This is a genomic window from Nonomuraea marmarensis, from assembly GCF_043197025.1.
Classification (GTDB): Bacteria; Actinomycetota; Actinomycetes; order Streptosporangiales; family Streptosporangiaceae; genus Nonomuraea; species Nonomuraea marmarensis.
This window is the reverse complement of sequence record NZ_JBICRM010000017.1, coordinates 1-112251: the sequence shown is the minus strand read 5'-3', so window position 1 is coordinate 112251 and position 112251 is coordinate 1. Positions and strand designations below refer to the sequence as shown.

The window sequence follows — 112251 nt, the reverse complement described above, 5'->3', positions numbered from 1 at the left end:
GCCTGGGAAAGATGGTCGCAAATTGCCATAACAGGAATCCTAGGTCCAGAGTGACGTTCGGATTCCGGCCGGGCCTCTTGCCGCCTGCCGGGCAAGCACGGACATGTCTTACGGGGTGCCGGGTGATGCCTCGAACGGCACCGTACCGGCGATCAGGTAGATGTGGGCGCGCCCGATCTCGCTGATCGCCGGTTAACGGCCTTCGCGCCATCGGGGTCCAGCGCGTCGAACCCCGCTCGGATCACGAACGAGGTGAGGTCCGGCACACTTCGCCAGTGGCCGGACTCAGCACCATGGTCGTCCCGCCGCGGCTGCACCGGGTCCTTTGCTACCCGGTGCGGTTCTCCTCCGCCGGCAACGGGCTGATGAAAGTCTCCGGTCGACGAGCCGCGACCGCCTCCCACACACACGGAAGCAGCCGGTCCGACGGAATTCTCGACCCGAGATCGACTACCCGACGGGCCACAAGCTCTTAGCCCTTGCTCCAGATCGCCGCGAAGAGGCCGCCATCGGAGTCCAGGATCGTGGGCCGGTATCCCAGCGCCTTCAACTCGGTGGCCTTGAGGGTGTAGGTCACGCGGTTGAGGTTCAGGTACTCCTTCAGGCCGGTCGAGTCGCCCTTGGCCCACACGGTGGTGAGGAGCTTGCCGGGCTCGACTGCCATGAGAACGGGACGCAGGCCCTGCTTGGTCCGCGCCAGGAGCTCCTTGCCGCGCTGCTCGACGGTCTGCCCCATGGTCACCTGTACGGTTCCCGTGGCGGCCCCGGCGGCCCAGACAGCCGCGTAGAGCGGCTTCTCGGCCGTGCCGTACACGTCCAGCGAGGTGATGCCGAAGCCGGCGGCACTGAGCTGGGCGTTGACGGACGCGAAGGCCTGCTTGGTCAGGCCGAGCTTGGACTGGACCTTGCTGGTGGCCTTCTCGAAGACCGCCGCGAAGACCGCGCCCGGGCCCGAGCCGGTACCGGTGATCATGGTGGGCACGAAGCCCAGCTTCTGCTGTTCGGTGATGCGCTTCGGCAGGTCCGTGACCGACAGGTCCTGCAGGACGTTCACCTTGCGGGTGGCGTCCTTGATCCAGACGGACGCGTACTGCGGGTTGGCCGCGTTGGTCACGCTCAGCGCCTGGGGAACGTAGCCCGTGTTCAGTAGCTGCTTGACGCGCTGCAGCTGCGCGACCTCGCCGAGCCCCTGGAAGGAGAGCCAGTCCAGCAGCGGGTTCTGGACGGTCTTGGCGGGGGTGGTGGACTGTTCGGCCATCGCTGGAGATGCGAGGGCCAGCAGGGGAGCAGTGGCGACCGCCAGAGCCGTGGTGACCGCGGCGATCCTCGGAGTGCTCCTCATGATCCTCCTTAGGTAAAGGTTGTCCCAATTCCGAATGAGAGGCGACCATAACAGAGGATGAGGGAGAGTTGACCAGGTGTCACCGAGATCGCGACAAATCCGTGTCAGAAACCTCGCATTCCGGACACAGTAGGGGCTCCAGGCTGGAGGTTCTCCATGCTTGGCCCGGTCTCTACGCGAGGTCCCCCTCCACAGCTTCTTGACTGCGGGTTGACTCGCGACCGCCGTCGCTCGTGGCCTCGGCTGCGCCGCAGGCCTTGTACGGCCACACGTCCGTGGTCTGCGGCTGATCGGCGGTGTGCTGATAAAAGGCAAAAATCCGATTGATGGTTATCAGGGGTCGGAGATCATCCCGCTGATGTCATGAGAAGGGCGGACCCGTTACTTATTTGGGTCCGCCCTTCGAAATGGGAGAAAAGCTAGTTGACGTCGAGCTTGCGCTGGATGTCGATGAGGATGTGCATCATCGTCGACTGGTTCTCCTGCAGTTCGTTGAACTTGTTGGTGAACTTGTTGTCCATCTGCTCGAATCTGGCGTCCATCTCCGCGAACCGCGTGGTCACCTTCGCGTCGAGGGCCTTGACGTCGTTGGCCACGCCGTTGATCCGCTCGGTGAGTTGCTGCCCCAGCTCCGTCTGGTCTGCCCGGATCCGGATGCACTCGTTATCCAACTCGGTGCCGAGCGTGCAGGCGATGTCCTTGAAGCTCAAGTTGATCTCCCTTACCTTGTGAGTAAGGGACCGGGGATGTCTGTGATCTCCGGTCCCGCTTCTTTGCCAAGAGGATACCCCTCTGATCGCCGATCACGAACAGAATCGAAAGGATATTCCACCTGGTCAGACGGCAGGTGGGAGCTTAAATCCGGAATCTTCCGCCAATATCGCGGCGACTAATTTTGACGGCCGGACCGGCACCCTACCGACCGTCGCGCCCGCCGCCCCCGTGGCGGCGGGCCGTGCGATCTTCGTCAGAGCTTGCCGAGGGCGCGGGCGAGGATGGTGGCGGTGCGCGCGACGGCCTTGTCGTCGTTGGCGGCGCCCGCGGCCCGGTTGGTGTAGATCGACATGATGATGGGGGCGGCGGCCTTCGCGGGCCAGACGACGGCGATGTCGTTCCCGCCGCCGAACGCCGAATTGGTGCCGGTCTTGTCGCCGATGGTCCAGGTCTTGGGCAGGCCGGCGCGGATGCGGGCGTCGCCGGTCTTGGTCGCGATCAGCCAGGCGTTGAGCTGCTCCCGGTCCTTGGCGTGCAGCGCCTTGCCGGCCGTGACCGCGCGCAGGTCGCGGGCGATGACCGCGGGGGTGGTGGTGTCGCGCTTGTCCTTGGGGGTCCAGTCGTTCAGCTCCGTCTCCCAGCGGTCCAGGCGGGAGATCGGGTCCTTCAGCGTGCGGAAGTACCGGGTGAGCCCGGCGGGCCCGCCGATCTGCTTGAGGATCATGTTGCCGGCGGTGTTGTCGCTCAGGGTGATGGCCGCCTCGCACAGCTGGGCGACGGTCAGGCCGTCCTGCACGTGCTTCTCGGTGGTCGGGGAGTTCGGCTTCACCTCGTCGGCGGTCCAGTGCACGACCTTGGTCATCAGGCCAGGCTCGGCGGTGCGGGCCTTGTGCAGCACGGCCGCGCAGGCCATCGCTTTGAACGTGGAGAGCAGCGGGAAGCGCTCGCCCGACCGGTACCCGATCGTCTTCCCGGTGGCGGTGTCGATCGCGTACGCGCCGATGCGGCCCTTGAAGGACGCCTCCAGCGCGCGCAACTCCTTCCTGGCAGTGGCCTCCCCGGACGGGACCGCCTGCACCGCGGTCGCCGGTGCGGCCGAGGCCGTGCCCGTCGTGAGGGCGCCGCCCGCGAGGAAGGAGATCGTCAGAGCGGTCGCTGCCGTGAAACGGCGGTGTCGCATGCCATGTCCCTTTTGTCGTCCGTCAAGAGCGCAAGGAGCAAAGCAGATGCGATCACCTGATGTCTAATAGCGATATCGCGAAGAAATCGATATCGGTTCACGAATGACGCCAGGTCAGAACGAGGAGGCCGGCGGCGACGAGCCCGCCGGCGTGCAGGCACAACGTCGGGACGATGCCGGCGATCCCGCCGAGCACGCCGGCCAGCGCCATGCCGAGCAGTGCGGTGGCGGCCTGGGCGCTGGCCAGGAGGCCGATGACGCTTCCCCGGCGGTCGTCGCCGGTGACGGTCTGCGCCAGCGTGGTGAACCCGGCCATCGCGCCGGCCGCGGGCACTCCGGCCAGCACGATCAGGACCAGAGCGGGCCACAATGCGGGCACGGCGAGCGGATAGGCGAACAACGCCAGATCCAGCACCCCGAACACGACCGTCCCCCACCCCAGCAGCACCCAACCCTCGGTCACGTCGCGTGGCCCGAACGCTTGGGTAGGGTCAAAGCATGCGTCACCTCAAAAGCCGGTTCGTGCCCCTGGCCGTCTTCGCCTTGGCTGTCTTCGCCGCCGGATGCGGCGAGGTCAACAACACCATCGACAAGGCCCAGGCGTGCATCGAGGCGCCGAAGATCGTCACCGACCTGGGCACGCAGATCACCAAGCTCACCGACGACCCCCAGGCCATGGACAAGGCCCTGGACGATGCCGCCAGCAAGCTCAACAACGTGGCCGACAAGGCCGCCAACACCACGCTCAAAGAGGCTTCCGACGACCTGGCCGCGACCCTGACCGGCATCACCGTCAACGATGTCGGCGACGCCGTCGACGCGGCGCAGAAGGTCACCACCGAGAGTGCCGCCTACGTGGAGCAGGTGGCCAAGGCTTGTAGCTAAGGAATCCCGCCTTCTCTAGGGGAAATGGGGACGAATTAGCGTAAATCCCATGGAACCCGACCCGCGTTTCACCTTGGCCAACGAACGCACCTTCCTCACCTGGCTGAGCACGGCGCTGGCGCTCAGCGCGGGTGGGGTGGCCATGGCGGCGGTGCCGTCCGACGTGTTCGTGCCGTGGATCCGTACCGGACTGGCCGTCATCCTCGTCACGCTGTCCGCGCTGGCGGCGGGCATGGCCTACCCGCGCTGGCGCAACATCCAGCGGGCCCTGCGCGAGCAGGCCCCGCTGCCGCCGCCCGCGCTCGCGGCCGTCTTCGGGTACGGTGTGGCGGCCGTGGCGATCATCGCCCTCGTCCTCGTCATCCTGTCGGCCTGAGATGGCGCCGGAACAGGAGATCTGGGACCGGGGGCTGCAGAGCGAGCGCACCCGGCTCGCCTGGGTGCGTACCGCCGTGGCGCTGTCCACCGGCGGGCTCGGCGCGGCCGGGTTGTCCCTCAGGCACGGCCTGCCGGTGTTCGCGGCCGTGGTGTTCGCGCTGGCCGCGCTCTGCGGCGGCGTGTTGCTGATCAGGACCGGAGTGCGGTTCCGCCGCGTCCAGGAGGCGCTGCACGGCGGCAAGCCCTTGGACGAGGGGCTGGACGCGGTTTTCGGCTGGCTCGGCACGCTCAGCGTGGTCGCGGGTGCTTTCACCTTTGTGTTCACGATTCGGTGAGTCAGGTTGCGAGATCCCGAGAAGGGGGCGGAGACTCGAATGTGAGGGGGGTGACCTCATTGGAGGAAGAGCTCAGGAACGTGCCCTTCGAATGCCGCCGTTGCTGGCATGTCTGGGAAGAGGAATACCTGGTCAGGCACGTCCATGACCGTCATGGCAACGAGAGCCTGATCTGGCTGCGAGCCGGCCAGCCGGTGCCGCCGCCCGCTCCTGGCGCCATCTGCCCGCGGTGCGGAGGCCAGCAGGCCACCACGTTCCCGGAGGGCTACCTGTCACGCCATCCGGAGCTGATCCCACCGCCTGGGCCCGTCGCGCCCGACGCGACGCCGCTGCTCAGCCCGGTGCAGAGGCCGATTTACTGACCAACTAACCTGACACTTGGTGAGCATTTCATAGCGGCCAGTGTCACAAAGCCCGTCTTGCGGGTGGTTTGAGCCGGGCGGACACTCGGGGCGAACCGCGATCCGCAGCCGGGGGTGGTCCTGGTGCCCGATGGGTTCGACACCCGTGAGACGTGGCCCTTCGAATGTCTGCGTTGCCTGTACGTCTGGGAGGAGGAATTCGTCGTCAGACACCTCACCGACAACTACGGCAACGAGGTCGAGATCTGGCTCAGCTCGGGAGTGCCAGTGCCGCCGCCCAGGTCGGGCACCAGCTGCCCCGGCTGCGGCGCGTACCACGTGACGTCGTTTCCCACTGGCTACTTAGCGCGCCACCCCGAGCTCGTGCCCGAGCCCGAGGCGGCGCCGCAGCCGTTGTTCGTGCCGGTGCCAGAGCCGAGCAGGGCGCCGAGCAGGGCACCCGCGGAGCGGACGGCCCTGCCCGGCCGGCTACTGATCGCGCTCGGGGTGCCGCTGGCCGTCTTCGTCGGGTACGAGCTGTACGCGAACGTCGTGGCCGTGGCGCACCCCCATCGCTAGCTCAGGCTGTCCAGCCACGCCTGGTGCAGCCCGGCGAACCGGCCCGAGGCGGCGATGAGCCGATCCGGCGGTCCGTCCTCGACGATCTCGCCGCGGTCCATCACCAGCACCCGGTCGGCGATCTCCACTGTCGACAGCCGGTGCGCGATGATCAGCGCGGTCCGGTCGGCGAGGATCGTCCGCAGCGCCCGCTGCACCAGCCGCTCGCTCGGCACGTCGAGGCTGGAGGTGGCCTCGTCGAGGATCAGCACCGCGGGATCGGCGAGGAACGCCCTGGCGAACGCCACGAGTTGCCGCTGACCCGCTGACATGCGGCCGCCGCGCTTGCCGACCTCGGTGTCGTAGCCGTCCGGCAGGCCCGCGATGAACTCGTGCGCGCCGATCGCCTTGGCCGCCTCGCGCACCTGCCGGTCGGTGGCGTCCGGGCGGCCGAACCTGATGTTGTCCGCGACCGTGCCGGTGAACAGGAAGTTCTCCTGCGTCACCATGACCACGGCCTGGCGCAGCGTCGGCTCGTCCAGCGTGCGCAGGTCGACGCCGTCGAGCAGCACCCGGCCGTCGGTGGGGTCGTAGAAGCGGGAGATCAGCTTGGCCAGCGTCGTCTTGCCCGCGCCCGTCGCGCCCACCAGCGCCACGCTCTGCCCGCCCGGGATGGTCAGGTCGAGGCGGGGCAGGATCGGCATCTCCTCGACGTAGGCGAACCTGACGCCCTCGAAGCGCACCTTGCCGCGCGCCCTGCCCTGCGGCAGTGCCGCCGGCTTGCGCGGCTCCGGCACGGCCGGCTCCTCCTCCAGCACGCCCGACAGCTTCTCCAGGGCCGCACCCGCCGACTGCAGCGTGTTGTAGAACTGGCTGATCTCCTGCATCGGCTCGTAGAACTGGCGCAGGTACAGCAGGAACGCGGCCAGCACGCCGATCGTGACCTCCTGGTTGAAGGCCAGCCAGCCGCCGTAGAGCAGCACGCCGCCGACCGTCATGTTGCCGATCAGCTTGATCCCGGGCATGAAGAGCGCGATGAGCTGCATGCTGCTGGCGTTCGCGCCGCGGTAGTCGTCGTTGAGCTGCTGGAAGATCTCCTGGTTGCGCGGCTCCCTGCGGAACGCCTGCACCGCGCGGATGCCGGTCATCGACTCCACGAAGTGCACGATCACCAGCGCCACGGTCTCCCGCGTGCGCCGGTAGACGATCGCCGACTGCCGCCGGAACCACCGGGTGAACAGCAGCAGCAACGGCAGCGGGATCAACGCCACCAGGCCGAGATGGACGTCCAGCACCAGCAGCAGCGCCGCCGTGCCGAACATCGTCAGCACCGCCGTCACCAGCCCGTCGAAACCCGACTGGAGCAGCTCGGCGATGGCCTCGATGTCGGAGGTGAGCCGGGAGATGACCCGGCCGGAGGTGTATTTCTCGTGGAAGCTCAGCGACAGCCGCTGGAAGTGGTCGAACACCCTCCTGCGCAGCTCCAGCAGGATGCTCTGGCCGATCTTGCCCGACAGCCGCAGGAACGCCTGCCGGGTCAGCGCCTGCGTGACCGCCGCGGCCAGGATCACGCCGACCACGGTCAGCAGCGTGGCCGGGCCGCTGCCGCGCAACATCGGCGGGATGCCCGCGTCGATGCCCACCTTGACCAGGTAGGGGATCGCGAGTCCCGCCGCGTTCGACACGACGATGATCGCGGTTAACAGCGCGATCGACTTCCGGTACGGCGTGAGTAGGTCGCCCAGCAGCCTGCGGGAGCGCTCCCGCAGCAGGACGGAGACCTTTTCCGGCAGCTCGTCCTGGTCCTCGGAGGCGACGCCGCGCCAGGTCGTGGTGGCGGCCGTCATCGCAGGGCCCCTTCCGTCGGGTCGAAGTCCGCGTCCTGGGCCAGCAGCTCCCGGTATTCGGGCACGTCGGCCAGCAACTGGGTGTGGCGGCCGACGTGCGTGATGGTGCCGTCGCGCAGCAGCGCCACCTTGTTGGCCAGCAGCACGGTGGAGGCCCGGTGCGCCACCACGATGCCGGTGGCGTCGCGCAGCACGTGCCGCAGCGCCTCCTCCACCAGCGCCTCGGTCTCGACGTCGAGCGCGGACAGCGTGTCGTCGAGCACCAGGATCCTGGGCTTGCTCAGCACGGCCCTGGCCAGGGCGAGCCGCTGTCGTTGCCCGCCGGACAACGACAGGCCCTGCTCGCCGATGCGGGTGTCGAGGCCCCACGGCAGGTCGTACACGAACATGGCCTGGGCGGTCTGGATCGCCGCGGCCAGCTCCTCCTCGGTGGCGTCGAGCCGGCCGAGGGTGAGGTTTTCGCGCACGCTCATCGAGAACAGCGTCGGCTCCTCGAACGCCGTGGCCACCACCGAGCGCAGGGCGGGCAGCGTCAGGTCGCGCACATCCTGGCCGTCGATCGTGACGCGGCCCTCGGTCGGGTCGATCAGCCGGGGCACCAGCGCGGTCAGCGTGGTCTTGCCCGACCCGGTCGCGCCCACGATGGCGACCGTCTCGCCGGGGCGCACCTCCAGCCAGACGTCGCGCAGCACCGGCTGGTCGGAGTCGGGGAAGTGGAACCCGACGCCCTCGAAGCGCAGGTGGCCGCGCGGCCGGTCGATGGTCTGGGTGCCGTTCTCGATGGCCGGGACGGTGTCCATGACCTCCATGACCCGGTCGGCGGAGGTCATGGCCTCCTGGGCCATGGCCAGGATGTAGCCGAGGCTGGCGATGGGCCAGACGAGCTGCAACATCAGCGTCGTGAACGCCACCAGCCCGCCCAGCGTCAGCGACCCCGAGCCGACGGCCAGCGCGCCGAGCAGCAGCACCAGGGCGAGCGTGATCTGGGGGATCACCTCGAGGAAGGCGAAGAACTTGGCCGACAGCCGCACCTTGTCCATCGACGTGCCGTACACCTTGAGCGCGGCGTCGTCGTAGGTGTCGTAGACGTGGTGGCGGCGGCCGAACGCCTTGATCGTGCGGATCCCGATGGCCGATTCCTCGACGAGCGTGGCGAGGTCGCCCTGCTCGTCCTGGACCTGGCGGGAGATCCTGATGTAGCGCTTCTCGAACCGGAGCGACACCAGCACGATCGGCACCGACGAGGCCGCGACGAGCAGCCCGAGCGGCCAGTACTTGTTCAGCAGCAGGACGGTCACCGTGATCAGCTGGAGCACGTTCATGACCAGGAAGAGCATGCCGAATCCGAGGAACCGGCGGATCGTCGACAGGTCGGTCGTGGCCCGCGACAGTAACTGGCCGGACTGCCAGTCACCGTGGAAGCCCATGGGCAGGCGTTGCAGGTGCTGGTAGAGGTCGTCGCGGATGGCGGTCTCGAGCCCGAGCACCGGCTTGATCTGCGCCCACCGCCTGAGGAAGATCAGGAAGGCTTCGACGGCGCCCACGCCGAGGGCGAGCAGCCCGAGCGGGAGCAGTGCGCCCTGGTCGCCATGGAGGACGGGGCCGTCGACGACCTGCTCACTGATGAGAGGCAGCGAGATGCCGGCGCCTATGCCGATCATCGCTGCCAGCCAGATGAAGGTCAGTCTGACGACATAGGGGCGGAGGTAGGACTTCATCCGCCACAGGGAGTTGGAGGAGAGCAGGGGACGGCGAGGTGTGTGCGTATCGGGAGGCATCCCTTCTAGGCTAATACGCCGGATCAAGCGATTTTCTGTGGCCCCCGGGTGTGGCTTCTGTACGTGACGTGCGGAAACGTGAAAGATCATGGATTTCGGCTGGGTGTCACGTTCGTCGTGATGTCGAGGATGGAGGACTCATGATCGACCCGTCAGAGCTGCCGCACCTGCGTCGTTGCGTCGAACTGGCCAGGCGGGCGCTGGAGGCCGGCGACGAGCCGTTCGGCTCGGTGCTGGTTTCGGGCGACGGCGCCGTCCTGGCCGAGGACCACAACCGGGTGGCGTCGGGAGACGGCACCCAGCACCCGGAGTTCGCGCTCGCCCGGTGGTCGGCGGCCCACCTGACGCCCGCGGAACGCGCCGCCGCCACGGTCTACACCTCGGGCGAGCACTGCCCGATGTGCGCCGCCGCCCACGCCTGGGTGGGACTGGGGCGGATCGTCTACGTGGCCTCGTCGGAGCAGCTCGCCTCCTGGCTGTCCGAGCTCGGCGTGCCCGCGCCGCCCGTACGCACGTTGCCGGTCAACGACGTCGCGCCCGGCGTGGCGGTGGAGGGGCCGGTGCCCGAGCTGGCCGAGGAGGTGCACGAGTTGCACCGCCGCTTCCACACCTGAGGTCGTATGCGGCTTGACCTGAGGTTTGTACTGTTCGTGGCACAGTCGGATCATGGTGTTCGGCCGCTCCATCAGGGCTCGGATGACGATCGTGACTGTGGTGGTGTTCGGGGTCATCGTTCTCGCCGGAGTGGTGGCGATCTCGCTGATGTACCCGGTATGGGTGCGGGCCGAGCTGACCGCCAAGGCGGACAAGGCCAGCCGGCACCTCGCCATGATGATCGACCGGCACCGGTTCACCAGACCGATCCCGACGCAGGGCGACGTCGCGCTCCAGCAGATCGTGGACGCCCAGGGCCGGGTGGTGGCCTCGAACGGGGGCCTCGCCGGGCGGCCGCCGCTCACCCGGGCCTGGCCCACCGGCGGCGACCCGCGCGTCCATGTCCGGGTGTGCCGGCGCGACGGGTGCATGATCGTGGTGGGGACCAGCAACCGCGCCACCGCGTACGGGGTGCCCTGCGTCGCCTACGCGGCCGTGCGGGAGCCGTTCCTGCTGAGCTCGCCGTTCCTGCCCCTGGTCCTGTTCGGTGGGTCGGCGCTGTTGCTGGCGCTGATGGGGTGGGGCGCCTGGTACGGCGTCGGCCGGGTGCTGGCCCCCGTGGAACGCATCCGGTCGGGCCTCGAACGGATCAGCGCCGTGGACCTGAGCCGGCGCATCGAGGTGCCTGACACGCACGACGAGGTCGCCGAGCTGGCCACCACCGTCAACGACACCCTGGCGCGGCTGGAGGACGCGGTGGATCGGCACCGGCGGTTCGTGTCGGACGCCTCCCACGAGCTGCGGACGCCGATCGCGGCCATGATGATACGGCTCGAGGCGGGACTCGAGAACCTGGACGAGGCCGACTGGCGAGCGGCGCTCAAGGACGTGCAGCGGCTGTCCGACATCGTGCAGGACCTGCTCCTGATGGCCCGGCTGGACGCGGGCACGCAGGCGGGGCTGGAACGCGTCGAGCTGGGGCGGCTCGTGCAGGACGAGCTTTCCCGGCGGCCCACCCGGCTGCCGGTGGTCGCCGATGTCCAGCCCGGTGTCTTCGTACAGGGGAATGGGCTGCGGCTCGCTCGGTGCCTGGGAAATCTGTTGTCGAACGCGGACCGGTACGGCGATTCCTGTGTCTGCGTTTCCGTGCGGAATTGCGGGGACGACGCCGTGCTCGAGGTGCTGGATGACGGGCCGGGGATTCCCGAGGAGATGCGGGAGCGGGTGTTCGAGCGGTTCACGCGACTCGACGGCGCCCGGCCCAGAGACACCGGGGGAAGCGGGCTAGGGCTCCCGATCGCCCGCGACATCGCCAAGGCCCACGGGGGGACGCTCGAGATCGGCGAGGGGCCCGGGGCCCGGCTGATCCTCCGACTTCCGCGGGCCTTCGTCTGAGACTTCGTCGTCGACGGTGGACAGGTAATGGAGGAAGAGCTGTCCCAGTGACGTGTCATCGCGGAAAGAGATCTCCCGCACCCACGTCGAGAGGTCGTCATCGGCGCGAATCCTCAGCTCGACGGGAGGGTGTTTCGCGAATCTGTCCGGCCAGCTGTGGAACACCAGATCCCTGATGTCGAAGTGCTCACCGCGGTCGAGCCAGATCACCATCATCCTGGTCCCCTCGCGCACGAAATGACGCACCCGGAGCGTGTGGGTGAGCGCTCCCCATTCACTCCTGGTGAGCTGGGAATGCCACAGACGTGAAATCCTGCGCCACCGCTCGTTCGCCGGCTCCGGCCGATCGGTGCGGAAGAGTTCCGTGCCCGGGATCGGCTCTCCCGCCGAGAGCACCGACAACAGCAGCAGGTTGGCGCTGTAGGCGGCGCAGCGGGCCGGCGCCTCCGCAGTCACCGGCCGGTAGGCGTCATACACCGACTCCCGCCTGGACAGCAGGGAAACGGCGAACAGTTCGCACAGGTGACGCCGCAGCAACGCGCGCCGGTTCGCCGGAATGCTGTGGCTGATGCCGTATTCGAGGAATTCCACGATCGGGGCGCGGACGGTGAGGGCGGCGAAGGACAGGAGCGCGTACAGGAATGCGTCGCCGGGTCTCGTCGGGCGGTTGCGCGAATCGGCGAGGGCCAGTTCCTCGGCCATGTCGGCGAGCTCGCGCAGCACCAGCCGGGCGACCAGGTATTCGCCGAACGTGGCGTGCAGGAACTCATAGGTCTTGAGCCGCTCCTCCTCCCGCAGCGCCTGGGTCGTGTGCACGAAGAAGAAGCTGCCGATGACGCCTTCCGCCGGGGTCAGGGCACGGCGGAAATTGTTCGGCTGCTGCGTTTCGTGCGCGTCCGGGAGGAGTGCTCGCAGGTCGGCCTCCAGGTCGTTTTCCCGGACCCATTGCAGGCCGCGGTTGAACATGGCGAACGCGGCGACCGAGAGCCGCAACAATTCGCCTTCCACGGCCCGTGACAGGTCGGCGTCCGGGCGGCCGTCGCCGGACTTGAGCACTTCGCGGGTGGCGAAGCCGCGCAGCAGGCGTTCGTACAGCTCGGCCTCGTGGAGTTCGTCCCGTACGAGCCGCAGCGCGTTCGCGTCCGCGTCGTACAGGGCCAGCATGAACAGCAGCAGGGGTTGCTCGGCGAGGTTCGGCACGGCCAGCACGTTGTCCACGAGGAGCGGCTCCAGGGAATGTCGCTGGAAATATCCGTGGTTGGCGTGGTTCCAGATGGTGACCCACTGGCGTACCTGGTCCTCGTCGAACGGCTCCAGCCGCAACACGATCGAGGCGCTGGGAACCCGGGCCCGGTCCGCCACCGCCGTGCGGGAGGTGACGATGACCGCCAGCGCCCGGCCCCGTTCGGCCTGGCGGCGCTGGAACTGGGCGACTCTTTCGAGGTAGTCGGCCTGGTTCACCCCGGTCGCCTGGAGCAGCTCGTCGAATCCGTCGAGCATGACCACGGGCAGCGCCCCGCCCGCCGCGCCCACCAGGTCGGGCCAGGACATCGGCTCGTCCAGCGCGTCCTTGATGCCGTGCTGGATCTGCGCCAGCACGTCGCTCTCCGCGGGGACGCCACGCAGCTCCACCCTGAGCGGGAGGAACTCGGCGGCGGGCAGCCGCGCCGCCAGCATCCGCGTCAGCACGGACTTGCCCGCGCCCGGCTGGCCGAGCACGACGAGGGGCGCGTCCACCGCCTGCGGCAGGGTGAGGTGGCCGGACAGGAACGCGTCGAGATCGTCGCGGCGGGGGAGCCGCGCCCACGACTCCTCCGAGGCGATGTGGCGACCGTGCCCGGGCGGGAGCAGGCGGAAGCTCGGGTTGACATAACCCTGGTCCAGGAGGGGGATGGTCGGTCCCGGCGGCGTGTCGGAGGAGGTCGCGATCGGCCGGCCGAGGGCGGCGCGGTTCGCCTGGACGAGTGCTCCCAGACGGTCGGACGGCTCGCGAGCGGAGGCGATGGCGGACAGCCGTTCCTGGATCCCCGCCAGGCCTCGTGACAGGCTCCTGACCTCGGTTCGGGTGGCCTGGTGTTCGACGAGGGCGGACCAGCTCGCGACCTCGGGGAAGTCGGCGACGAGCTGCCGGAACAACTCCTCGTAGCGGCGCAGCGCCCGTTCGGGTATCTCACGGGCCAGCCGCGCCCGGGTGGTCTCGTCCCAGGTGTCCCAGCAGGCCAGGCCGGACAGGAAGCTCATCAGGGCCTTGGTGATCACCGTGTAGTGCTCGATCAGGTCCCGGAGCACGTCCTCGTGCGGATGCTGGGGGGTGGGCATCGGCATGGGCATGGCGATCACCCCCTCCACGAGGTTGCCGCTGTCCAGCCCGGTCAGCCGTTCCTGGTCCTCGCGGGTCAGCTCGGACAACGCCCACCTCGTCAAGGGCTTCGAGGTAGGCGGTGAACACGATGACCGCGTGCGCCGCCACCAGCCGTCGCGTCCTGTCGTACCTGCTCAGGCCCTTGACCCTGTCGCGCAGGCGGCGGATCAGCCCGTCGCCGAGCTGCACCGCCTGGCCGCGGACGTCGAACAGGTCGAGCCCGCCCAGCCCGAACAACAGCAGGGATGATCCCTTGTCGAGCACTTCGGTGAGCGTGCTCGTGCCGTCCAATAGGGCGACTGCGTCGCGATAGCTCATCACCGGGCACACGGGAGGCTCCTGGGGGTGGCGGGAAACGGGCCTACCCGTAGTCTGCCGAAACGAGCGACGGTGTGTGCTCCCGTTCGGTCAGGAGCCGCCGAGGGCGATCGTGCCGGCCACCTCGGCGTGCCGCTCGGCCTCCTCCTCGGCGAAGCGCGCCTCGTCGATCTTGTCGGCGATCTCCTCGTCCTGCCTCATCAGCGCGTCCAGCGACTGGCCCGCCATCTCCAGCACGCCCATCTCCGCGTACGCCTGCTGCAGCCGCGGGCTCCACAACCCGATGTCCTTCACGCACGGCACGATCCGGCTGAACAGCAGCGACCTGAACAGCTTCAGGTAATCCGACTGGTCGGTGGCCTGCATGGCCTCCTCGACCTCGGACTTCGACAGGCCCAGGTTCTCCCAGGTCTCCCGGCCGCGCAGCCGGTCGCGCATGAGATAGCAGCCCTCGATGACGAAGTCCTCGCGCTCGCGCAGCTCCGTCTCCGACAGGTTCCGGTAGTAGTCGCGCAGCGCCATGCGCCCGAACGCGACGTGCCTGGCCTCGTCCTGCATCACGTACGCGAGGATCTGCTTGGGCAGCGGCTTGGTCGTGATGTCGCGCATCACCCCGAACGCCGCCAGCGCCAGCCCCTCGATGAGGACCTGCATGCCCAGGTACGGCATGTCCCAGCGGGAGTCGCTCAGCGTGCTGTCGAGCAGCGCCTTGAGGTGCTCGTTGATCGGGTACGCCAGGCCGACCTTCTCCTGCAGGAACCGGGCGTAGGTCTCGGCGTGCCGGGCCTCGTCCATCGTCTGCGTGGCCGCGTAGAACTTCGAGTCGAGATCGGGGACCGACTCCACGATCTTGGCCGAGCAGATCATCGCGCCCTGCTCGCCGTGCAGGAACTGGGAGAACTGCCAGGCCGCGCCGTGCAGCCGGACGTCCTTGCGGGTTTCCTCGCTCATCCGGTCCCAGAGCGGGGTGCCGTAGATGGCGATGGTCTGGTCGGGGACCCCGAGCACGTTGTACGGATCGACGTCGAGGTCCCAGTCGATCCGCTTGGTCGAGTCCCACTGCTTGTCCTTGCCCTTTTGGTACAACGCCAGCATGCGATCTCTGCCGTCGTCGTACTCCCAGGTGAACCGGCTGGCGCCGGACATCTCGACGTCCCAGGTGGAGAGCTCGGTGGGAATGGTGTAGAGATCGTGCGTCGACATGGGACCTCCGGGGGGAGACTACGTACACCGTACGTCCACCTTCGAGACTGCACGTACGGCGTACGTCAGTCAATAGAATGAGCTATGCCCACCGAGCCGCTCTCCCGAGGCCGCATCGTCGCCGCGGCCATCGACCTCATCGAGCGCGAGGGCGCCGACGCGGTCTCCATGCGGCGCATCGCGGCCGAGCTGGGCGTCGGCGTGATGTCCCTCTACAACCACGTGCCCAACAAGGACGCCCTGCTCAACGGGGTGGCCGAGGCGGTGCTGAGCGAGATCGAGTTCACCGACGACCCCGGCGCGCACTGGACCGACCGGGTGCGCGTGCAGGCGCGGGCGTTCCGGCAGATCGCGCACGACCACCCGCGCTCCACCATGCTCGTGGTCAGCCGCCAGCTCCACTCCACCGCCGGGCTGCTGCCGGTCGAGCGCGCGCTGGCCACGCTGCGCAGCGCCGGGTTCGACGGGGCGGACGCGGTCAGGATGTTGCGGATGTTCATCGCGTTCATCGTGGGCTCGCTGCTGCGGGAGGTCGGGGTGACGCCCGCGTTCGCGCCGGTGCAGACCAGGACGATCAGGGCCGAGGGGGTCGATCCGGCGTTGTTCCCCGAGGTCAGCTCGCTGGCGCCGCTGCTGAACCAGTGCGACCACGAGGCCGAGTTCGACTTCGGGGTCGAGCTGCTGATCCAGGCCATCGCGGTGCATTCGGGGCGTAAGGAGGGCACCCGGTGAGCCGCGGGTGCCCCGGTTCTAGTACCAATTGTGCGATCTCCAGTGCCCCCAGGCGCCGCACGGCCTACCGTACCTCCCCTTGATATAAGCCAGGCCCCACCGGATCTGCGTCTCCGGGTTGGACTTCCAGTCGCGGCCCGCGCCGCGCATCTTGCCCGCGGGCAGCGCCTGCGGGATGCCGTACGCGCCCGACGAACGGTTGAGCGCGCGATGGTTCCAGTTGCTCTCCCTGGTCCACAGGTTGTCCAGGCAGCGGAATTCCTGATAGTTCCAGGCCCGCTGGACGACCTGGCCCAGCGCGATCTTCTTGTTCCTGTTAGGCGTGGCCACCGTGATCTTGGGCTGGGCGGACGTCGTCCACGTCCTTGTCCTGACCACGGGAGGGCCTTCTGCCCAGGCCGTGGCGGTGCCGAGCGCGGTGAACGCGGTGACGGAGATGAGCGTGCCGCTTAGCGCGCGTTTGCTGTCCAAATCGATCCTCGCTGTCGGGTCGCGTGCGGACAGGCGCACTTCGTCCGGCGCCCTGCCGGTCCGCGTCCGTGGCTCGGACGTGGAGGGTCCGCGCGGCCCTCCGGGATCCTGCACCGCCCGATCGTGCTGGGCGGCCCGGAGGGCTCCGCGACGTGTCCTCTAGCACGATTCCTATTACGCTCCGTCACCGCGGGTCATACATCTCGACACGCGAAGGACAGGTGTTTGTGTGATCGTTGCGGATAAAAGGCCCTCTCGCTGGGCCGGGATTGCCCGGTCCGCCGGGTATATGGGGGCGGCTTGCCGGAAAAAGCAGGTGAGCCTGGGGTTTGGCTCAGTGCCAATGGTGGGATTGGACGAGCGCCAACGCGCGACACCGCTGCTTTGCCGAAGGCCCTGACTCGTTCTGTAGGGTCAGTCCCATGACCCTCAGCGACATCCCACTGCGCACCCTTGAGGACACCCCCACGACGCTCGCGGATCTGGCCGCCGACAAGGCCGTCCTGATCGTGAACGTGGCATCGAGATGCGGCCTGACCCCGCAGTACACCGCCCTGGTGGACCTCCAGCAGCAGTACGGCGCCCGCGGCTTCACGGTGATCGGCGTGCCCTGCAACCAGTTCGGCGGCCAGGAACCGGGGACGGCGGAGGAGATCCAGCAGTTCTGCGCGACGACGTACGGCGTGGACTTCCCCCTCCTGGAGAAGACCGACGTCAACGGCCCGACCCGGCACCCCCTCTACGAGCAGCTCACCCAAACCCCGGACGCCCAGGGGGAGGCCGGGGACATCCAGTGGAACTTCGAGAAGTTCCTGGTGGACCGGGAGGGCACGATCGTGGCCCGCTTCCGCCCCCGCACCACCCCGGAGGACCCCGCGATCACCTCAGCCATCGAAAAACTCCTTTAGCCGAAGCACCCTGCGCGGCTCTGCGGCGTGTAGTAATCGTCTGATTGCGGTATGTAATCCCCGGACCTTGGCCTGATTGTCCGCAGGGAGCTCGTAATGACGATCAATCCGTACGCAGCATCGCCGTTCAGCTACGTCACCGAGCCGTCCTCGGCGCCGTACTCGATCGTCGAGTTGATGCCCGGCGTCCGCAACCTGTGCGACTACGTGCGGCTGACCCCCGGCGAGCGGGTGTTGCTGCTCATGGAGCACACCGTCGACCCGGTCGTCGTGCAGGCCATCGCGGCGGCGGCGGCGTTCCAGGACGCGGAGGTCCGGATCCTCTCCGTGGCGCCGTTCAGTCCTGGTGGGTGGGACAAAGAGGCGTCGCTCGACATCGAGACGGCCGCGTTCCGTGAGGCCGACGTGGTGATCAGCGGCACCTGGTGGGGCGAGGTGCACACGGCGCCGCTGTTCTTCGACCAGATCAAGTCCCGTTCGTCCCGTTTCCTGTCCCTGCATATGACCGCCACGGCCGGCGCGCTGCTCACCGGAGGGCGCCTGCCCGCCAAGGTCTTCTACGCGCTGCTGCGCCGCGCGCTGCGGCAGTTGTCGGCGGCCCGGACGATCCGGGTGACGTCGGCGCGGGGGACCGACGTGACGTTCTCCGGGATGGCGTTCGACCCCGATCCCGGCGCGTTGCGCCCCGGCGACTGGCGGCCGTTCCCGTACGGGGGCGCCAACTTCTGGCCGACCGACACCGAGGGCGTCATCATGGTCGAGGACAGCACGGTCACCGGCGTGCCGGAGGAGTCCCTGCGCCTCACCTTCGAGGGCAACCTGGTCCGCAAGATCGAGGGCGGGAGGGCCGCCGAGCAGCTGAGGCGGTACGCGCCCGGCGGCTTCTACCTGCGGCACGGCCTGATCGGGCTGAACCCGAAGGTGCGGGTCGCGGGCGGGACCCAGTTCGAGCGGGAGAAGCACGCAGGGGCCTTCTACTGCGGCATCGACGGCCTGACCGACGGCATCCCCGACAAGACGGGGCCCGGCTTCGCGCACTGCGACTGCCAGGTCGACCGGCCGACGGTGCTGGTGGACGACGAGTTGTTCATCGAACGCGGCCGGCTGCTGATGCTCGACGAGCCGGAGATCAGGGAGGTGGCGGCGCAGTTCGGGCCGCCGGACGTGATCCTCGACGACAACCCGGTCATGATCCTGCCCCGCCGCTACACGGGGCCGGGGGTCCGCTGACGGCTACTCCCGAGCCCCGGCCTCCTAGCGGTGGGGGCCGCAGCTGCCTCTGATGATGAGTTCGGTGGGCAGGATCACGCTGCGGGGTTTCCTGGTGCCCGCGCGCAACACCAGCTCCGCCGCCCGGTAGCCCATGTCGCGGCCAGGCTGGGCGATCACCGTCAGGGGCGGCGCGCACAGCTCGGCCCAGGGGACGTCGTCGTACATCACCAGCGACACGTCCCTCGGCACCCGCAGGTCCAGCTCCCTGGCCGCCAGCACCGCCGCCTCGCCCAGGACGTTGCCCCCGGCCACCACCGCCGACAGGTCCGGGCGGCTCTGGAAGAGGCCCGAAGCGGCGGCGTACGCGGAGTCGCGGCTGCCGGTGCCGAACACGACCAGTTCCTCGTCCACCGGCGCGCCCACCGCCTCCCGGAAGGCGGCCACCCGCCGGTCCTGGCCCGGGCCGCCGAGGAAGGCGATGCGCCTGTGGCCCAGGCCGCGAAGGTAGCGGACCGCCGTACGGATGCCTGCCCTGTCATCCGCCACCACGGCCGGGACGTCCAGCGGGCGGGTCTGGGGAGCGGGGGAGAGGCCGTCCAGGAGCAGGAGGTCCTTGACGGCGGCCACCCCCGGGTCCTCCTGGAGCGACAGGGCGGGGAGGCGGTCGGCGAAGACGACCGTCATGCCCGCGCGGATCGCCGGGCTCCAGGTTTCCGCGTCTCCCGACGGGACGGCTATCAGGCGGTCTACGCTCTGTTCGAGGAGCATGCCGATGAGGTCGGCCTCCTGCTCCGGGTCGCCGCCGGTCGAGCCGAGCATGACCGGCTCGCCGGCCGAGCGGGCGCAGGCCAGGACGCCTTCCGACAGCTGGCCGTAGAAGGTGTCGGTCAGGTCGGGGACGAGCAGGCCGATGCCGCCCGTGCGGCGCTGGCGCAGGTTGCGGCCCAGGGCGCTGGGGCGGTAGTCGAGCTGGGCGGCGACGGCCAGGACGCGTTCCCTGGTGTGCGGGCTGGCCGAGCCGCCCGACAACACCCGGGACACGGTGGCGACGCCCACGCCGGCCGCCTCGGCCACATCCTTGATCGTCGCCCGCCTGTCCATGGAAACGATTCCATCATGGTTCCGGGAAAACGGGAAGACTCCCGCGCCCACAACGGCTGGTCACACGGCAACCCTTGACACCGATGTCCGTTTCGGGTGAGATGCTTGAAAACGTATCCACGTAAGTGGGGACACGGTAACAACGTCCGGGCTACCGCCCTGGAGCGCGAAGGAATGTCATGGCATCCATCGTTCTGACGAACGTCGACAAGGTCTACGCCGGTGGCGTGAAGGCCGTGAACGGGCTCAACCTTGAGATCAAGGATGGGGAGTTCATGGTGCTGGTCGGCCCGTCCGGTTGCGGTAAGTCGACCGCGCTCCGGATGATCGCGGGCCTCGAGGACATCAGCGGCGGCGAGATCTCCATCGGCGAGAAGGTGGTCAACCATCTGCCGCCCAAGGACCGCGACATCGCGATGGTCTTCCAGAACTACGCGCTCTATCCCCACATGACCGTCGAGGAGAACCTCGCGTTCGGCCTCAAGCTCCGCAAGATGCCCAAGCCGGAGATCCAGAAGCGCGTCGGCGAGGCCGCCAAGATGCTCGGCCTGGACACCTACCTGAAGCGCAAGCCCGCCGCCCTGTCCGGTGGTCAGCGCCAGCGCGTCGCCATGGGCCGCGCCATCGTGCGTGAGCCGCAGGCATTCCTCATGGACGAGCCGCTGTCCAACCTGGACGCCAAGCTCCGTGTCTCCATGCGCGCCTCGCTCAACACCCTGCACGAGCGCCTCGGCGTCACCACCGTGTACGTCACTCACGACCAGGTCGAGGCCATGACCCTCGGCGACCGGGTCTGCGTGTTGCGCGACGGCCTGCTGCAGCAGGTCGACACCCCGCAGAACCTGTTCGACAAGCCGGTCAACCTGTTCGTGGCCGGCTTCATGGGCTCGCCCTCGATGAACTTCGTCACCGCCGAGCTCGTCCGCGACAGCGGCGCCGCCGTCACCTTCGCCGACGTCAAGCTGCCGATCCCCGACTCGACCTTCTCCGACAAGCCGGGCCTCGACCAGTACATCGGCAAGAAGATCATCCTCGGCATCCGCCCGTCGGACTTCGAGGACGCCACCTCCGCCGGCACCCACGCCAACGGCTGGGCCACGCTGCCCGTCAAGGCGGAGGTCACCGAGGAGCTGGGCTCCGAGATCAACGTGCTGTTCCTCATCGACGCCCCGCCCGTCGAGCACAAGGACACCGTCGCCGCCGCCGACACGGGTGACGACGAGGAGGCCGCGCTGCCGCTGGTGGGCGACAAGTCCCTGTGGACCGCCCGGGTCAACGCCCGCAGCCACGTCCGCCCCGGCCAGAGCATCGACCTGGTCCTGGACACGCACAACCTGCACTTCTTCGACCCCGCGTCCGGCCTGGCCATCGGCCACGAGGCCAACCGCTAGAAGAAGTCTGCACTGGTCCCGGCCGTCGAGCTCGCTCACGGCCGCTCGGGCCCCCACCGCGACCCCCTCCCGCGGTGGGGGCCCGTTCCTTTTCCGGTACGGCCTCAGCGCCCGATCCTGGCCGACACGCGGGCCTGCACGCTCCGCGGGATGAGCCGGCTGAGCGCCACGATGGCCTTGTAGCGCAGGCCGGGGATCGACACGCGCTTACCCACGGCCAGATCACGCATCGCCGCCCGCACCACGGCGTCGGCCTTGAGCCAGAGGAACCCGGGAATGCCCGAGGTGTCCATCGCGGCCCGCTGGTGGAACTCGGTCCGCACGAAACCGGGGCACAGCGCCATGATCTTGATGCGCGGGTTGCCCACCTCGCTCGCGGCCGACTCGCTGAAGTTGAGCACCCACGCCTTGGACGCGCTGTAGGTGCCCCGGGTGTAGAACGCCGCCATCGACGACACGTTGATCACCGCGCCCCCGTCGCGCTCCTTCATCCCCGGGAGCACGGCCAGCGTCAGCCTGAGCACGGCCTCGCAGTGCACCTTGAGCATGCGCACCTCCTCCTCGACCGGCACCTCGGGGAACCGGCCGGGGTGCCCGAACCCGGCGTTGTTCACCAGCAGGTCGACGCCGTCGCGGAGCCTGGACTCGACCCTGGCCAGCCCGTCGTCGGTCGCCAGATCGGCGGGCAGCACCTCGACGCTCACGCCGTACCTGAGCTTGAGCTGGTCGGCGACCTGGGCGAGCCTGAGCTCGTCCCGTGACACCAGGACGAGCGAATACGCGTCGGCGGCCAGGCGCCGGGCGAAGGCGGCGCCCAGGCCGGAGGTCGCGCCTGTGATCAATGCGGTAGGCATGCCTGAACCCTAACGTTCCATGGCAGGATGAACGGCGTGCGCCTCGTCGTGGCAGTGACACTTCTCCTCCTGGCGCTCCTCGCCGCCTGTTCGGCTCCCGCGCCGTCCGCCCCTTCTCCCACGAAGACGGGGATGGAGGGGGAGAAGGCGGCCTCGCCCGCACAGACGCCCCAGACGCAGCCCGCGGAGCGTGGTGAGCTGCGGTTCACGGAGATCGCCAGGCTGGCGCAGCCGGTGGCGTTCGCCGTGCGCAAGGGGGACGACCGGCTCTACGTCGCCGAGCAGACCGGCAGGTTACGCACCTCCGACGGCGACACGGTGATCGACCTGTCCGGCGAGGTGAGCGGCGGCAACGAGCAGGGGCTGCTCGGCGTCGCGTTCCACCCCTCCGGCCGCTGGGTCTACCTCGACTGGACCGACGCGCAGGGCGACACGCACGTCACCGAGTGGGCCTTCGACGGCGACCAGGCGACGGGCAGGCGCGACGTGCTCACCCAGGACCAGCCGTACGCCAACCACAACGGCGGCCAGCTCGCCTTCGGCCCCGACGGCTACCTCTACATCGCGCTCGGCGACGGCGGCAGCGCGGGCGACCCCGAGGGCAACGGCCAGAACCTGGGCACGCTGCTGGGCAAGATCCTGCGCATCGATCCGCGCGGCGGCCGGCCGTACAAGGTGCCCGACGACAACCCGTTCGTCGGCAAGGAGGGCGCGAAGGGCGAGATCTGGGCCTACGGGCTGCGTAACCCCTGGCGGTTCGGCTTCGACCGCGACACCGGCGACCTGTGGATCGGCGACGTCGGGCAGAACGCGTGGGAGGAGGTCGACTACCAGCCCGCGGGCTCCGAGGGCGGCGAGAACTACGGGTGGAACGTGCGCGAGGGCAAGGAGCGCTACCGGGGGGCGAAGGGGCGGGAGATGGTCGATCCGGTGATCGCCTATCCGCTGAACGAAGGCGGCAACTGCTCCGTGATCGCCGGATTCGTCTACCGGGGCAAGAAGATCCCCTGGTTGCAGGGGCAGTTCATGTACGGAGACTTCTGCGCCGGGTGGATCAAGGCGGGGTCCGTCGACGAGTTGGAGAGCGCGGCCGAGGTCGGCAAGGTCGACCAGCTCTCCTCGTTCGGCGAGGGGCACGACGGGGAGCTCTACGCGCTCAGCCTGCAGGGTCCGCTCTACCGGATCGAGTCTGGCTGACCCGTCCGATCAGCTCCTCCACCTGGTCGTTCAGCTTGGCGCCGCGGGCCCAGCCGGCGTAGTGGGACAGGAAGACCACCACCTCGCGCAACTCGCCCTCGGAAAGGTTCCCGGTGCGCAGGGCGGCGTCGATCTGGACCTCCGTCATCTCGTCGAGTCCCTGGCCGACGAGCAGCCCGAGCAGGAGCAGCCGGCGCTCCCTGATCGACAGGACCGTCCTCGACCAGACGTCGGCGAACTGGCGCTCGGCCGTCATGCCGAAGGAGTCGACGGTCTCCATTGCGGGTTCTGTCATCGCGGGCTCCGGGGTGTCGGAAGGGATCCTCATATCTTTCGCTACTTCCTGAGTTGAACCAATGGGGGTTGCATGAACGTTGTAGGTGCCGACCCCCGCTACCTGAGGTAAGCCGCCGGACAGGCATGCGGATTTTTTGATCTGTAACAAGTAAAGCCAATGTACGGCCAAGATTTGGTCAAGATTTCTCATAGTGCATCGGGCTCATTCCCCCTGAAAGCGGGCACAACAACAACCGTTGGTCCGTAAAGCGGAGGTAAGCCCTGGTGAAAAAGACACGGGCTTTGATCGCGCTCATGGTCGCGGTCTTCATGCTGTCAGCGTGCGGGCAGCCGGAGTTCACCTACGTACGTGACAAGGCAGGCACCACGTACTTCAGGGTGCCCGCCTCGTTCACGCAGCTCAACGCGTACCCCATCGAGCTGTACCTGTCCGGCGACCACCCGAACTCGCAGTCGGCGCTGCTGCGGGCGCAGCGGGTCTGGTCGACGGCCTTCGACCAGTCCACGGAACCGTCGGTCAACCACCTGCTCGGCTCCGCTGATCCGTTCGTGTACGCCACCGTGCACCAGCTCACCGAGGAGCAGCGGGACACGATCTCACTCAACAGGCTGCGCGACTTCGTCCTGCCGGTGACAGAACAGATGCGCCAGCTCTACCTGCAACAGGCGATGGCGACAGGCCAGCCGCCGATGTTCAACCGCTTCGAACCCATCAGCGATGAGGTTCTGGTCCTGGACGACGGAGCCCGGGGAGTGCACGTGCGCTTCAACTACCAGATCGGCAACGACGTCCAGACGTTCGACCACACCGCCATCCTCGACGAGAAGGGCGGGACGGTCTCCGTCATGCTCATCGGCTGCCAGTCGGTCTGTTTCAGGAAGCGCGCCGCGGAGTTCGACAAGATCGCGAATTCTTTCAAGCTGCTCCGGCTGCCTGGATGAGGGAGCACCATTGACCACGACCATTCATCATGAAGGGCTGCGCGCCCCCGGCAGCGGGCCCACCGACCCCGAAGCCGTGACCAGGAAGAAGATGCAGTTCTGGGATCGGAGCAAATTTCTCATCGCCCTGGTGGCGGCCTACCTCATCCTCACGTGGAAGGTGATGGCCGACTATCAGGGCATCGTCACGTTCCCCGAGGCCGCGCTGGTGATCGCGCAGGCGTACCAGTGGATCTTCTGGCTGCTCGGCCTGGAGATCCTGCGGCAGCTGCACTTCTTCGTCAGCGAGCACTGGTCGGCCTACCACCGCTTCTGGAGCCAGCGGGTCTTCGGCGGCTTCGAGCGCTGGACGCACCGCCGCTTCGACGACTGGACGAGATACCGCCTCTCGCGGGCGCTCAAGGTCACCTTCTTCGTCGTGCTGATCGCCCTGGTGCTGGGCGCGGTGCTGGACGTCAGCCCGTTCGTGGCGCTGATGCAGGCGCCGGCGCTCATCTGGCAGGCGATGCCGTTCCTGATCCAGATCGTCTTCCTGTTCTTCGTGGTCATCATCCAGTTCGTGGGCCTGTTCTGGTTCCTGTCCAGGGGCGGCGTCGAGACGTACTTCCCCGACGACATCAAGACCCGCTTCCGCGACGTGTGGGGGCAGGACCACGTAGTAGAGCGCGTGCAGGAGAACATCGTCTTCCTGGAGCGGCCCGACGAGATCGAGAAGCGCGGCGGGTACGTCCCCAGCGGCCTGCTCCTGTGGGGCCCGCCGGGAACCGGCAAGACCCTCATGGCCGAGGCCGTCGCCGGTGAGACCGGCAAGCCATATGTGTTCGTGGATCCGGGTGCGTTCACGAACATGTTCATGGGCATCGGCATCCTGAAGGTCAAGTCGCTGTTCAGGAAGCTGCGCAAGCTGGCACTCAGGTACGGCGGAGTGATCGTCTTCTTCGACGAGGCCGACTCGCTCGGCAAGCGCGGCCGCCTCGCCCAGCAAGGCCCGCCCGGACAGGGCGGCGGCTTCGCCGAGCACACCGGCTGCCACGGCGTGAACTACCTGTCCGAAGAGACCCGCCAGGTGCTGGCCTTTCGTGCCGGGCGCCAGGCAGAGGACGAGCCTGGCCGGCGCAACCGCTTCTTCATGGGCGGCGGCATGAACGGCAGCGGCGACCCCGGCACGCTGCAGGCGCTGCTCACCGAGCTGTCCGGGCTGAAGAAACCGCGCGGGTTCTTCAACCGGCTCGTACGCAGGCTGCTCGGGATGCGGCCCAAGCCGCCGCCCAAATACCGCATCCTCGTCATGATGGCCACGAACCGGCCGGACGCGCTGGACGAGGCGCTGCTGCGGCCCGGCCGCATCGACCGCATCTACAAGGTCGGCTACCCGTCCAAGGTCGGACGGGTGCGCACGTACCAGGGCTACTTCGACAAGGTGTGGCACGAGCTGACCGAGCAGCAGATCGACAAGCTGGCCACGATCACCCCGTACGCCACCGGCGCCACGATCAAGGACCTGGTCAACGAGTCGCTGATCACCGCCATCAGGGACGGGCGCGAGATCATCACCTGGTCGGACGTGCTGCGGGCCAAGCGGCTCAAGCAGCTCGGCCCGCCCGAGGACGTCGAGTACATCGAGCGCGAGCGGCACGCCGTGGCGGTGCACGAGGCCTGCCACGCCGTCGTGGCGTACGTGACCCGCTTCCACCTCGAGATCGACATCGCCACCATCGAGAAGGGCGCCGACTACCTGGGCATGGTCGCCTCGATCAAGCCCGAGGACCAGTTCACCCGGTGGAAGTCCGAGTACGAGGCCGACATCATGGTCTCGCTGGCCTCGCTGGCGGGCGAGCGCATGTTCTTCAGCGAGGACAACTCCTCCGGCGTCTCCGGGGACCTGCACTCGGCCACGTACCTGACCGCGCTCATGGAGTCGTACTGGGGCATGGGTTCCGGCGTCACCTCGCTGCCCGCGCTCCAGGAGCTGGAGATCATGGGCGGCAAGGCCATGCGCAAGCGGGACCCCGGCGCCATCGGCATCACCGAGCGGGAGCCGGCCAGGAACCAGCCCGACCTGACCCCCGACGTGCTCGGGGAGCGGATCGAGTTCAACCTCGTGCGGCTGCTGGACAAGACCGAGCAGCTGCTGCAGGAGCACCGCAGGGAGGTGCTCTGCCTGGCGCACGCGCTGGAGACGCACAAGACGCTCAACGGCGACGACGTGGTGGGCATCATCCGCCGCGAGCCGGGGCCGCTCATCGACGGCACGATCTACGCCTCCGACGAGCTCTACCAGGAGCTGGAGGAGTACCACCGGGACGCGGCCAGGGCGCACAAGGAGCACAGCCACATCGAGCGCGGCCTCCCCGGGCCAGTGGAGGAGCAGGTGGAGGAGCGGGTGGAGTTGCAGCCGGTCGCCTTCGGCGGATCCGCCATCCAGCTGGCGTCGGCTCCGGTCGTGCCGGTTTCGTCCGCGGAACAGCCGGACCGGCCCGAGTTCGTGCCGTGGGCGCCCGCGTCCCCGTCGTTGCCGGTGCCCGTGCCGCCGCCTCCCGTGGCCAGCGCGCCCACCCCGCCCGCTGCGCCGCCACGCAGGAGAGCGGGCCGGCTCTGGCTGGTCATCGCCAGCCTGCTCGGGCTCGTGGCGCTGTCCATCATCGCCGCGCTCGCGGTGACGGGCGCGGGGACGGGCGGCAACGGCGCGAACTCGGCGGGCTCGCCCATGGTGGCCTCGCCGGGGCTGCTGCTCCTGCTGTTCGTCGTGGTGGTGGCGGTGATCGTGGGCGCCGGGCTGGCGTTCGTCGCGATCAAGGGGGTACGCGCCGCGCAGGCCAAGGCCGAACGCGAACGCGATCAGGCCCACGCCCGGGCCCAGCTGCTGGCCGCGGCGATGGACCCGGACACGGCCATGCGGCTGCTCGGCTACGACGGCAACGGGGCGGATGGTCGTACCGGAGCGTGATCGACTGATCGCCTACAGTCATGAGGTATGAGCCTCGTACGCACCCTGGTCCCCGCCAGGATGGATCGCCTGCCGTGGTCGCCGTTCCACACCCGGCTGGTGATCGCGCTCGGGGTCGCCTGGGTGCTCGACGGCCTGGAGATCACCATCGCCAGCAACGTCGGGGCGTTCCTGCAGCGCCCCGACACGCTCGGCTTCAGCTCCGCCGAGGTGGGCCTGTCGGCCACGGTCTACCTGATCGGCGAGGTGGTCGGCGCACTCTACTTCGGCTGGTTGTCCGACCGGCTCGGGCGCCGGAAGTTGTTCATCCTCACGCTCGCCGTCTACCTGGTGGCCAGCGGCCTGACCGCGCTGACGTGGGACCTGTGGAGCTTCCTGGTGCTGCGGTTCGTGGCGGGCACGGGCATCGGCGGTGAGTACGCGGCCGTCAACTCGGCCATCGACGAGATGATCCCCTCCTACTACCGGGGCCGCGTCGACCTGGCCGTCAACGGCACCTACTGGCTGGGCGCGCTGCTGGCCACCTCGGCCACGTTCCTGCTGCTGCACCCGGGCGGGCCGCTGGACCCCGACTGGGCCTGGCGGCTGGGGTTCGTCGTCGGCCCGGTCATCGGCGTGGCCATCTGGCGGCTGCGCAGGCACCTGCCGGAGAGCCCGCGCTGGCTGGTGACCCACGGGCGCGAGGCCGAGGCGGAGCGGGTCGTCGCCGAGATCGAGGAGGCGGTCGAGCGTGAGGACCGGATCTCGCTGAGCCCGGTGCCCGACGAGCGGGCCATCACGGTCGTCCCCGAGCACCACGCGCCGCTGCCCCAGGTCGCGAGAACCTTGTTCAGGACCTATCCGCAGCGGTCCGTGCTGAGCGCGTCGCTGATGATCTGCCAGTCGTTCCTGTACAACGCGATCTTCTTCACGTACGCGCTGGTGCTGACCCACTTCTACGGCGTTCCGGCCGGTGAGGTGCCGAAGTACATGTTCGCTTTCGCCGCGGGCAACCTGCTCGGGCCGCTGATCCTGGGGCGCCTGTTCGACACCGTGGGGCGCAGGCAGATGATCGCGGGCACGTTCATCACGTCGGGGCTGCTGCTGGCGGTGACCGGGTGGTTGTTCAAGGAGGGGCTGCTGACGGCCACCTCGCAGACGGTCCTGTGGTCGATGATCTTCTTCATTGCCTCGGCGGCGGCCAGCTCCGCCTACCTGACGGTCAGCGAGATCTTCCCGATCGAGATGCGGGCCCAGGCCATCTCGTTGTTCTTCGCGCTCGGGCAGGTCGCGGGGGCGTTCGGGCCGACGGTCTTCGCCTCGCTCATCGGCGACCAGGCGCATCCCGATCCGGGGCGGCTGTTCTACGGCTACTGCTTCGGAGCGGCCATGATGATCTTCGCCGGGGTGGTGGAGATCGTGTTCGGGGTGAAGGCGGAGCGTGCCGCTCTGGAGGACATCGCGGCGCCGCTGACCGCCAGGAAGGCTTAATCGTGCTCCTCGTGGGCGTGCTCCACGTCCAGGCGCTCCCGCGCGCCTCCCCTCTCGTATCCTCGCTGGTGGTACCCGATCAGGGAGCCCCCACGCCGTCGCTCGAGAAAGGGCATCGTGTCTCAGCACCACGTCATCGTCGTCGGCAGCGGCATCGCCGGGGCGAGCGCCGCCTTCGCGCTGGCCCGCCGCGGGTCGGCCGTCACGGTCGTCGACTCCGCCCTCACGGGGCAGGCGACGGCCGCCAGCGCGGGCATCATCTCTCCCTGGGCCTCGACCGCCGAAGGCCCCGCCTACGAGCTGTACGCGGCGGGGACGGCCTACTACCCCCGCGTCGTCGAGCTGCTGGCGGAGGCGGGCGTCGAGCGTACCGACTACCGTCGCACCGGCGCCCTGCTCGTCAGCGCCGACCCGGCCAGGCTCGCCGAGGCGCAGGCCCGCGTCGAGGCCCGCGCCCGCACGGCCGGCGCCATCGTGGGGACCATCCGGCGCATCGGCAACGACGACGTGCGAGCCCTGGTGCCGGTCCTCGCGTCCGACCTGGAGGGCGTCTACGTCTCGGGCGGCGCCCGGGTGGACGGGCGCACCATGCGCGACGCGTTGCTCAACGGGGCGGCGCACTACGGCGCGGTCACCGTGTCAGGGCAGGCCCGCCTGCGCCCGCAGGGTGCCCCACAGGTCGAGGTGGGCTCCCAGGTGCTGGAGGCAGACGACGTCGTGGTCGCGGCGGGTGCCTGGGCGAACGAGCTGCTCGAACCGTACGGCGTGCGCCTGGCCGTCGAGCCGCAGCGCGGGCAGATCACGCACCTGCGGCTGGACGGCGTCGACACGAGCGGCTGGCCGTCCGTGAACCCCCTGTCGCACCACTACCTGGTCGCGTTCGACGACTCCAGGGTGGCGGTCGGGGCCACCCGCGAGACGGGCAGCGGTTTCGACGCCCGCGTGACGGCCAAGGGGCAGTGGCAGGTCCTGTCCGACGCGCTCGGGATCGCGCCCGGGCTGGCCGAGGCGACGCTCATCGAGACCCGCGTCGGGTTGCGGCCGCTGCCCGGGACCGGCCTGCCGATCGTCGGCACGCTGCCGGGGGCGGCCCGGGTGCACGTCGTGACAGGGTTCGGCGCGGCAGGGCTGACGATGGCGCCGCTCACGGGCGACGCCCTGGCCACGTCGATCCTGGACGGCAGGACCCCGGCGGAGATCGCCGCGTTCGCGCCCTAGACCTGTACGTCGAGGCGGCCGATCGGCTCGACCAGCTCCTCCTCCTCGTACGCGAAATGCGACGACAACACGGCCGCCAGCCGCTCCGCCCCGGCCCTGACCTGGTCGATCCCCGCCGGGTTCGCCAGCAGTTCCACGCACGCGTCGTCGAGGCGGGCGAGCAGCTCGGCGATCACCTCGTGCTCCTGCTCCAGCTTCTTGATCACGGGGGCCAGCGTGGAGTCGCGCTCCAGGATGGCCGGGAACAGGGACTCGTCCTGGACCGTGTGGTGCACGGTCAGCAACCGGCAGAACGTCGCGCAGAACCCGCCCAGCGTCCAGTGGTTCTGCCGCACGCTCAGCCGGTCCAGCGCAGACCGCGGCGCGCCCGTCGCCACCTGGTCGACCGCGTCCTGGACCTGCCGCAGCTCCCGCCGGTAGCCGTCGTGCACCTCGACCAGGTGCCGCCCGAGCCGCCGCTGCTCCGGCGTGAGCGCCGCCGGATCGTGCCTGGGCGCCCGCGGCCGTCCCGCCTCGTCCAGGTCCGCGAGGGTGACCGGCCGCTCGACCGGCGCGGGCCGCCCGCGCTCCTTGGCCACGGCCTCGCGTACGGCGGGCGCCACCTCCTCGGCGAACGTGCGCAGATCCCGCTCCGCCTCCACCCCGGGCGCCAGCACGAACCCGCTCATCCCCACCCCGAACACCAGCTCGGTGAGCTGCTCGGCCCACAACCCGGCGGGACCGTCGAGGAACCCCGGTCCCGGCAGCGGCGAGAACGTGCCGCCGATGTTGTAGACCTTGCGGATCTCCGCAGGGTCGCGCCCGGCGTCCTGGGCCGCCGCGTCGAGCACCTTGGCCTGCGCCGCCACCGCCTCGGGCGGGCTGTAGAAGGAGGAGGACAACCAGCCGTCGCCCATCCGCCCGGTCAGCTCCAGCATCCTGCGCTTGATCGCGCCGATCCAGATGCCGATCGGGTGCGCGGGGAACGGCCCGGGCCGCGCGCCGCCGAGCCGGTAGTGCGTACCCTCGAACACCACGGGCTCTCCCGGCGTCCACAACGCCCGCACCACCGTGATGGCCTCGGCCAGCGCCTCGATCGACTCCCGCGGCGCGAGCCGGCGCCCGCCCATGGCCGCGATCGCGTCCCAGAACGCGCCCGCGCCCAGCCCGAGCTCGACCCGGCCGCCGCTGAGGAGGTCGAGACTCGCGGCCGCGCGAGCGAGCACCGCGGGCGGGCGCAGTGGCAGGTTGATCACGTCGGGGACCAGCCGGATGCGCTCGGTGCGCTGCGCGATCGCGGACAGCAGCGTCCAGGTGTCCAGGAAGTCCGGCTGGTAGGGATGGTCCTGGACGCCGACCAGGTCCAGGCCCAGCCGGTCGGCCAGCATGACGTGGCGCAGCAGCCGGTCGCGGCCCGCGGCCTCAGGCGAAAGGAACGCGCCGAACCACAGATCGTGCATGTGAATCCCCCCGAGTCGATGGTCGCACGGCGCCCCGGACCCGGGACGGCTGGGCGGCGTCTTACGAGCGGCCCGGATTGCGGGGAAGACGGCCCGAACGTCATGCTCACCGTCGAAGGTGACGGCACTGTGCGGGAAAGTTGACCCCATTACGCCTCGTGATTAACACGGCGTTCACATTCGGGCAAAAACCGGGAAACGGCCATCCATAAGACTCGGCGTGGCCTGAGAAGATCCCCGAAAGGACCGACGTGAGCTACAAGGCTGAGTACATCTGGATCGACGGCACCGAGCCCACCGCTCTGCTGCGCTCGAAGACGAAGATCCTGGCTGACGGGGTCGAGCCTCCGGTCTGGGGCTTCGACGGCTCCAGCACCAACCAGGCCGAGGGCCACTCGTCGGACCGCGTGCTCCGCCCGGTCTTCACCTGCCCCGACCCGATCCGCGGCGGCGCCAACGTCCTGGTCCTGTCCGAGGTCGAGGAGATCAACGGCGACCCGCACGCCAGCAACACGCGCGCGCTGCTGCGCCCGATCGCCGAGCGGTACGAGGCCCAGGAGTCGTGGTTCGGCATCGAGCAGGAATACACGTTCTTCAAGGGCAGCCGCCCGCTCGGCTTCCCCGACGGCGGTTTCCCGGCCCCGCAGGGCCCCTACTACTGCGGTGTCGGCGCCGACGCCATCTTCGGCCGCGAGATCGTCGAGCTGCACCTCGACCGCTGCCTCGCCGCCGGCCTGAAGATCTCCGGCATCAACGCCGAGGTCATGCCGGGCCAGTGGGAGTTCCAGATCGGCCCGGCCAGCCCGGTCGAGACCGGCGACCACATGTGGGTGGCCCGCTGGCTGCTCTACCGCACGGCCGAGGAGTTCGGCGTGGAGGCCACGCTCGACGCCAAGCCCGCCCGTGGCGACTGGAACGGCGCCGGCGCGCACACCAACTTCTCCACCAGGGCCATGCGTGAGGGCTACGACGCCATCATCACCGCCTGCGAGTCGCTCGGCGAGGGCGACAAGCCGATGGAGCACATCACCCAGTACGGCGTGGGCATCGAGAGCCGGCTGACCGGCGCCCACGAGACCGCCCCGTGGAACAAGTACAGCTACGGGGTGTCCGACCGGGGCGCCTCCGTGCGTATTCCGTGGCAGGTCGAGGTGGAGAAGCAGGGCTACATCGAGGACCGCCGCCCCAACGCCAACGTCGACCCGTACGTGGTCACCCGCCTGCTGGTGAACACCTGCTGCGCGGCCCTGGAGAAGGCCGGTCAGGTCTGACCGCTCGCTTTGGTCGACGGGCCCCTCGGCGACGAGGGGCCCGTTCGTTTCTCCCGGAGGCGTCTGCGCCTTCGCCTACAGGACCTCAGCGGCGGGGCGGAGGTCGAGGCCCGGGCTATGGCAGGCGGAAGGCCAGGTCGGGCGTGATCTCCGCGACGTCCATCTGCGCCTTCTGCAGCCGTCCCGAGTGATCCCAGTTCATCGCCTGCCAGCGGGTGAACTGGTCGAGCACCCACATGCCGGACTGCCGGCTGCCGTTGCCCGACTTGCCGTTGCCGCCGAACGGCAGGTGGGCCTCGGCGCCCGAGGTCGAGTTGTTGACGCTGACCATGCCGGCTGAGATGCCCTCGCGGAAGTGGAAGGCGTGCTTGGGGTCGGTGGTGTAGATGGAGCTCGACAGGCCGTAGCCGGGGAGGTTGGCCAGCTCGATGGCCTCGTCGAGGGTCCTGAACGTGGTCACGCCCACGATCGGGCCGAACGTCTCCTCCAGGAACAGCCGGTCCGTGGCCTTGACGCCGTCCACGACGACGGGGTGGTAGAAGAGCCCTTGGCCGCCGTCGAAGTCGCCGTGCGGGCTATCCTCCGTGATTTTCCCGATATTTCCGGACACGACCTTGTGGTGGGGTTCGATCCAGGTCAGGTATTCCTCGTACCGATCTGCGAACTTCTGGTCGAGCAGCGGGCCCGCCAGCACGTCCTGCGCCGGGTCGCCGATCCTGGACTCGCGGACGGCCCGCGCGAACCGCTCGACGAACTCGTCGTGCACGCTCTCGTGCACGATGACCGTGCCGAGGCTGGTGCAGCGCTGCCCGGCCGTGCCGAAGCCGGAGAACAGCGCGCCCTCGACGGCCAGGTCCAGCTCGGCGTCCGGCATGATCACCATGGGGTTCTTGCCGCCCAGCTCCAGGCAGGCGGACTGCAGGTGCCGCCCGGTCAGCTCGCCGATCTTCCGGCCCACCTCGCTGGAGCCGGTGAACCCGACCTTCTGCACGCTGCCTTCGCCGAGGGCCAGCTCCAGGCCGCCGAACGTCTCGGCGCCGTCGGCGAAGACGATGTTCAGCACACCGTCGGGCAGCCCGGCGGCGACGAAGAGCTGGAACATGGCGTGCGCGGAGGCGGCGGCGTACTCGGCGGGCTTCCAGACGACGGCGTTGCCGCAGAGCAGTGCCGGGACCAGGTACCAGGAGGGCACGGCCACCGGGAAGTTCCCCGCGGTGATCACCGCTGCCACCCCGATCGGGTTCCTGAACGTGAACAGGTTCTTGTCCGGCATCTCCGACGGGACCGTCTGCCCGTACAGCCTGCGGCCTTCTCCCAGGAAGAAGTCGCACGTGTCCACGATCTCGCGTACCTCACCGAGCGACTCGGCGTACGGCTTGCCGATCTCCTCGGTCACCAGGCGGGCCAGCCGCTCGGCGTTGGCCTCGACCAGCCGCCCGATGGAGGCGATCACCCGCCCGCGCACGGGCGCGGGCACCTTGGCCCACTCGCGCTGGGCGTCCTTGGCGGTGCGGCAGGCGGCGGCGAACGTATCGGCGTCGGCCAGCCCGACCCGCGCCACGACCTCGCCGGTGCGGGCGGGATTGGTCGACTCGTACGTGTCGACGGCCGCGGCCTCCTTGCCACCCACAACTGAAACGATCTGACGGCTCACCGGTGTCCTCCTCATAGTTCCTCCCGACAGACAATCATCTCGCCGGAAAAAACCCAAGAAACAGCCGGTCAGCACCGCGTCGATCGTGTGCCGCGCGTTCCTTCAAGCGGTGAAGTCGGCGAAGTCGAAGCCCGGGGACACGATGCAGCTCACCAGCACGGGCTCGTCGGTCGCCGGGCGGGCCGACTGCCACACCCCGCCGGGCACCAGCGCCTGCGGCACCTCCCCGTCCTCCACCCGTGACCCCAGCATGATCGTGGAGTCGCCGATCGTCAGGCTCAGCGGGCCGCCGCGGTGCCACAACCAGACCTCGTCCGAGGTGACCATGTGCGGGACCGACTCCTCGCCCGGGTGCAGGAGGAAGTAGATGCCCGTGGCGCTGGCCCGCGGCCCCTGGTACCCGTCCGGCTGGAACGTCACCGGCGATCTCCAGGTTTCCCTGAACCAGCCGCCCTCCGGGTGGGGGAGGAGGTCGAGGGCGGCGGCGATGGGCGGGCGTTCGACGTAGGCGACCGGGGCGCCCGTGACATCCCGGCGCAGGAAACGGGTGCCGTCCAGGACGAGCTGGCCGTCGAGCGGGCTGGCCAGGGCCGCGGCCTCGTCGGGTACCTGGATGGACGGGCCGTTGGGGTAGATCCGTAGCTCCACGCGGGAAAGTTTATGACGATAAGTCAGGACGACTCCGGTGCGCCCCCACGCCGAGACGCGTCCGCGCACAGGGTTCCCCGACTGGCGGCGAAATGTCGGTCGGGGTGGCTAGTCTGCGGCAGGTGATCGAACGGTGGAGCCGTGATCAGGTGCTCGCTCTCGCCCCCGACGCGTCCTCGCAGAAGGCCGCGCAGGGGGTTGCGGCGCCCGGAAAATGGTCGTTGCGCGGCACGACAGGCACGGTCTTGTACGGCGAGTGCAAGGGCAGCGGGGCCAAGCCTTACCTGGCCTGCGTCGACCTGACCGAGCCCGCATATCGGTGCAGTTGCCCGAGCCGGAAGTTCCCGTGCAAGCATGCGCTCGGGCTCTTGCTCATGTGGTCTGCCGACGGGGTGCCTGTTCAGGAGGGCGCGCCGCAGTGGGTCACGGAGTGGGTGGAGACGCGGGCCGAGCGGGCGGCCAAGTCGGCGGCCAAAATCGAAGCCGCACGGGCCCAGGCTCCCGACAGTGCATCCAGGTCGGAGGGGGCCAAGGCCGGTGCGGCGCGAGTCGCCCCCGCCGGTGGGGAGTCCGTTCGGCATGCCCGGGTCGCCTCCGGGTTGTCCGAGCTGGAGCGGTGGCTGGCCGACCAGGTGCGGCAGGGGCTGGCGGGAGCGGCCGAGCACGAATGGGACGGGCTGGCCAAGCGGCTCATCGATGCCCAGGCTCCCGGCGTCGCGGGCGTCGTCTCCCGGTTGTCCCGGGTGCGGTCGGAGGAGAGCTGGCCGGGGCGGCTGTTGGAGGAATACGCGCTGATCAACCTGCTGGCCGTCGCCTATCGGCGGCGAGAGGAGTTGCCCGGGTCGCTGGTCGAGACGGTGCTGATCCGTGCCGGGTTTCCCGTCACGCGGGAGGAGGTGCTGGCCGGGCCTGCCGTGCGGGATCACTGGGACGTGCTGGGCGGGCGCGACGAGGAGCAGGACCGGTTGACGGCTCGTCGGGTCTGGCTCCGCGGACGGCGTACTCGCCGGGCCGCGCTGGTGCTCTCCTTCGCGCCGCCGGGGCAGCCGTTGGACGCGTCCCTGGTCACGGGGACCACGATCGACGCCGATCTGGCCTTCTACCCTGGCGCCGCCCCGCTGCGGGCCCTGGTCGCCGATCGCCGTGGCGCCGTGCCGCCGGAGGCCGGCCCGCCCGGGATGTCGCCGGAGGAGGGGCTGGACGAGGTGGCCGGGGCGCTGACCGGGGATCCGTGGACCGAGTCCTGGCCGCTCGTCCTGGTCGGCGTGGTGCCGGAGCGGGGCTCGCTCGGCGGGCTTCCGTTGCATCCGAGAGCCCGCGATCCCTGGCGGTTGATCGCCGTGTCGGGAGGGCGGCCGGTGACCGTGGCCGCCGAATGGACTCCGCACGGGCTGCGGCCCCTGACCACGTGGGACGAAGAAGGGGCGGTGATTCTGTGAACGGCTGGGAGGAGCTCGCGTCGGCGGCGCTCGTGGGGACCGATCGCCGGCCGTACCGAGGGGACTTGCTCGAAGCCGCCGCCGTCGAAGTGGTGCGGCGGCGGGCTGGGCGGCGGCTGGGGGAGGTCGCGCCGCAGGAGCGCGCGCCCGATGAGGAGCGGGCGGCCGTCGGCCGGACGGCTGCCGAGCGGCTGGCCCGGATCATGGGCGGGGAGCACGAGAGGTTGTTGCCCGAATGGCTGGCCGCGGCCGCCGCGACGGGCCGGAGGGTACCCCCCTACGTGCTGCCCGACCTGCTCGAACGTGGGCGGCGTGACCGTTCCATCAGAGGGCATCTCGGCGTGCTGGCCGGGCAGCGCGGCAGGTGGCTGGCCGGGCTCAACTCCGACTGGGGTTATCTCCTGGAGGAGCCGACTGGGGAGACCTGGGAGCTGGGTGGGGCCGCCGACCGGCGGGCTCACCTGCGCAGGGTCAGGGCGGCCGACGCGGGCGAGGCCAGGCGGTTGCTGGAGAGCACCTGGGAGCGGGAGACGCCCGACGATCGGGCCGAGTTCGTCGAGGTGCTGGCCGATGGGCTGAGCATGGATGACGAGCCGTTCCTCGAGCAGGCGCTGGACGATCGGCGCAGGGAGGTGCGGCAGGCCGCCGCCAACCTGCTCACCAGGCTTCCCGCGTCGCGGATGTCCCAGCGGATGGCCGAGCGAGCGCGAGCCTGCGTGGCCATCGCGGGAAACGTCATCGCCATCGAGGCCCCCAAAGAGTGTGACAAGGCGATGGAACGCGACGGCATCCGTCCCAAACCGCCCAGAGGCATCGGTGAGCGGGCCTGGTGGCTGCAGCAGATCATCGCCCGCGCCCCGCTGGCGGTCTGGGACCGGCCGCCCGCCAGGCTGCTGACGATGAAGATCCCCGACTGGGACGCCGAGGTGAAGGCGGCCTGGGTACGCGCCGCCGTGCTGCAGCAGGATCCGGAGTGGGCGCGGGCGATGTTCGGGTGGGATCCGATCGCGGACCTCCTCGAATCGCTGCCGCCCGACGAGCAGCAGGAACTCGCCGCCGATTTCGTGAAAAAGCATGATTTGGACAGTCAGTTGATCATGGTGTTGGGCGGCGTGTCGTCCCACTGGCGCGAAGGGCTGGCCACGGCCGTGCTGCGCAAGATCGTAAGAGTGGCGACCACGCAGCCGTGGAACCTCGGCGAGCTGGTCAAGCTGGCCGGCGAGCACATCGACCCGGCCCTGTTCCCCCTGGCCGAGAGCTACTCGCCAGTGGAGTCCGTCCAGCAGGTCGCCGCCTTGCTGCGTTTCCGTGCAGACATGTACAAGGAGCTTGCCCGATGACCATTCTGCGCCCGCACGCCGAAGACCAGTACGCCGAGGAGCTCGCCGTGCTGGCCAAGGACGACGACCGGCCTCGGCCGCCCGGCTGGAAGTTGTCGCCCTGGGCCGTGACTCAATACATCCTGGGCGACGGCGACCGCATCACCCCCAAATACGTCGGCGCCCGCCGCATCGTCGAGGTCGCCGTGGCCACGCTGGCGACCGACCGCGCGCTGCTGCTGCTCGGCGTGCCCGGCACCGCCAAGACGTGGTTGTCGGAGCACCTGGCAGCCGCCGTCAGCGGCGACTCGACGCTGCTCGTCCAGGGCACCGCCGGCACAGCGGAAGAGGCCGTCCGGTACGGCTGGAACTACGCCAGGCTGCTGGCCGAGGGCCCGTCGATTGAGGCGCTGACCCCGTCGCCCGTGATGCGCGCGATGGCCGAGGGCCGGGTCGCCCGCGTCGAGGAGCTCACCCGCATGCCGTCCGACGTGCAGGACGCCCTGATCACCGTGCTGTCCGAGAAGACCCTGCCGATCCCCGAGCTCAACCGCGAGGTGCAGGCCGAACGCGGCTTCAACGTGATCGCCACCGCCAACGACCGCGACCGGGGCGTCAACGAGCTGTCCAGCGCCCTGCGCCGCCGCTTCAACACGGTCGTGCTGCCGGTCCCCGCCACCGCCGAGGAGGAGGTCGACATCGTCTCGCGCCGGGTCACCCAGCTCGGCCGCGCCCTGGAGCTGCCCGAGACGACCACGGGGCTGTCGGAGATCCGGCGCGTGGTGACGGTGTTCCGCGAGTTGCGCACGGGCGTCACCGAGGACGGCCGCACCAAGGTCAAGTCGCCCAGCGGCACCCTGTCCACGGCCGAGGCGATCTCCGTGCTCACCAACGGCATCGCGCTGGCCGCCCACTTCGGCGACGGCGTGCTGCGCCCGTCCGACGTGGCCGCCGGGATCATGGGCGCCGTGGTGCAGGAGCCGGTGTCGGATCGGGTGGTGTGGCGCGAATACCTGGAGACCGTGGTCCGCGAGCGTTCGGACTGGCGGGACTTCTACCGCGCGTGCCGAGAGGTCTCATGAGCGCCGACGGCACCGGCACGACGGTCGGCAAGGCGAGCGTGCTGACCGTTGGCGAGGCCAGCGTCTGGGTGCTCGGCGTGCGGCATCACGGACCCGGGTCGGCGCGGGCCGTCCTGGCCGAGCTGGAGCGGCTGACACCCGACGCGATCCTCATCGAGGGCCCGCCCGAGGCCGACGCGCTCGTCGCGCTCGCCCCCGAGCTGGAGCCGCCGGTCGCGCTGCTCGCGCACGTCCCGGGGGCGCCTGCCCGTGCCGCCTTCTGGCCGTTCGCCGGGTTCTCGCCCGAGTGGCAGGCCATCCTGTACGGCACGTCCGCCGGAATCCCGGTGCGCTTCTGCGACCTGCCCGCGGCCCATTCCCTGGCCGACGACCGCGATGATGATGAAATTCCCGACATGCGGGCCGACCCCATCGGTTCGCTGGCCGCGGCGGCCGGATACGACGATGCGGAACGCTGGTGGGAGGACGTCGTCGAACACCGCGGCGACACGCCTTTTGAAGTGATCGCCGAGGCCATGGCCGCCGTACGCGAGGGCTACCAGCCGGACGAACGCGAGGCCAGGCGCGAGGCGTACATGCGCAGAACCATCCGGGCGGCCCTCAAACAGGGCTACGCGCGGATCGCGGTGATCTGCGGGGCCTGGCACGTTCCGGCGCTGACGGGGTCGCTGCCGTCCGCCGCGGCCGACAACACGACCCTGCGCGGTCTGCCGAAGGTGAAGGCGGAGCTGACGTGGGTGCCGTGGACGTACTCGCGGCTGGCCTCCTGGAGCGGCTACGGGGCGGGGATCACCTCGCCCGGCTGGTACCACCACCTGTTCGGCGCGCCCGACCGGCCCGTGGAGCGGTGGCTGGCCGAGGCCGCGGCGGTGCTGCGGGACGAGGGGCTGGCCGTGTCGTCCGCGCACGTCATCGAGTCCGTACGCCTCGCGAACAGCCTGGCCGCCCTGCGTGGCCGCCCCCTGGCCGGGCTGGGCGAGGTCACCGAGGCGGCCAGGGCCGTGTTGTGCGAGGGCGACGACCTGGCCGTGGAGCTGATCCAGCGGCGCATGGTCGTGGGCGACCGGCTCGGTCACGTCAGCGACGGCACGCCGATGGTGCCGCTCCAGCGGGACCTGCGCGAGCAGCAGCGGCGGCTGCGGCTCAAGCCGGAGGCGCTCGACCGCGAGCTCGATCTCGACCTGCGCAAGGCCCTCGACCTGGACCGGAGCCGCCTGCTGCACCGGTTGCGGCTGCTCGGCGTGGGCTGGGGGACGCGGGGGGAGTCGCGGGGGAAGGGCACGTTCAGGGAGACGTGGACGTTGCAGTGGCGGCCCGAGCACGACCTCGCGCTCATCGAGCAGGCCGCCCTGGGCACCACCGTGCTCGCGGCCGCCGCGCAGCGGGCCACTGACCTGGCGGGGGCGGAGTCGGCGGCGCTGGCGGACCTGACGTCGCTGGTCGAGTCGTGCCTGCTGGCCGAGTTGCCGGAGGCGCTGCCCGGCGTGCTGGCCGCGCTGTCGGCCAAGGCGGCGCTGGACACCGACGTCACGCATCTGATGGCGGCGTTGCCCGCGATGGTGCGCGCCCACCGCTATGGCGACGTCCGCGGCACGTCGGCCGAGGGGCTGGCGGTGATCGTACGGTCGATGCTGGATCGGATCCGCGTCGGGCTGCCGGTGGCGGTGACGGGACTGGACGACGACGCGGCGGGAGCTCTGCTCAAGCACGTGGACGCCGTCCACACGGCCGTCGCCCTGCTCGCCGAGCCCGGCACACCCGCCGAAGAGCCTGGTTCGCCTGCCGGAGAGGTCGCGTCCGCGCAGGGCGGTGGGGCTTCGCCGAGGAGCCGGTGGCTGGTCACGCTACGGGGGATCAGCGATCGGCAGGACCTGCACGGGCTCATCGAAGGGCGGCTGACCAGGATCCTGCTGGACTCCGGCGAGCTCGACGACGCCGGTGACCGCATGTCCAGGGCCATGTCCCGCGGCCAGACCCCGGCCAGGGCGGCGGCCTGGGTCGAGGGGTTCCTGGCCGGGGGCGGGCTGCTGCTGGTGCACGATCCGCGGCTGCTGGCCCTGGTGGACGGGTGGCTCACCGGCCTGTCCGGTGACCAGTTCACCGACGTGCTGCCGCTGCTCCGCCGTACGTTCGGCGGTTTCGCCGTACCGGAGCGCAGGGCCGTCGGGGAGCGGCTGCGCTCGGCGGGGCAGGACGACGGGGAAGGGGAGCAGGACGTGGACGAGCGGCGCGCGGCGGCGGCCGTCGCCACCGTGCTGGCGATCATCGGGAGGACGGGCCAATGACCGTGGCGGACGAGCGGATGCGCCGGTGGCGGCTGGTGCTGGGCGGTGGGGACGCCGACGGCACCGGGTGCGGCCTGGAGGGCGTCGACGCGCAGATGGACGCGGCCCTGGCCGCCGTCTACGACCAGGGCAAAGACCAGGGCAACAGGGCGGGCGGCCTGGGCGCGTCCGCCCCGCGGGTGGCCCGCTGGCTGGGCGACATCCGCACCTACTTCCCCTCCACGGTCGTCCAGGTCATGCAGAAGGACGCGATCGAGAAGCTGAACCTCACCAGGCTCCTGCTGGAGCCCGAGATGCTCGAGGCCGTGCAGCCTGACGTGCATTTGGTCGGCACCCTGCTCGCGCTCAACCGGGTCATGCCCGACCAGGCCCGCGAGTCGGCCAGGGCGCTGGTGCGCACGGTCGTGGCGGAGCTCGAACGCAGGCTCGCCCAGAAGACCAGGGCGGCCGTGACGGGAGCGCTCGACCGTTCGGCCAGGACGCACCGGCCCAAGCGGGTGGCCGACATCGACTGGGACCGGACGATCCGGGCGAACCTCAAGAACTACCTGCCGGACAAGAACACGATCGTCCCCTCGCGGCTGGTCGGCTACGCCCGCAGGCAGCGGTCGGTGCAGCGCGAGGTCGTGTTGTGCATCGACCAGAGCGGGTCGATGGCGGCCTCGGTGGTCTATTCGAGCGTGTTCGGGGCGGTGCTGGCGTCGATGCGGTCGCTCAGGACGTCGCTGGTGGTGTTCGACACGGCGGTGGTGGATCTCACCGAGCAGCTGCACGATCCGGTCGAGGTGTTGTTCGGCACGCAGCTCGGCGGCGGCACCGACATCAACCGGGCCATCGCCTACGGCCAGGGGCTCATCACCAGGCCGACGAACTCCATTTTCATCCTGATCAGCGACCTCTACGAGGGCGGCGTCAGGCAGGAGATGTTGCGCCGGGTGGCGGCGATGACGCAGGCCGGCGTACAGGTGATCGTGTTGCTCGCTTTGTCCGACGAGGGCGCGCCGTTCTACGACCACGAGAACGCGGCCGCGCTGGCCGCGATGGGCGTGCCCGCTTTCGCGTGCACGCCCGACGCCTTCCCCGACCTGATGGCGGCCGCGATCGAGCGGCGCGACATCGCCCAGTGGGCCGAGCGGCACCTCAGCGCCTGAGCGCATGACAGATCAGTGTCCGGCCTGCTCGGGCCGGGCCCTGCGGGGCAGCAGGTACGACAGCGCGAACGTCAGAGCCAGCAGCCCGACCTCGACCCACACGGTCACCTGCATGGCCGAGCCGAAGCTCCACTGGCGGGCGAGCAGGTTGAAGAAGAGCGTGCCCAGCACGGCGGTGCCGAGCGCGCCGCCGAGCTGCTGGATCGCGGTCAAGGTGCCGGAGGCGGAGCCGGACTCGTGCGGCTCGACTCCGGCGAGCACGATGTCGAAGAACGGCGCCATGGTCAGCCCCATCCCGATGCCGACGAGGGCCAGCCCGGGAGCGAGCTGCCAGCCGCCGACGTCGAGCCCGGCCCAGTGGATGGTCAGGGCGAGCACGGCCGCGCCCGCCGCCATGACGGCGGTGCCGATCTGCACCAGCCCGCGGCCCAGCCTGTTTTGCAGCCCTGACATCGCCAGGCCGAAGCCGATCACGCCGCCGATCGCCTGCGGCAGCCCGGTGAGACCGGCCTGGAGCGGCGTGAAGCCGAGGCCCAGCTGCGCGTAGAGGGTGAAGACCAGGCCGAAGCCCATCAGCCCGGAGAAGAAGGCCAGGCCGGCCACCAGCCCGCCGGTGAAGGCGCGCTTGCGGAACAGGCCGGGCGTGACCAGCGGGTCCTTGCCCGACCCGGCGCGGCGGGACTCGTAGCGGCCGAACACGGCGAACACCACGATCGAGGCCGCCATCGACACGAACGTCCACGCCGGCCAGCCCAGGTCGCGGCCCTGGATGAGCGGGAAGATCAGCAGGAACGCGGCCACCGAGACGAGCGCGACGCCGACGAGGTCGAGCTTGGTGGCGTTCGAGAGGCGGTATTCGGGCAGGAAGCGGATCGCGGCCAGCGCGGCGGCCAGGCCGATCGGCAGGTTGATCAGGAAGATCATGCGCCAGCCCGTACCGAAGAAGTCGGCGTCGACCAGCCAGCCGGCCAGCACGGGGCCGCCGACGGCCGAGATGGTCATGACCGGGCCGAACATGCCGAACGCCTTGCCCAGCTCCCGCGGCGGGAACATCTCCTTGATCAGCCCGAGGCCCTGCGGGATCATCACCGCGCCGAACAGGCCCTGCAACACCCGGCTGCCGATCAGCATCTCCGGGCCGGCCGCGACCCCGCACAGCAGCGAGGCGGCGGTGAAGCCGAGCGCGCCGATCACGAACATGCGCTTCCTGCCGAACAGGTCGCCAAGCCGCCCGCCGGTGATCAGGCCGACGGCCATGGCCAGGGTGTATCCGGCGCCGAGCCACTGCACGAGGCTGTCGGAGCCGCCCAGCTCCCGCTGGATCGTGGGGGCGGCGATCGTGGTCACGAGCGCGTCGAGCAGATCCATGACCTCGGCGGCCAGGATCACGAACAGCGCGACCCAGCGCCAGCGGTAGGGCTGGACCTCGGTCGTCGCCGCTGGGGCGGTGACTGTCATGGGGGACTCCTTCGATAACGGTGTTCTATGAACGAACGCTGTTCGCTACGAACACCGTTCTAGTAGCGAACATCGTTCGTGTCAAGTACAGTGTTCGCATGGAAGGTCGCAAAGACGGAGTCCCCGTGCCCCCGTGGCGCAAGTCGCGCAAGCCGGCGCAGGTCAGGCGGCAGCTCAGCCAGGAGCTGATCGTCGAGGCCGGGTTGCGGATCCTCGACGCCGAGGGGCTCGACGCGCTGAGCATGCGACGCGTCGCCCAGGAGCTCGACACGGGTCCCGCCTCGCTCTATGTGCACGTGGCCAACAAGGACGAGCTGCTGGAGCTGGTCTACGACCGGGTGCTCGGCGAGATCGAGCTGCCCGAGCGCGATCCAGGCCGCTGGAAGGAGCAGCTGCGCGCCTACGCCATGGAGGTGCACCGCGTGCTGGGCGGCCACGCGGACCTGGCGAGGGTGGCGCTGGCCAACATCCCCACGGGGGAGAACTCCATCCGCATCGGCGAGTTCGTCTTCGGGCTGCTGATCGAGGCCGGCATGTCCCCGCGGGAGGCGTCGCTGTCGATGGACCGGCTCTCGCTGTACGTCGTCGGCGACGCGTACGAGGGCTCCCTGCACTACGCGCGGATGCGCGCGGGCGGCTTCCAGGACAAGCAGGCGTATCTCCAGGCGTTCGTCGGCCAGATCGCCGACTACTACCGGGCGCTGCCGTCGGAGCGGTTCCCGCACGTGAGCAAGTTCGTGGACGACCTGATCGCCGACGACGGCGAGGAACGTTTCCGCTACGGCCTCGACCTGTTTCTCGACGGCATCGAAGCCCGCATGCCGTAGGCCCTTCCAGCGCCTTAGGCCGAATTGCCTAGGCCCCCCGCCCGATGTGCCGACCTGGGTCGACCCCGTAGCTTGCGGCTATGACTACGACTGTTGAAGGATCTACGGCCGCCCCGGTCAGCGTGATGTCCCCGCAGTACCGGGCGATCAGCGTGGGGCTGGTCGCGCTCGTGATGCTGGTGGCCTTCGAGGCGATGGCGGTGGCCACCGCGATGCCCGTCGTGGCCCGCGACCTCGGCGGCATGCACCTGTACAACCTGGCCTTCAGCGCCACCCTGGCGGCCAGCGTGATCGCGACGGTGCTGGGCGGGCGATGGAGCGACGTGCGCGGCCCGCTGCAGCCGGTCGCGGTGGGTGTGGCGGGCTTCGTGGCGGGGCTGCTGCTGGCCGGGTTCGCGCCGAACATGGAGGTGTTCGTCGCGGGCCGGTTCGTGCAGGGGCTCGGGGCCGGGTTGATCCAGGTCGCGTTGTACGTGCTGGTGGCCAGGGTCTATCCGGGGGCCATGCATCCCAAGGTGTTCGCCCTGTTCTCGGCCGCCTGGGTGGTGCCGTCGATGGTCGGCCCCGCGATCGCCGGTTTCGTGGCCGAGAACGCCGACTGGCGGTGGATCTTCCTCGGCGTCTCCCTGATCGTCATCCCGTCCGCGCTGCTGCTCTGGCGCGGCACCGCCGCCCGGGCGCTGCAGGACGGCATCGCCGAGCCCGCCCCCGGCCTCGGCCGCAAGCTCGTCTGGGCCACGCTGACCGCCGTCGCCGCCGCCCTGATCCAGTACGGCAGCGCGCTGAAGCTCGCCGGCCTGCCGCTGCTCCTGGCCGGCGTCGTCCTGCTGGCCGTGGCCCTGCCCAAGCTGCTGCTGCCCGGCTCGCTCAGGGCCGCGCCCGGCCTGCCCACCGCCCCCGTGCTGCGCGGCCTGGTCTTCGGCTCGTTCACCGCGGCAGAGGTGCTCATCCCGCTCATGCTGAAGAACGAGCGCCACATGACCCTCACCGAGGCTGGCGTCGTGCTCACGATCGGCGCTCTCGGCTGGTCCACCGGCTCCTGGATCAAGGGCCGCGGCACGGTCAGCCACCTCACCGCCATCCGGGGCGGCGCCGCCATGATCGCCGTCGGCATCGCGATGGTGGCGCTGGTGCTGGTCGACTCCGTGCCGATCGCGGTCGCGTACGTGGCCATGGCCATCTCGGGGCTCGGCATCGGCGCGTTGCACCCCACGGTGTCCGTCCTGGTGCTGGAGATGTCGAACGAGGGCGAGGAAGGGAAGAACACGGCGGCCCTCGGCGTGGGGGAGTCGGTGTTCACCGTGGTGGCCGTGGCGGTCAGCGGCGCCCTGTTCACCGCCACGGCGGAGAACTACGGGATCGGGCTCGCGTTCGCCGTCGTACTGGCCGTGCTGGCCTTTCTGCTGGCCCCGCGTTTTGTCCGCGTCTCGCGAGCAGGCACTATGGAAGGGACTGCGGGAACCGCGTCATAAAGGGGGATACATGCCGCGAGTGCGGGAGCTTGAGGTCTTCCGGCTGGTCCTGCCGTTCGGCAGGAGGTCGGAGACCCTGCTCGTGAAGCTCACCGACCACGGCGGTATGACCGGCTGGGGCGAGGCCATCTCACCCCAGCCCAAGACCTGGTCCAGGCTGGAGGAGACGCTGGCCGCCCTGCTCATCGGGGTCGACTGGGAGCACCCCGACACCGTGCCGAGCGGCGACTCCGCGGTGGACATGGCCTGCTGGGACCTGTGGACCAGGATGCGCGGCGTGCCGCTCGCCGAGGCGATCGGCGGCACCCGCACCTCGCTCATCGCCACCGTCCGCCTGACGCCCGACCCCTCCGTGGAAAGCCTCGTGGCCCGGGTCAACCAGCAGGTCTGCGCCGGATACGGGCACGTCACGCTGGACATCCGGCCCGGATGGGACGTCGAGCCGGTACGCGCGGTGCGGCAGGCGTACCCGGCGCTGACCCTGGCCGTCGACTGCGGCAACGCCTACTCCGACCTCGGCCAGCTCGTCGCGCTCGACTCCTACGGCCTGGAGGTGATCGAGCGGCCCTTCCCCGTGGCCGACGTCTACGCGCACGCCTCGCTGCAGGACCAGGTGGCCGCCTCGGTCGCGGTCGAGGCCGGCTCGACGGGGGAGCTGGACGACTACCTGACGTTGCGGGCGGCGAAGGTGCTGCTGCTGCGGCCCGCGGCGTTCCCGTCGCTGACGGAGGCCCGCCGGGCGCACGACCGGGCCGCGGCGGCGGGCTGGGACATCCAGTGCGCGGGCGGCCAGGGGGCGGGGCTGGCCAGGGCGGCCACGGTGGCGGTGGCGAGCCTGCCCGGGTGCACGCTGCCGTGCGACGTGACGCAACCGCCGCGCCAGAACCAGATCGTCACGCCGATCGTGGGCGCCAACGCCGGCGTCATCGCCGTCCCCCTCACCCAGTCCGGGCTCGGCCACGACGTCGACGAGACCCGGCTGCGCAGGATGGCCAAGGACACGTTCTACGTGTGACGCCTGCGTGATCTCGTTCGCCCTGCCCGCACCCCACACCCGGCGTCTGCGCCCTGATCCCCCTGGTCGACGTGGCGCTGCGGCGCAAGGGCTGCACGCACGAACGCGTGTTCGCTCAGCGCGTGCTCGTCGGCCCGCTCGGCGACCGGGTGGACCTGGTAGAACTGGCCGCGAGGGCAGAACGAGGGGAGCCGTACGGGCTCCCGCTGGGAGCGGCGATGACGGGGAAAGATCCGGACGAGGACGCCATCCGGCTGGCCGGCGAGTCGCTGGCGGCGGGCGACCCGACCGGCTGGTTCGAGCGCCTCTACGCCGAGTCGGCGACCGGCGACGCCATCGTCCCGTGGGACTCGCGCTCCCCGCACTTCCTGCTGGTGGAATGGGGCTCCGAGCAGGCCGGGCGCGGGCGGGCGCTGGTGGTGGGGGCGGGGCTGGGAGACGACGCCGAATATGTGGCGGAGCTCGGCTACGAGACGGTCGCGTTCGACGTGAGCGAGTCGGCCGTCCGGCTCGCCGAGCAACGCTTTCCCGACAGCGGCGTGCTCTACCAGGTCGCCGACCTGCTGGACCCGCCCGCGCAGTGGCATCGCGCCTTCGACCTGGTCGTCGAGGTCATGACCGTGCAGGCCCTGCCGGAGGCGCTGCATGAGCGGGCCATCACCGCGGTCGCCGAGTTCGTGCGGCCCGGCGGCACACTCCTGGTGATCGCCTCCGGGAGGGAGGAGGGCGGGCCGGTGTTCGCGCCGCCGTGGCCGCTGACCCCCTCGGAGATCGCGGCCTTCGCGGCGGAAGGGCTGGAGACGGAGAAGATCGACGACCTGCGCGACGGCGAGCGCCACCGCTGGCGGGCCACTTTCCGCCGCCCCGCCTGAGCTCTATATCCCGATCGAGCCGGACCGCAGGTTGTCCCCAAGGATCTCGGCCAGGCCGTAGAAGTGGCTGCCCGCCGAGATGAGGGCGTCGCGGATGCTGTGCGCCCGCTCGGCCGCCCCTTCCCACGGGGTGCCGGCGACGATCGGGGCGAGGGCCGAGACCAGGGCGGCGGTGGCGAGCAGGTGAGCGCGGCGGCGCATGCGAACCTCCTGAAGATGACGACTTTCGCCCAGGAGATCACGAGCGGGTCCCGCACGGCCGCGCCGCCACAGGGGCACGGCGGGTTCTTTACCGAAGGTCCGCGGAAGGCCTAGGCCTTCAGACGGGGCTTGCGGCCAAGCGTGATGGTTGCCTGAATCACCAATATTATGGACTTGCGAGTCCATTTTTCTGTCCATACGTTGACAGCTGTCCAGTGGATGCCCAGACAGTGAGAGAAGGTTCCCCATGCACGCGATCTTCGTAGGCAATTACGGCGGCCCAGAGGTCATGACCTGGACCGAACTGCCGGACCCGGTGCCGGGCCCGGGAGAGGCGCTCGTCCGGGTCGGCGTCGCAGGGGTGAACTACATGGACACCGGCGCCCGCACGACGCCCCTGCCCGGCTGGTCGATCCCCACCGTCCTGGGAGTGGAGGGAATGGGGTACGTCACCGCCCTCGGTGGCGGCGTACTGGACCTTGCCGTTGGGGATCGCGTCGCCTGGTACTACCACAAGGGCAGCTACGCGGAGCAGGTCGCTGTCCCCGCGGACTCCCTGGTGAAGGTCCCCGAATACGTGGATGACGAGACAGCCGCCGCGGTGATGATGCAAGGGCTGACTGCCAACCACTTCACCACCGAGACCTATCCGATCAAGCCGGGTGACACGGCCGTCGTGCACGCCGCCGCCGGCGGGGTCGGGCTCATGCTGACCCAGATGATCAAGGCCAGGGGTGGCGCCGTCATCGGCCTGGTCTCCCGTGAGGAGAAGGTCGCCATCGCGAAGGAGGCCGGCGCCGACCTCGTCCTGGTCTCCAGCGGTGGTGGCTTCGAGGACCGGGTGAAGGACCTCACCGGCGGCGAGGGCGCGCACGTCGTGTACGACGGCGGCGGAGCACCGACGTTCCGCTCGTCGCAGCTGGCCCTGCGCCGTCACGGCGTGCACGCCTACTACGGTCCCTTCATGGGCGTCCCCTCGCTCACCCCGATGGAACTGCCCAGCAGCATCCTGCTGTCCTACCCGACCGTCGCCGACCATGTGCCCACGCGTGACGCGCTGCTGGAGCGCACTGCCGAGGTCTTCGACTTTGTCAGGAAGGGACAGCTGAAGCCGCGCATCGGAGAACGCTACGCCCTCGCGGACGCGGCGCGGGCGCACGAGGACCTCGAATCACGCCGTACGACAGGAAAGCTGCTGCTCCTGCCCTGACGGCGACGTGGACTGGCCGTCTTCAGCCGCCCGCAGCCGCATGATCCCCCAGTCGAGCGCGGCCCGCAGATGAGTGGACTCCCCGGTGGACAACATGATCGACACACCGCCCTGGACCGCGGCGAGCAGGGCGGCGGCGGTCTCGTCCACATCGAACGACATCGGCAGCCGGCCGTTTCGCTGCAACGCCCTGATGCCTTCGGCCAGAGCCTCCTGCCACTTCCTCAGCAGTTCGACGACGATGCCCCGCGCGCCCGGCGTGGACCGCCCGACCTGCAGGAACAACGAACCCAGCGGGCACTGGTCCCCCTGCGACTCGTAGCGCTCCACGACGGCGTCCCGCCACCGGTACCAGGCGTCCCAGGAGTCGAGACACCCCAGGTGCGGCTGCTGATCGTCCAGCACCCTATCGGCCTCGTACTGCGCGACCGCGAGCAACAACGCGTCCTTCCCGTCGGGGAAGTAGTGGAAGAGCTGGCTCTTGCTCGTGCCGGTCCGCAGCCGGATGTCATCCAGGGTCGTGATCGCCACCCCCTGCTCCCGCAGGACCTCGGCGGCGCCTTCGACGATACGCGCCCGCGTGGCCTGCCCTTTCGGTGTCAGGGCACGTTGCATGGTTCCACTCCAAATTGGACTGATGGGTTCATTCCATGACGAGTGTAGCCACGGCGGGAGTCGCCTCCCCGGCAACCGAGCTAGGTCAAGGCGGCTTCCAGGAGGAGGGTGCCGGCTCCTCGCAAGGCCGCGTCCCGGCCCGCCCTTGCCGGGGCTATCTCCAGGTCTCTGGTCGCCAAGGGTAGGCAGCGTTCCCATACCGCTGCTCTGATCGAGGTGATCAAGGGTTCGGCCGCCGACAAACTGCCCCCCACCGCCACCACGTCCGGGTTGAAGAAGTTCACCAGGACGGTCAGGACCTCTCCTATGCGGCGGCCCGCGTTGCGTATCAGACTGGTGGCTTCCGGGATGGCGTCGTTGACCAGGGTGACGATGTCGGCTGGGCGGGTCACCGCGATCCCGGCTTCGGCCAGGGTGGACATCAGGGCGGCGCCGCTGGCGTAGGCCTCCAGGCAGTCCGGGTGGCCGCAGGCGCACAGGATCGAGGAGTCCGAGCGGACCCTCACATGGCTGATGTCCCCGGCCGCGCCTCTGCCTCTGTGCAGGTGGCCGTTGACTATGACGCCGCAGCCGATGCCCGTGCCTGCCTTCACCACCATGAGGTTCTGGCTGCCCGGCCACCACCGCGCCTCGCCCGCGGCCATCAAGTTGGCGTCGTTCTCCACGAGGATCGGGAGGTCGTAGCGGGTGGCGAGGTGGTCGGCGACCGGGAACTCGTTCCAGCCGGGCATGCGCGACGGGGTGACCACGCGCCGGGTCGCCGGGTCCACCGGGCCGGGGATGCCGGTGCCCACCCCGCGCAGGGGCACCGAGGGTGGTACGTGTTCGGCCAGCAGGACGTCGAACGCGTCCGCGATGCGGTCCAGGGTGGCCTGCGGGCCGTCGGCGATCTCGCACGACTGCTCGACGATCACGAGCGGGGTGCCGCTGAGGTCCAGCAGACCCAGTCGTACGTGGTGGGCGCCCAGGTCGGCGACCGCCAGCACGCCTGCCTCGGGGGAGAGGCGCAGGCGGCGGGGGCGGCGGCCGCCTCGGGAGGTGCCGGAGCCCTCCTCGGCCAGGAGGCCCGCGTCTATGAGCTCCTCGACGCGGAGTGAGACGCTGGACGCGGCCAGGCCGGATAAGCGGGCCAGGTCGGCGCGTGACTCGGCCCTGCCGGTGGCGACGAGTCGCAGCAGGTCTCCCTGTGCCCCCTGCACGGGCAGCCGCTGGTTCATGTCAGATACCTACCATGTCCGGACTTACGCCGACAACCTATTGACTTGCTACGAAATTTCCCACTACGGTCCCGCTTATCTTCGAAATCGAAGGAAGTGAGCTGTTCATGAAGAGGTTTGTCGCCGTCGCCGCCATCTCCCTGTTAGCCCTGGCGGCCTGCGGTGAGTCGAGCAGCCCAGCCGTGCCGGGGGCGGTGGAGTCCAAGGCCGACGTGCTGGCCAAGGCACCGGTCGCGACCGCGGCCGAGCTCCTGCCCGGCTCGACCATGGAGAAGATCAAGCAGCGCGGCGAGCTCCTCGTGGGCGGTTCGCTGGACGCGCCCCTGCTCTCCCAGCAGAACCCGGCCACCGGCGAGATCGAGGGGTTCGACGCGGAGATGGGCAGGGCGCTGGCCAAGTACATCCTCGGCGAGCCCAAGGTCAAGATCGTCAACTCGGCGTCGGAGACCCGGGAGGCGCTGCTCGCCAACGGGACCGTGGACGTGGTCTTCCAGACGTACACGATCACCGAGGAACGGGCGAAGCAGGTGGCGTTCGCGGGCCCGTACTACACCTCGGGGCTGACGATCGCGGTCAAGAAGGGCACGACGGGCATCGCCAAGCCGGAGGACCTGAACGGCAAGAAGGTCCTGGCGGGCGCGAACACCCCGGCCATCCCCGCGATCAAGAAGCTGGCGCCGCAGGCGGAGATCATCACGTTCGGCAGTGACCCCGAATGCATCCAGGCGCTCAAGCAGGACCGGGGCGTGGCGTACGTACAGGATGAGACGATCCTCATCGCCGACGCCCAGAAGGATTCGTCGATCCAGATCGTGACGAAGCCCTTCACCGTGGACCCGTACGGGATCGGGCTCAAGCACGGCGACGACCAGTTCAAGGCCTTCACCAACGCCTGGCTGAAGAAGCTGCAGGACGCCGGCGTCTGGCAGGACATCTGGAAGAAGTCCATCGGCACCGTCGTGACCGGCGAGGCACCTCAGCCGCCGCAGATCGGTTCGGTCCCGGGGTCCTGATGCCCGTTCTCCTCGAGCACCTGCCCGAGTTGTGGCAGGGGCTGATCGTGACGTTCCAGCTCACCGCCGTGTCGTTCGCCGGCGCGGCGGTGCTGGGGGTGCTGGTCTGCGCCCTGCGCGTCAGCCCGGTACGGGTGTTGCGGGCCCTCGGCACCGCGTACGTGGAGGCGTTCCAGAACCTGCCGCTGCTCGTGCTGCTCGTCCTGGCCGTCTTCGGCCTGCCGGAGATCGGCATCCAGGCCGACCTGCTGGTGACGGCGTTCATCGTCATCGCCGTCTACGAGGCCGCGTATATCGGCGAGGCCCTGCGTTCGGGCGTGAACTCCGTTCATAAGGGCCAGGGCGAGGCGGCACGGGCGATCGGGCTGACGTTCGGCCAGTCGTTGCGGCACGTCATCCTGCCGCAGGCGCTGCGCACGGTCGTGCAGCCGCTCGGCAACATCTTCATCGCCACGACCATGAACACCTCCCTCGCCGCGGCCGTCGGCGTCGTCGACCTGACCGCCGCCGCGAACCGGGTGAACCTCGTCGAGGCCCAGCCGATCCCGATCTTCGTGGGCGCGGGCCTGGCGTACGCGCTGATCGCCGCCGCCGCCGGCTTCGTCACCGGCAGGCTCGAACGCAAGCTGGTGATCCTGCGATGACCGTCCTGTTCGACGAGCCGGGGCCGAAGGCGAAGCGGCGCATCCGGGTCGCCACCGTCCTGGGCGCGCTGGCCGCCGTCGCGCTCGCCGTGCTGGCCGTGCGGCAGTTCGCGGCGAACGGGCAGCTCGACGCCGCCCGCTGGCAGCCGTACGCGACCTGGCCCATGTGGCGATATCTCCTGACAGGTCTGTGGTCCACGTTCCTGGCGGCCGTCGTGTCCGCGGCCCTGTCGATGGCGTTCGGCCTGGTCCTGGCCCTGGGACGGCTCTCGCCGCGGGCATGGGTGCGCGGCCCGGCCACCGCCTATGTCGAGGTGGTCAGGACGATCCCGGCGTTGCTGCTGGTGTACGTGGTGCTGTTCGCGCTGCCGCGCTACGGGCTGGACCTGCCGCTGTTCTGGAAGCTGACGGTGCCGCTGACGGTCTCGAACGCGGCCGCCTTCGCCGAGATCTTCCGCGCCGGCATCAACTCCATCGAACGCGGCCAGACCGAGGCGGGCCTGGCCGTCGGCCTCACGCGGTTCCAGACGATGCGCCTGATCGTGTTGCCCCAGGCCGCCCGCCGCGTGTTGCCGTCGATCGTGAGCCAGTCGGTCGGCCTGCTCAAGGACACCTCGCTCGGCTTCGTCGTCAGCTACGGCGAGTTGCTCTACAGCGGCAAGGTCCTGGCCGCCTACAACGGCCTGCTCATCCAGACGTACCTGGTCGTCGCGCTGGTCTACCTGGTGGTCAACGCGTCGTTGTCCAAGCTGGCCCGCACGCTGGAGGCCCGCCAGCCCGCCACGCTCAGAAGGAGACCCGCAGGTGCCTGAACTCGTCGCGCTCGCCGAGGTGATCCGCTCGGGATTCGTGGAGAGCGTCCACTACGGCAGCGCCGTCGGCCTCGGCCCGTCGGGGCGCGCCGAGGTGGCGCTCGGCCGGGTGGACGCGCCGGTGCTGCCACGCTCGTCGGCGAAGCCGTTCCAGGCGCTGGCCTGCCTCACTGCGGGCGCCGGAGCTCGGGCCCTGGCCGGGCCGCGGCTGGCCATCGCGGCGGGCAGCCACACGGGCGAGGACTTCCACGTACGCCTGGTACGCGAGCTGCTCGACGACTACGGCCTGGACTTCGCCGCGCTGGCCTGCCCGCCGTCGTGGCCGGAGGACCAGGCCACCATGTACGAGCTGATCAGGCAGGGCCAGGACGTCTCCCGCGAGCGCATGAACTGCTCCGGCAAACACGCCGCCATGCTCGCCGCCTGCGTGGCCAACGGCTGGGACGTCCCGTCGTACCTGTCGGCCGCTCATCCCCTGCAGCTCCAGGTGCGTTCGGTCACCGAGGAACTGGCGGGGGAGAAGGCCGCGCACGTGGCGGTGGACGGGTGCGGGGCGCCGCTGTTCGGGTTGTCGCTGACGGGGCTGGCGCGGGCCGTGCAGGCTCTGGTGCTGGCCGCGCCGGGCAGCGCGCCGCGCCAGGTCGCGGACGCGATGCGCGAGCACCCCGAGTACGTCGGCGGCACCGGCCACCAGAACACCGAGCTGATGCGGGCACTGCCGGGCGCCCTGGCCAAGGGCGGCGCGGAGGGCGTGCTGGTCGTGGCGCTGGCGTCGGGCCACTCGGTGGCGGTGAAGGTCATCGACGGCAGCCCGCGCGCCACGACGGCCATCGCCCTGGCCGTGCTGCGCCAGATGGGGTGTGACGTCACATCTGCGGCGGCGTTCGAGACCGTGGACGTACTCGGCGGCGGCGTACCGGTGGGCCGGATCGTCGCCAGGTCATAGACCCCCGGCTCCGCAGCCTTCCGTGAGGCCCTTGGCCGGGTTCTGGCTGGGTTGTTTCGCAGGCTTCTTCGGGGACTTCTTCGGCGAAGGTGAAATCGACGGTGAAGGGTCGGCGGAGGCCGTGGCGGCGATGGCCGGGTTCGGGCGGGAGGAGTCGCGGATGGCTTTCGTGGCGATGTCGCGGATCTTCGCCCAGTCCGGGTAGCCGGTGTTGATCAGCGGGGGCACGAACTGCACGCTTGACACCTTGGCGTTCTTGACCTTCAGCGCCAGCGGCACCAGGTCCTTGAGCATCGGCCGCGGGATGTCGGTCCTGATCAGCTCCTTGGTGGCCAGCGCGATCTTGTTGAACCTGGTCAGCACCGTGCCCGGGTCCGCCTGGTCGAGCAGGGCGCCGAGCACGCACCGCTGGCGGCGCATCCGGGTGAAGTCGTCGCTGTAGGTGCGCGAGCGGGCGTACCACATCGCGTCCGCGCCCTTGAGCTTGCGCGTGCCGGCCTTGACCAGGCCCTCGTTGTACTTGCCGAACACCACGTCCTGCTCGACGGTGATCCTGATGCCGCCGATGGCGTCGATGAGGCGGGCGAAGCCCCACATGTTCACCAGGGCGTACCAGTCGACCTTGACGCCGAGGGTGTAGCCGATCGTGTCCATCAGCACCTTGGGGCCCTGGTGCTGCTTGCCGCCGAAGATCTCCGGGTGCGCGTCGGCGTACTCCCAGACGCTGTTGAGCAGGTCGCTGCGCCCGCCCGCGGCGTCGGGCGGCAGCCGGAACCCGCTGGGGAAGCGCTGGGCCATCGGCGTGCCGGGGCGGAAGCGCACGTCCTCCAGGTTGCGCGGCAGGCTGAACAGCACGGTGTTGCCGGTCTTCACGTCGATGGTGGCCAGGTTCATGCTGTCGGTACGCACGCCGATCCGGTTGTCGTCGGCGTCGCCGCCCAGGAGCAGGATGTTCACCCGCTGCCGCCCCGCCCACGGGTCCTCCGGCTTGTCCTGGGCCGCCGGAGGGGAATCCTCGTCGGGCGGCGTGTCCTGGAAGATGCCGTTGAGCGCCTGCTGCGAGGTCCACACGATATTCCCGACCACCCCGAACGGCACCACCACCACGACCGCCAGCAGCCCCGCCACCGTGCCGGTGAGGATCTGCCCGGTCTGCGGCAGCCGCCCGGGCCGCAGCACCACGAACGAGTGCACGATCAGGGCGAACCACGCCATCCCCAGCACAGCGGCGCCCACGATGATCGCCGTCATCCAGGAGTTCTCGGTCAGCGAACCCAGCAGGTTGTCGGTCGTCAGCACCAGGGCGAGCAGCGCCAGCAGCCCGGCCGCGTAGCAGGAGATCAGGACGAGGCCGGTCTTGCGCCAGCCGGCGCGCAGATGAGCGGCCCCGGGGGCCAGTGCGCCCAGCACCAGCCAGCCGAGGACCGCTCCGGCGCTCACCGGTTCCTTTGCCTGCACGCCATCCCCGTTTCCCCGAACTCCACCGTAGGTGATCCGCCACGTGAGCTGGGCCGTTGGACGCGGCCCACCTTAGGTATGAATTGAGGCGGCAGCCTACGCACTGAATACGAAATATGTCTTTATCGGAGGGTGAACATCAGTAACCGAATAAGATTCGGGGCATGGCCTTCTCTGACATCGAGTACGGCGTGGCCGATCGGGTGGCCACGATCACATTGAATCGTCCGGTGCGGCTCAACGCCTTCACCTTTGCCATGCGTGGAGAGTTGATCGAGGCATTCGACCTCGCGGACGCCGACGACGCGGTGGAGGGCGTGACGGCGTTCCTGGAGAAGCGGCCGGCCGAATTCCCATGAAGGCCAGCGCCGACCTGCCACCCGGGGTGCCCTCCTGGCCGGACACTCCCTATCGTGTCTAGCATGTACGAGATCACCGTGCTCCCCCTGCCGGACGACTTCGAGGGCGAGGTCGTCGCGACGCTGGTCTCCAGGACGGCCGGGTCCCGCCGGGCGGTGCTCTACCTGCACGGGTTCACCGACTATTTCTTCCAGGACCACCTGGCCGCGCACTACATCGATCGCGGCATCGACTTCTACGCGCTCGACCTGCGCAAATACGGGCGCTCGCTGCTGCCGCACCAGACCAGGGGCCTCATCAGGAGCGTAACCGACTACTTCCCCGAGATCGACGAGGCCGTCCGCGTCATCAGGCAGGATCACGACGAGCTGACGATCAACGCCCACTCGACCGGCGGCCTGATCGCGCCCCTGTGGGCCGACCGGGTCCGCGGCCGGGGCCTGGTGCAGGGTCTCGTGCTCAACAGCCCGTTCTTCGACCTGAACGTGCCCACGCCGCTCCGCCTGGCCGCCGACCTGCTCAGGACGCCGCTCTCGTACACCCGCAGGGCGCTTCCCCTGGGCATCAGCACCGTCTACGGGCAGACCCTGCACCGCAGCGAGCAGGGCGAGTGGGACTACGACCTGGAGCTCAAGCCGCTGGCCGGGTTCTCGGTGCACGCCATGTGGCTGGCCGCCATCCGCCGCGCGCAGCGGCGGCTGCACGCGGGGTTGGCGGTGGACGTCCCGGTCCTGGTGCTGGCCTCGTCCACCGGGCTGCGGGTACGCGACTTCGTGCCGGAGGCGCGCTCTGCCGACGTCGTGCTCGATCCCCGGCAGATCGCCCGCTGGTCCACCGCGCTCGGGCCGCACGTCACGTGTGTGCGCATCGCCGACGGCGTACACGATCTGGTGTTGTCCGCGGAGCCGGTGCGCAAGCAGGTGTTCGCCGAGCTGGACCGCTGGATGAACGCTTTCGTCTACCAGGGGAACGAGAACAACCCGTAGTAGGCCGCCGCCACCATCAGCAGGCCGGTGCCGCCGAGCACGCCCGCGACCGCCACGTGCTGCCAGCGGCTCGGCTGCATGCCCTCGCGCAGCGCCGCCACGAACGCCGCCACCGCCGTGACCTCCTGGATCAGCATCAGCACGGCCAGCACGCGCACGACCAGCCAGCCGGCCAGCACGGCCGGCCAGGCGCCCGCCTGGTTGATCGAGAACATCACCAGCACGGTGATGAACGCCCCCACCGACACCAGCAGGCCGAGGCTGGTCCACGCCATCCTGACCAGCCGCCGCCGGATCGGCGGCCACAACCGGGCGTTCGTGTCGACGGGGGTGCGGGGACGGCCGCGCAGGCGTACCACCATGGCGGCCACGGGGCCCGCCACGTAGCCGACGGCGGCCAGGCAGATCGTCAGGCCGAGCATCGTGCCGCCCGCGTACCAGGGGGCGGCGGGCACGTCGCTGGCCTCGAACCGCTGCACCGGCGTGGCCCCCGCCATGTGCACCGCCGACTTGGCCGTGCCGGGCAGGCCCTTGATCCAGTTGGTGAGCGTCTCCAGGTAGCCCTTGGTGAACTCGCCGCCGTTGACCCGCATGGCGTGATCGCCCTTGGCCATGAACCGGATCGTGTAGTTGTCGTTGCCCGCCTTGTGCAGGGCCGTGACGAGCGCCTGGGTGGATTCGACGAAGGGGATCGAGGGGTCGGTCGTGCCGTAGAACGCCAGGACCGGTTGCTTGATCCGGCTTAACGCGGGCATCGCGTCGTAACGCAGGAAGTTGAAGCCGACCCCGCCCATCGCCCTGGTCAGCAGGTCACGCGAGCCGATCGGGGCGCGCAGCCGGAGCAACTGCTCGTTCAGGGCCCAGGCGACCTGGCGGAGCGGGGAGACGTTCGGCGACGACACCAGCACGATGAATCCCACCGCCGAGCTCTTGGCGGCGGCGATCGGCACCACCCAGCCGCCCTCGCTGACGCCCCACACCCCGATGCGCGTGGGGTCCACCTCGGGGACTGTGCGCAGGTATTCGACCATGCGCAGGGCGTCGTCGGCGAGCAGCCCGAAGTCCCTGTCGCGGAAGTTGTAGCCGATCGTGCGCTTGTCGAACGCGATCGTCACCACCCCCGCCTTGGCCAGGAACTCGGCCTGCGGCGTGAACTCGGTCCGCGACCCGTTCCCCGACCCCGACACGAACACCATCGCCGGATGCCGCCCCGGCGTGAGCGGCGTCCGGAGCGTGCCGAACAGGCGCTGCCCCTCCGCGGGGACGGAGATCTCCTGCCTGCGGATGGTATCGACGGCCACCACCGGCGCCAGCTCGCGTGCCGGCTGCGCCGGGATCGACTGGAAGGCTGGATCCACCTTGAGCGGCGGCGGGTCGAACGCGGGTGGCAACACGTATCCGACCGTCGCGAGAGCCACCAGCGCCAGACCGGCGGCGACGCTCAAGGTGCCACGGCCAGTGCGCATTGGCCTCCCCGTCTGCGTTGGTTTGCCCGCCGATCTTCCAGCCTACTCCCGGCGCGTGGGACAGGAGAGCCCGCATTTGTCGGTGAGAGCTGTTAGCTTCCTGCGACATGCGGATCCTGCACACCTCCGACTGGCATCTGGGTCGATCCTTCCACCGCGAGAGCCTGCTCGCGGGGCAGGCGGCGTTCGTCGACCACCTGGTGGAGACGGTCCGGGCCGAGCGGGTCGACGTGGTGGCGGTCGCGGGCGACGTCTACGACCGGGCGCTGCCGCCGGTGGACGCGGTCGCCCTGCTCGACGAGGCGCTCGCCCGCCTGCGCGGCGCCGGGGCGCGGGTGGTGCTGATCAGCGGCAACCACGACTCGGCTCTGCGGCTCCGCTTCGGCTCCGCGCTGTTCGAGGCGGCGGGCGTGCACGTGCGCACCTCGCCCGACCAGTCGTGGGAGCCGGTGCTGGTGGACGACGTGGCCTTCTACGGCATCCCCTATCTGGAGCCCGAGCTGGTCCGCGTTCCGTGGGAGCTGCCGGACCGCAGCCACACGGCCGCGATCTCGTACGCGATGGGGCGCATCAGGTCTTCTTCGGTACGCCATCGCGCCTGCGTGGTGTTGTCCCACTGCTTCGTGACCGGGGGGCAGGCCAGCGACAGCGAGCGCGACATCAGCGTGGGCGGCGTGGCCCACGTGCCGTTGCCGGCCTTCGACGGGGTGGACTATGTGGCGCTCGGGCATTTGCACGGGCGGCAGCGCATGTCGGAGACGGTGCGCTATTCGGGGTCGCCGCTGGCCTACTCGTTCTCGGAGGTCGGTCACGTCAAGGGCTCCTGGCTGGTCGAGCTCGGCTCGGGAGTGGAGTTCGTGCCGGCCCCCGTTCCCCGCCCCGTCGGGCGGTTGCGCGGGGAGCTGGCGGCGCTGCTGACCTCGCCGGAACACGCCTCCGTCGAGGATCATTGGCTGCAGGTCACGCTGACCGACGCCGTCCGCCCCAAGTCCGCCATGGACCGGCTGCGCGCCCGCTTCCCCCACACCCTCGCCCTCGCCTTCGACCCGGTCGGCGCCGCGCCCGCCGCCCAGCCCGTACGCCTCAGCGGGCGGCCCGAGGCGGAGGTGGCTCTCGATTTCGTCAGGGAGGTTCGCGGCGAGCCTGCCGCACCTGAGGAGGAAGACCTGCTAAGACAGGCCATCGAGGCATCGAGGGTGAAGGAGACGATGGCATAGATGCGGCCGCACCGGCTCTCGCTCACGGCGTTCGGGTCCTTCCCCGGCGCTGAGACCGTCGACTTCGACGCCTTGGCCGAGGCCGGACTGTTCCTCGTCCACGGGCCCACGGGGGCGGGCAAGACCACGATCCTCGACGCGCTCTGCTTCGCCCTCTACGGCCAGGTCCCGGGGCAGCGCAACAGCGCCCGCAGCCTGCGCTGCGACCACGCCCCGCCCTCGGCCGGGCCCTCGGTCGCGCTGGAGGTGTCGATCCGCGGCCGGTTACTGCGCATCCAGCGCTCGCCGTCCTGGCAGCGTCCCAAGCTGCGCGGCACGGGGTTCACGGAGGAGAAGTCCAAGGTCGTCGTGTCGGAGTGGCACGGGTCCGACTGGCACGGCCTGACCACCCGGCTGGACGAGGCGGGCGATCTGGTGGGCGGGCTGCTCGGCATGAACGCCGACCAGTTCTGCCAGGTCGCGATGTTGCCCCAGGGGGATTTCGCCAAGTTCCTACGGGCCGATGGGGACGACCGCTCGAAGCTGCTGGAGCGCCTCTTCACGGTCAAGATCTTCACTCAGGCGGAGTCGTGGCTGGCCGAGCATCGGAAGCTGGCGTGGCGAGAGGCTCAGGAGCTCCGGCAGCAGGTGGACTTCGCGATCAAACGGGTGGAGGAAGCGGCGGGCGACGACCTGCACACCGCGCTCGCCACGCCCGACGCCGACCCGCCCACGCCGGATGCCGACCCCTTGGGCTGGGCGGGAGCGTTGCTCGACGCCGCGCGGGCCGTCGTGACGCGGGCGGCCGAGGAGCACGACACGGCCGGTCAGGCGTTGCGTTCGGCACGCCTGCGGTTCGACCGAGCCGCCTCGCTGGCCGACCGGCAGCGCCGCTACGCCGACGCGCTCACCCTGCGCCGCACCCTCGACGAACGCGCGGACGAACGCGCCGACCTGCAGGCCATCCTCGACGACGCCGCCAGGGCGGACCGCGTGCTGCCGCTGATCACGGCGGTCAGGCAACGCTCGGAGACGGCCACCAAGGCCCGCACCCTGGCCGCCGACGCCCTCGCCCGAGCCCGCCCCCTCCTCGCCACCACCCCACCCGTCCCCCACGCCGAGGTCCGCCCCTCGGCCGCGGAGCTCGCGGTACTGGAGCGGCAGCGGCAGACGGAGATCGCCCGGTTGTCCGAGCTGCTCACCGAGGAGGCCCGGCTGTCGGTGGTCCGGCGTGACCTGCTCCGCGTGGAGACGGAACTGGCCGAGCTGGTCGGCGCCGACGAGACCGGGGCCGGGCGGCTGGCGATCCTGCCCGGGCTCATCGAGCAGGCCGACGCCGAGCTGGCCGAAGCGCGCGTGGACGCCGCCAGGATCCCGGCGGCCCAGGCCGTACGCGATGCGGCCGCCGACCTGATCGAGATCGATGACGAGCTGGCCAGGCTGGCGGTGGAGCTCGACGCGCTGGCACAGCGCGAGGCCGAGGTGTCCGCCGCCGACGCCGAGCTCCCCGAGCGGCTCGCCGACGCGAACGCGGCCCTGGCAGAGGTACGCGCCGAGGCGGCGGCCATCCCGGCGGCCACCGCGAGTCTCGACGCCGCCAGGGCCGCATGGGAGGCCACCCACCGCCGCGAAGCCCTGGCCGTGGAGCTGGACGCGGCCGTCGCCGCCCACCAGATGCTCGTGGACCACGCCCAGACGCTGCGAGAACGCTGGCTCGACCTGCGCCAGGCCCGCATCGACGGCATGGCGGCCGAGCTGGCCCGCGACCTGTCCGCCGGCAGCCCCTGCGCCGTCTGCGGCTCCGACCACCACCCCCACCCGGCATCCGCGGCCCTCAGCGCCCCTTCGGCCGACGACGAGCACGCGGCCGAGACCGCCCACGAAGCCGCCCTCGCCGACCGGGAAGCCGCCGAACGCGCCCTCGCCTCGCTCGAGTCCCGGCATGCCGACGCAGTGGAGGCCACGGGCGACCTGGACGTCGACACCGCCGAGGAGCAGGTCCTGCGGGCCGAGGAGGAGCTGGCCCGCCTCCAGTCCGTGGCCGATCGGGAGCCCACCCTCGCCGCCGCGCTCGACCGCATCGAAACCGAACGCGAACGGGTCAGGGACCAGGCCAGGGAGATCGCCGAAGCGCTCGCCGCCCACCGCGCCCACCGCACCCACCTCGAATCCGAACGCGCCCGCCTGCGAACCCGCCTCACCCCCGAAGCCGCCGCCCCCGGTGCGGCCGTGCTCGCCGCCGCCGAACGGGAGTTGCGCAGGCTGGAGGCATCGGCGGCCAAGGAGCCCGGGCTGGCCGGGCAGGCGGCCGGGCTCAACCGCGAACGGCTGGAGCTGGAGGAGCAAGGTCGCCGGGTCGCCGCGCGGCTGGCCGCCTGCCGTACCAGACAGGAGGAGTTGAGCGGGGACGCCGGACGGCTCAGCGCGCGGCTGGATACGGCCCGCGGCGGCGACGCGACGCTCACCGCCCGTCTGTCCAGGCTGCACGATGAGGCCGAGCTGCTGCGGGAGGCCCTGGAGGCCACGCAGGCCGCGGTGGCGGCCGAAGACGAGCTGGACAGGGCCGGGCGGGCGGCCGAGGAGGCGGCGGTCGAGGCCGGATTCGGGGACGTGGCGGGCGCGGAGGCCGCGTTCAGGAGCCCGGCCGAGCGGGAGAGCAAGGCCGAGTCGCTGCGCCGGCTGGATGACGAGCATGCCGCCGTCACGAAGACGCTGGCCGATCCCGAGCTGGTGGCCGCCGCCGCAGAGCCAGCACCTGACCTGGCGGGGTTCGAGGCCGAGCGGGACGAGCTGGAGGCGGCGTACACGAGGCTGGCCAGCGTCCGCGACCGGGCCGTGGCCAGGGCGGGGCGGCTGGCGGAGCTGTACGGCGAGTTGTCCGCCCGCATCGAGCGCTGGCGTCCGGCGGCCGACCGGCACCGGCTGGCCGAGCGCATGGCCGCGCTGGCCAGCGGCACCTCCAGCGACAACCAGTGGAGCATGAGCCTGTCGTCGTTCGTGCTGGGGGAGCGGCTGCGGCAGGTGGTGGCCGCCGCGAACGAACGCCTCGACCACATGTCGGCCGGGCGCTACCTGCTGCGGCACGACCTGCGGAAGACGGCGGGGTCACGGGGGCGTTCCGGCGGCGGGCTGGGCCTGCGCGTGGCCGACGGCTGGACCGGCGTCGACCGCGATCCGGCGACGTTGTCCGGTGGCGAGAGCTTCATCACCTCCCTGGCGCTGGCGCTGGGGCTGGCCGACGTCGTCACGGCCGAGGCGGGTGGTGCGGAGCTCGGTACGCTGTTCGTGGACGAAGGCTTCGGCACCCTCGACGAGGACACCCTCGACAGCGTGCTGGACATCCTGGACGAGTTGCGTGACGGGGGACGCGCCGTGGGCATCGTCAGCCACGTCGCCGAGCTCCGCTCCCGGATCACCGCCCAGCTCAAGGTCACCAAGACCCGCACCGGCTCCACCCTCGCCTCCGTGGGGGTGACGTGAGTGCCGCGGCGCGATCTCGCGTAGATTGCTCGCACCGAACCCGTTAAGGAGTAGAGCTCATGCGCGTCGTTGTCACCGGAGCCCACGGCAAGGTCGGCCGGGCGGCCGTCAAGGCCTTGGCCGAGGCCGGTCACGAGGTCACCGCCGTGGACGTCACGCGCCCGGTCTTCGAACGGGACGAGCCCGGCGCACCCCGCTACCAGCAGGCCGACCTGACCGACGCGGGCCAGGCGTACGCCGTGGTGCGCGGGGCCGAGGCGGTCGTGCACGCCGCCGCCATCCCCGACCCCACCCACAACCCGCCGCACGTGGTGTTCCAGAACAACCTGATGGCCACGTTCAACATGATCGAGGCCGCGGTCCGGTTCGGCGTGTCGCGGTTCGTGAACATCTCCAGCGAGACCGTGCCCGGCTTCTTCTTCCCCGAGCGGCGCTTCCTGCCCGACTACGCGCCGGTCGACGAGGAGCACCCGATCCGGCCGCAGGACCCGTACGCGCTGGCCAAACACTTCGGCGAGCAGCTCATGGACGCCGCGGTACGCCGTTCGGACATCAGGTGCATCTCGCTGCGGCCGAGCTGGGTGCAGCACGAGGGCAACTACGAGCGCAATCTCGGCCCCCAGGTGCGCGATGCCTCCCTGGCCGGGGCGGGGCTGTGGAGCTACATCGACGTGTACGACCTGGCGGACGCGATCGTCCTGGCCACCGAGTCCGGCCTGCCCGGTCACGAGGTGTTCTACATCGCCTCGCCGGACAACGTGGGCGGGCGGGATTTCGCCGCGAGCCTGCGCGAGCATTTCGGCGACCAGATCGAGTTGCGCCCGCCGGCCCGCCAGGACGCCTCGGGCATCTCGTGCGCCAAGGCCCATCGCCTGCTGGGCTGGAACCCGAAGCGGTCGTGGCGCGACTACCTTGACGAGAACGGCCGGACCCGTCAAGGCTGATAACGCAACCACGTAAGGCGATGCGCGCCTGAAGGCTTCCAGTGCCGAGATCAGCCGAGGGAGGCGATCAGGTCCGGGAGGGTGGCCGGGTTGTGGAAGAGGGTGGCGCCCAGGCCGGCCAGGCGGGAGACCGGGGTGAGGCCGCCGGCGAAGGCGAGGCAGCGCATGCCCGCGCTCACCGCCGCCGTCACCCCGAACGGGCTGTCCTCCACCACCACGCAATGCTCCGGCGCCGCCCCCATCGTGGCGGCCGCGTGCAGGAACAGGTCGGGGGCCGGTTTGCCCTGGGCCACGTCCTCGGCGCTGAACACCCGGCCGTCGAACCGGCCGGCCAGTCCCGTGAGCTCCAGGCTGCGGCGGATCGTGGCGTGGCGGCCGTTCGAGGCCACGCAGCTCGGCACCGTGAGCTGGTCGAGAGCCGCCTCGATGCCGTCGACGGCGCACAACTCGGCCTTGACCGTGGCGACGTACTCGGCGTTGAGCTCCTCCCACCAGCCCGGCGGCGTCTCGCCCACCTGCTCGGCCCAGTATTCGTTCGTGCAGCCCACGAAACGCTCCGCGTATTCGGCCTCGTCGATCGACCAGCCCAGGCGCCGCAGCGCCGCCGTGCCCACGCGTACGGAGATGGGCTCGCTGTCGACGAGCACCCCGTCGCAGTCGAAGATGACCAGATCGACAGCCAAACCCGTTCCTTTCCGAAGATCGCGCAGGTGGTAGCGTCAGCGTATCGCTTCACAAGATGTCAGGCCGCATAGTGAGACATCGACGAAGACATCCCCCATGTCGCGTCTCGGCGATGGGTCGTGCTGAGCCTGCTCACCTGCGCGAGACGGGACTAATCCTTTGGATTCACCCCATACGGACGGCTCCGGGCGGCTAGGGTGATGGCGATTGCCACGCCCGTGAACAGAGCCGTGGCGCCCACGGCCGCGCTGATGCCTTCGGCCAGCGCGGCCGTACCATGTCCGGCCGTGGCGGCGGCGAAGATCGTGGTCAGGATGGCCAGCCCGAGCGAGCCGCCCGTCTGCTGCAGCGCCTGCATCAGGCCGGAGGCGGCGCCCGCGTCCTGAGGGGTGGTGCCGCTGAGGATCTTCGACGTCAGGGGTACGAACGTGAACCCCATCCCCGTGCCGAACGCGACCATGGGCAGCAGCACGCCGATGACGTGGCTGTCCGGGTCGGCCTGGGAGAGCCAGGTCAGGGCGATCGTGACCACGGCCAGGCCGGTCGCGGCCAGGGGCTTGACGCCGTACCTGGCCAGGAGGCGGGGCGCGAACCGGGACGCGACCAGCAGCCCGGCGACCAGCGGGAGGAAGGCCAGCCCCGTGACGAGGGCGCTGTAGCCGCGCACGTCCTCCAGGTACTGCGCCATGAAGAAGAACATCGAGATGCCCGCCGCGGGGACGAGCAACATGTTCAGGTACGCGCCCGCCCGCTCCCGATCGGCGAGCAGCCGCAGCGGCATGATGGGCTGCGGCGCCCGGCGCTCCACCGCCACGAACACGGCCAGCAGCACCACCCCCAGCGCGAACCCGCCCAGCGCCTGCCCGTCGGACCAGCCCGCCGACGAGACCCTGATCAGGGCGTAGACCAGCGAGGTCATGCCGAGCGTCGAGGTGAGCGCGCCGGTGAGATCGAAGCGGCCCGTGTGGCGCTCGGTCTCGGCCAGCCGGCGCGGGGCCAGGGCCACGATGAACAACCCGATGGGCACGTTGATGAACATCACCCAGCGCCATGACGCCCAGTCGGTCAGCACGCCGCCGAGGATCAGCCCCACGGCGGACCCGCCGCTGGTGGCCGCGGTCAGGATGCTGATCGCGCGGTCGCGGGGCCCGCCTTCCGCGAAGTTCCCGGCGATCAGCGCGTACGTGCCGGGCGCGGCGAACGCGGCCCCCAACCCCTGCAACGCCCTGGCGGCCAGCAACCATCCGGACGAGGGCGCGAACCCGCCCAGCAACGAGGCGGCGGTGAACACGGCGATCCCGGCGACGAACATCCTCCTGCGGCCGAGAATGTCCCCCGCCCTGCCGCCGAGCAGCAACAATCCGCCGAAGGCGAGAATGTACGCGTTGACCACCCAGGACAGGTCGGTACGCGCGATGTCCAGGTCGGCCGCCATGCGGGGGAGCGCGATGTTCACGATCGTGGCGTCGATCATGAGCATCAGCTGACAGGTGACGATGATGGCCAGGGCGATCCCTGACCCTTGCGCGGTGCGCACGGTCGTAGGCATAGGTGTCCCTTGCGGATAAGCTGGAATAAGAAAAGAGGAGGCCGCCTCCGGTAAATATACGGAGGTAGCCTCCGATTAGGCAAGGGGGTTGACCGTCATGCGTGCCGACGCGCGACGCAACTACGAGCGGCTGGTCGAGACCGCGCGCGACGCCTTCGCCGAGCGCGGCACCGAGGCGTCGCTGGAGGACATCGCCAAGGCGGCGGGAGTGGGCATCGGCACGCTCTACCGGCACTTCCCGACCAGGCAGGCGCTGCTGCGCGAGGTGCTGCGCGAGGGCATGCTCGCGATTCGGGGCAAGGGAGAGGAACTGCTGCTCACCTCGTCCTCACCCGAGGAGACGCTGGCCGAGTGGCTGCGCGCGCTGATCTGCCACACCGCCGCCTACCGCGGGCTGGCCGGCGAGATCATCGGCGGGCTGCGCGACGAGAGCTCGGAGCTGGCCGAGACCTGTGGCGTCATGGAGACGACGATGGCCGAGATTCTCGCGCGGGCTCAGGAGTCGGGCGCGGTCAAGCCGGAGGTGACTCCTGAGGACCTGCTCAAGGTGGTGAGCGCGCTCGCCTGGCTGTCCGAGCAGGGGGAAGGGGACTCGGAGCGGCTGTTCGGGATCATGTTCGACGGCCTGCTGCGGGGAGCCGTTCCGTCCAGGGGGTGACGTCAGGGGGCGTCGTATCCCGGGAAGAGCAGCGACAATTCGCGCGGGTAGGTCGCGATCAGGCGCAGCTCGTCGTCCGTGAGCGGCCGGCTCGTCATCGCGTTGCAGAGCTGGACCAGCCGGAACGCCAGGTCCTCGTCGCGGGCCTCGATCCCGAGCCCGTCCATGACGTGCCTGAACCCGGCCTTGCCGCCGTACTCGCCGGTCAGCACGACCCGCCCGTTCCGGGCGTGCCAGTCCTCGGGGAACGGGCCCAGCGTCGCCTCGTCGTACAGCTCGTAGTTGCCGTGGTCCTTCAGCGCGCCGTCGGCGTGGATGCCCGACTCGTGCGCGAACGCGTTCCGCCCCACCCCGACCTGGTTGTACGGCAGCGGCTGCCCGAGCGCGTAACTCGCCCACAACCCGAACCTGCGGGCCCACGACAGGTCGAGTTCGTCGCCGATCTCGGCGTTCAGCCCGAAGCCGTGCTCGAAGGCCAGGATGGTCGACAGCAGGTCGGCGTTGCCGGAACGTTCGCCGATGCCGTTCACGCAGGTGTTGATCCACGCGTCCTGCCCGGCGTCGAGGTCGCCGAGCGCGCCTGAGACGGAGTTGGCCACGGCCATGCCCAGGTCGTTGTGGCAGTGGGTCTCGACCGGCAGCGCGGTGGCCGAGGCCAGCTTGGCGAACCGCTCGCGGATCCTGTCGGGGGTGTCGCCGCCGATGGTGTCGCAGTAACGTACCCGGTCGGCGCCCGCCTGCTTCGCCGCCAGCGCGAACTCCAGCAGGAAACCGTCGTCCGTACGCGACCCGTCCTCCGCGTTCACCCCCACGGTCAGCGCGCCGGCGTCCTTCGCCACGCGGACCGCGGCGGTCATCTCCCTGATGATCGCGTCCCTGTCCAGCCGGCCGCGGAACTTGTTCTGGATCATGTAGTCGGACGTCGAGATGGACAGGTTGTAGTGCTGGAGTCCCAGCGGCGCCGCCCGCTCCACATCCTGCGGCACCCCCCGGCACCAGCCGGACAGCCGCAGGTCGCCGAACGCCCCCGCCTCGGCCAGGGCCACCTGCGCCCTGACGTACGGGACCTCGTGGAACAGGAAGGGGAAACCGATCTCGGACTGCGCCACCCCGAGCTTGGCCAGATAGAAGTTGACCATGGTCTTGCCGAACTTCGACAGGCCGGTGCGCGCGGTCTGCACGCCGTCCCGGTTGGTCACATCGAGGAAATGGACTTTGGGCATGCCCTCACGTTGACATGCTCGCTCAACATGGATCAATATTGATTTTCATCAACCTAGGAGGCTCAGCGGCGGTGGAGTGGATCGACGCGGCGACGGCGTCCGAACGTCTCGGCGTCAAACCCGCCACGCTTTACGCGTATGTGAGCAGGGGGGTGCTGCAGCGGCGGCACAGCGACGACGGGCGCCGCAGCCTCTTCTCGGCCGAGGAGATCGAACGCCTCGCCCGGCGGGGGCGCCCGCGCAGCCAGCCGCCGGAGCTGGTGATCGAGTCGTCGATCACGGCACTCGGCGTGGACCGGCCGTACTACCGGGGGATCGACGTGCTGGAGCTGGCCAGAGCGAGCGACTTCGAGACGGTCGCCGCGTGGCTCTGGACCGGCGACCCCGCCCTCTGGCAAGCATCAGGACCCTCCGCCGACTCGCCGCGCTCCGGCTTCTCCGGCCGGGCCGGGGGCGAGCCGGGCATGAGGGCTCACGGCCGGTCGTCGCCTTGGCGGGGCGAGCCCGAGGCGTTGCGGGCCGCCGTCGCCGCACAGCGCGACCTCCCTGAGGACCTGCTCCCGCTCGACCGCCTCCAGGTGATCACCACGGTCCTCGGCGCGTCCGACTCCCTCCGCTACCAGCTCGACCCCGCCTCGGTGGCCGCCGCCGGCCGCCGCCTGATCTCCGGCCTGGTCGACGCCCTGCCGCGGCTCAGCGACCCCCAGGGCGAGTCGATCGCCGAGCGCCTCTGGTCCCGCCTGTGCCCCCGCCCCGCCACCCCCGCCCTGCTCGAAGCCGTGCAGGCCGCCCTCGTCCTGCTCGCCGACCACGAGCTGGCCGCCTCGACCCTGGCCGCCAGGGTCGCCGCCTCCGCCAAGGCCGACCCGTACGCGGTGGTCCTGACCGGCCTCGGCGTGCTCGGCGGCCCGCTGCACGGCGGCGCGTCGTACGGCGCCGAGCGCCTCCTGGCCGAGGTCGCCGAGCCGCGCCAGGCCGCACGGGCGATCTCCGAGCGGGTACGCCGCGGCGAACGCATCCCCGGCTTCGGCCACAGCGTCTACAAGAACGGCGACGGCCGCGGCGCCTTCCTGCTCGACCTGGTCAAGGAGGCCGCCCCCGGGCATGAGCGGATCGCCGCCGGGGTGGCCGTGCTGGCGGAGATGCGCAGGCGACGGCTCCCGGAGCGCAACGTCGACTTCGCCCTCGCCACCCTCACCGCGGTGAGCGGCATGGTGAGCGGCGCGGGCGAGGCCATCTTCGCGGTGGCCAGGGCGGCGGGATGGCTGGCCCACGCGATGGAGGAGTACGAACGCGGCACCCTCCTCCGCCTCCGCGCCTCCTACACGGGCCCCTCGATCAAGTGACGACGGTCCGTTCGACATACGCGGCCAGGGCGCGGACCCGCTCGGCATGCTGGTCGTGCCCGACGATCACCGGCGGCTCGTTGTAGGGCATCGCGTCCGACGATCGCCGCAACTTGATGTACTGCCCGCAGGCATCGATCGCGTACGGCTCCATGTCGTCCTGCAGGGCCCCGATCACCGTGATCCCGTACGTCTCCCCGATCCTCCTGAACAGCGCCACCGCCTCCCGGCGATGCTCCTTGCCCAGATTTCGCCCCAGTTCGTCCAGCACCAGGCACAGATGCCCGCCCCCGGACGAGGCGATGGCCGCCGCGCACACGAGCTTGACCGCCTTCTCGTCCATGAGGGCGGTGTTGGCCCGCCGGTTGTACGGCACGTACCCCTGCCCCTCCCCGCGCCGCCACTTCGGCGTGACCCGCCACTGCCACCGCTGCTCGGGATCGGCGGGCGCGGGCGGCACCGGGAACTCCAGCGTCGCGCCGTACCCGCCGTACGACGTGTCGAGCTTCTCGAACTCCTCGGCCACCCGCGTGAGCCGCGACTTGATCGCCGCCGTCAACGCCGCCCGGTGCACGGCCGTCGACTGCGCCGCTTCCTCGGCACCCCTGGCGGCCGCCGCCAGGTCGCGCTGCCTGGACCCGACCTGGGCCTCGATCTGCCGCCGCTGGTGGCGTTCGTACTCCTCCTGGCCCCGCAGATAGGAGGCCAGCGCCCCGCACACCGCCGCGAACGTCGCCTGCTCCCGCGCCGTGCTCCCACCCCGCTCGGCGAGCAGGAACCGCAGCTCCTCCGGGATCTCCGCGTCCTCCTCCGGGAACGTGTCGCGCAACGCCTGGTCGAAGTGCCGTTCGGCGATCCGCCACCACTCCTCGGCGGCGCGCGGCCGCTCATCCTCGGGCAACTCCGCCAGCCATTCGCGGGCCGTCTCGACCGTGCCGCCCCAGTCGGCGGCCAGCGCGTCGAGCTTGAGCGACTCGCGTTCGGCGCCGACCCTGGCCTCCTGGTCACGCGCCTGCGCCCGCTCACCCTCGTGCCGCTGCCGCCGCCCCTCCAGCCGCTCGATCTCCATGTCCCTGGTCCTGGCCCGGAAATCCAGCGCCCCGGCCTGCCGCTCGGCCTCGGCGACCTTGGGCGCCAGCTCCTCGATCGCCGCGTTCAGCTCGCCCAGCCTGGCCCGCCGCTCGCCCAGCCTCGCCTCCAGCTCAGCCAGCCGCACCCCGGCCTGGGCCCCCTCCAGCCGCCGCTGCGCCTCCGCGACGGCTTCCTCCCCATCGTGTACGGCCTGCGCCGCCCCCTCCTGAACGTCCTTGGCCCGGTTGAGCCGCTGCTCGGCGGCCTTGATCCGAGCCTCCCGCCCGGTCGCCACCCCGTCGAACGCCCCCACCACGCTCACCCCGGCCGCACTGACCAGCACGGACCCCGGCAACTCGGCCAGCGCGGCAGCGGCGGCGTCGAGCTGCGCGGAATCCACGATCACCGCATGCTCGTTCGGCCACCCCCGCAACTCACCCACCATGTGGGCGACGCCGTCGGGACCGGTGCCCTGCGCCTTGCCGTAGCGCGCTTTCAGAGCGGCGGCCAGCTCCTCGACGCCACGTTCCCCAGCGTCTCCGTCAGCGACGGCCACCGCGTCACCCTGTGGGCGGGCGGTGTGGCCGGACGACGGGCTCGTGTGGGCGGAGTCCCGGGCCTGTTCGGCCACGTCGAGGGCGTCCAGCAGGCCCGTCGCGCCGATGCCCGCCGCCGCGAGGGCGTTGAGCTGGGCCGCCGCCGGCCCGCCCTCGGCGTCGTCGAGCGCGGCCTGGGCCGAGGACACCTCCTGGTCGGCCACCCCGAGTGCCTTGAGCGCCTCGTTGAGCCGGAGCCGGACCTCTCCCAGCTCCCGCTCGGCCGTCGGCACGTCACGCCCGTCGCCGAACCTCCGGGTCTCCTCCAACGCGGGAATCAGCCCGCGCAGCTCGTCGGCGGAGTTCTCGGCCACGGCGCGGTCGGCGTCGAGCTTGGCCGCCCTCGCCTGCAGCGCCGCCAGCTCCTTGCGGGCCTGCGAGACCTGCCTGTCGAGCGTGTCCTCCCGCAGCGTCGCGATCTCCGCCTTCACCAGGGCGATCGCCTCGGCCGCCGCCTCGCCGGCCGCATGGTGTCGTTGGAGGTCGGCGACCAGCGACTCGTCCTTGCCCGCCGCGTCGGCCAGCTTGCGCGCCTGCCTGCCGCGCCAGCACCGCAACGCGTCCGCCAGGCGCACCCTCGCCTGATCACGCCGGTCGAACGTGGTCAGCAACGCCTTCGACTCCGCCTCGAACTCCGCCAGCCGGTCGCCCGCCTGCGCCGCCCGCACCCGTTTGGCGTGCTCGTCGCGGCGGGCCTCCCGCTCCTGCTCCAGCTCGGCGTCGAGGCCGGTGAGGGCGGCGATGGCCTCGAAGACGCGTTCGGGCGAGATCTCGTTGAGCGGCTGGGAGAGCAGGTTGGTGGCGACCTTGCTACGGACAGACGTGGACAGGAACGACACGCACCTGACCCGGTCGCCGTAGAGCACCTTGGTCAGGTCGCGGGCCACCACGTCGCGCCGGCCGGCCGACTTCGGCAGCGACGCCCAGATCTCATCCGCCCGCGCCACCCGCTCGGCCTCGGACGGGGAAGCGGCCAGCTGCACCCCCTCCCGCCAGCGGATCTCGAGGTGCGGCGCCTCCTGGTTGACCTTGAGCCACACGGTGACCGCCCCACCGGAGGTATCGGGCACCTCGAACAGCTCCCCGCTCAACCCTTCCTCGCCGGTCTCACCACCGAGCACCAGTTCCCCGCCACCCACACCCGCGCCCATGCTGGTGCCGTTGCCGACGGCGGTGCTGTCGAGGGCCTCCGAGGCGAAGTCGTCCATGCCCGGTGGGCCGAAGACGCCCACGATGTAGCCGTGGTCGGCGCTCGCCCACTGGCGGGCTCCGGCGCCGCTGGCCAGCTCGGCGTTGAAGAGCAGCTCCGACACCGCCTTGGCGCCCGAGGCGAAGCGCCACTGCTCGTCCCCGAGCAACGCCGTGATCGAGGCGATGAACGACGACTTACCGGCCCCGTTGGAGTCCTTCGGCCCCGCGCCCGCCACGACGATGAGCGTGCCGGGGACGGTGGGCACCGGATGGGTCGAGAGCCGCGAAATGTTGACCGCCTGCACGGCGATCAGCACCCGGTCCCCGACGACGTTCTCCATCTGCGACACCGTTTACCCCCGTAAACCTTTCATCCGTCATGACGCCGACCTGTCCGCCCCGCGAGCGCGGGTGCGCGCTCATGTCGCCGATCTTCGAGCTCGTACGGCGGTCGCCAGCGGCGTGTTCGGCCCGGCCGCCAGGATCAGCTCCTCCTGCAGCCGCCGCCGAGCGGCCGGAGTGAGCCGGTGGAACTGCGGCCCCGGCACGTAGCCGCCCGCCTCCTCACCGGCCTTCACCTGGGCCAGCAGCCCCGCGTACCGCAACGTCCGCAACGCCGCCTCCAGCTCGCCGATCGGCAACTGGGTGTGCCGGCGCAGCTCGTCCACCTGCGTGGGGTGCGGCGACAACCAGGAATCCTCGGGCAGCAGACCCTCGGCCCTCGGGATCGCCACGGAGTGCACCAGCACCAGCGTCAGCACCGCCCGCTCACTCACGCCCAGCGACGTCTCGCGGTCGGACACATCGGCGGTCACCGTGTCGTCGTAGCCCGAGGTCCAGCGTTCGCGGTGCTGGATCAGGGTGCGCCCGCGCCGCGCCAGCATCTCGCTCAGCGTGTGACGCAGCGCCGGGTCGCGCAGGGCGGCGAAACGCACCTCCTGCACCGGCTCGGCCGCATGCTCCACCACCATGAACGCCGCCACCAGCTCCGCCCGCCGCCGCTCGTCATAAGCCCCCAGCAGATCGTCGAACTCCACCGCCCCCGGCTCGACCCGGCCCCCGAGCCCCGTAGCCGGATCGGGGACGGTCTCGGTGGGCTGGGCGGCGGCCACGATGTCGGCGTCGCCCACCACGGTGAGCTCGGGGCGTTCGGGCTCGGGCAGGCGGCGGACCAGCTCCTGCAACTGCGCGTGCGACTCGACCGGCCACAGCGCGCAGCGCGGCCCCAGGACGACCACACCGTCGCCCAGGACGATCCACGCCGAGTCGTGCAGCCGCCGCAGCGCCCCGATCGCCCAGTTGCGCATCAAATCGTCGGTACGGCCGATCAGCGCCCGGTAGGTGTCGAGCACCAGCTCCACGGGCGCCGGATCGCCCGGCCACGGATCCACGGACAGGTCGCTCCAGCAGCACTTGAGCACGGCGGCCAGCACCCTGCGCGTCTCGCCGGAGCGTTCCACCGCGACGGGCGCGACCTGGTACTCGTCCAGGAGCGAAGGCGTCACCCCATCGGGCCACACCGGCAGGGCCTGCCCGGTGGAGTCGGGGCGTGTCAGGCGTACCATCCCGGGCGGCGCGGCGACACCGGCACCCACGTAGAGCGGCCCGCCCGACCGCGCCCCCGCATGAGCGACCGCCCCGCCGGCCGCAGTCTCGGAGCGGCCCCGCCTCCGGGCGCCTCCCGCCGCGCGAGCCGGTTTGGACGCGTCGGGCCGGTCGGCTCCCTGCGGGAGGGAAGCCCCAGACACGTGGGCGGCTCCCGGCGGCAGGGCCTCGCTGGTGTCGTCGGCGGGGGTCGTAGGGGGCATCAGGTGCGCTCCAGGTAGCCGTGGGAGAGCCAGGCGGGCTCGCGCGCCGGATCGATCGTGAGCTCGTCGGACCAGGTCAGCCGATAGGGCAGCTCCGGCCGCAGGTCGATGGTCGTCAGGTCGGCCAGGACGCGGCGGGCCGAGGGCCAGTCGGAGCCGAGCACATCGGCCAGCGCCACCCGGGAAGCGTCGCCGAGCAGCGACTCGGCCACCTGCGTCAGCCGCTCCACGGCGGCGCTGGGCGAGGAGTCGAGCGAGTCGTCAGGACCGGGGTCGGGGAGGTTGGAGCGCGGGGGAGTGGGCTGGGCGGGGGCGGGACGGGGAGCCTCGTCGACGGCGCGGGCGATGGCGGCCGGGTCGTGCCAGGGCGCGGGCGCGTCGAAGACGAACCCGTCGAGCACCGAGGCCAGCCGCTCCCTCGACGCCGTCTGCGCGAACGTGCGCCACGTCTCCGTCGGCAGCAGCGTCAGGTTGCGGGTGGTGCCCGCCGAGTCGGCCAGTCGCCCGGCGGCGCGGCGCGAGGCGTCGCTGTAGGCGTAGATCGCCGCCCGCAGGTCGGTGCAGACCCGGTCGAGCTCCGGCCAGCGGGTCAGGATCGTGCCGTGCAACCCCTGCGCGCGCCGCGCGATCTCCTCGGTGCCCCACAACTTAGGCGCCTGCTCGCGCAACTCCTCGATCGTGCCTGTGGTGAGCGTGATCAGCTCCAGCGCCCACAGCCGGAATGCCCGCGCCAGGTTGACGGCGCTCTGCCTGGCCTCCTCCATCGTGGTGCGCGGGTCGGCGACGTTGAGGTCTTCGAGCGCCAGCAACCGGTGCATCTCGGACTGGCCGCCGTCGGACATCATCCGCCGGATGAACATCAACCCCACCACACTGGTGAACGACGCCCGATAACGCAGCTGGTTGGGCTTGGGGAACACCTCCCTGATCGCGCCCAGCCCCTTGAGCACCCGCAGCCGGTTGTCGAACTGGTCACCCGGATAGGCCCGGCAGGCGAAGCGCATCTGCTCGTGCGTCAGCCACTCCTCGCCCGCCTCCGCGAACGCCGCGAACAACGTCTCGGCGATGTCGACCAGGGCCGGATCGTCGACCACCGCCCCGCTGTCGCGGGCCAGCGCGGCGAACATCCGGCGGTAGGTCGACAGGACCGTCTCGTCGGTGAGGACGGCGTCGAGGGTCAGGGGCTGTTCGGACACGGGCACCAAGGTACGGCTTCCCACCGACACTCTGGGAACCAATGCGGCTACCAGCCAGTACGCACGCGGAAGGGATGGCTGAGCGCTAGGGTGATGCCCGATAACACGGGGACGAACGCTCTGTAATCGTACATACGGGATGAGTGACGGGTGCGCATGCTCCGAGGCGATCGAGCCACGGCGCTGATCGCCGGTGTGGTGGCCGCGATCCTGGTCGCCGCGGCGGCGTGGTTCGGCGTGGGCGTGTCCAGCGCCAATCCGAAGCTGGCCGACGTCGGCGCCTGGCTCTGGACCGCGGCCAAGGGCAAGATCGTGCACGTCAACGGCCTGTCGGGCGAGGTCGACGGCTACCTCAACGACAAGGCGGGCAGGCAGCTGCGCGTCGTGCAGGACGGCGGGAACGTCCTGCTCGTCGACGACCGTACCGGCTACGTCAGCCGCATCGAGCCCAGCCAGCTCAGCGTCGCCCAGACCCGCGACTTCGGCGCGGCCGGGCTGCAACTGGCGGTGTCCGGCACGGCCGGGTACGCCGTGGAACCGGCGGCGGGGAAGATCCAGCAGATCGACCCGGCCACCCTCAACTCCGTCGGCGCCCCGATCACCCTGCCGGGACCGCTCGGCGCGGCCCGCATCGACGGCGGCGGCCGGTTATGGGTGCCGGTGACCGCCAAGGGCGAGGTCGTGCCGGTGTCCCAGGGCGTGGCGGCGAGCCCGGTCAAGGTCGGCGAGCCGGGCGAGGAGCTGTCCGTCACGATCGCCGGCGGCCTGCCCGTCGTGGTCAACACCCGGGCCGCCACCGCCACGATCATCGGCGCCGACGGCGGCGTCGGCGAGATCACGCTGCCCAAGGGCGTGGCCCAGGCCGCCAAGGGCGGCGCGCTCACCCCGGCCATGACCGAGGGATCCCTGGTGCCGGTGCTGGCGTCCGGGGACTCGGGGCTGCTCGTGGTGATCGACACCGGGTCCAACTCGGTGCTCAGCACCAAGTTCGCCACCGACGACGCGGCCAAGCTGGGGGTGCCGCAGGTGCTGGGCTCGAAGGTGTACGTGCCGGACCAGGGCAACGGTTCGCTGATCGTCTGGGACAGCGCGGACGGCGGCCAGCCCACCACGCTCCAGGTGGCGCAGGAACCCGGCCCGGTGGACGTGTTCGTCAAGGACGGCCTGCTCTGGGCCAACGACGAGAACGGCGACAAGGCCGTCGTCATCGACCCCGAGGGCCGCAAGCACGACATCGACAAGGACGACTCCGACGTACCAGGGCCGACCAACACGCCCAAGCCCAAGCGCCCCGATCCGACGCCGACCGGCACCCGGCCCGACCCCGTCGAGACGAGCACCGAGCCGCGCCCGACGCGCACGCGTGAGGTCGAGCCGACGCGCGAGCCGACCAGGAGGCCGAGCCGGACGCCCACCCCCGAGGCGAGCGCCCCGTCCGCGCCCGGCGCCGTGAGCGCCAGGTCGGGTCCCGGCAAGGTGACGGTGAGCTTCAGCCCGTCCACCGGCGGCAAGGTCGAGCGGTACACGCTGAAGACGACCGGCGGCGGCAGCTCCGTGCCTGAGTCGGTGGCCGCGGAGGGGCCGTTCCAGTTCGAGTTCACGGGCGGGGACTGCGCGAACGAGTACACGTTCGTGGTGGTCGCGCACTGGTCGGGCGGCGAGGTCGAGTCGGAGCCGAGCGCCGGGGCCAAGCCGTGCGTGGCGCCGGGCTCGCCGTCCGGCTTCGCCGCCAAGGCCAGGAACCGGGGCGCCGAGCTGAGCTGGAGCGCGCCAGAGAACGGCGCTGACGGCGTCACGTACGAGCTGACCGGCGCCGCGACCAGCAACGGCATCAAGGGCACGTCGTTCACCGTGGACGGGCTGAAGAACAACCAGAAGCACACGTTCAGGCTCAAGGCCAGGAACGCGGCGGGGGAGAGCCCGGACGTGGCCACGGCCGAGGTGGACCTGGCGTATCCGAGGCAGCAGTACAAGAACAAGAACAACGACCAGACCAACACCCTGATCCGGCCGGCTCCAGCCAAGAACGGCGACGACAACGTCGGCAAGATCCCGCAGGGCCAGTACATCACGGTGACGGTGATCTGCCAGGTCAAGGGCCAGTCCGTCACGGAGAAGCAAGACGGCGTCACGAGCGACATTTGGAACAAAGTCGAAACGTCGTACGGCAACGGCTGGCTCAGCGACACTCTGGTGGCGACTCCGGACGGCGGCTTCCCCGAGGGGCCGCTCTTCGAGTGCACCGACTGAGAAGGGGACTCAGTTGACCCAGTACAACTACCAGGACCAGTTCGAGCAGACCGTGCAGCCGTACCAGCAGCCGCAACAGCCGCAGCAGCTGGCCGGCCAGTTCGCCCAGCGGTTCCAGCTGCTGGCCGGCAACATCGAGCGCATCATCCGCGGCAAGCACGAGGCCACCGAGCTGGCCCTGATCTGCCTGTTCGCCGAGGGGCACCTGCTCATCGAGGACGTGCCGGGCACCGGCAAGACCACGCTCGCCCGCTCCGTCGCGGCCAGCGTGGACGCGGAGTGGCGGCGTATCCAGTTCACGCCCGACCTGCTGCCCAGCGACATCACCGGCGTGTCGATCTTCAATCAGGCGCACCAGAAGTTCGAGTTCCACCAGGGGCCCGTCTTCGCCAACATCGTGCTCGCCGACGAGATCAACCGCGCCTCTCCGAAGACCCAGGCCGCGCTGCTGGAGGTCATGGAGGAGCGCCGGGTCACGGTGGACGCCGAGCCGCATCCGGTGCCCAGGCCGTTCCTGGTGGTGGCCACGCAGAACCCGGTCGACATGGACGGCACGTACCCGCTGCCCGAGGCGCAGCTCGACCGGTTCCTGATGAAGATCTCCGTCGGGTACCCCGACCACGTCTCCGAGGTCGAGGTGCTCAAGGGCATGCCGACGGGGCCGCAGGTCGAGCGGCTGCCGGTGGTGGCGCGGGCGTCGGACGTGGCCGGGATGATCGACTTCGCCTCGCGGATCCACGTGGCGGACCCGGTCTACGACTACATCGTCGCGTTGTGTGCGGCCACCCGTACCAGTCCGCATCTGCGGCTCGGCGCCAGCCCTCGGGGGAGCCTGGCGTTGCTGCGGGCGGCCCGGGTCAAGGCGGCCGCCGCGGGGCGGCACTACGTGGTGCCCGAGGACGTGAAGGCGCTGGCCGTACCGGTGCTCGCGCATCGCCTGATCCTCACGCCCGAGGCCGAGCTGCGCGAGGTCACCGCCGCGACCGTGCTCGGCGAGATCCTCGCCGGGATACCGGTGCCGCAGGCGGCATAGTGCTGACTCCGCTGGGATGGGGCACGCTCGCCGGTTCCCTCGTGCTGTACGCGGCGGGGTTCGCCCTCGGCTACCCCGAACCCGTCGTGCTCGCCACCGGTGGCCTGCTCGCTGTGGCGGCCGCGCTCGCGTGGACCGCTCCGAAGCCCAGGCTGGAGGTCCACCGCGAGGTCACGCCGTTGAAGGTGCCGCGCGGGGACGCCGCGGTGGCCGTGCTGAACGTCTCCAACCTCGGCCGCCGGGGCCTGTCTGGCCTGCGCGCCCAGGACCGGATCTCCACCTCCGAGCACACGATCGACCTGCCCAGACTGCCCAGGGGAGCCGCCCGCGCGGTCTCGTACCCGCTGCCCACGGACGTCCGCGGCGAGATCCCGGTGGGTCCGCTGCTGCTCGTGCGCGCCGACCCGTTCGGCCTCACGCGCAGAGTCAGGCGGTACGGCCTGCCCGCCACCCTCCTGGTACGCCCCCGCACCGTCGCCCTCCCCGTCCCCCCATCCGGCCGGGCCCATCACCTGGAGGGCCCCACCAGCGACAACGCCCCCAGCGGCACGGTCACCTTCCACACCCTGCGCGAGTACGTCGTCGGCGACGACCTGCGCCACGTCCACTGGCGGTCGAGCGCCCGCACGGGAACGCTCATGGTCCGCCAGCTCATCGACGCGAGCCTGCCCACCACCACGGTCGTGCTCGACACCCGCGACCTGACGGAACTGGCCGTGGACGCGGCCGCCTCGGTCGCGCTGGCCGCCGCCAAGGCGGGTTTCCCGGTACGCGTCCTCACCGGCGACGGCCCCTTCCCCGACACCAACCCCGAAACCCTCCTGGACCGCCTGGCCCTGGTGAGGGCCGGGACGGCCGGGGTCACGGAGCCGATGCGCCTGGCCCGGGGTGGGGGCTCCCTGGTGCTGGTCACTGCGGACCCCTCGGAGGCCGGGCGCGCCGCGGGGGTGCGACGCCGCTTCGACCGCGTCATCTGCGTGTACGTGGGCCCGGGGCCGGTCAGCGTGCCGGGGGTCACGGTCCTGCCGATCACCTCATTGGACGCGCTCCCGCTCACGTGGGGCTCCCGATGACCCACCACCGCGAGACGCCGAGCGGTTGGCGGCGGCCGGCCGGGCCGGCGGTCGTGGCGGCCGTCGCAGGCGTCGCCGGTTGGGGGTTTCACCGCGTCTTCCCCGGCACCGAGCTGCTGCTCGCGGTCGTCCCCGCCGCCCTGGCGCCAGCCTTCGTGGCGGCGCTGACCTCGCGGCGGCCCCTGTGGCTGGCCCTCGCGCTCGACGTCGTCGTCTGGCTCGCCGGCACCATCCCCCTCTACCAGGGACTACAGCCCACCCTCCTCGCCGATGTGGCGAACTCGTGGCAGGCGCTGCTCACCACCCTCCTTCCCGCCCAGCCGGAACCGCAGCTCCTGGTCCTGGTCCACACGCTCGTCTGGGCCGCCGCCACGATCGGCGCCGAGACCCTCGCCCGCACCAGGACCAGGATCGCCGCCGCCATCCCCGCGATCATCGTGTACGGCGTCGCGCTCCTCCTCGGCGTGGACGGCGAAGGCTCGAACCTCCCGGTGGCGGCGGCCCTGTTCGTGCTCATCGCCGCCTTGGCCGTGCTGAGAGACGACCGCCCCCCGGTGTGGCTGCTCGCCGGGATCCCGGCCGCCGCCGCGCTGGCCGCGTTGGCGCTGGTCGCGGGCCCGTTGTTGCCCATCGCCGGGCAGCCGTACAACCCCCGCGACAACGCCGACCTGCCCCCGCCCGTACGCGTGGACAGCGTCAGCCCGCTCGACCGCGTCTCCGCGTGGCTGCAGATTCCCGACAGGGAGTTGTTCACCGTCAAGGCCGACAAGCCGCTCAACTGGCGGCTGGCCGTGCTCGACCGGTACGACGGCGTGCGCTGGACCTCCGGCGCGCGCTTCCAGCCGACCGGCGGGCGGGTGCCGGACGGCGACTGGACGGGCAAGACGGAGACGGTACGGCAGAAGGTGACGTTCGACGGGTTGCCGGGCACGTGGTTGCCGGCCGCCGAGCGGCCCGAGGAGGTCAGCGGCGTGCGGGGGCTGGCGGTGGATCCCGAGAGCGGGGCGCTGCTGGCCGGGGCCAAGCCGGCCAAGGGGTTCAGCTACGAGGTGACCTCGCTCGTGGCCGAACCCTCCAAGGAGGAACTGCTGGCGGCCACGCCGGTGCACGATCCGAACCTGACAGCGTTCCCCGCCGGGCCTCAGGAGCAGCTGTTCCGCAGGCTCGCCCAGGAGGCCACCAAGGGCGCCGACGCGCCGATCAAGCAGGCGTACCGGCTGCAGAGCTACCTGCGTACCAACGCCGGCTACGACGTCACCGCCCCGCCCGGCCACTCGCTCAAGGGGTTGGAGTTCTTCCTGCAGACGACGCACAGGGGCACGTCGGAGCAGTTCGCGACCACGTTCGCGCTCATGGCCAGGACGCTCGGGCTGCCGTCGCGGGTGGTCGTGGGGTTCAGGCCGGGGCAGGCTTCCGGCGGGATTTATCACGTTAAATCGGGCCATGTGATGGCGTGGGCGGAGATCAAGTTCGACAAGCTGGGCTGGCGGCCGTTCTATCCGACGCCGGACCGCAGCGGCGCCAAGGACGACCATGACGTCGTGTCCTCGGCGATCGAGGAGAGCGAGCAGTTGGAGGGCGAGTTCGGCCAGGGCGGGAGCGACAAGCCCAAGACGTCCAAGCCACAGGCCACGGGCAACGGCGAGGAGCCCGCGAGCGGCCCGTCCCCGTGGCTGATCGCGGCGGTGGCGGGCGGGGTGCTGCTGGTGGGATGCGCGGCTGTGGTGGTGGCGTTGCCGTGGTGGCGCAGGCGCACCCGCCGCCGTGCGCAGGGGCCCGAGCAGCGGGTGCTCGGCGCATGGTGGCAGACCTGCGACGACCTGGGCCTGAAGGGTCAGTACGCCCTGACGGCCGAAGACGTCATCACCCGCCACGACGGAGACACCCGGCACGGCGGCCACCTTCGCACCCGCCACAACGACGAAATATCCACCCACCTCCGCCCACTCGCCGAAATTTCCAACTACGTCCGCTACGCCCCCGACGCCGTCACCGAAGACGCCGCCACCGCCGCCTGGCAACGCAGTGACGCCATCCGCAGAGCCGTACGCACCCGAACCCCCCTCACCACCCGCCTGCGCAACCGCCTCCTCCTGCGATGATTCCCGCATGAGAAGCGTCGAGGCCCAGCTCCTGCACCGCCCGAAGGCCCTGACCGCAGCCGAGATCGTCAGGAGCCTGGGCGCGATGCAGGCCCAGGACGTACCCGCCGCGCTCCTCGCCTTCCGCGCCCGCTCCGCGACCCTCACCCCGGCCGACGTCGACGCCGCCTGGCGGTCCCGCGAGATCGTCAGGACCTGGGGCCCGCGCGGCACGCTCCACTTCGTGCACGCAGACGACCTGACCTGGATGCACGCGTTGACGAGACGCCACACGAACACCCTGCGCCGCCTCCATGAGGAAGGCGTCACCGGCGACGACCTGCTCGATCTCATCGGCCGGGCCCTCGAAGGCCAGGGCCCGCTCACCAAGGCCGACCTGGAGGACAGCCTGTCAGGCCGGGCCCGGGGCCAGGGCGTGGTGCACCTGGTGGCGCTGGCCGCGTACCACGGTCTGGCCGTGCTCGGCCCGCCCCGGGCCGGCAAGCCCACCTACGTGCACGCCGCCGACTGGCTGGGCGCCCCGATCGTGCCCGAGCCCGACAGGGAACGCGCGCTGAAGGAGCTGGCCATCCGCTACCGCCGCGCCCACCACCCCGCCACCCCCGAGGACCTGGCCGCCTGGTCGGGCCTGCCGCTCGGCGAGTCCCGCGCGGCCTGGCGCCTCACGGAAGACCGGCCGCCGCCCGCCGAGGAGGAGCCGGTGGTACGCCTCGCGCCCGCCTTCGACGAATACCTGATGGGCTGGCGCAGCCGGGACCCGATCCTGGCGGCCGAGCACGCCAAGAAGGTGTTCCCCGGGGGAGGCGTCCTGCGCCCGGTCGTGCTGGTGGGCGGGGCGATCAGGGGAGTGTGGGCCAGGAAAGTGTCACAGGTGACCGTGCGGCCGTTCGACGAGCTCCCGGAGGGCCTGCTCGACGCCGAGATCGCCGACGTACGCCGCTTCCTCGATCACACGCCGTAGAGCCAGTCGACGTAGTCGTGGCTCGCCAGGTCCCTGGTCCTGAACAGCTCGTTACGCAGCACCCTGGCCACCCCGTCCACGTGCCAGATGTCCCCCCACAACCGCGCCGTGTCCTGCACGCGAGCCGTCCTGGGTACCCGGACCTCCTGGTACGCGGCCAGCGCCCGATCCCAGTCCCCGTCCGCCGACTGCTCGGCCAGGGCGTGGGCGTCCTCGATCGCCTGGCAGGCGCCCTGGGCCAGGTACTGCAGCATCGGGTGGGCGGCGTCCCCCAGCAACGCGAGCCTGCCCCGTACCCAGGTGCCGATGGGCGGCCGGTCGAGCATGGGCCAGTGGCGGTCGCGCCACAGGTGCGGCAGCCCCTTCCCGATCGCGTCGCAACAGCCGTCGAACGCCGCCTCCAGCTCCCCGGGACCCCGGAACACGGCCACCTGGTTGAGCAACTCGCCACCGCGTAATGCGTACTGGACGAAGTGACAGTCAGGCCCGAGGAACGCGACCACCTCATCGGTATTGAAGTCCTCCGGAAGCGGACACGTACCCCTATAAGCGACAAATCCGGAATTGTGCGGCTGGTCGTCCACTAACTGCGCCCGCAACCCCGACTGCAGGCCGTCCGCCGCCACCACCACACTGCCCTCGTGCACCGACCCGTCCGCGCAGTACGCCCGCGCCCGCCCGCCTTCGGTCGCCACCCGCTCGACGTGCCGCCCGTTCAGCAGCTCCACCCCGGCCTCGGCGCACGCTTCGAGCAGGATGGCGTGCAGATCGCTGCGATGCGCCACGACGTACGGCGCCCCGTAGCGCTCCCGGAACTCCTCGCCCAGATCGAGATGCGTGAGAAGCTCACCGGTGAGGGCATCGCGGAACACCAGCCGCCGAGGCAGCACACCTGCCGCGACCACCCGGTCGAGCAGGCCCCATCGGGCGAGCACCCGGGTGGCGTTCGGGCCGAGCTGCAACCCCGCGCCGACCTCGCCGAACTCGGCCGACCGCTCCAGCAGCCGGACCGCCCGCCCGGCCCTGGCCTGAGCCAACGCCGCCGCCAGCCCGCCGATGCCGCCTCCGACGACGACCACCTCACTCACGAACGCTCTCCCGAGGTCAGCCATCGCGACGCGCCGTGTTGACCAGCTCCCCGACCCCCGCGATCCGCGTCACGAGCTTGCTGCCGTCGGCGAGGTACCGAGGGGGCTTGCGAGCGTGCCCGACGCCTCCGGGGGTGCCCGTGGCGATGACGTCACCCGGCCGCAACGTGAGGATCTCCGACAGGTACGAGATCAGCCGCGCGGGCCCGAACACCAGGTCCGCCGTGTCCGCCTGCTGCATCACCTCCCCGTCCACCTCGCACTGCATGGTCATCGACCCGCCGGCCTCGTCGGGCGTGACGAGGTACGGGCCGAAGGGCGTACTGGCCTCGAAGGTCTTGCCCTGGAGCCACTGCAGCGTACGGTTCTGGTAGTCGCGCGCCGTCACGTCGTTGAACACCGAGTAGCCCGCGATGGCGGCCGGAGCCTGCTCCGGCGACACGTGCCGCGCCTCCGTGCCGACGATCACCGCGAGCTCGGCCTCCCAGTCCATGGCCTGCGAGACGGCGGGCAGCACGATGTCGTCGTACGGGCCGATCAGCGCCTCCGCGTACTTCGCGAACACCGTCGGATACTCCGGCAGCTCCCGTCCCATCTCCAGGATGTGGTTGCGGTAGTTGAGCCCCACGCAGATGATCTTCCCGGGCCGTGGCACCACGGGCGCGAGGTCGGCCGTGGACAGCGGGTGCCTGGGCCCGTCGGCGGCGGCCGCCACCTCGCGCCACCCGGGATCGGCCAGCAGCGTCCCGACGTCGGGCGCGCCGATCTCCACGGCGTGGTCGCCGTCGACGCGGGCGGCGGTCGTACGGCGAGGCAGTCGCAACGTCGCGAGCTTCACACGAGTTCCTCTCGATGATCATGCGGACCCTCGAACACGGCCCGGTACTTCATAAGGGCCACGCTAAGAGGAAATTCTGTGCCCTGCACTAGCATTCTGCTATGAAGAACAAGCCCGCGTACGCACTGGGCTCGGTCGACAACGTGCTGCTCCTCCTGCACATGCTGCGCGACCAGGGACGGCTCAAGGTCTCCGACGTCGCCAGGGAGCTGGGCATCGCCCGATCGACCGCACACCGCCTGCTGGCGATGCTGGTCTATCGGGACTTCGCCGTCCAGGACGAGCATCACACGTACCTGCCGGGGCCGTTCCTCGCCTCGGCGCAGGCGGACGCGGGCGGCTCGGCTCTGCGGGAGCTGCGCGCCAGGACCAGACCCGCGATGGAGGCGCTGTGCGCGCGGGCCATGGAGACCGTGAACCTCATGGTCAGGGTCGGCACCGAGGTGCGCTTCCTGGACAGCGTGGAATCCCCGCAGATCCTGCACGTGGGGGACAGGAGAGGCACGATCCTGCCCGCCCACCAGGCCTCCGGCGGCAAGGCCCTGCTGGCCGCCCTGCCCCGCGACCGCCTCTGGTCCCTCTACCCGGACCTGCCCGGCCAGGAGCGCGCGACCCTGACCCGCGAACTCGACGAGATCAGGTCTCGCGGGTACGCACTCAACATCGACGGCACCGAACAGGGCGTCTCAGCGATCGGCGCGGCATTGCGCAACGGCCGTGGGACGGCGGTGGCAGCACTGTCGATCGCGGTGCCCTCGGTCCGGTTCGGGGCGGTGGAGCTGTTCGCGGGGGAACTGAAACGCGCGATCGACGAAGCCGAACGGTCCCTGACCGGCTTCCCAGACTAGCGTTGTACCCCATTGGGGTTATGTTAGGGGTATGCCAAAGATCAATGTTTACCTGCCGGACGAACTCGCGGAGGCGGTCAAGCAGGCCGGCGTGCCAGTCTCCGCGGTCTGCCAGCGGGCCCTGGAGCAGGCGGTGCGCCGGGTGACCGCCATCAGGGAAACCGCTCTGACCGGCCTCAACCTGGACGTGCCGACCGGGGCGCTGACCCATCTGACAGCCAGAATGCGTACCGTCCTCAAGCTCGCGGCGGACCAGGCGGGGGCCTCGAGCGTCGGCACCGAGCACCTGCTCGCCGGCATGCTGAGCGAGGGCGCCAACCTGGCGCTGCACGTGCTGCGCGCCATGGACATCGACCTGGAGCAGGTGAAACGCGACCTGGCCCACCACCAGCCGCCACCCGCCGAGCAGCCCGGCGCAGGCGCCGAGGGCCCCGCGTCGCGGAGCTTCAGCGCGCCGGCCGCCAACGCGCTGGAGTTCGCCGTCAACGAGGCGACCTCGCTCGGCCACAACTACGTCGGTTGCGAGCACCTCCTGCTCGGCCTAGTCGCCGAACCCGACGGGACGGCCGGCCAGGTCCTGCGCGGGCTGGGCGCCGACCCCCGGCTGACCCGGCGTGCCGTAGTGGCGGCCCTGGCAGGTTATGTTCACCTACGCGCCCAGACCCAGCAGGCCGAGCCCGCCGCCCAAGCCCCAGCGCAAGGCCAAGCCGCGATGCTGGCCGCCGCGATCAGGAACGAACTGCAGCCGGTCATCCAGCGCTTGGAACGCTTGGAAGCGCACGCCGGCCTGGAAGCGTGAACACTTCCGGCCGGAGGCGTGCGATCGCGGCCTTACGCATCACCCTCGCGGCTCTGATCGTGGTCGGTCTCGTGCTCGCGGCCTTGTAGCAAGCAGGCGGACTCATTCGGCATCTGCGGATGGGACCGGACATCCTGCCATCGAACGTTGTTGCGAAACCTATGAACACGGAGAGTCAATAGAAAGTAACGTCTCGTGCATCCCTCTTCTCAGCACGAGGCACTCCGTCGCGTCTTCCGCCCGACAGGTCTGGGGATCATGCAGAACGATCGAATCACGCCCGAGTTAGCGCAGTTTCTCCAGGCTCGCGCCGAGGTCCGCGCTGAGGCGCGCGGTTGGGCGAAGTCCGTGCTGAAGGTCTTGGAGGTGCGCGGCGTACCCGTTCCGGAGTTGAGGCGGCTGCGGATCCTGGAGTGCAATAACCTCGCCGTCCTTGAGTTCTGGCTTGTCCGGTCCCTCAAAGCCACCACCGTTGAGGAACTCTTCGACTACAGCGATTGGCGGAGATCCTGACCCGTTTTGACGGGACGCGCTTCTACGAGTTCGACACCAAGACACTGCGCGATATCGAGGACGACGCCGAACCGCATACGGTCCTGGGCCATACCTGATCTCGATGGCCAACTGGTCATACCGGTTGCCCGGCACAGACGGAGACGACGCGCAGCACGGGCCTCACAGGGAGATGCATTGGACCCGCTGGTGTGATTCCGTTGTGGATCAGTGACGGACACTGTTCCGACGACCATCCGATACGTCTGCGGCAGCTTCCAGTTTCTGCCAGATCCGCGTGAGTGCGGCGATGTCGTCAGCGTCGAGGGGGTCGGCGAAGAACGTCTTGATCGACTCCTCGAAGGTCCGCGCCACGGTCTGGATGTAACGGCGTCCGTCCTCGGTCAGGCTGATCAGGGAAATCCGGCCGTCACCCTGGTTGGCGCCGCGCACGAGGTAGCCGTCGTCGATCAGGTCCTGCACCAGCCGGGACGCCCGGGTGGGACTGACGGTTACGAGTTCGCTCGCCAGGGCGCGGACGGGCTGGGGTTCGAGGTCCTTGAGGCGGCAGAGGATCTCGAAGGCGCTGAACGAGAGACGGTGGCGCTCCATCAGCACGGCCTCGATCCGGGAACGCATGGCGGCCTGGGCGTACATAAGCCCGAACCAGCCATCCTGCTCCGCCTGGGAGATAACCGTGGATGTCGTCCGGGGCGCCTGCATGGGATCCACGCTATCAGATACATGCTCTCGAATTTAGGTGCCTGCGCACGCATCATGTACTGTGTCGATGTAAGTCAAGGAGTGTGGGGTTCGCCCGGAAGCCATGCGACGTGAGTTCGCCGCAGTTCCGGACGGCCGGCGCAAGAGCTCAAGGAGAAGCGCATGTCAGGCAAGCTTGACGGGAAGGTCGCGCTCATCACGGGCGGCTCGTCGGGGATGGCGCTGGCCACCGCCGAGCTGTTCGTGGAGGAGGGTGGCCTGGTCTACATCACTGGCCGACGCCAGCAGCTCCTCGATGAGGCAGCGCGCCGTCTCGGGCCGCGACTGCGGGGGATCAGTGCTGACGCGGCCGACCTGGAGGACATCGAGAGCCTCTTCGCCACCATCACGGCCGAGGCGGGGCGGCTCGACATCTTCTACGCCAGCGCGGGCGTCGGCAAGCTCGATGAGTCGTTGTCCGAGGTGACGCCGGCCAGTTTCGACGAGGTCTTCGGCCTCAACGTCCGTGGCACGCTTTTCGCAGCGCAGCGGGCCGCCGAGTTGATGACCGGGGGCGGCGCCATCATCCTCAATGGATCGGCGGCGGCGGCGAAGGCGATACCGGGATCCTCGGTCTACGCGGCCAGCAAGGCGGCGCTGCGGTCGTTCGCGCAGGTGTGGAGCGCTGAACTGGCCGACCGAGGGATCCGGGTCAACGTGCTGCACCCCGGTCCGATCGACACGCCGGCGCTGGACCGGCTTTCCCCGGAAGCACGGGACTATCTCATCTCGCTGACGACTGTCGGCCGGCTTGGCGAACCACGCGAGGTGGCAGGGACTGTGCTCTTCCTGGCCTCCGCCGATGCCGGCTTCGTCAGCGGCACCGAGTTGTTCGTCTCTGGGGGCATGGGCCAGTCCTAGTCCTGGAGTCTCCATTGGCCTTGGTGGTCCGGGTCAGGTAGTGGGGACACAGTGCGGTGTCTCCAGTACCGCCCGGAACGGTGTCGGTCTGATTACGAAGCGCCGTGCCGCGCGATCGGCTCATTGGGCATGCAGACCGTGTACTGGCCAGGACTTAGTTCCGTCTCTTCATCGCGGCGGTTGAGTGGGCGACCGAACACATTCGGGAGCGCGTTCCCGGGGCCCGCGTCGCGATCATGGGCGACTCCGCCGGCGGCGGCCTCGCGGCCGCGACGGCGCTCGCGTGCCGCGATCGAGCGATCGGGCCGCTGGCTGCCCAGATCCTCGTCTACCCCATGCTCGACGACCGCACCGCGCACGCAGCCAGGGATGTCGAGCCATTCGCCCAGTTCGTCGGCGCCGATCTATGTGACGCACAGTCCACGGCAGAACTTGCGGCCAGGCCACCGAATTCGCAGAGTCCGCCGGCGGATCCCTCGACATCCTGGTGAACAACGCCGCGATCGGGACTGGTGGACCGACAGCCGGCACTGAGGAGTCGACTTTCGACGCGGTCCTGTCCACGAACCTGAAGGCACCGTTCTACCTGGTCGCGAACCTCGCACCCGCGATGGCCGCACGCGGCGGCGGCGTGATCGTCAACGTGTCCACGCTGGCAGCCGAACGCGCGCTCCCCGGCCTCGCGGTCTACGGAGCGAGCAAAGCAGCGCTCGACCTGCTGACCAAGAGCTGGGCGGCCGAGTTCGGCCCCGCCGGAGTGCGGGTGAACTCGGTGAGCCCCGGCCCGACCCGCACGCCGGGATCCGAGGCCTTGGGAGACGGGCTGCAGCAGCTGGCGGAGCAGGCCCCGCTGGGTTTCGTCGCCGATCCGGAAGACATCGCCGCAGCGATCGCGTTCCTTGTCAGCGATGAGGCTCGCTTCGTCACCGGCGCGGTGCTCGACGTCAACGGTGGCCGCACGGTCGTATGACAAATCGTGAGGGTCATCTCACCTTGTAACCTGGACAGGTGGGAGACGCACTTCACCACTCGGCCGCTCCACGTCTGCGCCGTGACGCAGCTCGCAACCGTGAACGGATCCTCGAGGCCGCGCGCCTGTCGTTTGCTCAGCAGGGCGTTGACGCTTCGTTGGAGCACATCGCCAAGGTCGACGCGATGGCCAGGTTGAGTGCGCCATACCGGTCGGGGATTGGGGAACAACATGGAGAGCATGGCCCGCCCCGCCGAGCGTGACGAGCGGGCCGTCATCGACAAGGCGGCCGATCTGCTCGCCGCACTCGACGGCGAGCAGGCAGGCGTCGGGGTCAGTGAGCTGGCTCGACGCGCGAGGCTGAGCAAGTCCACGGCGTTCCGGGTGCTGGGCGCGCTCGAACGCGCCGGGATGGTCGACCGCGTCGGCACCGGCTACCGCATCGGGAAGATGCTGCGCCGACTCGGTCGCGACTCGGTGGGACCTCGGCCCGAGTTCGTCCGTGACGCGCTCGTCCCGTACGTCGCGGACCTCTTCGCGCTCACCGGGCAGACGGTCCACGTGGCAATGCTGGACGGGCCCGAGGTCGTCTACCTGACGAAGGTCTTCGGGCATCGGCAGGCGCCGATCCGTCCCTGCCCGGGCGACCGGTTCGCCGCACACGGTGTCGCGATCGGCAAGGCGCTTCTCGCGTTCGACGGCGACGCCGCGAACATCCTGCACACCGCCACTCTCCGGGCCTTTACCCCGCGCACCGCAACAGACCCGGCGGCGCTGCTAGCCGAGCTGGCCAGGGTCCGCTCGGGCGGGATCGCGTTCGACGCCGACGAGGCCCGTGTCGGAGTCAGCGCCGTCGCCGTTCCCCTGCGCGGCCCCGGTGGCGACGTCGTCGCCGCGTTGTCGATCACTTACGCGAGTTCCGATCCGTCCGCGGTCCGCTACGCCGAGCATGTGCGCAGCGCCGGGGCGGCCGCGGCCCCGGCGCTGCGACGGGCGCTGGCTCAGCGACCGCGTTCGGGGTCGGGGTAGCGCCCGCCCCGCACGTGGGCGGGGTCGAAGAGAGCGCCCAGCTGTGCGACCTCGTCCGCGCTCAAACCGACCTCGGTCGCCGCCGTGTTCTCGCGCAGATACTGCACGCGCTTCGTCCCGGGAATCGGGACGACGTCGAGCGGCTGGGCCAGCAGCCACGCCAGTGCGACCTGGCCAGGGGTGGCGCCCTTCGCCACACTGAACTTCTCGAGGGCGTCGACCAGGTCGATGTTGCGGTCCAGGTTCCCGCCGCGGAATCGGGGGAGGATCGAGCGGAAGTCGGTGGCGTCGAAGACCTGGTTGCGGTCGATCCGCCCGGTCAGCATCGCGCGGCCGAGCGGGCTGTAGGGCACCAGTGTGATGCCGAGTTCCCGGCAGGCCGCCACCACCCCGTCGTCCTCGACCGATCGCTCCCACAGCGAGTACTCGCTCTGCAGCGCGGCGAGGGGGAAGGTGGCGTGGGCACGGCGCAGCTGGTCGACCGGCAGCTCACAATGCCCGATCGCCCGAACCTTGCCCTGTGTGACCAGCTCACCCATCGCACCGACTGTCTCCTCGATCGGAACGGACGGGTCCTGCCGGTGACAGTAGTACAGGTCGATGTGGTCGGTGCGCAGTCGCCGCAGGCTGGCCTCGCACGCCTGAGCCACGTAGGCGGGGTCGCCGACGAGGCGCACGGCGCCCTCGGCGCTCATCTGCACCGCGAACTTGGTGGCGATGACGACCTCATCGCGACGGCCCGCGATCGCTTCCCCGATCAGCTCCTCGTTGTGCCCGAAGCCCTTGGTCGGCGCGCCGAAGGCGGCATCGGCCGCGCCGTAGATGTCCGCGGTGTCGAACATGCCCACGCCGAGGTCGATCGCCTCGCGCAGGGTCGCAATGCTGTCGTCGCGGTTGGCGTCGCCGTAGGACTGGGACATGGTCATGCAACCGAGTCCGATCGGGCGCATGCTGATGTCCGAGTGCCCCAGCGTGACGCGGGCGCGCACCTGGTCGTTCTTCTCCGTCATGGATTCGACACAATCAGGCGCGACCGCCCCGCTCAACGCGTCGTGCCGCAGAACGGCACAGGTTCACCGGACCAGCCCGGAACAGCCGGCTAGTACGTGCGCAGGGTGGCGATGCCGCGGCCGCCCGTCCAGTGCCTGGAACGTTGGGTCTATGGGTTGTGGATCTTCGCCCACACCCTGTGGCCCAGCTCGTCGTTGCCTTCGTAGCCCACTTGATCGGCGATCGCGGCGACCATGGCCAGGCCGCGACCCCGCTCGGCGTCCGAGCAGCAGCGCTCGCCGAAGCGGGGGATGCTTCCCCAGCCGCAGTCATAGACCGCGATGGTGATCGTGGTGGTCGTGCGGGTGATCTCGACGATGAAGGTCCCGTGAGGGCGGCCGCTGCTGGTGTGCTGGAGGGCGTTAGCGGCGAGTTCGGCGACGATCTGCTCGGCGTCGTCCTGGCAGGGGGAGTCGGCCAGAAGGTAGCAGGTGAAGTGGCGGACGTGGGGGATCTGGTCCAGGGTGCCAGGGAAGGTACGCCGCCAGGTCAGGCCGCCGGGGTGCAGGTCGACCATCGCGTCGATGAGTTCGCGTTGGACGGCTCCCGATTCGCGTTGCTTGGGGACGAACACGGTGGCGAGCGCGGTGGTCTCGGGCATCGGGGTTTCTCCATGGACACGTCAGGGGTTCGGTTCGTCGTTAACATGCTGCCCCGTCAGCCGCGCCGCATGGACCCCCACCACGTCTTCATTGATCGCCCGCGTCATATCTTCTCTGACCTGCGCGAATCCGTCGGCGCCCATGATCGGCATCCCGCTGCGGCCCTGATCGATCCCCCAATTCGCTCGTGCGAGGTGTGACCGTTTCTCACGACTAACAATCACAAAGTGGAGGAGGTGCGGGCGCCCCACAAAGCACATACGTTGGGCAATCGAGTGACTACACTATGCAGCGTGACCCCTGCATATGCCTTGACCTACACTCAAGACATGAGCGACAGCGCCTTCGAGGTCCCACTGAACGAAGCCGACGGCCACCTGCCCGAGGTCATCAGTGCCGCCTCCGAGCGTGGCGCTATCGCCTACCTGACCGATCACGGCCGCCGAGTGGCCGCCATTGTTCCCGCCGACGACGCCTGGTACTGGGCGCCCGGCTGGCAGGCGGCCGAAGTCGAGGCCGACGCGGATTTTCGAGACGGCCGCAGCCGACGCTTCGACAGCATGGATGACCTCTTCGCCGAGAGCGACGCCATTCGCGGGGAGACGTCCGCTTGAAGTACGAGCGGTCCGACTCGTTTCTGCGGGATCTCTCACGGCTGCCTTCGGAGCATTACGCGCTGTTCAAAGAAGCGGTCTGCAAGCACTTCCTGCCCGCGCTCGCCCAGGGGGCCCACACGGGCCACGTGCCCTGGCCAGTACGGCTACGCATCCACAAACTCGCTGGCACCGACGTCTACTCCATGACGTGGAACTTCGCCTCGCCGGACGGGCGTGCCACTTTCCGCTTCACCACGGAGGACGACGGCGAGACGATCCTGCAGTGGCGACGCATCGGCGACCACTCCATCTACGACCGTCCTTAAGAGCGGCCGCTGCGGCCCGAGCAATCCTCCCTTGCTCGTACAGAATGCGACTATTCCATTACAATGGGTGAGAAATTCCAGCGTGGAGGGGGCGTGGATGTCCGGCGAGGGCTACCGGGTGCTGATTCAGGCTCGTTCGTGGAGTCGGCGTCTCAGGGAGAAGGGCTTCACATGGGGTCAGATCGCCGATGTGCTCGCGCTCACTCACCAGGTGAGCCCGTTGCGGCTGTATCGGCTGGCACACGGGCGCACCGCGGCCGACGTGGTGGCCATGGTCAACGACGCCGACCCGGCGGGCACCGCCGCGTTGCGCGAGTCTCGGCTGTACGACTTCGAGTCCTGGCCGGAAGCAGGGCGGCGGCCGTCCGCCTCTCTCCTCGCCGTCCTGGCCGAGATCTATGAGACCGCTGCCCGGAGCCTGGTGCGCGATGAGGACTTGGCCTCGTATGGGCCCTCTGATCGTGAGCTGATCGGCGGCGCGGACTTCCGCGACATGGACGCCAACCGGCCCTCGTCTCCGGGCCGTGTCACCATGGAGGTGAGCGCAGCAGCCATACCCGCTGACCCGTCGCTCTTGGACGCCTCAGCGTGCGTTCGGTTGCTGCATGCCACCGGCGTCGAGGAGGCCGACGTGAAGCGACGGGAGTTGCTCTTCGAACTGGCCCTGGTGCTGGGCGGGACGCAGGCGCTGGATTTTCTACGCATCCTTACTCCAGATGAGGAGGAACGCCTGGCCGGGGTGCTGCGCAGCACTTGGCGAGTGGACGAGGCCACGGTGCGGAGCTTCGAGAAACTCCAGATGCACGCGCGCCGGACCGACGACGTGTCCGGTCCTGCCGCGCTGCTGCCGGTGGTCAATGGGCAGCGGGCGGCGCTCGGTCGGCTCCTCGCACGCGAGTCGATGCCGCCGAGCCTGCGCGACCGGCTCCTCGATACATATGCGCAGATGTCGCAGTTGGCTGGCTTCCTCGCCTACGACCTGCTTGATTACGCGGTGGCCGAGCAATCGCTGAACGACGGGCTGCGTGCGGCACTTGACCTCGGGGATCCGACGTTGATCGGCTACGTGCATTACTGGCTGGGCAGGCTGGCCGCTGACCAGGATCGGACAACCGCGGTTTTGGACCACGCCTTCGCCATTCGGAGTTGGGCCGCCCGGTCTCCGAGCAAGCTGCTGGCACCGCTGCACGAAAACTTGTTCGCGGTCGCCCACGCCGCTGAGGGTCACGCTGCGGCGAGTGCCCGCGCGTATGACAACGCGGTCGCGTCGGCAGGAGCGCCGAAGGACAATGAACCGGCGTTCCTGTACTGGGTCTCGCCACCGGTGGTGGAACTCGGGAGCCTCGCCTTGCAGGCCCGGCTGAATCAACCCGGACACATCATCAAAGCGGCCGAGCGGTATCTGGCCGAGCAGGACCCGAGGTTCAAGAGACGTCGCGGGTTGCTGTTTGCCCGATACGCCAGTGGCTTGACCCTGGCCCAGGAGATCCCCGAAGCGGCGGCCAAGCTGACGGAGGCTGCCGGCATCACCAGACAGCACAGCTCGGCTCGGCTGACCGATGAGATCAATCAGGCGCGAGCCCGGCTGGAGCCCTGGGCGGACACCACCTACGTTCGCCAGTTGGATGGGACCCTGCGGTCCTGCGGACTCACTTGGGCTTGTCCAGCAAGAGGGGCTTGAGCTGGCGGAAGAATTCGGTCGCGTCTGCCAGAGAGTCCCTGCCCGGTGCGCCCTCCATGATGTTGATGGAGAGAAGGCGCTTGTAATCGGGTGTCCATCCGTAAACGTAGGCGATGGTCTGGTCCTTGGCGTTCTTCCGCCGCGCCCCGAAGCCCGGACCCAATTCGACGGGCAGGTCATTCCCTTGGGTGGTCTTCTTGGTGTTCTCCAGCCCTTCCGGGCTGATAGGGGACGGTTCAAAGACTTCGATCAAGAGTCCCTGGTCGCCTTCCGGACCCAATTCCTCGCTCACGGTGCATGACTCGAAACGTCGGCCCATGTCCATCTTTGTGCCATAGGCCCTGTAGTCGTTTAGGCCTGTGGCGATCTTAATGGCGCTCGCCGAGATCAGGTCGCATTCTTGCGGGGCGGCGGTCACATTACCCAGCGGCCGGGTGTCTGGTGGCGGAGTGGGAGGAGACGTGCACGCCGCCGCTAGGGCGAGGAGGGCAAGGACGGGGACTGCCGACGGTTGGACTCTCATGAGCCATGCTCGGAATAGTATTTTTCGGCGCTATCGAATCCTATCTCGATGGCGTCATCCGGCCGGCCGAAGACGCGGCCGGTCTCGTTCAGCCCCAGCCACTCCACGTAGTCGTCGAGTTGGTCGGCATTCATTTCGGCCCTTGGTCTGATTTCTCCGTCGACCATAAAGTGTCCGTCCGAGCCTGGGGAGAAGTCCTTGTGGTGGTATGGATGCGTCCTGGCAGGCACGGAGTCGTCCCCGAAAAGGCCGTGGCGCATCATCGCTGCCGCCGTGAGATCGGTGAACATATTCTTGGCCGCTTCCATTGCGGTGTCAGCGTTCTCGCGAGCCTGGTTCTCGTGACTGGACTTGACCTTTCCAAAGATCGCCTCCTTGGCTTTGTCGACCAGGAGTCCGACGAACTTTCCCTGTGGTCCTGGGGCCAGTCCGACGACGTTTTCGGTCATTTCCTTGAAGGCGGCGAAGCGTGCATCGTTTGCCTTCGCCTTTTCGATCGCGGAGATGTTGGCGGCGTCGGCAATCACCCAGGTCGTTCTGCTGAGGCCGCGCGCCGCCCGGGCGAATTCGGCGCCCCCGCTGCGGCTCATGCGTTCTTCGAGTATGTCTTGTCGCATGGCGTCGAGTTCCTGTCGCGTGGCCTCCGGATGAGACTTCCGCCATGCCGTGAAGTCGGCCCTGACCTCCGTTGCGACCTTGCTGGCCACTTCGCCCAGTATCTTGGCGGAATACAGCCCGTGTGCGGCGGCCATAGTCTGGAACACGTTGTCGTCTTCGAAGGCCCACGTCATGGCCTTCTTGATGCCTTTCCCGTCGAACATGGCGCCGTAGGGTTCCGCGCCGCGCAGGTTCTTGTCCGGGTCCACGTCCGTTACTACGCCTGGCACTTCCGCGTTGAACGACTGCACGGCACGGTGCACGTCCCCGGTATATTGGGCCAACACCTTACCGAGGTGGGCGCGGGAATGTGGAAGATTCGCCTGAACCTTAGCATCGCTCCAGAAATGGAGCGCCCATGAGGCGATCATGGCGGACTTGTAGCCGCGCGAATTCCCCGGTGGCAAGTCGTGGTCACGGAACTCCGTGCTGGATGCCTGAATGGCCCACCCGAGATCGGCGTCCGCGTCGCCGTTCCAAGGGTGTTGCCGCATCAGGTAAGCAAGAGGCGTGCGCTGCGGGTCGGTGAAGAAGTCCTGGGCGACGGCGGGATGGTGGGCCAGCGCGACCAGGGCCGTGCCCATGGGGCTGAGATCGCCGGGTGAGATGTCTTTGGGGCCGGGCATTGTCCAGGGGTCTCGCTGGCGATCCGGGTCAGGAGGATGGGCCACGTCTTTGTCGTATAGTTTCCGGACCAGCGTGAGCAGAAACGTGTGGTCGAACTCGCCGTCCTGGAGCAGCCTCTTCACCGCGAACGCGTCCTGCGGGTTCTCGATGCCATCGACCAGTTGGTCGGCGTAGTCGTCGGCTAGTTTCATCCGGCCCACCCCGCGCGAGGCCGTGCCCAGGAGTGTGCTGAGCATGGTGGCGAGCCTGTCCTGCGTCGCGACGTCGCGCTGGTCCGGGCGGTTCGACGGCGGAAGGCCGGGACCGTACAGCCTGGCGATCAGGGATTTGAGCTCGCGCGGCGGTATTTCCTGGGCGAAGGCCACGGCGAAGAACGGATCGTTCTTGTGCCGCTCGATTTCGGCCACGGTTTTGGGGTCGAGGGAGTGGCTCCCGATCTGCTCCCGTAGTTTCGTGGCCAGGAGTTTGGCGGATGCCGCGCCCTCGGCGGGAGACTTCGACAGCCAGTTGGATTCGTTGGCCCAGAGAATGCCGCCCTTGCCGGAGTTTCGGTCCGGGGTGGCGAGAATCAAGTCGAGGCGGCCCTGGAGCGACGGAATTTGATCGCTCATCTGGCGGCCGATGGCGTGTACCTGGGTCGGACCCCAAAGGCGGATACCGAGTGAGGTCAGGGCTCTCTCCACCTGGAGGCCGACGTCCGGAATCGTGCCGCTGACCCGTTTCATGCCGTTGATCAGTTGTGTCATCAGTGTGGGATTGATGCCCACCTGAGGGCTCATTGGGTGGACGCCCCTTTTGTCGGCTCGGACGGCTGGAGGGAGTCCACCAGCGCCAGGGCTCGAGTGAAAAGGTCCTTGAAAGCCCGATCCCACGCGCGTAGATCGGCGCCGAGTTCGTCTCCGGCCGGGCCTTTGAGTGCGCCGTCATCGACCAGGCGAACGAGCGCGATCACGTCGCTCGCGTGTTGATCGCGCAATTGTTCAATGTGCCGCCTGGCTGCGTCGATTTGTTCCTGCGTCGCCATCATCGCCTGATCTCGCCGATCTCCTGGAAGTGGGGGAGACGCCGGCCGAGGGCATCGTAACGAGGGGCAGGGACGCCTTGCGGCGGAATGCTTCGAACCCAGCGAAAAGGCTATGGAATAGCAGAAAAAGGTATCCCCCCAGGATGGGGTTATGCCGGAGGTATATCTAAGATCAACGCCTGAGCCCTCGGCTTCGGCAGCCCCTTCTAGGGCTTTTCTAAGGTTCGCCGACGGTGTGCTGAAGGTGGGCCGGGTTGGGTTGGCCGTGTCGCCGGCACCGCGCCGGTGCGGAAGGGAGAAGGGACATGGAACGGCGAAACGCTGTTCTGGTCGTCGGAGTGGCCATGGCGCTGGGATTGGGCGGGTCGGGCGCGCTGGCCGCCTCTGCCGATCAGCAAGCCGCCGACGACCCTTGTCGCACGTCGGCGACGCTCTCGCCCGCCGACGCCGCCAAGATCGCCGCGAAAAAGGAGGCGGCCGCGAAGGATGGCCGGGCCGGGGACCGGACGGACAAACCTCAGGAGAAGGGGGTCGGGGTTTCTGAGCTGGCCCAGGCCCTCTCCGATGAGCTGGGCGTCAGCCTGGACCGGGCGACGTCGGCCGCGGAGCAGTTGTTCGCGCTCTCCGGGGTGGACCCGGACTCGGCGGAGTTCGCGGCTGTGGCCAACCGCCTGGGCGTCTCGGCGGAGCGGCTGCACCAGGCGCTGAAGAATTTCAAGCGAGCAGCGTCGGGACTCCCCGAGAAGGGCGGCTCATCCGGCAAGTCTCCGGGCTCTTGAGTCGCGAGCGGGCTGGGCGGCGGCAGGTCCAAGGAGGGAGAGTAGGCCCATGCACGTCCTTGTGGCCGACGATGACGAGGCCGTCCGCCGCTCCCTGACGCACGCGCTCGCCCGCGAGGGTTATCACGTGAGCACCGCGGCCGACGGCCTGCACGCGCTGGCGTCGGCCGGCGGCGGCAGGCAGGACGCGGTGGTGCTGGACATCATGATGCCCGGGCTCGACGGGCAAGAGGTGTGCCGCCGCCTGCGGGCCGGGGGAGACCGTACCCCCATCCTGATGCTCACCGCCCGCGACCTGGTCGCCGACCGGGTCGCGGGCCTGGACGCCGGCGCCGACGATTACCTGGCCAAGCCGTTCGCGCTGGAGGAGTTGCGGGCCCGGCTGCGCGCTCTGCTGCGCCGCAGCGGCGTGGCGCAGGAGCTGCTGGTCTTCGCCGACCTCGAGTTGGACACCGCCGCCTGCCAGGCTCGCCGTGGCCCGCGAGTGCTCGACCTGACCAGGACCGAGTACACGCTGCTGAAGGTCTTCCTGCGCAACCCGAACCGGGTGCTGAGCCGCGACCTCATCTTCTCCGCGGTCTGGGGTTACGACTTCGGCCCGTCCTCCAACGCGCTGTGGGTCTACATCAGCTATCTGAGAGCCAAGCTGGAGGCCGGGGGCGAGCCACGGCTGATCCAGACGGTACGCGGCCTCGGCTACGTGCTGCGGGAGGAGCCGTGAAGCTGCGTACCCGGGTCGCGCTGGCCGGTGCGGCCGTGGTGGCGGCGGCGCTGCTGACGGCATCGTTGGTGTTGTATCCGGCGGCGGCGGCCGGGCTGGCCGGCCAGCACGACGGGGAGCTGGTGCTGGCCGCCGGCCAGGTGCCCCAGCTGCTCCGTTCCTTCAAGATCAGCAACAAGCCCCTGCCCGACCGCCCGGTCAGCGTGGGCAACACCCTTTTGCAGTTCGTCCCGCCCCCGGTCACCCCTGGCGCCGTCGCCGGCTTCGTGCCCCTCACCAGCCGGGACGCCGACGTCGCGGAGGGCAGGAGTACCGCGTACTTTCAGGAGGCGACCTACGACGGCGTCCGCTACCGCATCTATACCACCGCGTTCGTCGAGATCGACGATGGGCTGGTACGCACGGCGTTCCCACTGGACCGGGACGCCGCGACGCTGGGCGGGCTGGCCCTGCTGCTGGCGGCGCTGACCCTGGGAGGCGCGGCCGTCGCCGGAGTGGGCGCCCGGCTGGCCGCGGGCCGCGTGCTGAGTCCCATCGGCCGTCTCACCGAGGCGGTGGAGCGGATCACCGCCACCCGTACGCTCACCACCGACGGCCTGGACGGCGGCGGCAGGGACGAGGTCGCCCGCCTGGCCCGTTCCTTCACCACGATGACGAGCGCGCTCCAGGAGTCGCTGCTGGCCCAGTGGCGCCTGGTCGCCGACGCGTCCCATGAGCTGCGTACCCCGCTCACCAGCCTCATCACCAACCTCGAGCTGCTGGGAGAAGGCCGCGGCACCGCCGACCCCCAGGCCCCCGCACTCGTTCACGAGGCCCGCGACCAGGCCGGCGAGCTGCGCGTCCTGATCAACGACCTCGTCGAGCTGGCCAGGTACGGCGACAGCCAGGTCCACACCGAGGACGTCCGCCTCGACCTGGTCGCGGAACGCGCCGTCGCCCGGGCGCGCGCCCGCGCACCGCACGTGAGCCTGCGGACCGAGCTCGCCGAGTGCCTCGTACGCGCCGACCCGGACTCCGTCGACCGGGCCGCTGCCAACCTCATCGACAACGCGATCAAGTGGAGTCCGCGCGGCGGCGAGGTGCTGGTGCGCGTGCAGCCGCCGGGCACACTCTCGGTCACCGACCAGGGACCCGGCATCGCGCCGCAGGACCTGCCCTTCGTCTTCGACCGGTTCTACCGCGCCGAGGCGGCCCGCTCGCTGCCCGGCTCCGGCCTCGGCCTGGCCATCGTCCGCCAGATCGCCGAAGCCCACGCGGGCACCGTGCGCGCCGAACCCCTCCAGCAGGGCGTCCGCCTGCTCCTGTCCCTGCCCGCGGCCACCTGAGGTCAGAGCCAGTCGCGGCGTTTGAAGACCGTGTAGAGGATCAGGCAGACGGCGGCCATGAGCACGATGGCGAACGGATAACCGAAGATCCAGTGCGTCTCGGGCATGAAGTCGAAATTCATCCCGTAAATGGTCCCCACCAGCGTCGGCGCGAACAGGATGGCGGCCCAGGCGGAGATCTTCTTGACCTCCTCGCCCTGCCGGATGCTCGCCTCCGTCATCCGTGCCATTTCCGCGTTCTGGGCCTGGGTCACCAGTGTCGAATTGACGACGAGAATATTCTGCAACATCTGGCGGAAGGCCGAGATGCGTTCGGTCACCGTGATCGAGTGGTCGGCCACGTCCCGCAGATAGCTCTGCAGCTCGTCGTTCACCCCGTATTTCGGCGCCCCCGCGATGAACCCGTGGATCATCCCCACCAGCGGCGCCGTGGCCCGGTGGAACTCGATGACCTCGCCGGACAGCTCGTAGACGCGCCGCGAAACCGACGGGTCGCCGCTGAACACCTGGACCTCGATCTCCTCGATGTCCTTCTGCAACCCGGCCACCACCGGCGCGTAGCCGTCGACCACGGCGTCGAGAATCGCGTACAGGACGGCCTGCGGGCCCTGCCGCAGCAGGTCGGGGTTCGACTCCATGCGCTTGCGGACGGCCTGCAGATCGGGCGCCTCCGCATGGCGTACGGTGATCACGAAGTTGGGCCCGATGAAGACGTGCACCTCGCCGAACGCGACCTCCTCCACCTCGTCCAGGTAGCGCGCGGCGCGCAGCACCACGAACAACGTGTCGCCGTAGCGGTCGGCCTTGGGCCGCTGCGAGCCGACGATGGCGTCCTCCAGCGCCAGTTCGTGCAGCTCGAACTCCTCGCCGAGTTTGACCAGCTCCCACTCCTTCGGCCGGTAGAGGCCGATCCAGGCCATGCTGCCCGGCATCTTTTTGAGGTGCTCGAAGGCGTCGGCGAGCGAGCCGGGGGTGTCGACGCGCTCCCCGTCCCGGTAGATCGCGTTGTCGATGACGGTCGGCCGGTAGGGATGCTCCTCCGTGGCCCGCGGGTCCATCGAGTGCTCAGGCGCTTCCTCGCGTACGTCACCGCTGCGCCTGAACCCCTTAACCCTGGCCATGCCTCCTCCAATCGGCTCATGACGGCCCGAGGTCGTCCAGCGGCCGGGTCGCCCGGTCCCTGATGCTCTTGCGCCACATCGGCGTCCACCCGAACAGCAGCCCGTGCGGCCTGCCCAGCGCCATCTTCGACCAGCGCCGGAAATCGAACTCGTCGTGGTGGCGAACGATCAGGTCGTCCTCGAACCTGAACAGCGCCCCGATCTCGTTGACGACCTCCCGGCCCGTGCTCGAGAACGTGTAACGAGCGGTCCAGTGCGCGGTGCCGCTGAAGTCGTCGGCCGTCACGTCACGATATTCGGATTTAAGCCCATTTCGCACACCGAGCTGCAGTCGCCACATCCTCATGACGCGGTCGCGTCCCTCGACCTCCTGGAAGATCGGGTCGCCGAAGCTGACCTCGGAGTGGTAGCAGCGCTCCATGGTCGCGAAGTCCGTCTGCCCCAGAGCGTCGTAGAACGTGCTGATGAGCGCCACGTGCCGATCGTTCACCTCTCTATCAGATCATGGCCGCACCGTTGTCCCAGCACACGGCCCGTAGCCACGCGTCACCGAGATCGAGCCTGGCCAGCGCGTCGAGCTGATGGGCATAGGGGTGCGGAATGGTCGGGAAATCACTGCCGAGCACCACCTTCCCCGACAGGCCGAGATCACGCAGCGCGGGCCGCAGCCGGGCGGGGAACGGCATGCCGCGCTCGGCGAAGTCGGTGAACGTCATCGTGGTGTCCAGCGCGACCCGCTCGTAGCGGGCGGCCAGCTCGAAGAACGGGTCGTACTCCGGCATGCCCAGATGAGCGATCACCACCCGCAGTCGCGGATGCCCGCGCAACACCTGCCCGATCGGCTCGGCCCCGACATGACCACCGGGCACCGGCACCGAACTGGCGTGCACCACCACCGGTACCCCGGACTCGGCCACGAGACCCCAGACCTCGTCCAGCTCGGGGGCCCGCGGGTCGAACCCGCCGACCTGCAGATGCACCTTGAAGATCTTGACGCCGTCCTCCAAGGCTCGGCGCACGTAGTCCACGACTCCAGGCTCGGGGTAGAAGGTCGCCGACGGGAGGCATTCGGGTGTACGGCGGGCGAAGTCCAGGGTCCAGGCATTGAGATCGACCGCCATATCCGGCTTATGCGCATATGCAAGGGCAGGAAACGCCCGTACCCCCATCTCCCGCAACCGCGCGACCCGCTCCGCCACCGGCCACTCGTACTCGATCTTCCACCCGCTCCCCAGCAGCGGGCCGCCGTGGTTGAAGTGGTGCCAGACCCGCCGCTCCATTCGCTCGGGCAGGAAGTGCACGTGCAGATCGATCAGCCCGGGCAACCCGAGCCCCTGCCACCAGTCCGTCACTTCCGCATCAGAATGTAGTTCTGTGGCCACGGACGAGACTTTACCTGGATAGGGTTTCTCCTCGATGGACACGTTCTGGGACCACCTGATCAAGGTTCAGCCTGACCCCGACCCCTGGGTCGTGGCGGTCTCGGCTCTCGCCGCGCTCGTGCTCGTCGGCTTCCGGATGCCCTGGCAGGTGTCCAGGGGCCTGATCACGATCGCCCACGAGGGCGGCCACGCGCTGATGGCGCTGGTCACCCGGCGCAAGCTCGAAGGCATCCGCCTGCACTCCGACACCTCCGGCGTGACGCTGACCAGGGGCAGGCCCACCGGGCCCGGCATGGTGCTGACCGCGCTCGCGGGTTACCTCGCGCCACCGCTGCTCGGGCTGGCCGCCGCGTGGCTGACCGAGATGGGGCACATCACGCTGCTGATCTGGAGCGTGCTGCTCTTCCTGGTCTGCATGCTGCTGCTGATCCGGAACCTGTACGGCGCGCTGATCCTGCTGGCCACCGGCGGCGCGGTGTTCGCCCTGATCATGTACGCGCCCAGCGACGTCCAGCAGATCGTCGCCCTGGTGGCCGTGTGGTTCCTGCTGTTCGGCGGGATCAGGCCGATCATCGAGTTGCAGCGCAAGCGCAGCCGGCGGCAGGCCAGGGATTCCGACGCCGACCAGCTGGCCAGGCTGACGTTCCTGCCCGGCGGGTTCTACGTGTCCTTCTTCCTGCTGGTGTCGGTCGTGTCCGTGGGCTTCGGCGCGTACCTCATGAACCCGCTCTAGTCCCGAAAAATCGCACTAAACTCCCGCAATAGCAGGGGGGAGTGTTGTGCTGCCAGTCGAGGACGCGCCCGGCTACCGGGTACTCGATCAGGCGGGCCAGGGCGGGTTCGCCGTCGTGTACCGCGCCTACCAGGAGCGCCTCGACCGGGTCGTGGCGCTGAAGGTGCTGTCCGTGGACCGGGTCGACCAGCGCACCATGCGCAGGTTCCAGCGCGAGTTGCAGCTCACCGGCCGCCTCACCGGCCACCCGAACGTCGTGACCGTCTTCGACACCGGAGTGACGCGCTCCGGGAAGCCGTACATCGCGATGGACTTCTTCGAGAACGGCTCCCTGCGCGACCGCGTGCGCAAGGAGGGGCCGCTGCCGGTGCCCGACGTGCTGCGGGCGGGCGTGAAGCTGGCCGGAGCGCTGGCCGCCGTACACGAGGCCGGGGTCCTGCACGGAGACATCAAGCCGCAGAACATCCTCATCTCCCGGTACGGCGAGCTCGCGATCGCCGACTTCGGCGTGGCCAGGGTCGTCGACTCCGCGGAGATCTCGGCCACCTCGCAGGCGTTCACCCCGCTGCACGCCGCCCCCGAGGTGCTCACCGGCCAGCCCCACTCCTCCTCGACCGACATCTACTCGCTCGGCTCCACCCTCTACCACCTGCTGGCCGGCCGGCCCGCCTTCCACAACCCGACGGACCCGTCGATCGCGCCGCTGATGTACCGCGTGCTCAGCGTCGAGCCGCCGCCGATCAATCGCCCGGACGTGCCGCCGGTGGTCCTCGAGACGATCTTGCGGGCGATGTCCAAACAGCCCGAGCTCCGGTACGGCTCCGCCCGCGACTTCGCGCGCCGGCTCCAGGCGGTGCAGGCCGAGCTGGGCCTGTCGGTGACGGACCTGGTCGGCGAGGATCCCGGCCCGGGGCCGAGCATGTCCACGGTCCCACGCCCCCGCCACGACCAGCCGGAACCGCCCGCCGGGCACAACGCGATGCCCGTCACCGGCAACCAGCTGCCTCCGGCGCAGCCCGGGAGGCCCGCGGCCGGCCAGGCCGCCCCCACCATCCCCCCAGCCGGACCCTCGCGGCGGCAGCGGAGCATCATGATCGGCGTCGCGGTCGCGGTCGTGGCGGCCGGTGGGACGGCCCTGGCCGTGTTCCTGTCCATCCAGCAGACCTCAGGGCGACAGACCACCACCGAGCCATCGGCGTCCCAGCCCCTGGACGACCAGCCGATCGACCGGCAGGACATAGCGGCACTCTCGCCACGCGGCCTCAAGGTGACAGCGGACCAGGGCGCCCTGGTGGAGCTGCGGTGGACGCTCCCCGCCGACGCCCGCCGCTATCCGGTGGTCCTCCAGCGCTCCCCGGTCAAGAAGGGCGAGCAGCCCATCACCGCCCTGGGCCAGGGGACCACCTCGACCCGCGTCGCAGGCCTGGACCCGGGCGCCGGCTACTGCTTCCTGGTGGGCGTGCCACTGCGCATCTCGGAGAGCTCGACGGTCGCCTGGTCCAAGCCGACGTGCATCAGAGGCGCGGTGGCCCGCTCAACGCGATAAGCCGACCTCAGCCCAGCAGCTTGCGCGCCGCCTGCTCGATCTCCTCCTCCGACAGCAGCACGTGCTCGGCCGCCCCGCCCAGCGGGATGAAGCTGTCGGCCGAGGTCACCCGCGCGATCGGCCCGGTGAACCCGGCATCGACCAGCTCGGCCACGATGCCCTCCGAGACGCCCCCGGTGTGCCGGGTCTCGTCGGCGATCAGCACGTTGCCGGTCAGCTCGGCCGCCCGCAGCAGGTCGTCCTTCGGCAGCGGCGCCAGCCAGCGCAGGTCGAGGACGCGGCAGCCGTACCCCTCCTGGGTCAGCCGCACCGCGGCCCGCAGGCTCATCCGCAACCCGTTGCCGAACGTCACGATCGTCAGGTCGCGCCCGTCGCCGTAGGAGCGCGCCTGCCCGATGGGCACGTGCGTCTCCGGCCAGCGCGCGGGCGGCGCGTACGGCGCCAGCCAGCCCCCGTCACCCTCGTCGAACAGGTCTTTCGTGTGGTAGAGCGCGATCGGCTCCAGGAACACACAGACGGACCCGCAGGTCTTGGCCGCCGCCAGGCAGGTGCGCAACATGGCCGAGGCGTCGTCGGGACGCGCCGGCGAGGCGATGACCAGCCCGGGGATGTCACGCAGCGCGCCCACCGCGTTGTCGTTGTGGAAGTGGCCGCCGAACCCCTTCTGGTAGGCGTACCCGGCCACCCGCACCACCATGGGGTTGGTGTAGGAGCCGCGCGAGAAGAACGACAACGTGGCCGCCTCGCCGCGGATCTGGTCGAGCGCGTTGTGCAGGTAGGCCAGGTATTGGATCTCCGGCACGGGCAGCTGCCCCGCCAGGCCGGAGCCGAGCGCCAGGCCCAGGATGGCCTGCTCGTCGAGCAACGTGTCGAACACCCGCCCCGGCCCGAACCTCTTCTGCAACCCCCTGGTCACGCCGTAGACGCCGCCCTTCTTGGCGACGTCCTCGCCGAACACCGCCATCTCCGGATAGACCACCAGCGCGTCGGCGAGCGTGCGGTTGATGGACTGGGAGAGCGTCATCGGCTTGTCGTTCTCCGGCAGGGATCCGGCGAACGCCTTCTCCCTGACCGCGCCCGTGGCCGCCATCGGACTGATCTTGGCGATCAGCTCGGGTTTGCGCGGCGCGATCGGCTGCATGATCTCCTTGGCGGAGCCGAGCCGTGGGCTGCGCGTCGTCTCCAGCGCGATCCGCAACACGTGCTCGCGCTGGGATTCGTACATCTTGAGCAGCTCTTCCGGCGTCTCCAGCCCGGCCGCCACGAGCAGGGCCGCGGTGCGCACCAGCGGGTCGCGCTCGAGGTCGGTCTTGATCTCGCGCTGGGTGCGGTACGCCTGCTCGACGTCGGACCCGGCGTGCCCCATGAGCCGCACGGTGGACAGGTGCAGGAACGCGGGGGAGCGGTTGGCGCGTACGTGCCGGACGGCGCGGACGGCGGCGTCGTACGTGTCGGCCAGGTCGCAGCCGTCGGCGGCGAAGTATTCGATGCCGGGACGCCGCGCGGCCGCCTCCACCCAGCCCTTGGGCGTGCGGACGCTGATGCCGATGCCGTTGTCCTCGCACACGAACAGGATCGGCAGCGACTGCCCCTGGAAGGTCGCGTAGGAGGCGGTGTTGAAGCCGGACAGCGCGCTCGCGTGGTTGATCGAGGCGTCGCCGAAGCTGCACACCGCGATCGCGTCCTCCGGCCACGCCGAACGCGCCCCGAGCGCCCGCGCCCGCTCGATGGCGAACGCCACGCCCACGGACCTGGGCAGATGACTGGCGATCGTCGAGGTCTGCGGGATGACGGCCAGGTCCGGATGGCCGAACACCTTGTGCCTGCCGCCCGCGATCGGCTCGTCGGCGGCGGCGGTCAGGCCCATCAGCACGTCGCGGATGCCCTGCTCGGGCAGCCGCCCGGCCTGCTCGGACCTGGTCAGGTAGAAAGCGCCGGAACGGTAGTGGAGCAGCGCGGGGTCGCTGGGCCGCAGGGCCGCGGCGACGGCCGCGTTGCCCTCGTGACCGGCCGAGCCGATCGTGTAGTAACCCTCGTCCTGCTCGCGGAGCCAGCGGGCGGCGATGTCCAGCAGGCGGCTGTCGAGCTGGCGCTGGAACAACGTCCCGCACTGCTCGCCGGTCAGGGCCGTGCCCTCGTGGACCGGCCGCACGGGATCTCGCGCGGGGCCCGCCTTCAGCGTCGCAATCGCCTGGGTGAAATGAGTCTCAACTGTGTCGCGCGCCACACCATCGATTATGTCTTCCATCGGGCCCCCCGTCTGCCGGACACCCCTGACACTGTTGTGGATCGGTCCGTTTGACCCACACTTATAACCGTTTGTCAGAATCCTCAACTTTCCCGGCCGCGTACCCGTCTACTAAGAGGACACACGTGGCACCCTCAATGCCGCGTTGAACCACCGGGGTCTCCAGAAAGGAACCCGTATGTTACAACGCATTCGTGTCGCCGCCCTCGCCATGGCACTGGGCGCCGGGGTCCTCGCCCTGACACCCACCTCCGCGACAGCGGCCAAGGCTCCCAGCATCTCCGCTGTGACCATCAGTCCCAGTCCCCCGATCGTCGTCTTCGACAGTGCGGTCACCGCCACGTTCAGCTTCACCACCAAGGACGCGGGCAAGGCCGAACTGCAGCTCAAGCCGCCCGGCCTGAGCGTGGGAACGCCGATCGAGCTCAAGCCCGCACCGTTCGGCCAGTGGACGAAGTGGACGGGCACCAAGTCCTTCGACGGCAAGGTCACCGGCAAGTGGAGCTTCCTCGCCATCGCCCACGGCGACGGTGACCAGTCCACCTCCGGCACGTTCGAGGTCGTCAAGGCGCTCGACACCAAGATCGTCGATTTCGACGCCAGCCCCGACCTGGTCGACAGGGGCGACCTGATCAAGGTCTCGGGACGGCTCCTGGCCGACGGCAAGGGGTACGGCGGGCAGTCCGTCGCGATCACCTTCCGCGAGCGCGGCGCCGACTCCTACCGCGAGATCACCAAGGTGACGACCGGCGGCAACGGCTGGTTCCGCGCCGCCGTCCGCGCCCGGGCCACCGGCTGGTGGCGGGCCGAGTTCGCGGCCACGGCCACCGCCAGGGCCTCCGTCAGCGACGCCGACAGAGTGGACGTCCGGCGCGGGAACCTCGGCAGCAGCATCGTCGGCTTCGACGCCCGCCCCGAGCCCGTGGACAAGGGCGACAAGCTCTCCTTCACCGGCGCCCTGCGGGTCGAGGGCCGCGACGGCGTGGCCGGCCAGCGGGTGGCCGTCTTCTTCAAGGCCGACGGCTCGCACAGATGGCAGTACGTCACCAGCGACGTGACCGGCCGCCACGGCCGCTTCTGGGCCTCCGCCACCGCCGAGACCTCCGGCTGGTGGCGCGCCGAGTACGCGGGCACCCGCGGCGTCAACGGCTCGGTCAGCGACGCGGACTGGGTCAAGGTCAACCAGCCCGCCCCAGCGCCCTCGAAGGCGGACACGCGGCTGATCAAGTTCAACGCGTACCCGGAGCCGGTCAAGCGCGGCAAGTACCTGAAGTTCAAGGGCAAGCTGCAGGTCGACGACGAGGGCACGTGGGAGGGCTACTCGGGTCGCGTGGCTCTCTACTTCAAGCCGCTGGGCTCGAAGAAGTGGCAGTACGTGAAGACGACCTGGTCGAGCGACAGCGGCCGGCTCTACACCAAGGTCAAAGGCTGGAACTCGGGCCACTGGAGGTTCGTGTTCGGCGGTGACGAGGACACCTACGGCTCCACCAGTCGCAAGGACTATGTCCGCGTGAAGCGCTGACCACCTGACACGGGACGAGGCCCGGGGGACACCACCCCGGGCCTTCTCCTTTGTGCGGCTCGCTAGTTGGGCTGCTGGTCGGTCAGCTTGGCGTCGATGCGGACGAGGATCGACTTGATGTCGGCGATCTCACCGTCGATGTGGTCGAACCGCGCGTCGTGCCCGTCGAGCCGCTTGTCGATGTGGTCGAACCGCGCATCGACCTGCGCGAAGCGTTCATCGACCTGGGCGAAACGGCCGTCCATCTCGGTCTTGAGCTCGGCGACTGCTCTGTCGATCCGGTCGAGGATGTTGTTTCCGACGAAGCCGACGCGGTCGCCCAGCGCGTTGATGCGATCGGCGATGCTCATTCCAGGCACGCCACTCACTGTAGCCTTCTCGAGCGCGGAGAGCCTGACATCCAGCTCTCGACACTTCTCCTGCAGATCCAACACCGGGTGTGCTCCTTCGGAGGGAGGGGACAGGAAGCGCGCGCGCATCAGGAAAGATACCCTCCGTGCACGATCGACCGCAGCCCGATGCGAAACCCCCTCTTATTCCGCCCGCCTGAACTCCGCGATCCCCACCCCCAGCAGCGCCACCCCGAGCGCCGCCACGATCCCAAGCTCCAGCGGCACCCCCACCTGGAAGTCGAACCACTTCACCCCGGGATTCAGCACCGCGTTGACCGCCGCGGGTACGTCCAGATGCGAGAAGACCGCCTCACGCATGGGATCCACCGCGTACGTCATCGGATTGACCACGGTCAGCACGTGCAGCCACGAGGGCAGGTTGGCCAGCGGGAACATCGCCCCCGACAGGAACATCATCGGCATGATCGCCATCTGCATCAGCCCGAAGAACGTCTGCATGTTCTTCATCCGGGCGGCCAGCATCACCCCGAAGGCCGTGATCGTGAAGGCGGCCAGGAACATCTCCGCCAGCAGCGTGATGAACAACGTGGGGGAGTAGGGGACGCCGACCAGCCCCGCCATGGCGAGGATGACGACGCCCTGCCCGGTGGCCACGATGGCGCCGCCCAGGCACTTGCCGACCACGATCGCCCCGCGCGAGACCGGCGCGACCAGCATCTCCCTGAGGAAGCCGAACTCGCGGTCCCACACGATGGACCCGGCCGAGAACATGCCCGTCATGATCACGGTCATGGAGATCATGCCGGGATACATGAACGTACGGTAGTCGACCCCCGGGATCGACCCCCGCACCAGCGAGCCCAGCCCCGTGCCCATGACGAACAGCCACAACACGGGCTGCATCAGCATGGACAACATGCGGGTTCGGTCGTTGACGAAGCGCAGCATCTCGCGGTGGAGCACGATCTTGATCGCCCGGAAGTCGTGACCGGCGCTGCGGGCCGGCACGCGGACGGTGATGGCCTCTGTCGCCATGACTATCGCCTCGCCATCGCTCTCATCCACGTCAGGTTGTCGGCGCCGGCCTCGGCGTCGCGGATCGTGGAGCCGGTGTAGGACATGAACACGTCGTCCAGGGAGGGCCGGGAGACGCTGACGGATTTGATCGGCATGCCGAGTTCGGCGAACAGCCGGGGGACGAACTCCTCGCCGGAGGTGACCGCGAAGGTGACCGCGCCCTCGTGTACGGCGGCCTCCAGGCCGAAGCGCTCCTGCAACGCCTTGATCGCCTTCTGGTCGTCATCCGTCTGGATCTGCACCCGGTCCTTGCCGACGCTGGCCTTCAGCGCCTCGGGGGAGTCGATGACGACGACCTGGCCGTGGTCGATGATGGCGATGCGGTCGCAGTATTCGGCCTCGTCCATGTAGTGGGTGGTCATGAAGATGGTGATGTCCTCCAGGAGGCGGAGCTGGTTGATGTAGCCCCAGATGGCCGCGCGGGTCTGCGGGTCGAGCCCGACCGTGGGCTCGTCGAGGAACAGCACCCGGGGTGAGTGCAGCAGGCCGCGGGCGATCTCCAGGCGGCGTTTCATGCCGCCGGAGAAGGTCATCACCTTGGCGTCCTTGCGGTCCCAGAGCGCGACCATCTCCATCACCTGCTGGATCCGGTCGCCGACGGCGGTCTTGGGGACGCCGTAGAGCTCGGCGTGGAAGCGCAGGTTCTGCTCGGCGCTGAGGTAGCCGTCGAGGGTGGGGTCCTGGAAGACCAGGCCGATGTTCCTGCGGACCTCGTCGCGTTCGCGTACCACGTCATGCCCGGCCACCGTGGCGCTGCCGCCGGTGGGGTTGACCAGGGTGCACAACATGCTGATCGTGGTGGTCTTGCCGGCGCCGTTCGGGCCGAGGAAGCCGAACACCTCACCCGGGCGCACCTCGAAGTCGACACCCTTGACGGCCTCGACCTTGCCGTACGTCTTCTTCAGGCCCTGCACGGCCACTGCCGCGTCCGTCGCCATTCAGTCCTCCGCCAAGATCTGGAAAATGGACTTACGGGTCTGCTTGATCAGCTTTTTGGCCTCGGCCAGCTGCTGGTCGCTGCCCGTGCGTACCAGGTGCGAGAACGCCTCGTTGAGCTGGGCCCAGAGCAGGCGCAATTCGTGGTGGTCCGCCGGCACCGTGCGCGCGACCTCTTCCCACGGGGCCTCGTCGGCATGCCTGGCGGCCTGCCGCCGGCCCTGCTCGGTCAGCCGGTACGTACGGCTCCCGCCCCCTTCGTCGCCGGCCACCAATCCTTCGTCCTCGAGCTGCTGGAGCGCCGGGTAGACCGATCCCGGGCTGGGTCGCCACACGCCGCGGCTGCGCTCCTCGATGTCCTGGATCATCTGGTAGCCGTTCTGCGGCCCCTCGTGGAGCAGGGCCAGCAGCGCCGCCCTGACGTCCCCGCGGCGGATCCGCGGCGCGGGCGTCTCCCAGTGGACCACCCTGCCGAACTCCGGCGCCGGCGGCGCGAACGGCGCCGGCGGCGCGAACGCGCCCGGCCCGGGCGGCGGCGGGGGAG

Annotated in this window: 103 protein-coding genes and 1 pseudogene (1 of these 104 only partly in view); 59 read left to right on the top strand and 45 right to left on the bottom strand. The window is 69.9% G+C overall.

Going from position 1 to position 112251, the window contains the following annotated elements:
• The 5 genes from ACFLIM_RS26765 to ACFLIM_RS26745 all read right to left on the bottom strand — a co-directional run.
• On the bottom strand, nucleotides 1-29 hold the 5' end (the start) of the coding sequence (locus tag ACFLIM_RS26765; RefSeq protein WP_393169975.1) for a UBP-type zinc finger domain-containing protein. The gene continues 229 nt to the left of window position 1, outside the view; 29 of the gene's 258 nt are visible here — the first part of the coding sequence; the start codon lies at nucleotides 27-29; its stop codon lies off the left edge, out of view.
• A 443-nt stretch (nucleotides 30-472) separates the two neighbouring features.
• A complete protein-coding gene (locus tag ACFLIM_RS26760; protein WP_393169973.1) occupies nucleotides 473-1342 on the bottom strand; it encodes a hypothetical protein in 870 nt (289 codons plus the stop codon).
• A 419-nt stretch (nucleotides 1343-1761) separates the two neighbouring features.
• The gene (locus ACFLIM_RS26755; RefSeq protein WP_393169971.1) at nucleotides 1762-2052 is read right to left on the bottom strand and encodes a hypothetical protein; all 291 of its coding nucleotides are present in this window, start codon (nucleotides 2050-2052) and stop codon (nucleotides 1762-1764) included.
• A 257-nt stretch (nucleotides 2053-2309) separates the two neighbouring features.
• Nucleotides 2310-3236 carry a class A beta-lactamase gene (gene bla / locus ACFLIM_RS26750; protein ID WP_393169969.1) on the bottom strand — a complete coding sequence of 309 codons (927 nt, stop codon included), beginning with the start codon at nucleotides 3234-3236 and terminating at the stop codon, nucleotides 2310-2312.
• A 97-nt stretch (nucleotides 3237-3333) separates the two neighbouring features.
• Nucleotides 3334-3699 (bottom strand): hypothetical protein, encoded by a 366-nt coding sequence (locus ACFLIM_RS26745; RefSeq protein ID WP_393169967.1) that lies wholly within the window; start codon nucleotides 3697-3699, stop codon nucleotides 3334-3336.
• A 35-nt stretch (nucleotides 3700-3734) separates the two neighbouring features.
• Between ACFLIM_RS26745 and ACFLIM_RS26740 the strand changes: the two genes are divergently transcribed.
• The 5 genes from ACFLIM_RS26740 to ACFLIM_RS26720 all read left to right on the top strand — a co-directional run bounded on the left by ACFLIM_RS26740 (nucleotide 3735) and on the right by ACFLIM_RS26720 (nucleotide 5754).
• Entirely contained in the window at nucleotides 3735-4121 is a 387-nt protein-coding gene (locus tag ACFLIM_RS26740) for a hypothetical protein (protein ID WP_393169965.1), read from the top strand.
• Between the two features lie 49 nt (nucleotides 4122-4170).
• Nucleotides 4171-4497: a YidH family protein gene (locus ACFLIM_RS26735; RefSeq protein WP_393169963.1), complete on the top strand. Its 327-nt coding sequence runs from the start codon at nucleotides 4171-4173 to the stop codon at nucleotides 4495-4497.
• A 1-nt stretch (nucleotide 4498) separates the two neighbouring features.
• Nucleotides 4499-4834, top strand: coding sequence for a DUF202 domain-containing protein (locus tag ACFLIM_RS26730; RefSeq protein WP_393169961.1), 336 nt, complete (start codon nucleotides 4499-4501; stop codon nucleotides 4832-4834).
• A 50-nt stretch (nucleotides 4835-4884) separates the two neighbouring features.
• A complete protein-coding gene (locus ACFLIM_RS26725) occupies nucleotides 4885-5196 on the top strand; it encodes a hypothetical protein (RefSeq protein ID WP_393169959.1) in 312 nt (103 codons plus the stop codon).
• A 123-nt stretch (nucleotides 5197-5319) separates the two neighbouring features.
• A complete protein-coding gene (locus ACFLIM_RS26720) occupies nucleotides 5320-5754 on the top strand; it encodes a hypothetical protein (protein WP_393169957.1) in 435 nt (144 codons plus the stop codon).
• Here the strand turns inward: ACFLIM_RS26720 and ACFLIM_RS26715 are convergent.
• Together ACFLIM_RS26715 and ACFLIM_RS26710 are read right to left on the bottom strand one after the other, a co-directional pair.
• On the bottom strand, nucleotides 5751-7580 hold the full coding sequence (locus ACFLIM_RS26715; protein ID WP_393169955.1) for an ABC transporter ATP-binding protein: 1830 nt from the start codon (nucleotides 7578-7580) through the stop codon (nucleotides 5751-5753). The genes ACFLIM_RS26720 and ACFLIM_RS26715 overlap by 4 nt on opposite strands.
• Nucleotides 7577-9358, bottom strand: a complete 1782-nt coding sequence (locus ACFLIM_RS26710) for an ABC transporter ATP-binding protein (RefSeq protein WP_393169953.1) — start codon at nucleotides 9356-9358, stop codon at nucleotides 7577-7579. The genes ACFLIM_RS26715 and ACFLIM_RS26710 overlap by 4 nt, the downstream gene beginning before the upstream one ends.
• A 140-nt stretch (nucleotides 9359-9498) precedes the next feature.
• On the opposite strand from ACFLIM_RS26710, the gene ACFLIM_RS26705 reads away from it, so the two are divergent.
• Together ACFLIM_RS26705 and ACFLIM_RS26700 are read left to right on the top strand one after the other, a co-directional pair.
• The gene (locus ACFLIM_RS26705; RefSeq protein ID WP_393169951.1) at nucleotides 9499-9972 is read left to right on the top strand and encodes a nucleoside deaminase; all 474 of its coding nucleotides are present in this window, start codon (nucleotides 9499-9501) and stop codon (nucleotides 9970-9972) included.
• Between the two features lie 82 nt (nucleotides 9973-10054).
• Nucleotides 10055-11347, top strand: coding sequence for a sensor histidine kinase (locus ACFLIM_RS26700; RefSeq protein ID WP_393169949.1), 1293 nt, complete (start codon nucleotides 10055-10057; stop codon nucleotides 11345-11347).
• Here the strand turns inward: ACFLIM_RS26700 and ACFLIM_RS26695 are convergent.
• Nucleotides 11237-14027: pseudogene (locus ACFLIM_RS26695) on the bottom strand (NACHT domain-containing protein). The gene ACFLIM_RS26700 and the pseudogene ACFLIM_RS26695 overlap by 111 nt on opposite strands.
• A gap of 90 nt (nucleotides 14028-14117) precedes the next feature.
• The gene (locus ACFLIM_RS26690; RefSeq protein ID WP_393169948.1) at nucleotides 14118-15230 is read right to left on the bottom strand and encodes a ferritin-like domain-containing protein; all 1113 of its coding nucleotides are present in this window, start codon (nucleotides 15228-15230) and stop codon (nucleotides 14118-14120) included.
• An 84-nt stretch (nucleotides 15231-15314) separates the two neighbouring features.
• Here ACFLIM_RS26690 and ACFLIM_RS26685 point away from each other — a divergent pair, with 84 nt between their 5' ends.
• On the top strand, nucleotides 15315-15962 hold the full coding sequence (locus tag ACFLIM_RS26685) for a TetR/AcrR family transcriptional regulator (RefSeq protein ID WP_393169946.1): 648 nt from the start codon (nucleotides 15315-15317) through the stop codon (nucleotides 15960-15962).
• 18 nt (nucleotides 15963-15980) lie between these two features.
• Here the strand turns inward: ACFLIM_RS26685 and ACFLIM_RS26680 are convergent, their stop codons facing one another.
• Complete coding sequence (locus ACFLIM_RS26680) at nucleotides 15981-16433, bottom strand: aggregation-promoting factor C-terminal-like domain-containing protein (RefSeq protein WP_393169944.1); 453 nt, start codon at nucleotides 16431-16433, stop codon at nucleotides 15981-15983.
• Between the two features lie 422 nt (nucleotides 16434-16855).
• Here ACFLIM_RS26680 and ACFLIM_RS26675 point away from each other — a divergent pair, with 422 nt between their 5' ends.
• Nucleotides 16856-17341 carry a glutathione peroxidase gene (locus ACFLIM_RS26675; protein WP_393169942.1) on the top strand — a complete coding sequence of 162 codons (486 nt, stop codon included), beginning with the start codon at nucleotides 16856-16858 and terminating at the stop codon, nucleotides 17339-17341.
• A 96-nt stretch (nucleotides 17342-17437) separates the two neighbouring features.
• Nucleotides 17438-18571 carry a hypothetical protein gene (locus tag ACFLIM_RS26670; RefSeq protein ID WP_393169940.1) on the top strand — a complete coding sequence of 378 codons (1134 nt, stop codon included), beginning with the start codon at nucleotides 17438-17440 and terminating at the stop codon, nucleotides 18569-18571.
• Nucleotides 18572-18595: 24 nt separating this feature from the next.
• Here ACFLIM_RS26670 and ACFLIM_RS26665 read toward each other — a convergent pair whose 3' ends face one another.
• Nucleotides 18596-19654, bottom strand: a complete 1059-nt coding sequence (locus ACFLIM_RS26665) for a LacI family DNA-binding transcriptional regulator (RefSeq protein WP_393169938.1) — start codon at nucleotides 19652-19654, stop codon at nucleotides 18596-18598.
• Nucleotides 19655-19833: 179 nt separating this feature from the next.
• On the opposite strand from ACFLIM_RS26665, the gene ACFLIM_RS26660 reads away from it, so the two are divergent.
• Nucleotides 19834-21045, top strand: a complete 1212-nt coding sequence (locus tag ACFLIM_RS26660) for an ABC transporter ATP-binding protein (protein WP_393169936.1) — start codon at nucleotides 19834-19836, stop codon at nucleotides 21043-21045.
• A gap of 104 nt (nucleotides 21046-21149) precedes the next feature.
• On the opposite strand, the gene ACFLIM_RS26655 is transcribed toward ACFLIM_RS26660, so the two are convergent.
• Complete coding sequence (locus tag ACFLIM_RS26655; protein ID WP_393169934.1) at nucleotides 21150-21899, bottom strand: SDR family NAD(P)-dependent oxidoreductase; 750 nt, start codon at nucleotides 21897-21899, stop codon at nucleotides 21150-21152.
• A gap of 27 nt (nucleotides 21900-21926) precedes the next feature.
• Here ACFLIM_RS26655 and ACFLIM_RS26650 point away from each other — a divergent pair, with 27 nt between their 5' ends.
• Nucleotides 21927-23096, top strand: a complete 1170-nt coding sequence (locus tag ACFLIM_RS26650; RefSeq protein ID WP_393169932.1) for a PQQ-dependent sugar dehydrogenase — start codon at nucleotides 21927-21929, stop codon at nucleotides 23094-23096.
• Here the strand turns inward: ACFLIM_RS26650 and ACFLIM_RS26645 are convergent.
• Entirely contained in the window at nucleotides 23056-23391 is a 336-nt protein-coding gene (locus ACFLIM_RS26645) for a carboxymuconolactone decarboxylase family protein (protein WP_393169930.1), read from the bottom strand. The two genes, ACFLIM_RS26650 and ACFLIM_RS26645, sit on opposite strands and share 41 nt — an antisense overlap.
• Before the next feature lie 266 nt (nucleotides 23392-23657).
• Between ACFLIM_RS26645 and ACFLIM_RS26640 the strand changes: the two genes are divergently transcribed.
• The 4 genes from ACFLIM_RS26640 (at nucleotide 23658) to ACFLIM_RS26625 (ending at nucleotide 29970) form a co-directional block, all read left to right on the top strand.
• On the top strand, nucleotides 23658-24335 hold the full coding sequence (locus ACFLIM_RS26640; RefSeq protein WP_393169928.1) for an LptM family lipoprotein: 678 nt from the start codon (nucleotides 23658-23660) through the stop codon (nucleotides 24333-24335).
• Nucleotides 24336-24345: 10 nt separating this feature from the next.
• On the top strand, nucleotides 24346-27282 hold the full coding sequence (locus ACFLIM_RS26635; protein ID WP_393169926.1) for an AAA family ATPase: 2937 nt from the start codon (nucleotides 24346-24348) through the stop codon (nucleotides 27280-27282).
• A 27-nt stretch (nucleotides 27283-27309) separates the two neighbouring features.
• Nucleotides 27310-28752, top strand: a complete 1443-nt coding sequence (locus ACFLIM_RS26630; protein ID WP_393169924.1) for an MFS transporter — start codon at nucleotides 27310-27312, stop codon at nucleotides 28750-28752.
• A gap of 117 nt (nucleotides 28753-28869) precedes the next feature.
• Entirely contained in the window at nucleotides 28870-29970 is a 1101-nt protein-coding gene (locus ACFLIM_RS26625) for an NAD(P)/FAD-dependent oxidoreductase (RefSeq protein WP_393169922.1), read from the top strand.
• On the opposite strand, the gene ACFLIM_RS26620 is transcribed toward ACFLIM_RS26625, so the two are convergent.
• Entirely contained in the window at nucleotides 29967-31409 is a 1443-nt protein-coding gene (locus ACFLIM_RS26620) for an LLM class flavin-dependent oxidoreductase (protein ID WP_393169920.1), read from the bottom strand. The genes ACFLIM_RS26625 and ACFLIM_RS26620 overlap by 4 nt on opposite strands.
• A 251-nt stretch (nucleotides 31410-31660) precedes the next feature.
• Between ACFLIM_RS26620 and glnII the strand changes: the two genes are divergently transcribed.
• Nucleotides 31661-32680: a glutamine synthetase gene (gene glnII, locus ACFLIM_RS26615; RefSeq protein ID WP_393169918.1), complete on the top strand. Its 1020-nt coding sequence runs from the start codon at nucleotides 31661-31663 to the stop codon at nucleotides 32678-32680.
• Between the two features lie 115 nt (nucleotides 32681-32795).
• Here the strand turns inward: glnII and ACFLIM_RS26610 are convergent, their stop codons facing one another.
• Both ACFLIM_RS26610 and ACFLIM_RS26605 read right to left on the bottom strand, forming a co-directional pair.
• Entirely contained in the window at nucleotides 32796-34334 is a 1539-nt protein-coding gene (locus ACFLIM_RS26610) for an aldehyde dehydrogenase family protein (RefSeq protein ID WP_393169916.1), read from the bottom strand.
• 102 nt (nucleotides 34335-34436) lie between these two features.
• Nucleotides 34437-34982 carry a cupin domain-containing protein gene (locus ACFLIM_RS26605; protein ID WP_393169914.1) on the bottom strand — a complete coding sequence of 182 codons (546 nt, stop codon included), beginning with the start codon at nucleotides 34980-34982 and terminating at the stop codon, nucleotides 34437-34439.
• 122 nt (nucleotides 34983-35104) lie between these two features.
• Here ACFLIM_RS26605 and ACFLIM_RS26600 point away from each other — a divergent pair, with 122 nt between their 5' ends.
• The 5 genes from ACFLIM_RS26600 to ACFLIM_RS26580 are packed head-to-tail and all read left to right on the top strand — an operon-like array spanning nucleotide 35105 to nucleotide 42258.
• Nucleotides 35105-36421, top strand: coding sequence for an SWIM zinc finger family protein (locus ACFLIM_RS26600; protein ID WP_393169912.1), 1317 nt, complete (start codon nucleotides 35105-35107; stop codon nucleotides 36419-36421).
• Entirely contained in the window at nucleotides 36418-37761 is a 1344-nt protein-coding gene (locus ACFLIM_RS26595) for a DUF5691 domain-containing protein (RefSeq protein ID WP_393169910.1), read from the top strand. The genes ACFLIM_RS26600 and ACFLIM_RS26595 overlap by 4 nt, the downstream gene beginning before the upstream one ends.
• On the top strand, nucleotides 37758-38822 hold the full coding sequence (locus ACFLIM_RS26590; RefSeq protein ID WP_393169908.1) for an AAA family ATPase: 1065 nt from the start codon (nucleotides 37758-37760) through the stop codon (nucleotides 38820-38822). The genes ACFLIM_RS26595 and ACFLIM_RS26590 overlap by 4 nt, the downstream gene beginning before the upstream one ends.
• Entirely contained in the window at nucleotides 38819-41107 is a 2289-nt protein-coding gene (locus ACFLIM_RS26585) for a DUF5682 family protein (RefSeq protein WP_393169906.1), read from the top strand. The genes ACFLIM_RS26590 and ACFLIM_RS26585 overlap by 4 nt, the downstream gene beginning before the upstream one ends.
• A complete protein-coding gene (locus ACFLIM_RS26580) occupies nucleotides 41104-42258 on the top strand; it encodes a VWA domain-containing protein (protein ID WP_393169904.1) in 1155 nt (384 codons plus the stop codon). The genes ACFLIM_RS26585 and ACFLIM_RS26580 overlap by 4 nt, the downstream gene beginning before the upstream one ends.
• Before the next feature lie 12 nt (nucleotides 42259-42270).
• Here the strand turns inward: ACFLIM_RS26580 and ACFLIM_RS26575 are convergent, their stop codons facing one another.
• Nucleotides 42271-43716, bottom strand: coding sequence for an MFS transporter (locus tag ACFLIM_RS26575; protein WP_393169902.1), 1446 nt, complete (start codon nucleotides 43714-43716; stop codon nucleotides 42271-42273).
• A gap of 98 nt (nucleotides 43717-43814) precedes the next feature.
• On the opposite strand from ACFLIM_RS26575, the gene ACFLIM_RS26570 reads away from it, so the two are divergent.
• The 4 genes from ACFLIM_RS26570 to ACFLIM_RS26555 all read left to right on the top strand — a co-directional run bounded on the left by ACFLIM_RS26570 (nucleotide 43815) and on the right by ACFLIM_RS26555 (nucleotide 47902).
• Nucleotides 43815-44543, top strand: a complete 729-nt coding sequence (locus ACFLIM_RS26570) for a TetR/AcrR family transcriptional regulator (protein ID WP_393169900.1) — start codon at nucleotides 43815-43817, stop codon at nucleotides 44541-44543.
• 80 nt (nucleotides 44544-44623) lie between these two features.
• Nucleotides 44624-46015, top strand: a complete 1392-nt coding sequence (locus ACFLIM_RS26565; RefSeq protein WP_393169898.1) for an MFS transporter — start codon at nucleotides 44624-44626, stop codon at nucleotides 46013-46015.
• A 10-nt stretch (nucleotides 46016-46025) separates the two neighbouring features.
• Nucleotides 46026-47030 (top strand): enolase C-terminal domain-like protein, encoded by a 1005-nt coding sequence (locus ACFLIM_RS26560; RefSeq protein WP_393169896.1) that lies wholly within the window; start codon nucleotides 46026-46028, stop codon nucleotides 47028-47030.
• Nucleotides 47031-47101: 71 nt separating this feature from the next.
• Nucleotides 47102-47902, top strand: coding sequence for a class I SAM-dependent methyltransferase (locus ACFLIM_RS26555; protein ID WP_393169895.1), 801 nt, complete (start codon nucleotides 47102-47104; stop codon nucleotides 47900-47902).
• A gap of 3 nt (nucleotides 47903-47905) precedes the next feature.
• Here the strand turns inward: ACFLIM_RS26555 and ACFLIM_RS26550 are convergent, their stop codons facing one another.
• Entirely contained in the window at nucleotides 47906-48103 is a 198-nt protein-coding gene (locus ACFLIM_RS26550) for a hypothetical protein (protein WP_393169893.1), read from the bottom strand.
• Between the two features lie 247 nt (nucleotides 48104-48350).
• On the opposite strand from ACFLIM_RS26550, the gene ACFLIM_RS26545 reads away from it, so the two are divergent.
• Complete coding sequence (locus ACFLIM_RS26545) at nucleotides 48351-49313, top strand: quinone oxidoreductase family protein (protein WP_393169891.1); 963 nt, start codon at nucleotides 48351-48353, stop codon at nucleotides 49311-49313.
• Here the strand turns inward: ACFLIM_RS26545 and ACFLIM_RS26540 are convergent.
• Both ACFLIM_RS26540 and ACFLIM_RS26535 read right to left on the bottom strand, forming a co-directional pair.
• Nucleotides 49275-49928, bottom strand: coding sequence for a TetR/AcrR family transcriptional regulator (locus tag ACFLIM_RS26540; RefSeq protein WP_393169889.1), 654 nt, complete (start codon nucleotides 49926-49928; stop codon nucleotides 49275-49277). The genes ACFLIM_RS26545 and ACFLIM_RS26540 overlap by 39 nt on opposite strands.
• A gap of 80 nt (nucleotides 49929-50008) precedes the next feature.
• Entirely contained in the window at nucleotides 50009-51145 is a 1137-nt protein-coding gene (locus tag ACFLIM_RS26535; RefSeq protein WP_393169887.1) for an ROK family transcriptional regulator, read from the bottom strand.
• A 107-nt stretch (nucleotides 51146-51252) separates the two neighbouring features.
• Here ACFLIM_RS26535 and ACFLIM_RS26530 point away from each other — a divergent pair, with 107 nt between their 5' ends.
• Genes ACFLIM_RS26530 through ACFLIM_RS26515 form a run of 4 tightly spaced genes read left to right on the top strand, consistent with a single transcriptional unit; the run spans nucleotide 51253 to nucleotide 54560 of the window.
• The gene (locus ACFLIM_RS26530; RefSeq protein ID WP_393169885.1) at nucleotides 51253-52158 is read left to right on the top strand and encodes a glutamate ABC transporter substrate-binding protein; all 906 of its coding nucleotides are present in this window, start codon (nucleotides 51253-51255) and stop codon (nucleotides 52156-52158) included.
• Entirely contained in the window at nucleotides 52158-52802 is a 645-nt protein-coding gene (locus ACFLIM_RS26525; RefSeq protein WP_393169883.1) for an amino acid ABC transporter permease, read from the top strand. The genes ACFLIM_RS26530 and ACFLIM_RS26525 overlap by 1 nt, the downstream gene beginning before the upstream one ends.
• Nucleotides 52799-53614, top strand: a complete 816-nt coding sequence (locus tag ACFLIM_RS26520; protein ID WP_393169881.1) for an amino acid ABC transporter permease — start codon at nucleotides 52799-52801, stop codon at nucleotides 53612-53614. The genes ACFLIM_RS26525 and ACFLIM_RS26520 overlap by 4 nt, the downstream gene beginning before the upstream one ends.
• Nucleotides 53607-54560 (top strand): asparaginase, encoded by a 954-nt coding sequence (locus tag ACFLIM_RS26515; RefSeq protein ID WP_393169879.1) that lies wholly within the window; start codon nucleotides 53607-53609, stop codon nucleotides 54558-54560. Before ACFLIM_RS26520 ends, ACFLIM_RS26515 begins: the two co-directional genes overlap by 8 nt.
• On the opposite strand, the gene ACFLIM_RS26510 is transcribed toward ACFLIM_RS26515, so the two are convergent.
• Nucleotides 54555-56018 (bottom strand): LCP family protein, encoded by a 1464-nt coding sequence (locus tag ACFLIM_RS26510; RefSeq protein WP_393169877.1) that lies wholly within the window; start codon nucleotides 56016-56018, stop codon nucleotides 54555-54557. The genes ACFLIM_RS26515 and ACFLIM_RS26510 overlap by 6 nt on opposite strands.
• A gap of 164 nt (nucleotides 56019-56182) precedes the next feature.
• On the opposite strand from ACFLIM_RS26510, the gene ACFLIM_RS26505 reads away from it, so the two are divergent.
• Together ACFLIM_RS26505 and ACFLIM_RS26500 are read left to right on the top strand one after the other, a co-directional pair.
• Nucleotides 56183-56377 (top strand): hypothetical protein, encoded by a 195-nt coding sequence (locus tag ACFLIM_RS26505; RefSeq protein WP_393169875.1) that lies wholly within the window; start codon nucleotides 56183-56185, stop codon nucleotides 56375-56377.
• A gap of 63 nt (nucleotides 56378-56440) precedes the next feature.
• Nucleotides 56441-57364: an alpha/beta hydrolase gene (locus ACFLIM_RS26500; protein ID WP_393169874.1), complete on the top strand. Its 924-nt coding sequence runs from the start codon at nucleotides 56441-56443 to the stop codon at nucleotides 57362-57364.
• Here the strand turns inward: ACFLIM_RS26500 and ACFLIM_RS26495 are convergent.
• A complete protein-coding gene (locus tag ACFLIM_RS26495; RefSeq protein ID WP_393169872.1) occupies nucleotides 57337-58830 on the bottom strand; it encodes an alpha/beta hydrolase family protein in 1494 nt (497 codons plus the stop codon). The genes ACFLIM_RS26500 and ACFLIM_RS26495 overlap by 28 nt on opposite strands.
• Before the next feature lie 107 nt (nucleotides 58831-58937).
• Here ACFLIM_RS26495 and ACFLIM_RS26490 point away from each other — a divergent pair, with 107 nt between their 5' ends.
• From ACFLIM_RS26490 to ACFLIM_RS26480, 3 genes are read left to right on the top strand one after another with little or no spacing between them, the layout of a single operon-like run.
• Entirely contained in the window at nucleotides 58938-60047 is a 1110-nt protein-coding gene (locus ACFLIM_RS26490; protein WP_393169870.1) for an exonuclease SbcCD subunit D, read from the top strand.
• Nucleotides 60048-63506, top strand: a complete 3459-nt coding sequence (locus ACFLIM_RS26485) for an AAA family ATPase (RefSeq protein WP_393169869.1) — start codon at nucleotides 60048-60050, stop codon at nucleotides 63504-63506.
• A 59-nt stretch (nucleotides 63507-63565) separates the two neighbouring features.
• The gene (locus ACFLIM_RS26480; RefSeq protein ID WP_393169867.1) at nucleotides 63566-64450 is read left to right on the top strand and encodes an NAD-dependent epimerase/dehydratase family protein; all 885 of its coding nucleotides are present in this window, start codon (nucleotides 63566-63568) and stop codon (nucleotides 64448-64450) included.
• A 50-nt stretch (nucleotides 64451-64500) separates the two neighbouring features.
• Here the strand turns inward: ACFLIM_RS26480 and ACFLIM_RS26475 are convergent, their stop codons facing one another.
• Both ACFLIM_RS26475 and ACFLIM_RS26470 read right to left on the bottom strand, forming a co-directional pair.
• Nucleotides 64501-65133, bottom strand: a complete 633-nt coding sequence (locus ACFLIM_RS26475) for an HAD family hydrolase (RefSeq protein WP_393169866.1) — start codon at nucleotides 65131-65133, stop codon at nucleotides 64501-64503.
• A gap of 152 nt (nucleotides 65134-65285) precedes the next feature.
• Nucleotides 65286-66683: an MFS transporter gene (locus ACFLIM_RS26470; protein WP_393169864.1), complete on the bottom strand. Its 1398-nt coding sequence runs from the start codon at nucleotides 66681-66683 to the stop codon at nucleotides 65286-65288.
• Nucleotides 66684-66780: 97 nt separating this feature from the next.
• Between ACFLIM_RS26470 and ACFLIM_RS26465 the strand changes: the two genes are divergently transcribed.
• Nucleotides 66781-67341, top strand: coding sequence for a TetR/AcrR family transcriptional regulator (locus tag ACFLIM_RS26465; protein WP_393169862.1), 561 nt, complete (start codon nucleotides 66781-66783; stop codon nucleotides 67339-67341).
• Between the two features lie 2 nt (nucleotides 67342-67343).
• Here the strand turns inward: ACFLIM_RS26465 and ACFLIM_RS26460 are convergent, their stop codons facing one another.
• The gene (locus ACFLIM_RS26460; RefSeq protein WP_393169860.1) at nucleotides 67344-68564 is read right to left on the bottom strand and encodes a LeuA family protein; all 1221 of its coding nucleotides are present in this window, start codon (nucleotides 68562-68564) and stop codon (nucleotides 67344-67346) included.
• A gap of 71 nt (nucleotides 68565-68635) precedes the next feature.
• Between ACFLIM_RS26460 and ACFLIM_RS26455 the strand changes: the two genes are divergently transcribed.
• On the top strand, nucleotides 68636-69910 hold the full coding sequence (locus ACFLIM_RS26455; protein WP_393169858.1) for a citrate synthase: 1275 nt from the start codon (nucleotides 68636-68638) through the stop codon (nucleotides 69908-69910).
• Here ACFLIM_RS26455 and ACFLIM_RS26450 read toward each other — a convergent pair.
• The 3 genes from ACFLIM_RS26450 to ACFLIM_RS26440 form a co-directional block, all read right to left on the bottom strand.
• On the bottom strand, nucleotides 69903-73109 hold the full coding sequence (locus ACFLIM_RS26450; protein ID WP_393169856.1) for a chromosome partitioning protein ParA: 3207 nt from the start codon (nucleotides 73107-73109) through the stop codon (nucleotides 69903-69905). The two genes, ACFLIM_RS26455 and ACFLIM_RS26450, sit on opposite strands and share 8 nt — an antisense overlap.
• Before the next feature lie 78 nt (nucleotides 73110-73187).
• A complete protein-coding gene (locus ACFLIM_RS26445; RefSeq protein WP_393169854.1) occupies nucleotides 73188-74576 on the bottom strand; it encodes a hypothetical protein in 1389 nt (462 codons plus the stop codon).
• Nucleotides 74576-75772, bottom strand: a complete 1197-nt coding sequence (locus ACFLIM_RS26440; RefSeq protein WP_393169853.1) for a hypothetical protein — start codon at nucleotides 75770-75772, stop codon at nucleotides 74576-74578. The genes ACFLIM_RS26445 and ACFLIM_RS26440 overlap by 1 nt, the downstream gene beginning before the upstream one ends.
• Before the next feature lie 156 nt (nucleotides 75773-75928).
• On the opposite strand from ACFLIM_RS26440, the gene ACFLIM_RS26435 reads away from it, so the two are divergent.
• Genes ACFLIM_RS26435 through ACFLIM_RS26415 form a run of 5 tightly spaced genes read left to right on the top strand, consistent with a single transcriptional unit; the run spans nucleotide 75929 to nucleotide 83191 of the window.
• Nucleotides 75929-78022, top strand: coding sequence for a fibronectin type III domain-containing protein (locus ACFLIM_RS26435; protein ID WP_393170122.1), 2094 nt, complete (start codon nucleotides 75929-75931; stop codon nucleotides 78020-78022).
• A 13-nt stretch (nucleotides 78023-78035) separates the two neighbouring features.
• Nucleotides 78036-79055 (top strand): AAA family ATPase, encoded by a 1020-nt coding sequence (locus ACFLIM_RS26430; protein WP_393169852.1) that lies wholly within the window; start codon nucleotides 78036-78038, stop codon nucleotides 79053-79055.
• Nucleotides 79055-80128, top strand: coding sequence for a DUF58 domain-containing protein (locus tag ACFLIM_RS26425; RefSeq protein WP_393169850.1), 1074 nt, complete (start codon nucleotides 79055-79057; stop codon nucleotides 80126-80128). The genes ACFLIM_RS26430 and ACFLIM_RS26425 overlap by 1 nt, the downstream gene beginning before the upstream one ends.
• Complete coding sequence (locus tag ACFLIM_RS26420; RefSeq protein WP_393169848.1) at nucleotides 80125-82230, top strand: DUF3488 and transglutaminase-like domain-containing protein; 2106 nt, start codon at nucleotides 80125-80127, stop codon at nucleotides 82228-82230. The genes ACFLIM_RS26425 and ACFLIM_RS26420 overlap by 4 nt, the downstream gene beginning before the upstream one ends.
• A gap of 7 nt (nucleotides 82231-82237) precedes the next feature.
• The gene (locus ACFLIM_RS26415) at nucleotides 82238-83191 is read left to right on the top strand and encodes a winged helix DNA-binding domain-containing protein (protein ID WP_393169846.1); all 954 of its coding nucleotides are present in this window, start codon (nucleotides 82238-82240) and stop codon (nucleotides 83189-83191) included.
• Here ACFLIM_RS26415 and ACFLIM_RS26410 read toward each other — a convergent pair.
• Nucleotides 83179-84279, bottom strand: coding sequence for an FAD-dependent monooxygenase (locus ACFLIM_RS26410; protein WP_393169844.1), 1101 nt, complete (start codon nucleotides 84277-84279; stop codon nucleotides 83179-83181). The genes ACFLIM_RS26415 and ACFLIM_RS26410 overlap by 13 nt on opposite strands.
• 16 nt (nucleotides 84280-84295) lie before the next feature.
• The gene (locus ACFLIM_RS26405; RefSeq protein ID WP_393169842.1) at nucleotides 84296-85117 is read right to left on the bottom strand and encodes a fumarylacetoacetate hydrolase family protein; all 822 of its coding nucleotides are present in this window, start codon (nucleotides 85115-85117) and stop codon (nucleotides 84296-84298) included.
• A 101-nt stretch (nucleotides 85118-85218) separates the two neighbouring features.
• Between ACFLIM_RS26405 and ACFLIM_RS26400 the strand changes: the two genes are divergently transcribed.
• From ACFLIM_RS26400 to ACFLIM_RS26390, 3 genes are all read left to right on the top strand, one after another.
• Nucleotides 85219-85965 (top strand): IclR family transcriptional regulator, encoded by a 747-nt coding sequence (locus tag ACFLIM_RS26400; RefSeq protein WP_393169840.1) that lies wholly within the window; start codon nucleotides 85219-85221, stop codon nucleotides 85963-85965.
• Between the two features lie 31 nt (nucleotides 85966-85996).
• Nucleotides 85997-86764 (top strand): Clp protease N-terminal domain-containing protein, encoded by a 768-nt coding sequence (locus ACFLIM_RS26395; RefSeq protein WP_393169838.1) that lies wholly within the window; start codon nucleotides 85997-85999, stop codon nucleotides 86762-86764.
• A 258-nt stretch (nucleotides 86765-87022) separates the two neighbouring features.
• Nucleotides 87023-87277 carry a hypothetical protein gene (locus ACFLIM_RS26390; protein WP_393169836.1) on the top strand — a complete coding sequence of 85 codons (255 nt, stop codon included), beginning with the start codon at nucleotides 87023-87025 and terminating at the stop codon, nucleotides 87275-87277.
• A gap of 207 nt (nucleotides 87278-87484) precedes the next feature.
• Here the strand turns inward: ACFLIM_RS26390 and ACFLIM_RS26385 are convergent, their stop codons facing one another.
• Nucleotides 87485-87979, bottom strand: a complete 495-nt coding sequence (locus ACFLIM_RS26385) for a MarR family winged helix-turn-helix transcriptional regulator (protein WP_393169834.1) — start codon at nucleotides 87977-87979, stop codon at nucleotides 87485-87487.
• Nucleotides 87980-88141: 162 nt separating this feature from the next.
• On the opposite strand from ACFLIM_RS26385, the gene ACFLIM_RS26380 reads away from it, so the two are divergent.
• The 4 genes from ACFLIM_RS26380 to ACFLIM_RS26365 all read left to right on the top strand — a co-directional run bounded on the left by ACFLIM_RS26380 (nucleotide 88142) and on the right by ACFLIM_RS26365 (nucleotide 90878).
• Nucleotides 88142-88879, top strand: a complete 738-nt coding sequence (locus tag ACFLIM_RS26380) for an SDR family NAD(P)-dependent oxidoreductase (protein WP_393169832.1) — start codon at nucleotides 88142-88144, stop codon at nucleotides 88877-88879.
• A gap of 170 nt (nucleotides 88880-89049) precedes the next feature.
• A complete protein-coding gene (locus ACFLIM_RS26375) occupies nucleotides 89050-89370 on the top strand; it encodes an alpha/beta hydrolase fold domain-containing protein (RefSeq protein ID WP_393170120.1) in 321 nt (106 codons plus the stop codon).
• Complete coding sequence (locus ACFLIM_RS26370; protein ID WP_393169830.1) at nucleotides 89367-89849, top strand: SDR family NAD(P)-dependent oxidoreductase; 483 nt, start codon at nucleotides 89367-89369, stop codon at nucleotides 89847-89849. Before ACFLIM_RS26375 ends, ACFLIM_RS26370 begins: the two co-directional genes overlap by 4 nt.
• 240 nt (nucleotides 89850-90089) lie before the next feature.
• Nucleotides 90090-90878, top strand: coding sequence for an IclR family transcriptional regulator (locus tag ACFLIM_RS26365; RefSeq protein WP_393169828.1), 789 nt, complete (start codon nucleotides 90090-90092; stop codon nucleotides 90876-90878).
• Here the strand turns inward: ACFLIM_RS26365 and ACFLIM_RS26360 are convergent.
• The 3 genes from ACFLIM_RS26360 to ACFLIM_RS26350 all read right to left on the bottom strand — a co-directional run bounded on the left by ACFLIM_RS26360 (nucleotide 90851) and on the right by ACFLIM_RS26350 (nucleotide 92673).
• A complete protein-coding gene (locus ACFLIM_RS26360) occupies nucleotides 90851-91888 on the bottom strand; it encodes an aldo/keto reductase (RefSeq protein WP_393169826.1) in 1038 nt (345 codons plus the stop codon). The genes ACFLIM_RS26365 and ACFLIM_RS26360 overlap by 28 nt on opposite strands.
• 149 nt (nucleotides 91889-92037) lie before the next feature.
• The gene (locus tag ACFLIM_RS26355) at nucleotides 92038-92529 is read right to left on the bottom strand and encodes an ATP-binding protein (RefSeq protein ID WP_393169824.1); all 492 of its coding nucleotides are present in this window, start codon (nucleotides 92527-92529) and stop codon (nucleotides 92038-92040) included.
• A gap of 21 nt (nucleotides 92530-92550) precedes the next feature.
• Entirely contained in the window at nucleotides 92551-92673 is a 123-nt protein-coding gene (locus ACFLIM_RS26350; protein ID WP_393169822.1) for a hypothetical protein, read from the bottom strand.
• A 186-nt stretch (nucleotides 92674-92859) separates the two neighbouring features.
• Between ACFLIM_RS26350 and ACFLIM_RS26345 the strand changes: the two genes are divergently transcribed.
• The 3 genes from ACFLIM_RS26345 (at nucleotide 92860) to ACFLIM_RS26335 (ending at nucleotide 95133) form a co-directional block, all read left to right on the top strand.
• Nucleotides 92860-93144, top strand: coding sequence for a hypothetical protein (locus ACFLIM_RS26345; protein WP_393169820.1), 285 nt, complete (start codon nucleotides 92860-92862; stop codon nucleotides 93142-93144).
• Nucleotides 93141-93452, top strand: coding sequence for a hypothetical protein (locus tag ACFLIM_RS26340; RefSeq protein ID WP_393169818.1), 312 nt, complete (start codon nucleotides 93141-93143; stop codon nucleotides 93450-93452). Before ACFLIM_RS26345 ends, ACFLIM_RS26340 begins: the two co-directional genes overlap by 4 nt.
• Nucleotides 93453-93549: 97 nt before the next feature.
• The gene (locus ACFLIM_RS26335; RefSeq protein ID WP_393169816.1) at nucleotides 93550-95133 is read left to right on the top strand and encodes a hypothetical protein; all 1584 of its coding nucleotides are present in this window, start codon (nucleotides 93550-93552) and stop codon (nucleotides 95131-95133) included.
• On the opposite strand, the gene ACFLIM_RS26330 is transcribed toward ACFLIM_RS26335, so the two are convergent.
• The 3 genes from ACFLIM_RS26330 to ACFLIM_RS26320 form a co-directional block, all read right to left on the bottom strand.
• Nucleotides 95102-95551 (bottom strand): hypothetical protein, encoded by a 450-nt coding sequence (locus tag ACFLIM_RS26330; protein ID WP_393169814.1) that lies wholly within the window; start codon nucleotides 95549-95551, stop codon nucleotides 95102-95104. The genes ACFLIM_RS26335 and ACFLIM_RS26330 overlap by 32 nt on opposite strands.
• A 101-nt stretch (nucleotides 95552-95652) precedes the next feature.
• Complete coding sequence (locus ACFLIM_RS26325; RefSeq protein WP_393169813.1) at nucleotides 95653-97707, bottom strand: hypothetical protein; 2055 nt, start codon at nucleotides 97705-97707, stop codon at nucleotides 95653-95655.
• Between the two features lie 8 nt (nucleotides 97708-97715).
• Nucleotides 97716-97967, bottom strand: a complete 252-nt coding sequence (locus ACFLIM_RS26320; protein ID WP_393169811.1) for a hypothetical protein — start codon at nucleotides 97965-97967, stop codon at nucleotides 97716-97718.
• Between the two features lie 302 nt (nucleotides 97968-98269).
• On the opposite strand from ACFLIM_RS26320, the gene ACFLIM_RS26315 reads away from it, so the two are divergent.
• The 3 genes from ACFLIM_RS26315 to ACFLIM_RS26305 are packed head-to-tail and all read left to right on the top strand — an operon-like array spanning nucleotide 98270 to nucleotide 100789.
• A complete protein-coding gene (locus ACFLIM_RS26315) occupies nucleotides 98270-98743 on the top strand; it encodes a hypothetical protein (RefSeq protein WP_393169809.1) in 474 nt (157 codons plus the stop codon).
• Between the two features lie 49 nt (nucleotides 98744-98792).
• The gene (locus tag ACFLIM_RS26310; RefSeq protein WP_393169807.1) at nucleotides 98793-99464 is read left to right on the top strand and encodes a response regulator transcription factor; all 672 of its coding nucleotides are present in this window, start codon (nucleotides 98793-98795) and stop codon (nucleotides 99462-99464) included.
• Nucleotides 99461-100789: a sensor histidine kinase gene (locus tag ACFLIM_RS26305; protein WP_393169805.1), complete on the top strand. Its 1329-nt coding sequence runs from the start codon at nucleotides 99461-99463 to the stop codon at nucleotides 100787-100789. The genes ACFLIM_RS26310 and ACFLIM_RS26305 overlap by 4 nt, the downstream gene beginning before the upstream one ends.
• 2 nt (nucleotides 100790-100791) lie before the next feature.
• Here the strand turns inward: ACFLIM_RS26305 and corA are convergent, their stop codons facing one another.
• From corA to ACFLIM_RS26290, 3 genes are read right to left on the bottom strand one after another with little or no spacing between them, the layout of a single operon-like run.
• Nucleotides 100792-101910, bottom strand: coding sequence for a magnesium/cobalt transporter CorA (corA, locus tag ACFLIM_RS26300; RefSeq protein ID WP_393169803.1), 1119 nt, complete (start codon nucleotides 101908-101910; stop codon nucleotides 100792-100794).
• 16 nt (nucleotides 101911-101926) lie between these two features.
• The gene (locus ACFLIM_RS26295; RefSeq protein WP_393169801.1) at nucleotides 101927-102400 is read right to left on the bottom strand and encodes a nuclear transport factor 2 family protein; all 474 of its coding nucleotides are present in this window, start codon (nucleotides 102398-102400) and stop codon (nucleotides 101927-101929) included.
• A gap of 7 nt (nucleotides 102401-102407) precedes the next feature.
• Complete coding sequence (locus tag ACFLIM_RS26290) at nucleotides 102408-103292, bottom strand: amidohydrolase family protein (RefSeq protein ID WP_393169799.1); 885 nt, start codon at nucleotides 103290-103292, stop codon at nucleotides 102408-102410.
• Nucleotides 103293-103326: 34 nt separating this feature from the next.
• Between ACFLIM_RS26290 and ACFLIM_RS26285 the strand changes: the two genes are divergently transcribed.
• Nucleotides 103327-104025 carry a M50 family metallopeptidase gene (locus tag ACFLIM_RS26285; protein ID WP_393169797.1) on the top strand — a complete coding sequence of 233 codons (699 nt, stop codon included), beginning with the start codon at nucleotides 103327-103329 and terminating at the stop codon, nucleotides 104023-104025.
• A gap of 46 nt (nucleotides 104026-104071) precedes the next feature.
• Nucleotides 104072-105571 (top strand): serine/threonine-protein kinase, encoded by a 1500-nt coding sequence (locus tag ACFLIM_RS26280; protein ID WP_393169795.1) that lies wholly within the window; start codon nucleotides 104072-104074, stop codon nucleotides 105569-105571.
• 7 nt (nucleotides 105572-105578) lie between these two features.
• Here ACFLIM_RS26280 and ACFLIM_RS26275 read toward each other — a convergent pair whose 3' ends face one another.
• A complete protein-coding gene (locus tag ACFLIM_RS26275) occupies nucleotides 105579-107798 on the bottom strand; it encodes a thiamine pyrophosphate-dependent enzyme (protein WP_393169793.1) in 2220 nt (739 codons plus the stop codon).
• 199 nt (nucleotides 107799-107997) lie between these two features.
• Here ACFLIM_RS26275 and ACFLIM_RS26270 point away from each other — a divergent pair, with 199 nt between their 5' ends.
• The gene (locus tag ACFLIM_RS26270; protein WP_393169792.1) at nucleotides 107998-109341 is read left to right on the top strand and encodes a hypothetical protein; all 1344 of its coding nucleotides are present in this window, start codon (nucleotides 107998-108000) and stop codon (nucleotides 109339-109341) included.
• Between the two features lie 62 nt (nucleotides 109342-109403).
• Here the strand turns inward: ACFLIM_RS26270 and ACFLIM_RS26265 are convergent, their stop codons facing one another.
• From ACFLIM_RS26265 to ACFLIM_RS26250, 4 genes are all read right to left on the bottom strand, one after another.
• Nucleotides 109404-109772: a hypothetical protein gene (locus tag ACFLIM_RS26265; protein ID WP_393169790.1), complete on the bottom strand. Its 369-nt coding sequence runs from the start codon at nucleotides 109770-109772 to the stop codon at nucleotides 109404-109406.
• Nucleotides 109773-109874: 102 nt separating this feature from the next.
• A complete protein-coding gene (locus tag ACFLIM_RS26260) occupies nucleotides 109875-110729 on the bottom strand; it encodes an ABC transporter permease (RefSeq protein WP_393169788.1) in 855 nt (284 codons plus the stop codon).
• A 2-nt stretch (nucleotides 110730-110731) separates the two neighbouring features.
• Nucleotides 110732-111709: an ATP-binding cassette domain-containing protein gene (locus tag ACFLIM_RS26255; protein ID WP_393169786.1), complete on the bottom strand. Its 978-nt coding sequence runs from the start codon at nucleotides 111707-111709 to the stop codon at nucleotides 110732-110734.
• On the bottom strand, nucleotides 111710-112251 hold a 542-nt coding region (locus tag ACFLIM_RS26250; protein WP_393169784.1), incomplete at its 5' end, for a PadR family transcriptional regulator.

Bases quoted from the DNA above. Each gene is read 5' to 3' on its own strand.
- ACFLIM_RS26760 (WP_393169973.1), bottom strand. From the start codon at position 1,342: ATGAGGAGCACTCCGAGGATCGCCGCGGTCACCACGGCTCTGGCGGTC.
- bla (WP_393169969.1), bottom strand. From the start codon at position 3,236: ATGCGACACCGCCGTTTCACGGCAGCGACCGCTCTGACGATCTCCTTC.
- ACFLIM_RS26740 (WP_393169965.1), top strand. From the start codon at position 3,735: ATGCGTCACCTCAAAAGCCGGTTCGTGCCCCTGGCCGTCTTCGCCTTG.
- ACFLIM_RS26735 (WP_393169963.1), top strand. From the start codon at position 4,171: ATGGAACCCGACCCGCGTTTCACCTTGGCCAACGAACGCACCTTCCTC.
- ACFLIM_RS26730 (WP_393169961.1), top strand. From the start codon at position 4,499: ATGGCGCCGGAACAGGAGATCTGGGACCGGGGGCTGCAGAGCGAGCGC.
- ACFLIM_RS26715 (WP_393169955.1), bottom strand. From the start codon at position 7,580: ATGACGGCCGCCACCACGACCTGGCGCGGCGTCGCCTCCGAGGACCAG.
- ACFLIM_RS26710 (WP_393169953.1), bottom strand. From the start codon at position 9,358: ATGCCTCCCGATACGCACACACCTCGCCGTCCCCTGCTCTCCTCCAAC.
- ACFLIM_RS26705 (WP_393169951.1), top strand. From the start codon at position 9,499: ATGATCGACCCGTCAGAGCTGCCGCACCTGCGTCGTTGCGTCGAACTG.
- ACFLIM_RS26700 (WP_393169949.1), top strand. From the start codon at position 10,055: ATGACGATCGTGACTGTGGTGGTGTTCGGGGTCATCGTTCTCGCCGGA.
- ACFLIM_RS26690 (WP_393169948.1), bottom strand. From the start codon at position 15,230: ATGTCGACGCACGATCTCTACACCATTCCCACCGAGCTCTCCACCTGG.
- ACFLIM_RS26685 (WP_393169946.1), top strand. From the start codon at position 15,315: ATGCCCACCGAGCCGCTCTCCCGAGGCCGCATCGTCGCCGCGGCCATC.
- ACFLIM_RS26675 (WP_393169942.1), top strand. From the start codon at position 16,856: ATGACCCTCAGCGACATCCCACTGCGCACCCTTGAGGACACCCCCACG.
- ACFLIM_RS26670 (WP_393169940.1), top strand. From the start codon at position 17,438: ATGACGATCAATCCGTACGCAGCATCGCCGTTCAGCTACGTCACCGAG.
- ACFLIM_RS26665 (WP_393169938.1), bottom strand. From the start codon at position 19,654: ATGGACAGGCGGGCGACGATCAAGGATGTGGCCGAGGCGGCCGGCGTG.
- ACFLIM_RS26660 (WP_393169936.1), top strand. From the start codon at position 19,834: ATGGCATCCATCGTTCTGACGAACGTCGACAAGGTCTACGCCGGTGGC.
- ACFLIM_RS26655 (WP_393169934.1), bottom strand. From the start codon at position 21,899: ATGCCTACCGCATTGATCACAGGCGCGACCTCCGGCCTGGGCGCCGCC.
- ACFLIM_RS26650 (WP_393169932.1), top strand. From the start codon at position 21,927: ATGAACGGCGTGCGCCTCGTCGTGGCAGTGACACTTCTCCTCCTGGCG.
- ACFLIM_RS26645 (WP_393169930.1), bottom strand. From the start codon at position 23,391: ATGACAGAACCCGCAATGGAGACCGTCGACTCCTTCGGCATGACGGCC.
- ACFLIM_RS26630 (WP_393169924.1), top strand. From the start codon at position 27,310: ATGAGCCTCGTACGCACCCTGGTCCCCGCCAGGATGGATCGCCTGCCG.
- ACFLIM_RS26620 (WP_393169920.1), bottom strand. From the start codon at position 31,409: ATGCACGATCTGTGGTTCGGCGCGTTCCTTTCGCCTGAGGCCGCGGGC.
- ACFLIM_RS26590 (WP_393169908.1), top strand. From the start codon at position 37,758: ATGACCATTCTGCGCCCGCACGCCGAAGACCAGTACGCCGAGGAGCTC.
- ACFLIM_RS26585 (WP_393169906.1), top strand. From the start codon at position 38,819: ATGAGCGCCGACGGCACCGGCACGACGGTCGGCAAGGCGAGCGTGCTG.
- ACFLIM_RS26580 (WP_393169904.1), top strand. From the start codon at position 41,104: ATGACCGTGGCGGACGAGCGGATGCGCCGGTGGCGGCTGGTGCTGGGC.
- ACFLIM_RS26575 (WP_393169902.1), bottom strand. From the start codon at position 43,716: ATGACAGTCACCGCCCCAGCGGCGACGACCGAGGTCCAGCCCTACCGC.
- ACFLIM_RS26570 (WP_393169900.1), top strand. From the start codon at position 43,815: ATGGAAGGTCGCAAAGACGGAGTCCCCGTGCCCCCGTGGCGCAAGTCG.
- ACFLIM_RS26565 (WP_393169898.1), top strand. From the start codon at position 44,624: ATGACTACGACTGTTGAAGGATCTACGGCCGCCCCGGTCAGCGTGATG.
- ACFLIM_RS26560 (WP_393169896.1), top strand. From the start codon at position 46,026: ATGCCGCGAGTGCGGGAGCTTGAGGTCTTCCGGCTGGTCCTGCCGTTC.
- ACFLIM_RS26550 (WP_393169893.1), bottom strand. From the start codon at position 48,103: ATGCGCCGCCGCGCTCACCTGCTCGCCACCGCCGCCCTGGTCTCGGCC.
- ACFLIM_RS26545 (WP_393169891.1), top strand. From the start codon at position 48,351: ATGCACGCGATCTTCGTAGGCAATTACGGCGGCCCAGAGGTCATGACC.
- ACFLIM_RS26540 (WP_393169889.1), bottom strand. From the start codon at position 49,928: ATGCAACGTGCCCTGACACCGAAAGGGCAGGCCACGCGGGCGCGTATC.
- ACFLIM_RS26535 (WP_393169887.1), bottom strand. From the start codon at position 51,145: ATGAACCAGCGGCTGCCCGTGCAGGGGGCACAGGGAGACCTGCTGCGA.
- ACFLIM_RS26530 (WP_393169885.1), top strand. From the start codon at position 51,253: ATGAAGAGGTTTGTCGCCGTCGCCGCCATCTCCCTGTTAGCCCTGGCG.
- ACFLIM_RS26525 (WP_393169883.1), top strand. From the start codon at position 52,158: ATGCCCGTTCTCCTCGAGCACCTGCCCGAGTTGTGGCAGGGGCTGATC.
- ACFLIM_RS26520 (WP_393169881.1), top strand. From the start codon at position 52,799: ATGACCGTCCTGTTCGACGAGCCGGGGCCGAAGGCGAAGCGGCGCATC.
- ACFLIM_RS26505 (WP_393169875.1), top strand. From the start codon at position 56,183: ATGGCCTTCTCTGACATCGAGTACGGCGTGGCCGATCGGGTGGCCACG.
- ACFLIM_RS26500 (WP_393169874.1), top strand. From the start codon at position 56,441: ATGTACGAGATCACCGTGCTCCCCCTGCCGGACGACTTCGAGGGCGAG.
- ACFLIM_RS26495 (WP_393169872.1), bottom strand. From the start codon at position 58,830: ATGCGCACTGGCCGTGGCACCTTGAGCGTCGCCGCCGGTCTGGCGCTG.
- ACFLIM_RS26490 (WP_393169870.1), top strand. From the start codon at position 58,938: ATGCGGATCCTGCACACCTCCGACTGGCATCTGGGTCGATCCTTCCAC.
- ACFLIM_RS26485 (WP_393169869.1), top strand. From the start codon at position 60,048: ATGCGGCCGCACCGGCTCTCGCTCACGGCGTTCGGGTCCTTCCCCGGC.
- ACFLIM_RS26480 (WP_393169867.1), top strand. From the start codon at position 63,566: ATGCGCGTCGTTGTCACCGGAGCCCACGGCAAGGTCGGCCGGGCGGCC.
- ACFLIM_RS26470 (WP_393169864.1), bottom strand. From the start codon at position 66,683: ATGCCTACGACCGTGCGCACCGCGCAAGGGTCAGGGATCGCCCTGGCC.
- ACFLIM_RS26465 (WP_393169862.1), top strand. From the start codon at position 66,781: ATGCGTGCCGACGCGCGACGCAACTACGAGCGGCTGGTCGAGACCGCG.
- ACFLIM_RS26460 (WP_393169860.1), bottom strand. From the start codon at position 68,564: ATGCCCAAAGTCCATTTCCTCGATGTGACCAACCGGGACGGCGTGCAG.
- ACFLIM_RS26450 (WP_393169856.1), bottom strand. From the start codon at position 73,109: ATGGAGAACGTCGTCGGGGACCGGGTGCTGATCGCCGTGCAGGCGGTC.
- ACFLIM_RS26445 (WP_393169854.1), bottom strand. From the start codon at position 74,576: ATGCCCCCTACGACCCCCGCCGACGACACCAGCGAGGCCCTGCCGCCG.
- ACFLIM_RS26435 (WP_393170122.1), top strand. From the start codon at position 75,929: ATGCTCCGAGGCGATCGAGCCACGGCGCTGATCGCCGGTGTGGTGGCC.
- ACFLIM_RS26420 (WP_393169848.1), top strand. From the start codon at position 80,125: ATGACCCACCACCGCGAGACGCCGAGCGGTTGGCGGCGGCCGGCCGGG.
- ACFLIM_RS26415 (WP_393169846.1), top strand. From the start codon at position 82,238: ATGAGAAGCGTCGAGGCCCAGCTCCTGCACCGCCCGAAGGCCCTGACC.
- ACFLIM_RS26400 (WP_393169840.1), top strand. From the start codon at position 85,219: ATGAAGAACAAGCCCGCGTACGCACTGGGCTCGGTCGACAACGTGCTG.
- ACFLIM_RS26395 (WP_393169838.1), top strand. From the start codon at position 85,997: ATGCCAAAGATCAATGTTTACCTGCCGGACGAACTCGCGGAGGCGGTC.
- ACFLIM_RS26390 (WP_393169836.1), top strand. From the start codon at position 87,023: ATGCAGAACGATCGAATCACGCCCGAGTTAGCGCAGTTTCTCCAGGCT.
- ACFLIM_RS26385 (WP_393169834.1), bottom strand. From the start codon at position 87,979: ATGCAGGCGCCCCGGACGACATCCACGGTTATCTCCCAGGCGGAGCAG.
- ACFLIM_RS26380 (WP_393169832.1), top strand. From the start codon at position 88,142: ATGTCAGGCAAGCTTGACGGGAAGGTCGCGCTCATCACGGGCGGCTCG.
- ACFLIM_RS26365 (WP_393169828.1), top strand. From the start codon at position 90,090: ATGGCCCGCCCCGCCGAGCGTGACGAGCGGGCCGTCATCGACAAGGCG.
- ACFLIM_RS26360 (WP_393169826.1), bottom strand. From the start codon at position 91,888: ATGACGGAGAAGAACGACCAGGTGCGCGCCCGCGTCACGCTGGGGCAC.
- ACFLIM_RS26355 (WP_393169824.1), bottom strand. From the start codon at position 92,529: ATGCCCGAGACCACCGCGCTCGCCACCGTGTTCGTCCCCAAGCAACGC.
- ACFLIM_RS26350 (WP_393169822.1), bottom strand. From the start codon at position 92,673: ATGGGCGCCGACGGATTCGCGCAGGTCAGAGAAGATATGACGCGGGCG.
- ACFLIM_RS26345 (WP_393169820.1), top strand. From the start codon at position 92,860: ATGAGCGACAGCGCCTTCGAGGTCCCACTGAACGAAGCCGACGGCCAC.
- ACFLIM_RS26335 (WP_393169816.1), top strand. From the start codon at position 93,550: ATGTCCGGCGAGGGCTACCGGGTGCTGATTCAGGCTCGTTCGTGGAGT.
- ACFLIM_RS26320 (WP_393169811.1), bottom strand. From the start codon at position 97,967: ATGATGGCGACGCAGGAACAAATCGACGCAGCCAGGCGGCACATTGAA.
- ACFLIM_RS26315 (WP_393169809.1), top strand. From the start codon at position 98,270: ATGGAACGGCGAAACGCTGTTCTGGTCGTCGGAGTGGCCATGGCGCTG.
- ACFLIM_RS26310 (WP_393169807.1), top strand. From the start codon at position 98,793: ATGCACGTCCTTGTGGCCGACGATGACGAGGCCGTCCGCCGCTCCCTG.
- corA (WP_393169803.1), bottom strand. From the start codon at position 101,910: ATGGCCAGGGTTAAGGGGTTCAGGCGCAGCGGTGACGTACGCGAGGAA.
- ACFLIM_RS26285 (WP_393169797.1), top strand. From the start codon at position 103,327: ATGGACACGTTCTGGGACCACCTGATCAAGGTTCAGCCTGACCCCGAC.
- ACFLIM_RS26270 (WP_393169792.1), top strand. From the start codon at position 107,998: ATGTTACAACGCATTCGTGTCGCCGCCCTCGCCATGGCACTGGGCGCC.
- ACFLIM_RS26260 (WP_393169788.1), bottom strand. From the start codon at position 110,729: ATGGCGACAGAGGCCATCACCGTCCGCGTGCCGGCCCGCAGCGCCGGT.
- ACFLIM_RS26255 (WP_393169786.1), bottom strand. From the start codon at position 111,709: ATGGCGACGGACGCGGCAGTGGCCGTGCAGGGCCTGAAGAAGACGTAC.